The 115,343-nt window shown below is 69.6% G+C and carries 90 protein-coding genes and 1 pseudogene (2 of these 91 only partly in view); 47 read left to right on the top strand and 44 right to left on the bottom strand.

The window, feature by feature from the left end:
* Together AC1C2S_RS07950 and AC1C2S_RS07945 are read right to left on the bottom strand one after the other, a co-directional pair.
* Positions 1-423 (bottom strand): annotated as a pseudogene (locus AC1C2S_RS07950) (aldo/keto reductase) (its annotated part extends 44 nt beyond the left edge of the window); the annotation flags it as partial.
* Positions 424-464: 41 nt separating this feature from the next.
* Complete coding sequence (locus tag AC1C2S_RS07945; RefSeq protein WP_495351987.1) at positions 465-2,864, bottom strand: MMPL family transporter; 2,400 nt, start codon at positions 2,862-2,864, stop codon at positions 465-467.
* Positions 2,865-2,940: 76 nt separating this feature from the next.
* On the opposite strand from AC1C2S_RS07945, the gene AC1C2S_RS07940 reads away from it, so the two are divergent.
* Positions 2,941-4,341 carry an alpha/beta hydrolase fold domain-containing protein gene (locus tag AC1C2S_RS07940; protein ID WP_495351986.1) on the top strand — a complete coding sequence of 467 codons (1,401 nt, stop codon included), beginning with the start codon at positions 2,941-2,943 and terminating at the stop codon, positions 4,339-4,341.
* Positions 4,342-4,482: 141 nt separating this feature from the next.
* Here the strand turns inward: AC1C2S_RS07940 and AC1C2S_RS07935 are convergent, their stop codons facing one another.
* Entirely contained in the window at positions 4,483-5,145 is a 663-nt protein-coding gene (locus AC1C2S_RS07935) for a pentapeptide repeat-containing protein (RefSeq protein ID WP_495351985.1), read from the bottom strand.
* A 252-nt stretch (positions 5,146-5,397) separates the two neighbouring features.
* Here AC1C2S_RS07935 and AC1C2S_RS07930 point away from each other — a divergent pair, with 252 nt between their 5' ends.
* Complete coding sequence (locus tag AC1C2S_RS07930) at positions 5,398-6,120, top strand: YoaK family protein (RefSeq protein ID WP_495351984.1); 723 nt, start codon at positions 5,398-5,400, stop codon at positions 6,118-6,120.
* Positions 6,121-6,169: 49 nt separating this feature from the next.
* Here the strand turns inward: AC1C2S_RS07930 and AC1C2S_RS07925 are convergent, their stop codons facing one another.
* Positions 6,170-7,024, bottom strand: coding sequence for an SDR family oxidoreductase (locus AC1C2S_RS07925; RefSeq protein ID WP_495351983.1), 855 nt, complete (start codon positions 7,022-7,024; stop codon positions 6,170-6,172).
* Positions 7,021-8,133: an SDR family NAD(P)-dependent oxidoreductase gene (locus AC1C2S_RS07920; protein WP_495351982.1), complete on the bottom strand. Its 1,113-nt coding sequence runs from the start codon at positions 8,131-8,133 to the stop codon at positions 7,021-7,023. The genes AC1C2S_RS07925 and AC1C2S_RS07920 overlap by 4 nt, the downstream gene beginning before the upstream one ends.
* Before the next feature lie 91 nt (positions 8,134-8,224).
* Here AC1C2S_RS07920 and AC1C2S_RS07915 point away from each other — a divergent pair, with 91 nt between their 5' ends.
* The 3 genes from AC1C2S_RS07915 to AC1C2S_RS07905 all read left to right on the top strand — a co-directional run bounded on the left by AC1C2S_RS07915 (position 8,225) and on the right by AC1C2S_RS07905 (position 10,381).
* On the top strand, positions 8,225-8,815 hold the full coding sequence (locus tag AC1C2S_RS07915) for a TetR family transcriptional regulator (protein ID WP_495351981.1): 591 nt from the start codon (positions 8,225-8,227) through the stop codon (positions 8,813-8,815).
* A 14-nt stretch (positions 8,816-8,829) separates the two neighbouring features.
* The gene (locus AC1C2S_RS07910; RefSeq protein WP_495351980.1) at positions 8,830-9,747 is read left to right on the top strand and encodes a DNA-3-methyladenine glycosylase family protein; all 918 of its coding nucleotides are present in this window, start codon (positions 8,830-8,832) and stop codon (positions 9,745-9,747) included.
* A 145-nt stretch (positions 9,748-9,892) separates the two neighbouring features.
* Positions 9,893-10,381 carry a hypothetical protein gene (locus AC1C2S_RS07905; RefSeq protein WP_495351979.1) on the top strand — a complete coding sequence of 163 codons (489 nt, stop codon included), beginning with the start codon at positions 9,893-9,895 and terminating at the stop codon, positions 10,379-10,381.
* A gap of 58 nt (positions 10,382-10,439) precedes the next feature.
* Here AC1C2S_RS07905 and AC1C2S_RS07900 read toward each other — a convergent pair whose 3' ends face one another.
* A complete protein-coding gene (locus AC1C2S_RS07900) occupies positions 10,440-10,829 on the bottom strand; it encodes a winged helix-turn-helix transcriptional regulator (protein ID WP_495351978.1) in 390 nt (129 codons plus the stop codon).
* Positions 10,830-10,928: 99 nt separating this feature from the next.
* Here AC1C2S_RS07900 and AC1C2S_RS07895 point away from each other — a divergent pair, with 99 nt between their 5' ends.
* Positions 10,929-13,274, top strand: a complete 2,346-nt coding sequence (locus AC1C2S_RS07895; RefSeq protein WP_495351977.1) for an LLM class flavin-dependent oxidoreductase — start codon at positions 10,929-10,931, stop codon at positions 13,272-13,274.
* Between the two features lie 19 nt (positions 13,275-13,293).
* Here AC1C2S_RS07895 and AC1C2S_RS07890 read toward each other — a convergent pair whose 3' ends face one another.
* Both AC1C2S_RS07890 and AC1C2S_RS07885 read right to left on the bottom strand, forming a co-directional pair.
* Complete coding sequence (locus AC1C2S_RS07890) at positions 13,294-13,638, bottom strand: cupin domain-containing protein (RefSeq protein ID WP_495351976.1); 345 nt, start codon at positions 13,636-13,638, stop codon at positions 13,294-13,296.
* A 246-nt stretch (positions 13,639-13,884) separates the two neighbouring features.
* Positions 13,885-14,757, bottom strand: coding sequence for a carbohydrate kinase family protein (locus AC1C2S_RS07885; protein ID WP_495351975.1), 873 nt, complete (start codon positions 14,755-14,757; stop codon positions 13,885-13,887).
* A gap of 205 nt (positions 14,758-14,962) precedes the next feature.
* On the opposite strand from AC1C2S_RS07885, the gene AC1C2S_RS07880 reads away from it, so the two are divergent.
* Together AC1C2S_RS07880 and AC1C2S_RS07875 are read left to right on the top strand one after the other, a co-directional pair.
* Entirely contained in the window at positions 14,963-16,075 is a 1,113-nt protein-coding gene (locus tag AC1C2S_RS07880; protein WP_495351974.1) for a phospholipase D-like domain-containing protein, read from the top strand.
* Positions 16,076-16,197: 122 nt separating this feature from the next.
* Complete coding sequence (locus AC1C2S_RS07875; protein WP_495351973.1) at positions 16,198-17,151, top strand: BadF/BadG/BcrA/BcrD ATPase family protein; 954 nt, start codon at positions 16,198-16,200, stop codon at positions 17,149-17,151.
* Positions 17,152-17,269: 118 nt separating this feature from the next.
* Here AC1C2S_RS07875 and AC1C2S_RS07870 read toward each other — a convergent pair whose 3' ends face one another.
* From AC1C2S_RS07870 to AC1C2S_RS07860, 3 genes are all read right to left on the bottom strand, one after another.
* The gene (locus tag AC1C2S_RS07870; RefSeq protein ID WP_495351972.1) at positions 17,270-17,734 is read right to left on the bottom strand and encodes an SRPBCC family protein; all 465 of its coding nucleotides are present in this window, start codon (positions 17,732-17,734) and stop codon (positions 17,270-17,272) included.
* Positions 17,731-18,081: an ArsR/SmtB family transcription factor gene (locus AC1C2S_RS07865; protein ID WP_495351971.1), complete on the bottom strand. Its 351-nt coding sequence runs from the start codon at positions 18,079-18,081 to the stop codon at positions 17,731-17,733. Before AC1C2S_RS07865 ends, AC1C2S_RS07870 begins: the two co-directional genes overlap by 4 nt.
* Before the next feature lie 168 nt (positions 18,082-18,249).
* Positions 18,250-19,107: a helix-turn-helix transcriptional regulator gene (locus AC1C2S_RS07860; protein ID WP_495351970.1), complete on the bottom strand. Its 858-nt coding sequence runs from the start codon at positions 19,105-19,107 to the stop codon at positions 18,250-18,252.
* A gap of 86 nt (positions 19,108-19,193) precedes the next feature.
* On the opposite strand from AC1C2S_RS07860, the gene AC1C2S_RS07855 reads away from it, so the two are divergent.
* Positions 19,194-19,979 carry an SDR family NAD(P)-dependent oxidoreductase gene (locus AC1C2S_RS07855; protein WP_495351969.1) on the top strand — a complete coding sequence of 262 codons (786 nt, stop codon included), beginning with the start codon at positions 19,194-19,196 and terminating at the stop codon, positions 19,977-19,979.
* A gap of 17 nt (positions 19,980-19,996) precedes the next feature.
* Here AC1C2S_RS07855 and AC1C2S_RS07850 read toward each other — a convergent pair whose 3' ends face one another.
* Positions 19,997-20,794 carry a helix-turn-helix transcriptional regulator gene (locus AC1C2S_RS07850; protein ID WP_495351968.1) on the bottom strand — a complete coding sequence of 266 codons (798 nt, stop codon included), beginning with the start codon at positions 20,792-20,794 and terminating at the stop codon, positions 19,997-19,999.
* 48 nt (positions 20,795-20,842) lie between these two features.
* On the opposite strand from AC1C2S_RS07850, the gene AC1C2S_RS07845 reads away from it, so the two are divergent.
* The 4 genes from AC1C2S_RS07845 (at position 20,843) to AC1C2S_RS07830 (ending at position 26,969) form a co-directional block, all read left to right on the top strand.
* Positions 20,843-21,382, top strand: a complete 540-nt coding sequence (locus AC1C2S_RS07845) for a DUF2000 family protein (RefSeq protein ID WP_495351967.1) — start codon at positions 20,843-20,845, stop codon at positions 21,380-21,382.
* A 98-nt stretch (positions 21,383-21,480) separates the two neighbouring features.
* A complete protein-coding gene (locus AC1C2S_RS07840; protein ID WP_495351966.1) occupies positions 21,481-21,696 on the top strand; it encodes a helix-turn-helix domain-containing protein in 216 nt (71 codons plus the stop codon).
* Positions 21,693-22,970: a HipA domain-containing protein gene (locus AC1C2S_RS07835; protein ID WP_495351965.1), complete on the top strand. Its 1,278-nt coding sequence runs from the start codon at positions 21,693-21,695 to the stop codon at positions 22,968-22,970. The genes AC1C2S_RS07840 and AC1C2S_RS07835 overlap by 4 nt, the downstream gene beginning before the upstream one ends.
* A gap of 42 nt (positions 22,971-23,012) precedes the next feature.
* Positions 23,013-26,969 carry an SCO7613 C-terminal domain-containing membrane protein gene (locus AC1C2S_RS07830; protein ID WP_495351964.1) on the top strand — a complete coding sequence of 1,319 codons (3,957 nt, stop codon included), beginning with the start codon at positions 23,013-23,015 and terminating at the stop codon, positions 26,967-26,969.
* Between the two features lie 130 nt (positions 26,970-27,099).
* On the opposite strand, the gene AC1C2S_RS07825 is transcribed toward AC1C2S_RS07830, so the two are convergent.
* Positions 27,100-27,405 carry a hypothetical protein gene (locus AC1C2S_RS07825; protein ID WP_495351963.1) on the bottom strand — a complete coding sequence of 102 codons (306 nt, stop codon included), beginning with the start codon at positions 27,403-27,405 and terminating at the stop codon, positions 27,100-27,102.
* 257 nt (positions 27,406-27,662) lie between these two features.
* Between AC1C2S_RS07825 and AC1C2S_RS07820 the strand changes: the two genes are divergently transcribed.
* Complete coding sequence (locus AC1C2S_RS07820) at positions 27,663-28,031, top strand: hypothetical protein (protein ID WP_495351962.1); 369 nt, start codon at positions 27,663-27,665, stop codon at positions 28,029-28,031.
* Between the two features lies 1 nt (position 28,032).
* Here AC1C2S_RS07820 and AC1C2S_RS07815 read toward each other — a convergent pair whose 3' ends face one another.
* Complete coding sequence (locus tag AC1C2S_RS07815) at positions 28,033-29,337, bottom strand: glycosyltransferase family 4 protein (RefSeq protein WP_495351961.1); 1,305 nt, start codon at positions 29,335-29,337, stop codon at positions 28,033-28,035.
* Positions 29,338-29,373: 36 nt separating this feature from the next.
* Here AC1C2S_RS07815 and AC1C2S_RS07810 point away from each other — a divergent pair, with 36 nt between their 5' ends.
* Both AC1C2S_RS07810 and AC1C2S_RS07805 read left to right on the top strand, forming a co-directional pair.
* On the top strand, positions 29,374-29,970 hold the full coding sequence (locus AC1C2S_RS07810) for an LbetaH domain-containing protein (RefSeq protein WP_495351960.1): 597 nt from the start codon (positions 29,374-29,376) through the stop codon (positions 29,968-29,970).
* Positions 29,971-29,984: 14 nt separating this feature from the next.
* Positions 29,985-31,133, top strand: coding sequence for a glycosyltransferase (locus AC1C2S_RS07805; protein ID WP_495351959.1), 1,149 nt, complete (start codon positions 29,985-29,987; stop codon positions 31,131-31,133).
* On the opposite strand, the gene AC1C2S_RS07800 is transcribed toward AC1C2S_RS07805, so the two are convergent.
* The 6 genes from AC1C2S_RS07800 to AC1C2S_RS07775 are packed head-to-tail and all read right to left on the bottom strand — an operon-like array spanning position 31,097 to position 37,806.
* Positions 31,097-32,302 carry a glycosyltransferase gene (locus AC1C2S_RS07800; RefSeq protein WP_495351958.1) on the bottom strand — a complete coding sequence of 402 codons (1,206 nt, stop codon included), beginning with the start codon at positions 32,300-32,302 and terminating at the stop codon, positions 31,097-31,099. The two genes, AC1C2S_RS07805 and AC1C2S_RS07800, sit on opposite strands and share 37 nt — an antisense overlap.
* Positions 32,303-32,306: 4 nt before the next feature.
* Complete coding sequence (locus AC1C2S_RS07795; protein WP_495351957.1) at positions 32,307-33,530, bottom strand: lipopolysaccharide biosynthesis protein; 1,224 nt, start codon at positions 33,528-33,530, stop codon at positions 32,307-32,309.
* Entirely contained in the window at positions 33,527-34,804 is a 1,278-nt protein-coding gene (locus tag AC1C2S_RS07790; RefSeq protein WP_495351956.1) for an O-antigen ligase family protein, read from the bottom strand. Before AC1C2S_RS07790 ends, AC1C2S_RS07795 begins: the two co-directional genes overlap by 4 nt.
* The gene (locus tag AC1C2S_RS07785) at positions 34,801-35,751 is read right to left on the bottom strand and encodes a glycosyltransferase family 25 protein (RefSeq protein ID WP_495351955.1); all 951 of its coding nucleotides are present in this window, start codon (positions 35,749-35,751) and stop codon (positions 34,801-34,803) included. Before AC1C2S_RS07785 ends, AC1C2S_RS07790 begins: the two co-directional genes overlap by 4 nt.
* Before the next feature lie 13 nt (positions 35,752-35,764).
* Positions 35,765-36,394 (bottom strand): arsenate reductase/protein-tyrosine-phosphatase family protein, encoded by a 630-nt coding sequence (locus AC1C2S_RS07780; protein WP_495351954.1) that lies wholly within the window; start codon positions 36,392-36,394, stop codon positions 35,765-35,767.
* Entirely contained in the window at positions 36,391-37,806 is a 1,416-nt protein-coding gene (locus AC1C2S_RS07775; RefSeq protein WP_495351953.1) for a tyrosine-protein kinase domain-containing protein, read from the bottom strand. The genes AC1C2S_RS07780 and AC1C2S_RS07775 overlap by 4 nt, the downstream gene beginning before the upstream one ends.
* A 342-nt stretch (positions 37,807-38,148) precedes the next feature.
* Here AC1C2S_RS07775 and AC1C2S_RS07770 point away from each other — a divergent pair, with 342 nt between their 5' ends.
* The 3 genes from AC1C2S_RS07770 (at position 38,149) to AC1C2S_RS07760 (ending at position 52,022) form a co-directional block, all read left to right on the top strand.
* Positions 38,149-49,602, top strand: coding sequence for a PA14 domain-containing protein (locus AC1C2S_RS07770; protein WP_495351952.1), 11,454 nt, complete (start codon positions 38,149-38,151; stop codon positions 49,600-49,602).
* Between the two features lie 87 nt (positions 49,603-49,689).
* The gene (locus tag AC1C2S_RS07765; protein ID WP_495351951.1) at positions 49,690-50,781 is read left to right on the top strand and encodes a GDP-L-fucose synthase family protein; all 1,092 of its coding nucleotides are present in this window, start codon (positions 49,690-49,692) and stop codon (positions 50,779-50,781) included.
* A 326-nt stretch (positions 50,782-51,107) separates the two neighbouring features.
* A complete protein-coding gene (locus AC1C2S_RS07760) occupies positions 51,108-52,022 on the top strand; it encodes an NAD(P)/FAD-dependent oxidoreductase (RefSeq protein ID WP_495351950.1) in 915 nt (304 codons plus the stop codon).
* 147 nt (positions 52,023-52,169) lie between these two features.
* Here AC1C2S_RS07760 and AC1C2S_RS07755 read toward each other — a convergent pair whose 3' ends face one another.
* Positions 52,170-54,053, bottom strand: a complete 1,884-nt coding sequence (locus AC1C2S_RS07755) for a cation:proton antiporter (RefSeq protein WP_495351949.1) — start codon at positions 54,051-54,053, stop codon at positions 52,170-52,172.
* Between the two features lie 390 nt (positions 54,054-54,443).
* Here AC1C2S_RS07755 and AC1C2S_RS07750 point away from each other — a divergent pair, with 390 nt between their 5' ends.
* On the top strand, positions 54,444-59,126 hold the full coding sequence (locus AC1C2S_RS07750; protein WP_495351948.1) for a family 78 glycoside hydrolase catalytic domain: 4,683 nt from the start codon (positions 54,444-54,446) through the stop codon (positions 59,124-59,126).
* Between the two features lie 165 nt (positions 59,127-59,291).
* Here AC1C2S_RS07750 and AC1C2S_RS07745 read toward each other — a convergent pair whose 3' ends face one another.
* A complete protein-coding gene (locus AC1C2S_RS07745) occupies positions 59,292-60,428 on the bottom strand; it encodes a hypothetical protein (RefSeq protein WP_495351947.1) in 1,137 nt (378 codons plus the stop codon).
* 120 nt (positions 60,429-60,548) lie between these two features.
* Between AC1C2S_RS07745 and AC1C2S_RS07740 the strand changes: the two genes are divergently transcribed.
* Both AC1C2S_RS07740 and AC1C2S_RS07735 read left to right on the top strand, forming a co-directional pair.
* The gene (locus tag AC1C2S_RS07740) at positions 60,549-61,301 is read left to right on the top strand and encodes a GAP family protein (protein WP_495351946.1); all 753 of its coding nucleotides are present in this window, start codon (positions 60,549-60,551) and stop codon (positions 61,299-61,301) included.
* A 51-nt stretch (positions 61,302-61,352) separates the two neighbouring features.
* Positions 61,353-62,171: a DNA/RNA non-specific endonuclease gene (locus AC1C2S_RS07735; protein WP_495351945.1), complete on the top strand. Its 819-nt coding sequence runs from the start codon at positions 61,353-61,355 to the stop codon at positions 62,169-62,171.
* 223 nt (positions 62,172-62,394) lie between these two features.
* Here the strand turns inward: AC1C2S_RS07735 and AC1C2S_RS07730 are convergent, their stop codons facing one another.
* From AC1C2S_RS07730 to AC1C2S_RS07720, 3 genes are all read right to left on the bottom strand, one after another.
* Positions 62,395-63,591, bottom strand: a complete 1,197-nt coding sequence (locus AC1C2S_RS07730) for an AI-2E family transporter (protein WP_495351944.1) — start codon at positions 63,589-63,591, stop codon at positions 62,395-62,397.
* A gap of 100 nt (positions 63,592-63,691) precedes the next feature.
* A complete protein-coding gene (locus AC1C2S_RS07725) occupies positions 63,692-64,663 on the bottom strand; it encodes a cation diffusion facilitator family transporter (RefSeq protein ID WP_495351943.1) in 972 nt (323 codons plus the stop codon).
* Between the two features lie 150 nt (positions 64,664-64,813).
* Positions 64,814-65,473, bottom strand: a complete 660-nt coding sequence (locus AC1C2S_RS07720; RefSeq protein WP_495351942.1) for a type 1 periplasmic-binding domain-containing protein — start codon at positions 65,471-65,473, stop codon at positions 64,814-64,816.
* Between the two features lie 171 nt (positions 65,474-65,644).
* Between AC1C2S_RS07720 and AC1C2S_RS07715 the strand changes: the two genes are divergently transcribed.
* The 5 genes from AC1C2S_RS07715 to AC1C2S_RS07695 all read left to right on the top strand — a co-directional run bounded on the left by AC1C2S_RS07715 (position 65,645) and on the right by AC1C2S_RS07695 (position 72,785).
* Complete coding sequence (locus AC1C2S_RS07715; protein ID WP_495351941.1) at positions 65,645-66,859, top strand: HupE/UreJ family protein; 1,215 nt, start codon at positions 65,645-65,647, stop codon at positions 66,857-66,859.
* Positions 66,860-67,005: 146 nt separating this feature from the next.
* Positions 67,006-69,015, top strand: coding sequence for a purple acid phosphatase family protein (locus AC1C2S_RS07710; protein ID WP_495351940.1), 2,010 nt, complete (start codon positions 67,006-67,008; stop codon positions 69,013-69,015).
* A gap of 82 nt (positions 69,016-69,097) precedes the next feature.
* A complete protein-coding gene (locus AC1C2S_RS07705; RefSeq protein WP_495351939.1) occupies positions 69,098-70,186 on the top strand; it encodes a WxL protein peptidoglycan domain-containing protein in 1,089 nt (362 codons plus the stop codon).
* A 104-nt stretch (positions 70,187-70,290) separates the two neighbouring features.
* Entirely contained in the window at positions 70,291-71,937 is a 1,647-nt protein-coding gene (locus tag AC1C2S_RS07700; RefSeq protein ID WP_495351938.1) for an FAD-dependent monooxygenase, read from the top strand.
* A 125-nt stretch (positions 71,938-72,062) separates the two neighbouring features.
* A complete protein-coding gene (locus tag AC1C2S_RS07695; protein ID WP_495351937.1) occupies positions 72,063-72,785 on the top strand; it encodes a flavin reductase family protein in 723 nt (240 codons plus the stop codon).
* A 2-nt stretch (positions 72,786-72,787) separates the two neighbouring features.
* On the opposite strand, the gene AC1C2S_RS07690 is transcribed toward AC1C2S_RS07695, so the two are convergent.
* Complete coding sequence (locus AC1C2S_RS07690; protein WP_495351936.1) at positions 72,788-73,324, bottom strand: MarR family winged helix-turn-helix transcriptional regulator; 537 nt, start codon at positions 73,322-73,324, stop codon at positions 72,788-72,790.
* A gap of 124 nt (positions 73,325-73,448) precedes the next feature.
* Here AC1C2S_RS07690 and AC1C2S_RS07685 point away from each other — a divergent pair, with 124 nt between their 5' ends.
* Positions 73,449-76,634: an efflux RND transporter permease subunit gene (locus tag AC1C2S_RS07685; RefSeq protein WP_495351935.1), complete on the top strand. Its 3,186-nt coding sequence runs from the start codon at positions 73,449-73,451 to the stop codon at positions 76,632-76,634.
* A gap of 256 nt (positions 76,635-76,890) precedes the next feature.
* Positions 76,891-77,808 carry an NAD(P)-dependent oxidoreductase gene (locus tag AC1C2S_RS07680; RefSeq protein WP_495351934.1) on the top strand — a complete coding sequence of 306 codons (918 nt, stop codon included), beginning with the start codon at positions 76,891-76,893 and terminating at the stop codon, positions 77,806-77,808.
* A gap of 26 nt (positions 77,809-77,834) precedes the next feature.
* Here AC1C2S_RS07680 and AC1C2S_RS07675 read toward each other — a convergent pair whose 3' ends face one another.
* Positions 77,835-78,341 (bottom strand): MarR family winged helix-turn-helix transcriptional regulator, encoded by a 507-nt coding sequence (locus AC1C2S_RS07675; RefSeq protein WP_495351933.1) that lies wholly within the window; start codon positions 78,339-78,341, stop codon positions 77,835-77,837.
* 47 nt (positions 78,342-78,388) lie between these two features.
* Here AC1C2S_RS07675 and AC1C2S_RS07670 point away from each other — a divergent pair, with 47 nt between their 5' ends.
* From AC1C2S_RS07670 to AC1C2S_RS07660, 3 genes are all read left to right on the top strand, one after another.
* Entirely contained in the window at positions 78,389-78,616 is a 228-nt protein-coding gene (locus AC1C2S_RS07670) for a hypothetical protein (RefSeq protein ID WP_495351932.1), read from the top strand.
* An 83-nt stretch (positions 78,617-78,699) separates the two neighbouring features.
* Positions 78,700-79,128, top strand: coding sequence for a cupin domain-containing protein (locus tag AC1C2S_RS07665; RefSeq protein WP_495351931.1), 429 nt, complete (start codon positions 78,700-78,702; stop codon positions 79,126-79,128).
* A gap of 35 nt (positions 79,129-79,163) precedes the next feature.
* The gene (locus AC1C2S_RS07660) at positions 79,164-79,793 is read left to right on the top strand and encodes a class I SAM-dependent DNA methyltransferase (RefSeq protein ID WP_495351930.1); all 630 of its coding nucleotides are present in this window, start codon (positions 79,164-79,166) and stop codon (positions 79,791-79,793) included.
* A gap of 39 nt (positions 79,794-79,832) precedes the next feature.
* Here AC1C2S_RS07660 and AC1C2S_RS07655 read toward each other — a convergent pair whose 3' ends face one another.
* Positions 79,833-80,411, bottom strand: a complete 579-nt coding sequence (locus AC1C2S_RS07655; protein ID WP_495351929.1) for a GIY-YIG nuclease family protein — start codon at positions 80,409-80,411, stop codon at positions 79,833-79,835.
* A gap of 150 nt (positions 80,412-80,561) precedes the next feature.
* On the opposite strand from AC1C2S_RS07655, the gene AC1C2S_RS07650 reads away from it, so the two are divergent.
* Positions 80,562-81,227 carry a hypothetical protein gene (locus AC1C2S_RS07650; protein WP_495351928.1) on the top strand — a complete coding sequence of 222 codons (666 nt, stop codon included), beginning with the start codon at positions 80,562-80,564 and terminating at the stop codon, positions 81,225-81,227.
* 111 nt (positions 81,228-81,338) lie between these two features.
* Positions 81,339-82,541, top strand: a complete 1,203-nt coding sequence (locus tag AC1C2S_RS07645) for an MFS transporter (protein WP_495351927.1) — start codon at positions 81,339-81,341, stop codon at positions 82,539-82,541.
* Between the two features lie 22 nt (positions 82,542-82,563).
* Here the strand turns inward: AC1C2S_RS07645 and AC1C2S_RS07640 are convergent, their stop codons facing one another.
* The 6 genes from AC1C2S_RS07640 to AC1C2S_RS07615 form a co-directional block, all read right to left on the bottom strand.
* Positions 82,564-83,106, bottom strand: coding sequence for a DapH/DapD/GlmU-related protein (locus AC1C2S_RS07640; protein ID WP_495351926.1), 543 nt, complete (start codon positions 83,104-83,106; stop codon positions 82,564-82,566).
* A gap of 85 nt (positions 83,107-83,191) precedes the next feature.
* Complete coding sequence (gene trxB / locus AC1C2S_RS07635; protein ID WP_495351925.1) at positions 83,192-84,187, bottom strand: thioredoxin-disulfide reductase; 996 nt, start codon at positions 84,185-84,187, stop codon at positions 83,192-83,194.
* Positions 84,184-84,606, bottom strand: coding sequence for an arsenate reductase ArsC (locus AC1C2S_RS07630; RefSeq protein ID WP_495351924.1), 423 nt, complete (start codon positions 84,604-84,606; stop codon positions 84,184-84,186). Before AC1C2S_RS07630 ends, trxB begins: the two co-directional genes overlap by 4 nt.
* A gap of 99 nt (positions 84,607-84,705) precedes the next feature.
* Positions 84,706-85,596, bottom strand: coding sequence for a metalloregulator ArsR/SmtB family transcription factor (locus AC1C2S_RS07625; RefSeq protein ID WP_495351923.1), 891 nt, complete (start codon positions 85,594-85,596; stop codon positions 84,706-84,708).
* A gap of 122 nt (positions 85,597-85,718) precedes the next feature.
* Positions 85,719-85,895, bottom strand: a complete 177-nt coding sequence (locus AC1C2S_RS07620) for a hypothetical protein (protein WP_495351922.1) — start codon at positions 85,893-85,895, stop codon at positions 85,719-85,721.
* A gap of 207 nt (positions 85,896-86,102) precedes the next feature.
* Entirely contained in the window at positions 86,103-87,443 is a 1,341-nt protein-coding gene (locus AC1C2S_RS07615; RefSeq protein WP_495351921.1) for an NAD(P)-binding domain-containing protein, read from the bottom strand.
* A gap of 93 nt (positions 87,444-87,536) precedes the next feature.
* Here AC1C2S_RS07615 and AC1C2S_RS07610 point away from each other — a divergent pair, with 93 nt between their 5' ends.
* From AC1C2S_RS07610 to AC1C2S_RS07565, 10 genes are all read left to right on the top strand, one after another.
* Positions 87,537-87,905 (top strand): ArsR/SmtB family transcription factor, encoded by a 369-nt coding sequence (locus AC1C2S_RS07610; RefSeq protein ID WP_495353215.1) that lies wholly within the window; start codon positions 87,537-87,539, stop codon positions 87,903-87,905.
* A 237-nt stretch (positions 87,906-88,142) separates the two neighbouring features.
* A complete protein-coding gene (locus AC1C2S_RS07605; RefSeq protein ID WP_495351920.1) occupies positions 88,143-89,057 on the top strand; it encodes a TIM barrel protein in 915 nt (304 codons plus the stop codon).
* The gene (locus AC1C2S_RS07600) at positions 89,054-90,274 is read left to right on the top strand and encodes a Gfo/Idh/MocA family protein (protein WP_495351919.1); all 1,221 of its coding nucleotides are present in this window, start codon (positions 89,054-89,056) and stop codon (positions 90,272-90,274) included. The genes AC1C2S_RS07605 and AC1C2S_RS07600 overlap by 4 nt, the downstream gene beginning before the upstream one ends.
* A gap of 93 nt (positions 90,275-90,367) precedes the next feature.
* Positions 90,368-91,777, top strand: a complete 1,410-nt coding sequence (locus AC1C2S_RS07595) for an extracellular solute-binding protein (protein ID WP_495351918.1) — start codon at positions 90,368-90,370, stop codon at positions 91,775-91,777.
* Positions 91,778-91,780: 3 nt separating this feature from the next.
* The gene (locus tag AC1C2S_RS07590) at positions 91,781-92,713 is read left to right on the top strand and encodes a carbohydrate ABC transporter permease (RefSeq protein ID WP_495351917.1); all 933 of its coding nucleotides are present in this window, start codon (positions 91,781-91,783) and stop codon (positions 92,711-92,713) included.
* Positions 92,710-93,585, top strand: coding sequence for a carbohydrate ABC transporter permease (locus tag AC1C2S_RS07585; protein WP_495351916.1), 876 nt, complete (start codon positions 92,710-92,712; stop codon positions 93,583-93,585). Before AC1C2S_RS07590 ends, AC1C2S_RS07585 begins: the two co-directional genes overlap by 4 nt.
* Positions 93,585-94,658 carry an ABC transporter ATP-binding protein gene (locus AC1C2S_RS07580; RefSeq protein ID WP_495351915.1) on the top strand — a complete coding sequence of 358 codons (1,074 nt, stop codon included), beginning with the start codon at positions 93,585-93,587 and terminating at the stop codon, positions 94,656-94,658. The genes AC1C2S_RS07585 and AC1C2S_RS07580 overlap by 1 nt, the downstream gene beginning before the upstream one ends.
* A gap of 4 nt (positions 94,659-94,662) precedes the next feature.
* Positions 94,663-95,919: a CehA/McbA family metallohydrolase gene (locus AC1C2S_RS07575; RefSeq protein ID WP_495351914.1), complete on the top strand. Its 1,257-nt coding sequence runs from the start codon at positions 94,663-94,665 to the stop codon at positions 95,917-95,919.
* Between the two features lie 126 nt (positions 95,920-96,045).
* Entirely contained in the window at positions 96,046-98,856 is a 2,811-nt protein-coding gene (locus AC1C2S_RS07570) for a glycoside hydrolase family 38 N-terminal domain-containing protein (RefSeq protein WP_495351913.1), read from the top strand.
* A gap of 63 nt (positions 98,857-98,919) precedes the next feature.
* On the top strand, positions 98,920-99,681 hold the full coding sequence (locus AC1C2S_RS07565; protein ID WP_495351912.1) for a GntR family transcriptional regulator: 762 nt from the start codon (positions 98,920-98,922) through the stop codon (positions 99,679-99,681).
* 452 nt (positions 99,682-100,133) lie between these two features.
* On the opposite strand, the gene iolD is transcribed toward AC1C2S_RS07565, so the two are convergent.
* The 6 genes from iolD to AC1C2S_RS07535 all read right to left on the bottom strand — a co-directional run bounded on the left by iolD (position 100,134) and on the right by AC1C2S_RS07535 (position 107,236).
* Positions 100,134-102,017: a 3D-(3,5/4)-trihydroxycyclohexane-1,2-dione acylhydrolase (decyclizing) gene (iolD, locus tag AC1C2S_RS07560; RefSeq protein ID WP_495353214.1), complete on the bottom strand. Its 1,884-nt coding sequence runs from the start codon at positions 102,015-102,017 to the stop codon at positions 100,134-100,136.
* Between the two features lie 26 nt (positions 102,018-102,043).
* Positions 102,044-103,027 (bottom strand): 5-deoxy-glucuronate isomerase, encoded by a 984-nt coding sequence (iolB, locus tag AC1C2S_RS07555; protein ID WP_495351911.1) that lies wholly within the window; start codon positions 103,025-103,027, stop codon positions 102,044-102,046.
* A gap of 50 nt (positions 103,028-103,077) precedes the next feature.
* Positions 103,078-103,986 carry a class I fructose-bisphosphate aldolase gene (locus tag AC1C2S_RS07550; protein ID WP_495351910.1) on the bottom strand — a complete coding sequence of 303 codons (909 nt, stop codon included), beginning with the start codon at positions 103,984-103,986 and terminating at the stop codon, positions 103,078-103,080.
* Positions 103,976-105,043: a 5-dehydro-2-deoxygluconokinase gene (gene iolC, locus AC1C2S_RS07545; protein WP_495351909.1), complete on the bottom strand. Its 1,068-nt coding sequence runs from the start codon at positions 105,041-105,043 to the stop codon at positions 103,976-103,978. Before iolC ends, AC1C2S_RS07550 begins: the two co-directional genes overlap by 11 nt.
* 121 nt (positions 105,044-105,164) lie before the next feature.
* On the bottom strand, positions 105,165-106,484 hold the full coding sequence (locus AC1C2S_RS07540) for an FAD-binding oxidoreductase (protein WP_495351908.1): 1,320 nt from the start codon (positions 106,482-106,484) through the stop codon (positions 105,165-105,167).
* Positions 106,485-106,642: 158 nt separating this feature from the next.
* On the bottom strand, positions 106,643-107,236 hold the full coding sequence (locus AC1C2S_RS07535; protein WP_495351907.1) for a TetR/AcrR family transcriptional regulator: 594 nt from the start codon (positions 107,234-107,236) through the stop codon (positions 106,643-106,645).
* Positions 107,237-107,344: 108 nt separating this feature from the next.
* On the opposite strand from AC1C2S_RS07535, the gene AC1C2S_RS07530 reads away from it, so the two are divergent.
* A complete protein-coding gene (locus AC1C2S_RS07530) occupies positions 107,345-108,151 on the top strand; it encodes an SDR family NAD(P)-dependent oxidoreductase (protein ID WP_495351906.1) in 807 nt (268 codons plus the stop codon).
* A 67-nt stretch (positions 108,152-108,218) separates the two neighbouring features.
* On the opposite strand, the gene AC1C2S_RS07525 is transcribed toward AC1C2S_RS07530, so the two are convergent.
* On the bottom strand, positions 108,219-110,408 hold the full coding sequence (locus tag AC1C2S_RS07525; RefSeq protein WP_495351905.1) for a S9 family peptidase: 2,190 nt from the start codon (positions 110,406-110,408) through the stop codon (positions 108,219-108,221).
* A gap of 199 nt (positions 110,409-110,607) precedes the next feature.
* On the opposite strand from AC1C2S_RS07525, the gene AC1C2S_RS07520 reads away from it, so the two are divergent.
* Positions 110,608-112,191, top strand: coding sequence for an MFS transporter (locus AC1C2S_RS07520; protein WP_495351904.1), 1,584 nt, complete (start codon positions 110,608-110,610; stop codon positions 112,189-112,191).
* Between the two features lie 109 nt (positions 112,192-112,300).
* Here the strand turns inward: AC1C2S_RS07520 and AC1C2S_RS07515 are convergent, their stop codons facing one another.
* The 3 genes from AC1C2S_RS07515 to pdxR form a co-directional block, all read right to left on the bottom strand.
* On the bottom strand, positions 112,301-112,708 hold the full coding sequence (locus tag AC1C2S_RS07515; protein ID WP_495351903.1) for a hypothetical protein: 408 nt from the start codon (positions 112,706-112,708) through the stop codon (positions 112,301-112,303).
* Positions 112,705-113,196, bottom strand: coding sequence for a LysM peptidoglycan-binding domain-containing protein (locus tag AC1C2S_RS07510; protein ID WP_495351902.1), 492 nt, complete (start codon positions 113,194-113,196; stop codon positions 112,705-112,707). The genes AC1C2S_RS07515 and AC1C2S_RS07510 overlap by 4 nt, the downstream gene beginning before the upstream one ends.
* 125 nt (positions 113,197-113,321) lie before the next feature.
* Positions 113,322-114,782 carry a MocR-like pyridoxine biosynthesis transcription factor PdxR gene (pdxR, locus tag AC1C2S_RS07505; RefSeq protein ID WP_495351901.1) on the bottom strand — a complete coding sequence of 487 codons (1,461 nt, stop codon included), beginning with the start codon at positions 114,780-114,782 and terminating at the stop codon, positions 113,322-113,324.
* A gap of 77 nt (positions 114,783-114,859) precedes the next feature.
* Here pdxR and AC1C2S_RS07500 point away from each other — a divergent pair, with 77 nt between their 5' ends.
* On the top strand, positions 114,860-115,343 hold the 5' portion of the coding sequence (locus AC1C2S_RS07500) for a pyridoxamine 5'-phosphate oxidase family protein (RefSeq protein ID WP_495351900.1). It continues 221 nt past the right edge of the window; the window shows 484 of its 705 coding nt (coding positions 1-484); the start codon lies at positions 114,860-114,862; the stop codon falls past the right edge of the window.

Raw genomic sequence — 115,343 nt, 5'->3', positions numbered from 1 at the left:
GGTGCTCACCCCGATGGCGCGCACCCTGCCGTCGGCGTGGAGCTGCTCGAGGGCGCGGTAGGCGCCGAGCGTCTTCTGCCAGGCCGACGGTAACGGCTGGTGCAGGATGAGCAGGTCGATCTGGTCGACGCCGAGCTTGCCGGCGGACTTCTCGAAGGCGTGCAGCGTCTCATCGAACCCGTAGTCGCTGATCCAGACCTTCGTCTCGATGAACAGCTCGTCGCGAGGGATGCCGGAGTCGGCGATCGCCCGCCCGACCTCGCGTTCGTTGCCGTACGCAGCGGCGGTGTCGACGTGCCGGTACCCGACCGCGAGCGCTTCGCCCACCGCGGCCGTGGTCTCTTCGGGCGAGGTCTGGAAGACGCCGAACCCGAGCACGGGCATCTCGATGCCGTTGTTGAGCGTGAAAGTGGGAACGGTCATGACCCCGACGTTACGCCGGTGTCGGTTCGAACGCTGAGTGCTCAGGCGTGATGCCTGCGCTCGAGCGCCGCCCCCTCGACGTCGACGTTCGGCATGATGCGGTCGAGCCAGCGCGGGATCCACCACGCCGAGCGGCCGAGCAGGTGCATGAGCGCCGGCATGAGGAGCATCCGGACCGCGAATGCGTCGACGAGCACGCCGAAGGCGAGGCCGAAGCCGATCGACCTGATCATGGTCGATTCCGAGAACACGAACCCGCCGAAGACCGACACCATGATGAGGCCGGCGGCGATGACGACGGACCGACCGGCCCGGAATCCACGGGCGACGGCCAGGCGAGCGGATGCTCCGTGCACGTACGCCTCGCGCATGCCGGATGCCAGGAAGAGCTGGTAGTCCATCGCGAGCCCGAACAGGATGCCCACGAGGATCACCGGCAGGAAGCTCAGGATCGGACCGGTGTGGATGCCGAGCGGCTCGGCGAGCCACCCCCACTGGAACACCGCGACGGTCGCGCCGTAGGTGGCGAACAGCGACAGGATGAACCCGCCGGTCGCGATGAGCGGCACGAGGATCGAGCGGAACACGAGGATCATGATGAGCAGCGAGAGCCCGACCACGACCGCGAGGTAGGTCGGCAGCACGTCGGCGAGATTCTCGGAGATGTCGATGTTGATCGCCGCCTGGCCGGCCACGCCGAGCGTGATGTCGCCGTCGATCGGCGGCAGCTCACGCAGCTCGCGCACGAGCTGCTCGGTGGAGGCGCTGTTGGGCCCCTCGGTGGGAACGACCTGGAACGCGGCGAGCCGGCCGTCGTCGGAGACCGCGATCGGGGCAACGGCCACGACATCGTCTTGATCGGCCAGGGTACGGGCGACCTCGAGCTGGGCGCCGAGCACCTCGTCATCGTCGAGGCCCGCGGGAAGGGCGGCGGTCACGAGGAGCGGGCCGTTCGCGCCGGCGCCGAACGCGGCTTCGGTCGTCATGAACGCGCGGTACGACGCGGAGTCGGCGGCTTCGGATGACCCGTCGGGCAGGCCCACGCGCATGGAGAGAGCCGGGATCGCGATCGTGAGGAGGGCGGCGGCGGTCGCGATGACGGTCACGATGGCCCGCCACGTCGACATGGGCTTCGCCTTCGTGTCCTCGTGGTGCTCCTCACCCACGCGTGCCCGCGCGCGACGGCTGAGCACGCGCTCGCCGAGGAGCCCGAGAATGGCGGGCGTGAGGCTGACGGCGATGAGCACGGCGACCGCCACGCCGACGGCGCCGACGGTTCCCATGAGGCCGAGGAAGGGGACCCCGGTCACGTTCAGGGCGAGCAACGCCACGACGACCGTGGCGCCGGCGAAGACCACCGCGTTGCCGGCGGTGCCGTTCGCGAGGCCGATCGACTCGCGCACCTCGGCGCCCTGCAGCAGTTGCTTGCGGTGCCGGTTGATGATGAAGAGCGAGTAGTCGATGCCCACCGCGAGGCCGAGCATCACGCCGAGCATCGGGGTCACCGACGCCATCTGCACGACGCCCGAGAAGGCGAGCGAGCCGAGGGCGGCGATCGCGACGCCAACGAGGGCGGTGACGAGCGGAAGTGCGGCCGCGAGCACTGAACCGAGCATCACGAGCAGCACGATGGCGGCGAAGACGACGCCGACGATCTCGCCGATGCCGACGAGCTGCGGCACGCCCTGCGCGATGTCGGTGGAGAACGAGACCTCGACGCCGTCGATCGGCTCGGACTCGAAATGGTCGATGACCGCCTGCTTCGACTCTTCGGGAAGCTCGAGCCGCGGCTCGGTGAAGGCGACGTTCACGAGCACGGTGGACTCGTCGTCGGAGATCACGTGAATGCCGTCTGAGAGTTCGAGCAGCTCGGCGCCGACCTCGAGTTGCTCTGCGCCCGACTCGAGTTCGTCGCGAGATGCGTCGAGTTGCGCCTGCTGCTCGTCGAGCGCGGCGAGCTGTTCGGCCGGCGCCCCTGCCGCCACGGCCTGCTGGCGGCCCGCGTCGAGTTGCGCTTGCGCGGCGTCGAGTTGGGTGCGGCCGGCCTCGAGCTGCGCCCGGCCGTCGGTGAGCTCCTGTCGGCGATCGGCCCGCTGCTGCTCGGTCTCGAAGGGGTCGATGACGTCAGCGACATCCGGCAGCTCATGGCCGTCTGCCACGAGCGCACTGATCTGCTCGCGCTGGGTGTCGCTCAGTGCGCTGCCGTCGCTCGTCTCGAAGACCACCGTGCCGGAGGCACCGGCGAAGTCGGGGAGCTGCTCCTGGAGCTCTTCGGTCACCGCGCCCGACGCGGTGCCGGGGATGTCGAAGCTCGTCGCGAGACCCTTGAACCCGATTGCGAAGCCGACGCCGGCGACGACGAGCACGAGCACCCATGCCGCGACGACAGTCCACGCGCGCCGCGCAGAGAGCTTGCCCAAGCGATAGAGCAGTTCCGCCATCCGTCTGTCCTCCCGAAGCCCCGAAGGACAACAATACGCAACGGTCCGTCTCGTTGATTGTGAATAGGATGTGAGGATGTCCGAGCGGCGACGAGGCGCAGCGCGAAGCGAGTCCGCGCGCCTCGCGATCCTCGACGCGACCGCGCGTCTCTTCGCCGAGCGCGGGTACGACCACCTCTCGATGGAGGGCATCGCCGCCGCTGCCGGAGTCGGCAAGCAGACGATCTATCGCTGGTGGTCGTCGAAGGGCGCACTCGTCGCGGAGTGCCTCCTCGAGGGCATCCTCCTGCCGGATCGTTTCATCCCGGGTGACTCCGGAGATGCGCGGGCCGACCTCGTCGTCTGGCTCGACGACCTGAGCCGATTCATCGCCGACCCCGGCAACGAGACCCTCCTGCGATCCCTGCTCGCGGCGGCTTCGGAGCATGACGAGGTCGGTCGACGCCTGTACGAGAGCCTCGGTGCCGGCTCGGCGCTCATCGTGCGACTCGAGTCGGCGGTCAACACCTCTGACCTTCCTGCCGCGTCGCCGATCCAGGAGATCGTCGAGGCGCTCGTCGGCGCGTTGATCCTGCGGATCCTGAGCCGCGCACCGCTCGACCCCGAGTCGCCCCGACGGCTCGTCGACGCGGTGCTCGGTGCGACGCAGACGCAGCCGCAGCCGCCGGCGTCGGCGCAGCGGTCGCAGCACCCCCGCACCGGTGCGCGAGTGCTGCGCGACCTCGTCTACACCGAGCTCGCCGGCCACCGGCCGCTCGCGCTCGACCTGCATCTGCCGGCGGTCGAGGCCGCGCCAACGCCGGTCATCCTCTTCGTGCACGGCGGCGGGTGGCAGAGCGGCAGCAGGCGCGAATTCGGCCCCGAGATCGAGCAGGCGTTCGGCCGCATCGTCGCCGCGGGGTTCGCCGTGGCATCCGTCGACTATCGCCTGAGCACCGAGGCGGTCTTTCCCGCCCAGCTCGACGACGTCTCGGCGGCGCTCGACTGGCTGCGGGCGAATGCCGAACGGTTCGGCCTCGACGCGTCGCGCGTCGTGCTCTGGGGCGAGTCGGCGGGGGCGACGCTCGCGGCACTCATCGGTCTTCGCGCGGATGCCGCGGTGCGCGGCGTCATCGACTGGTACGGGCCGACCGACTTCATCGAGCACGCCCGCGCCCTCGGACGGGAGGACGATCCCGACTGCAGCGAGGCGAAGTGGCTCGGGGCGACGGTCGCGTCGAACCCCGAACGCGCGGTGGCGGCGAGCCCGGCACTGCAAGTGCGGCTCGGAGCCCCGCCCTTCCTCATCGTGAACGGAACGAGCGACCGCTCGGTGCCCGTGTCGCAGGCCGAGCTGCTCACCGACGCGCTGCTCTCGGCGGGAGCATCGGCAGAGCTCGTGCTCGTCGAGGGTGCCGGGCATCGCTGGGAGGGCGCGGTCGACCGCGACGCCCTGCTCGACGACGCCATCGACTTCGCGCGGCGCGTCACCGTCTGAGAGCGCTGCGGGGTCGGTGCAGAGCGCGTGCGCTCAGTCGACGACGCGGATGCCGAGGCGACTCGCCCGTGAGGTGAGCGCGTGCGCTCAGTCGACGACGCGGATGCCGAGGTGAGTCGCCCGTGAGGTGACTGCGTGCGCTCAGTCGACGACGCGGATGCCGAGGTGACTCGCAAAGAGTGACGCCAGCAGGGCGACCTGCATGCCGTCGAGCGTCGCGCCCTTCAGGCCTTCGAGGCCGGTGATCGCGGCGAGGTCGAGTCCGCGCAGGTCGACGTCACGGAGTCTCGCGCCGGTCACGTCGAGCGCGCGCACCTCGGTCTGTTCGAACGCGACGCGCTCGGCACGGATGTTTCCGAGGTCGAGTTCTTCGATGGTGCAGTCGGTGAACCGGATGTCGCGGATCTCAGCCCCCCGCAGGTTCACGAAGCCGAGCTTGCAGCCGATGAAACGCACCGACTGCCACGTGTTGTCGTAGAACTCGACGGAGCCGATGCGTGAGCTCGAGATGAGCACGTCGCGCAATGTGGCCCGAGGCGCGCGCAGCACCGGTGCCTCGAGGCGTTCGATCACGGTCTCGGTCAGCACCGCACCGCGGAGGTGCGCGTCATGGGCGAACACGCCGGTGATCTCGCACTCACTGAGGCTCACGCCCGTCAGGTCGCGTTCCGAGACGTCGCCGCCTCGATAGCGCAGGCCCTCGACGCGGTCGCCGGCGGCGAGCGTGTCGATGTCGGCCTCCGTCAGGTCGGTGAGCGTGATCTCGTCGATCCGCGGCGCGAGAGTGTGCGGGCGTGGGGGCATGGCGTCCTCTGGTGAATGTCGTCGAATCGAACAGATCGAGGTTACGGCCCGTCACTGACCGTGCCCGCCGTCAGCCGCCGTGCGTGTCGGCCGCCGTGCGCGCGAAACAGTCCTTTCGGCCGCATCCGACATGCAGTTGAATTGCAACCACGAGGAATGGCAATCACGCGACTGAAGTTCCGGCTGAGGCGAGAGCGCGCATCCGTCGTGAACCGGTGGCGGGAGGCCGTACTGGCCTCCGAGGGAGGGCAAATGACGACGTCAGACGATCGCCTCACGCGAGTCGGGCCGCAGCTCACCGGTCTCGCAGTGGTGCTCTCATTCGCAGCGGGGGCGACAGATGCGTTCGCCTTCCTCCAGTTCGGCGGCATCTTCACGGCGAACATGACCGGCAACATGATCTTGGCGGGCCTGTTCGAACGGCCCGACTACGCGAACACCCTGGTGGGTGCGAGCGTCGCCCTGGTGTTCTTCGCCGCGGGCGTGTTCATCTCGCTGCGGATCGCCCGGCCGGGTGCAACTCTTCGACGGGGGCTCCTGATCGTGTTGACGGCGACCGTGCTGGCCCAGGTCGTCGTGCTCGTCGGCTGGCTGCTCAACCCGCACCCGACGGAATTGCTCATTCTCGTGGCCCTCATCGCGCCTTCGGCGCTCGGAATGGCCGGACAGACTTCGGTCGCGCGACGCATCGAGCGCCGCTCCGGCGTGACGACGACCTTCATGACCGGCACACTGACGAGCGTCATGGCCGGCTTCGCCGACCGGAATACAGAGGACAGCGGCATCCGCATCGGCGCCATCGTCGCGCTCGTGCTCGGCGCCGTGTGTGCTGCGCTGCTCATGAGCGTCGAGCCCGCGCTCGGAGCGGCGCTCCCGTTGCTTCCGTCGCTCATCGGGTTGGCGCTGCTCGCGAAGTTGCCCATCCCGGTGCCTGGGCAAGACGAGGACATGAGGATGCCGCGGCGCGCGGCGTGACTCGAAGGCCGGCGCCGTGTGGCACCGGCCCTCGGCGGGGACCCGGGTGCTACTCCCTGCCGCGCAGCCCGAGCCGGCCGCTGCTGACCGCAGCCACCACCCCGCCGTCGACCAGCAGGTCGGTGCCCGTGATGAAGCTCGCGTCGGGCCCGAGCAGGAACGCCGCGGCATCCGCGATGTCGTACGGCGTGCCGACGCGGCCGGTGCCGGACGCGTCGATCATCGCTCGCATCTGCCCGCCCGACTCGCCGGCGAGCTCCTGCTGGCCCATCGGCGTCGAGATGACGCCGGGGCTGATGCTGTTGATGCGGGCGCCACGAGCACCCCACCCGGTGCTGGCCGCGCGCACCCGCAGGTGATTGCCGTGCTTGGCGAGTGGATACGCCGCGGCGGCCTCGGTGACCGAGGCGAGCACCGGCAACGACAGGAGGTCATCGGCCGGAGTCATCGCGAGAGCGTGCGACACCTCGGGCGGCAGCGGCGGCAAGAAGTGGCCCGCCATGCTCGCGATGACGACGCCGGCTCCGCCCGGTGCGATGACCCGCTCGAACTCGTCGAGCACGAGCGCGGTGCCCAGCAGGTCGACGGCGAGGATCGCGTCGCGCGGCGCCTGCACGGGGGAGAGGCCCGCCGTATGCACGAGCTGCGTGACCGGCCCCAGTTCGGCTGCGGCGTTCGCGAGCCCGACGACCGATGCACGCGACGACACGTCGACGCGGTGCGTCACGACGTCGAATCCGTCGCCGCGAAGGCCGTCGCCGACGCGGTCGAGCGCCTCTTCGCTGAAGTCGGCGAGCACGACCGTGCGCCCGGTGCCCTGGCGGCGGGCGATCGCCTCGCCCATGCCGCCGACGCCGATGACGACGAGCACGTCGCGCGTGCCGACTGCTCCGTTCGCGCTCATGCCGCCGACCAGCCGCCGTCGCTCGCGAGCACGACGCCGTTGATGTTCACGCCGTCGTCGCTGAGCAGGAAGGTGATGGATGCCGCGAGCGCCTCGGCCTCGGCGGCATCCGGAAGGATCGCCATGGCCTGGCGCACCCGCTCGGCGCCGAGTGGTGACGCGAACGTCGCTTCGATGTTCGTGATGGTCGCACCGGGAGCGACCGCGTTCACGCGCAGGCCGCTCGGGCCGTACATGAACGCCGTCGACTTCGTGAGGCCGACGACGGCGTGCTTTGAAGCGGTGTACGCCACGCCAGCGGCCGAGCCGCGCAACGCCGCCTCGGAGGCGGTGTTCACGATCGAGCCGACACCCTGCGCGAGCATGACGGGCACGACGGCGCGCATGAGCTTCATGGTGCCGTCGACGTTGACCGAGAAGACGCGCTTCCAGACGGCGTCGGTGAGCTCGCCGATCGGCGTCATGTCGTCCATGATGCCGGCGATGTTCGCGAGACCGTCGATGCGGTCACCGGCCGCCTCGACGATGCGGGCGATCGCCGCGTCGTCGGTGATGTCGGCAACGAGAGTCACGATTTCTGCGCCGGCATGCTCGGCCGCGAACTCGTCGAGGCGCTCCTGCGACACGTCGACGCCGATGACCCGGCCGCCCTCGCGCGCGACGCGCGATGCGGTCGCACGGCCGATGCCCGAGCCTGCACCAGTGACGATGACGGTCTTGCCCGCGAAGCGGCCCTGGTCGAGGCGTTCCACCCACTCCGGCTGTTCCACGGCGGGCGGGGCGGCTGGGGCGGCGTCGGTACCGCGGTCGGATGCCTCGGCGCCGGCCCCTGCGGCGGACACCGCAGCCGCAGCATCCGTCGACGCAGGCGCGCCCGCCGGAACGTCGCCGGTCGCCGCGCGCGCGACGAGCGTGTCGATCATCTCCTGGCTGAAGCTGCCCTTGCTGAGCTTGACGAGCCGCTTGATGGCGAGGCGCTGCACGGGGCGCAGCACGTCGGGGTCCTGGCCGGCCTGCGCGAGCAGGTCGCGGACGATCGGGCCGCCGACCGGATGCTCGAGCCAGGTCTTGATCGAGTCGTCGCCCGAGAGTGGCTTGGTGGTGCTCATGCGAGTGCTTCCTTCTCTTCAGTGTTCCGACGGTTCTTCTGTATTTCGAAGCTCATACCGGACATCGTTGTCCGGTAGTAAGGTAGCACTCGTGCCTGAACGTGAGAAGGGAACATCCGAGACTCGCAAGGCCAATCGCGGCCCGAGTGCCGGACCCGAGAATCGGCGCGCGATCATCGCCGCCGCGCGAGAGGTCTTCGCGAGCGATGGCCTGCAGGCCCCGTTCAACGCGATCGCGAAGCGCGCCGGCGTCGGCCAGGGCAGCCTCTACCGCCACTTCCCCGATCGACTCGAACTCGCCGTGGCCGTCTTCGACGAGAACATCGACCAGCTCGAGGCATCCGTCGAGCCTGCCGAAGCGACCCTCGACGAGCTGCTCGACGCGATCATCGAGCAGGCGGTGGTCTCGACCGCGATCATCGACCTGATCTGGCGCAACCAGCACGAGGAGCGCGTGATCCACCTCGGTGCACGACTTGCCCGCATCGTCGGCACCGTGCTCGACCGCGAGCGAGCAGCCGGACGCATCGGCGACCACGTCGCCACCGAAGACGTGCTGCTCGCGGTCACGATGCTCGCCGATGTCGTCGCGCGCACGGATGCGTCGGAGCGTCAGCGTGTCGCGCAGCGGGCGCGGTCGCTCTTCCACGCGGCGTTCACGCCGCACCTGTCAGGGGCGTGAGGCACACTGGAGCGGTGATCGCGGACCATGCCCTCAGCTGGCGGCCGCGGCATCCGACCGACCTTCGCCAGACGATCGGGGTGCTGCGCCGCGGTGGCGGCGACCCGGCGTTCCACGTCGACGCGAGTGGTGCGGTGTGGCGAACGACTCGCACGCACGACGGCGATGCGACCGTGCGCCTGACCCAGCCTGCCGCCGACGAGTTGCGTTGCGAGGCCTGGGGGCCCGGTGCCGGCATCGCGGTCGAGCAGGCGCCCGAACTGCTCGGCGATCGCGACGATCCCGCCGGATTCGAGCCCGGCCTGCGCCTGCTCGACGATGCGCACCGCTTGAATCCGGGTCTGCGTATCACGCGCTCCGCTCAGGTCTTCGACGCGCTCGCGGCGACGATTCTCGAGCAGAAGGTCATCACGCTGCAGGCGCACGACTCGTGGCGACGACTCGTGACGCGGTTCGGCACCCCGGCGCCGGGCCCGACGCCCCGACCGATGCGGGTCGTGCCGTCACCCGAGGCGTGGCGCGCGATCCCGAGCTGGGAGTGGCACCAGGCCGGCGTCGATCCGAAACGGGCGCGCACCCTGCAGAACGCCGCGGGCTACGCACCGAAGCTCGAGGCCGTCGTCGACATGAGCCCGACGGATGCCGCGGCTCGCCTCACCCTCATGCCCGGTGTCGGCCCGTGGACCGTCGCCGAGGTCGCCCAGCGTGCACTCGGCGACGCCGACGCACTCTCGGTGGGCGACTACCACCTCTCAAACTACGTCGGCCACGCGCTTGCGGGCCGTGACATGAGCGATGACGAGATGCTCGAGACGCTCGCTCCGTGGGCCGGTCACCGGTACCGGGTGGTGCGGTTGCTCGGCGCGGCCGGCGTTCGCGGCCGGCCCCGTCGGGGGCCGCGCATGGCGTTCGTCGACCATCGCGCGATCTGAGCGGCGGTGCGTCACGCCGCTGTCGACACGGCTTTCGCCAAGTTCATTCCAAGAACATGTCGCGCTGACGCATAGGACACGCATAGGCTCGCCTCGTAACGTGCTCTGAGGCCGATCCGGTCGCAACCCCACCCCGAAGGACGTCATGACCGACAACACATCCGCCCGCACCAAGGTCAACGTGCCGCTGATCCTGCTCTGGGTCGTCGCCGTCGTGATCATCGCCGTGGGCGCCTGGCTCCTGACCTCATCGAACGCCACTCAGGTCGAGCTGTACACGACCCAGTCGGCCGACTACGCGGCGTACCTCGCTGCACAGTCGGGCACCACGATCGGCGGCCTGCTGCTCGCCGCCGGCGGCCTCGCCGTGGTCATCGCCCTCGCGGTGCACGCGATCACCCTCGCGGCCGCGCGTCGGTCGGCGACGGATGCCTCGGCGCTCGTGCTCGCCGACGACGCCGCGTTCGATGACGCCGACTTCGCCGAGACCGAGGTCGAAGACGTCGTGATCGTGGCCGACGGCGTGCCGACGACTGCGGAGCCGGTGGCCGCCGCGGCGCCTGAGGCGACTGCGGCTTCCACCGAAGAGCCCGCGGCCGACGAGACCGTCGACCCCAAGAGCACCGAGAAGTAGCGCATCGACGAAGCGGGCCGGCGGACTGCCGGCCCGCTTCACGTGTCCGGTCGGGGCATCAGCCGGCTGAGCGTTCAGTGGCGACGATGCGCGCGTGGCCCCACTCGACGAGCGGTTGCAGCAGTTCGATCAGCTGCAGCCCGGCGGCGGTCGGGGTGTACGTGATCGTCACCGGTGTCGTCGCGCGCACATGCCGCTCGATGACGCCCTCGTCTTCGAGCTCTTTGAGCCTCGCGGCGAGCAGCCGGTCGGAGATGCCGGTGACAGTGCTGCGGTACTCCGAGAATCGGCGCGCTCCCCGCACGCCGGCCAGCAGGATCGCCGCGTTCCACTTGCGTCCGGCGAACTCGACGGTGCCCTGGAAGCGCCGGCATTCGGCATCGTCGATGTGGCCGAGCTCTTCCAGGCGCGCGCGGTGTCGGGTGAAGTCGTCGGATTTACTTATCATGAGTAAGTAGCTTACCCCTCTCATGCGGCTGCGGCATCCGTCGCCCATGATGGAGAGGTGGCGCACCAGCAACGACGGCGCCGGACCGATCGGAGCACGATGCACTACGGCCACGAACTGCAGTTCGGCACCTTCATCACCCCGAAGAACGATCCGCCGCAGTCGGCAGTGCGCCTCGCCGAGCTGAGCGAGGCATCCGGCTACGACCTCGTCACCTTTCAAGATCACCCGTATCAGCCGTCATTCCACGACACGCAGACGCTGCTCACCTGGGTCGCTGCTCGCACCGAGCGCATCCACCTCTCGGCGAATGTCGCGAACCTGCCGCTGAGGCCGCCGGCCGTGCTCGCTCGCGCCTCCGCGAGTCTCGACCTGCTCTCGGGCGGGCGCTTCGAGCTCGGCCTCGGCGCCGGCGGGTTCTGGGATGCGATCGAGGCGATGGGCGGCCGCCGCCTCACTCCCGGTCAGGCGGTCGATGCGCTCTCCGAGGCGATCGACATCATCCGTGGCGTCTGGGATCAGGGGGATCGAGCCCGGTTCGAGGTCGACGGCGAGTACTACCGGGTCAGCGGCGCCAAGCGCGGGCCGGCGCCCGCCCACAACATCCCGATCATCATCGGTGCGCTCAAGCCCCGCATGCTGCGGCTCATCGGGCGCAAAGGCGACGGCTGGCTGCCCTCGCTCGCCTACCTGCAGCCCGGCGACCTCGCCGCGGGCAACGCCAGAATCGACGAGGCTGCGGTCGGCGCCGGGCGCGACCCCCGCGAGATCCGGCGCCTCGTGAACATCGGCGGCCGGTTCTCGGCGGGCGTCGGCGGCGGATTCCTCGACGGGCCGGCCGCCCAGTGGGTGGAGCAGCTGTTGCCGTACGTCGTCGACGACGGCATGGGCACCTTCATCCTCGCGAGCGACGACCCCGGCACGATCGCGCACTTCGCCGACGAGGTCGCGCCCGCGCTGCGCGAGGCGGTCGCGCGTGAACTTCGGGTGACGGATGCCGCGGCATCCCGTGACTCGATCGGTGCGTCCTCCGGAATCCCTTCGACGGGCTCAGGGGGCGACGCTTCGACAGGCTCGGCGAGCAGTGTCGTGCGCAGCTCGACGGTGCGCGCGAAGCGCCGCGACGGCATCGATTACGAGGCAGTGCCCGCCTCGCTCGCCGCCGATGCGATCGAACCCGGCGATGCGGGCTACGTGCGCGTGAAGTCGACGTACATGCGGGGCGGCTCGCCCGGGCTCGTGCTGCGACCGGCCGACGCGCAACAGGTCGCGGACGCAGTCGGCTTCGCGCGAGCGAATCCCGATGTGCCCCTCGGCGTGCGCAGCGGCGGCCACGGCATCAGCGGCCGCTCGACGAACAACGGCGGCATCGTCATCGACCTCTCGCGAATGAACGCGATGGAGGTGCTCGACGAAGCGAACCGGCTCGTGCGCATCGAGGCCGGTGCGAGGTGGCAAGACGTCGCGGCGTTCCTCTCGCCGCATGGCTGGGCGCTCTCGTCGGGCGACTACGGCGGCGTCGGGGTCGGCGGGCTCGCCACGGCGGGCGGCATCGGCTGGCTCGTGCGCGAACACGGGCTGACCATCGACCACTTGCGCGCCGCCGAGGTGGTGCTGGCCGACGGCAGCCTGGTGCGAGCGGATGCCACGGAGCATCCGGAACTCTTCTGGGCTGTGCGCGGCGCCGGCGCGAACATGGGCATCGTCACCGCGTTCGAATTCGAGGTCGACGAGGTCGGCGCAGTCGGCTTCGCGCAACTGGCGTTCGACGCGAGCGACACCGCGGGGTTCCTGCAGGCGTGGGGCGACTGGGTCGTCGATTCGCCTCGGGACGTCACGAGCTTCATGCTCATGGGCGGTGCGCGCCCGGGCGAACCGCCGGTCGCGAGGGTGATGGCGGTGATCGACTCCGACGACCCCGACACGGTGCTCGCGCGGCTGGCGCCGCTCGCCGAGGTCGCGCCGCTCGTCGGGCAGGATGTGCGGCTCACGACCTACGAGTCGATCATCTCGAACGCCGCCGACGGCAGTCACGGCGCCGAGGGCGAGCCGACCTCGCGCACGGGCATCATCGGGCGCATCACGCCGGAGTTCGCCCGCGACGTCGCCCGGTTCCTGGCGAGCGGGGCGAGCTACTTCTTCCAGTTGCGTGCCGTCGGCGGTGCCGTGCACGACGTGCCCGCCGATGCCACGGCGTTCGCGCACCGCTCGGCCGAGTTCTCGGTCGTCGCGTTCGGTTCGAGCCGGAACCAGACGAGCGCGTTCTGGAACGAGCTGCTCGCCCCGCACTTCACGGGCGCATACGTGAGCTTCGAGACCGAGCAGGGCCCCGAATCGGTCGCCGCAGCCTACCCGCCGGCGACGCTCGACCGGATGCGTGCCCTCAAGCGGGAGGTCGACCCCGGCAACCTGTTCCGCGACAACACGAACATCACGCCGGCGTAGGCGGGGTCGTGCCAGCGCATCACTCGAGCCACTCGGTGATGAAGGTCGGGCTCGCGTGGATGTGCGTGGAGATGAGCGCCTCGGGACCGATGATCACGAACTTGTGCGGCGTCTGCGCCGGCACGACGAGTACCTGACCGCCGACCGCCTCCAGTTGTTCGTCGCCGACCGTGAACAGCGCGCGCCCGTGCCGGATGACGAAGGTCTCGGTGTACGGATGCAGATGCAGCCGCGGCCCCGACCCGTCTTTCGAGTTGTACGTGAGGATGAGCGACACCTCTGAGCCGATCGACGTTCCCTCGATCGACTCATGCCAATAGACGTCGTCTTCGGCGACGCCACTGCGTTGGTGCTTCAGAACCATCGTGTGCTCCCCACGTTCGACGGACACGGTACACGGGAGCGCGGGTGACCGCACTCGGGCGGCATCCGTTGGTCGAGTAGGCCGCCCGCGGCCGTATCGAGACCTCGCAACGGGTCTCGATACGTTCGCTGGCGCTCACTACTCGACCAGCGGGGTGTGTGGTCCGGGTCTCGATACGTTCGCTGGCGCTCACTACTCGACCAACGGGTGGTGCGCTCGCTACTCGACCAACGGGTGGTGCGCGGGCTACGCGAGCACGCCGTCGAGTACGGGGTGCAGGTGCCGCGTGGTCAGCACCGTCGCGGCATGCCGAGATCCCGCGTCGAGGGCGTCGGCGAGCGAAGCGCCGGCGAGGTGCGCGTCGAGCACTCCGGCCATGAAGGCGTCGCCGGCCCCGTTGGTGTCGAGCACCTCGACCGGCACCGCCGCGACGTCGGTCAGCTGCATCCGCCCGTCTTCGCCGACACTGATCGCGATCGCGCCCTGCGCTCCTAGGGTGCACACGACGACGGATGCCCCGCCGCGCACGCACTCCTCCATGAAGGGCCGTGGGTCGTCGCCGATGCGGTCGGCGTTCATGAAGATCCAGTCGGCGGCCTCGATGAAGGGCCGGTGGAAGTCGGCGCTGCCGTCGTAGTCGTGGATGTCGGTCCAGATCGGGCGACCGGTCGCGCGCGCCGCGTCGATGAGCCCGCGCGAACGCTCGGAGAGGTCGAGCACGATCGCCGGGGCATCCGTCATCGCCTGCGTCAGTTCGACAGTCGACGGCGTACCCGGATCGGCGGGTGCTGAGAGGTAGAGCGAGACGCGCTCGCCGGCGCGCGTCATGAGGTTCAGGTGGCTCTCGGTGCGTTCGGAGGGCAGACTCGCGAGTTCGACGCCGGATGCCTCGAGCGCGCCCTGCACGCGACGGCCCTCGTCGTCGTCGCCGATGAGCGTGTGCAGCAGCACCGACCGACCGAGCCCGGCGAGGCCCAGCGCCTTACCGGCCGAAGTGCCGCCGACGGTCTCGTAGTCGTCGAGCGCGAACTGCATGTGCGGCACGGGCTCGGGGAGGTGCTCGAGGTAGACGATCCGGTTCCAGGCGGCGGGTCCGGAGATGACGATGGGCGCGCTCATGGTTCGCCAGCGTAGCGGTGCGGTGGGTCTCGATACGCTCGCTGGCGCTCGCTACTCGACCAACGGAGTTCCGGGTCGGCGTAGGGGTCTCGATACGCTCGCTGGCGCTCGCTACTCGACCAGCGGAGTTCCGGGTCGGCACTGATGCTCGGGCGGGCGAGCTGGGTCACGCTTGAGTGAGGAACACTCATGAAAGAGGTGCGCCATGCCGGTCACCATCGGCGGTGTCGAGCTGTACATGGGACCGACCGAGGTCGGCGGCCCCGACGATCTCGACCAGGCGGTGCGCGACTTCATCGACGAGGCGAAGCACAGCCTCGCGATCGCCGTGCAGGAGATCGACTCGCGGCCCATCGCCAAGGCGATCCTCGCGGCGAAGCTCCGCGGCGTGCGGGTGCGGGTCATCCTCGAAGGCGACTACCTCACCGAGGAGAAGGCGCTTGAGGATCCGTGGGGTGTCACGGGTGCGCATGAAGAGAATCGCATCATTCAGGGCGCCCTCTTGAAGGCGCGGGTCGACGTCATCAGCGACCTGAATCCGAAGATCTTCCACCAGAAGTTCATCGTGCGCGATTCTGGCAAGCCGACGGCCGCAGTGCTCACTGGCTCGACCAACTTCACCCTCACCGACACCGGTAAGAACGAGGCATCCGGAATCGACGCCGGCCAGAACCTCAACCACGTCGTCGTGCTGCACGGCCAGCACGCCGCGACCGAGTACCTGCGCGAGTTCGAGCGCATGCGCTCCGGCACGTTCGGCGACCTGCACGAGCGCGTCGAACCGAGACCGAAGGAGTTCGACCTGCCCGAGGTGCGGGTCAAACCGCTCTTCGCTCCGCGGCACGGACCCGAGATGGAGATCATGAAGCAGATGCTGAAGGCGCGCGAGAGCATCGACTTCGCGATGTTCACGTTCGCCCAGTCATCCGGCATCGACGACACGATGATCCGCCTGCGGCCGCTCGTCACGCGCATCCGCGGTGTGCTCGACCGCGGCCAGGGCGCGGCGAAGTGGGCGGCGACGAGCGACCTCGGCCGAGGCGACGTCGAGCTCTTCGCCAACAAGCGCAACACGGGGGTGCGCAAGCTCCACCACAAGCTCATGGTCATCGACGAGCGGCTCACCATCGTCGGTAGCTTCAACTACACGGCACCCGCGAACACCCTGAACGACGAGAACATCATCGTGATCGGCGACCTCGAGGAAGAACAGGGCCGCCCAGCGGATGTCGCGCAGCGGGCGCTCGCCCGCTACGCCCTCACCGAGATCGACCGCATCATCGACGACCTCTCGTCGCCGGTGCCCGTCGTGCCCTGAACCGGCGCGCCACGTCGGCCGTGCCCGGACTGATAGCGTCGTCTCCGCGGTACGGGCGGGCTTGTGCTCTCCGGTGCCCGAGGCAAAATCGCTCGCAGTCTGGTCGCCGAGCGTTCCCGCGAATGGAGCAGTACACCGTGAATGCGACGAGCACACTCGCGATCGACGCAGGGCAATCCGGCATCAAGATCCGGCACGCGGATGCCTCGGGGGTCACGGAGTGGTCGGCGCCCGGCATTCGCACCGATCTGCCGCTGCTGCCGCAGCTCGCCCGCATCATCGACCAGGCGCACGAGGCAGGGCGCGTCGCTGAGCGTGTCGGGCTCGGCGTCTCGGGACTCACCGACGACGAGGCCGATGCCGGCTACCTGCTCGCCGCGGCCGCGCCGATCGGTGCGCGCAGCGTGCACCTCGCACATGACTCCATCACCGCCTACCTCGGTGCGCTCGGCGACGAGCCCGGGGCCGTGGTTGCAGCGGGCACCGGCGTCGTGACCCTCGCAGTCGGGGCCACCGACATCGCCCGCGTCGACGGGTGGGGCTATCTCATCGGCGATGCCGGCAGCGGATTCTGGCTCGGCCGAGCCGGGCTCGACGCCGTCATGCGGCACCACGACGGCCGGGGCGACGCGACCGCGCTGACCGACATCGTGCGCGCGGACTTTCCCGACCTCGAGTCGGCCTACATCGAACTGCAGGGCGATCCCGAGCGCGTGCAGCGCGTCGCCTCGTACGCCAGGGCGGTCGCCGAGGCCGCAGCGGCCGGTGACGCCGTCGCCGGGGCGCTCGTCGCGGGCGCAGCACGCGAGCTCGCGGCATCCGCTCTCGCAGGTCTTCGGCGCGTGGGCGGCGCGGATGCCCCGGAGCCGCGCGTGCGCGGAGTCGGCGGGCTCTTCATGGGCGAAGTCCTCGGACGCGACTTCGTCTCGGCCGTGCGTGCGACGCTGCCCGGCGCCGACATCCGGCTCGGTGAGGCGCACCCGCTCGACGGCGCCGCCGCACTCGCCGACGTCGCGTCGACGAGCGCCCTCGCGGCGCACATCGCGCGCGCGGTCTCCCCACCGTTGATCGAGTAGCGAGCGCCAGCGAGCGTATCGAGACCCGTTGCGAGGTCTCGATACGCGTCCTCCTTCGTCGGGCGGTATTCGACCGGCGGGTGGGCCGCAGGCGGCCTACTCGACCAGCGAGGGGTCGTCAGCCGCGGGTGAGGTACGCCTCGATGCGGTCGAAGGCGCCGATCCAGGCCTGCGTCTGGAAGAAGTCGCGCACCTCGGGCGTCGGGAAGCCGGTCTGCTCGACGGTCATGAGCGTGCCGCCGTCGTTCGCCTCGAAGGTGACGACGATGTGCGTCGTCATCGTGTTGCCGTCGGGCTCGCTGCCGGTCGACTCGGTGACGAGCCGGTGCGGGCGATCGATCTCGAGGAACGTCTGCACCTCGCGGAACAGAGTGTCGCGGTTGGGCCCCCAGACGGCGGTCTGCGTGCCGCCGACACGCAGATCGACCTCGATCTCGACGACGCCGGGCTCTTCGTCGAGGATCGAGAACCAGATCTTCTGCTTCTCGGCGTCGGTATAGGCGTCGAAGACATCGTCGGGTGACGCGGGAAGCTGACGCTGGAGCCGGAGCCCGATCGTCTCGTTCGTGTCGGTGTTGCTCATGATTCCGTTCCTTTCGTGAGGGTGAAGTAGGCGTCGAGTCCGTCGAGGCGGCGCGCCCAGAGCTGCTGGTAGAAGGTGATCCACGACATGGCGTCGTCCAATCGCTCGGTGCCGAGGCTGACCTGCCGCACGCGACCGATCTTCTCGGTCGCGACGAGCCCGGCGGTCTCGAGCACGTCGACGTGCTTGCGGATGCCGGTGAGGGTCATGCCGCTCGGTTCGGCGAGCTCGGTGATCGTGGCTGGGCCGGAGCCGAGCCGGGTCAGGATGCCGCGCCGGGTCTCGTCGGCGAGGGCCGCGAATGCCCGGTCGAGACTTACCGGGGTGGGGGCTTGTTGCTGAACCATGTGGTTCAGTGTATGACACTGAACCGAAAAGTTCAATGTTCCCGTTCGTCGAGGAGCAGTACGGGAAGCACGGTTCCCGGTCGGACGAAGGTCATCGCAGTGGGCACTCGCGAAACAGAGCGCTTCAGCCTCGGGGTGGGAGGCCAGGGCCGGCGGTATTCGGATCGATCAGCGCGTCTCGCCGGCGTCGATGTTCTGGGTACCGATGACGTTGAGGAGAGCGAGATTCTCAGCGTCGCGGGAACCTTGCGGTGCGCTGTAGAGCACGAGGTGCTGGTCGCGGTCGGTCAGCAAGAGGGAGTCGCAGTCGACGGTGATCTCTCCGACGGCCGTGTTCCGGAAGGTCTTCCTGAACGTCGGTGCCGCCTGTACGTCATGCTGCTCCCAGAGCCGGGCGAATTCGGGGCTGCCGTTGCGGAGCTCCTCGACGAGGCCGGTCACGGCGAGGTCCGACGGGTATCGGCCGGTGGTCGCTCGAAGCTCCATGACGGCGTTCCGCCGGAATTCGGCGCCGTCGGAGATTCCATAGAGCGCGACGTCGGGGCGTCGAGTTCCGAGGAACGCCTTTCGCGCGAGATTGCGGTCTTCGGGGGCGAGGCTGCTGAAGTCCTCCATGAGCGTGACCGCGAGATCGTTCCATGCGAGAACCTCGAACGCTGCGGATGTCACGATCGCAGCCGTCAGCGGGAGCCGCTCGAGAAGCGCCAGGATGCTCGGGCGGACATCTCGCCGGTGCAGGCCCACCCGGGAGGGCGCGGTGCCCGCGAGGATGTGGAGGTGGTCGGACTCGGCGTCGGTGAGTCCGAGCGCGCCGGCGATGCCCGCGAGGACCTCGCCCGATGGGCGCGGCGCCCTGCCCTGCTCGAGGCGGACGTAGTACTCGGTGGAGATGTGCGCGAGCACCGCGATCTCTTCACGTCGAAGCCCGGGCGTCCTTCGCCGCGGCCCCGAAGGGAGGCCGACGTCTTCTGGCCGGAGCCGCTCACGTCTGCTGCGGAGAAACGCGCCGAGCTCTTGCTTGTCCATGTCCCCATTCTGCGCGCTCGAGCGTCGCGGACCCTGGTACCGTCTGTACCTGAATCCGGGCTCCGGTTCGAGGTGACACTGTCGATATGACGAACAGCATCGACACCACCCCGATCGGCCTGCTCACCGGCAAGGTCGTCTTCATCACCGGCGCCAGCCGCGGCATCGGCGCCGCTTCGGCCCGGCTCTTCGCCGCCGAGGGCGCCGCCGTCGTGCTCGCCGCTCGCGGCACGGATGCCCTCGACCGCATCGTCAGCGAGATCCGCTCCGACGGAGGCGTCGCAGACGCCGTCGCGCTCGACCTCGCCGACCCTGGAAGCATCCGCGCAGCCCTCGAGCGCGTCGACGAACTGCACGGCCGGCTCGACGGCGCCTTCAACAACGGCGCGGCCATTCAGCGCCGGCCGGGCCCGCTCGACACCACGAGCGATGACGATATCGACGAGCAGTTCGCCGTGAACTTCCGCTCGCACTGGACCGCCATGACCGCCGAGGCCGCGCTCATGCGTCGCAACGGCGGTGGGGCGATCGTCAACACCTCGAGCATCGGCAGCCGTCGTGCGAACGCCGCCCTCCCCGCGTACGGCGCCATGAAGCGTGCGCTCAACAGCATCACCGAGTCTGCCGCGGTGAGCTGGGCAGGCGAGGGAATCCGGGTGAACGGCATCACTCCAGGTGGCACGGCCACGGACATGATCGATGCGTGGGAGGCGGCGACCCCCGGCATCGTCGAGCGGATCACGGCAACCATCCCGCTCGGCCGGATGGCCGAACCTCGAGAGATCGCGGAGGCTGCCGCGTGGCTGCTCAGCGACCGGGCTTCGATGGTGACGGGCGCGATCGTGCCGGTCGACGGCGGTGCCGGCGCCTAGAAATCAGCGCCGAGAAATCAGCGTCGCGCCGGCCGGGGCTCCGCCGCGAAGGCGCCGGGGGTCGTGCCGAGGATCCGACGGAAGTGGCGGGTGAGGTGGGCTTGATCGTGGAAGCCGGCGTGCACCGCGGCGTCGGCGGGCGGATGGCCGTCGAGCAGGAGCCGACGTGCTCGGTCGACCCGGCGCCCGGTCACGTAGCGGTGCGGCGCGATGCCGTAGGTTCCGGAGAAGACGCGCACCAGATGACTCGGATGCGCACCGAGCAGCCGAGCGGCCTCGGCGATCGTGAACGTCTCGAGAAGACGGTCGTCGAGCAGTTCGCGCAGGCGCCGCGCCAAGGGCGCGTCTCGAACGGGCCGCAACGGGGAGCCGAGGTGGGCGAGCACCTGCTGCTGCAAGAACAGCACCGAGTGCTCGGCGGCCATGACGTCCGCGGGGGAGCGGAGCGCCGCGTGGAGACGCCGAACGGCTGCGATCGAGTCGGGAGCGACGAGGGTGGGGCGTGTCGCCGCGGCATCCGCTGCACTCGCAGGCAGCCACTGGGATTCGAGGTACACCACACGCTTGCGGAACCCCTTGCCGTCGATCGCCGAGCGCCCGTCGTGCGGCACGCCCGGAGGAAGGAGCGTGATCGACGCAGGCGTCGCGTGATGGGCTGCACGGTCGAGGTCGTAGGCGACGGCACCGTCGTCGATCAGGAGCACGGTCCAGTCGTCGTGCGTGTGCGCCGGGTAGGCATGGTGCTCGAACGTCGCGTGCAGTACCTCCCGCACCGACGGCACCGCGGGGTGCCACGCGCGCACCGAGTCGACCATGCAAGAAACGTACAAGACCACGCTGTGCGCGTCGCGAAGACTGGGAGCATGCCCACCATTGCGGATGCCTCGCCTCTTGCGGATGCCTCGCCCGAACCCGCCGCTCCGCCCCGCTTCGACACGAAGGTCGTGGTCGTGCTGCGCGACGACCTGGAACCGTGGCAGGAGCTGAACGTGACCGCGTTTCTGATGAGCGGAATCGCAACCAGCGGCCCCGACCTCACCGGGGCGCCGTATCGCGATCGCGACGGCACCGAGTACCTGCCGATGCTGCGACAGCCCGTGCTCGTGATGACGGCCACTGCCGAACTGCTGCTGGCGGCCCGGTCGAAGGCATCCGCTCGCGGGGTGTCGCTCGCGGTGTACACCCGGGAGCTCTTCTCGACCGGGCACGACGATGCCAACCGCGCTGCCGTCGCCGCGGTCGCCGCCGACGACCTCGATCTCGTCGGCATCGGCCTGCGCGGGCCGCGCAACGTCGTCGACCGCATCGTCAAGGGCGCTCGACTGCACGATGAGAAGCGAGGCGAAAGACAAGATTCTTCGTGTGCTTCTGGGCTCCGTCACATTCGCATCAATGTGGCGTAGAACGCACTTCTGATCTTGTGCGCGATCGTGCACTTCCGTTTCTGTGCGCGATCGAGCACACTTGGTGTTGTGCGCGAACGCGCACCAAGGAGGCCGCGATGCGAATCAGATCCGTACGTGAACTCGGTGGCGCTGTGCGAACCCGTCGTGAGGCGCTGGATTGGTCGCAACAAGCCCTCGCCGAGCGCGCTGGCGTCACCCGCGAGTGGGTGGTTCGTTTCGAAGGCGGCAAGCCCAGCGTTCGGTTGGATCGCGTCTTCGACGTGCTCGGCGTGCTCGAGCTTTCGGTCGACCTTCAAGAGAACGAACGATGAGCATGCGATCGTTGAACGTCTTCCTCGACGGCACGTACATCGGTGAACTGCAACAGACCACGGCAGGGGCCGTCACCTTCACCTATGACGAGTCGTACCGGGCTCGCCTCGACGCGACACCGCTGTCGATGTCGATGCCGGTTTCGCGCGCGACGCACCCGTCGCGCGCAGTACTTCCATTCCTCCAGGGACTGCTCCCCGACAGCGCGGGGCGGCTCGATGAGCTGGCGCGCGAATTCCACACCTCGGCAGCAAATCCGTTCGGGCTACTGACGTACGTCGGCCGCGACGTCGCCGGTGCCGTGCAGATCCTTCCAGAGGGCAGCGAGTCGACCGATGCATCCGGTCATCGAACGGCAATCGACCCACTCTCTGAAGACGAAGTCGCCGAGGTCATCGCCGACCTCGTCGCCCACGCCGACACATGGGGCTCTCGCGACGCGACCGGGCGCTGGAGTCTGCCCGGTGCCCAACCGAAGACGGCACTCTTTCGATCTGCCGATGGAAGCTGGGGTGTGCCGGCCGATGCGACGCCGACGACCCATATCCTCAAGCCCGCGGTCGCACCGTTCATCGAACACGATGTGAACGAGTACGTCACGATGAGGGCGGCGGCGCAACTCGGTCTCGACGTCGCCGACGCCGAGCTCTACACGACAACCCGCGGCGATCGGGTCTTCGTGTCTGCACGCTATGACCGTGCGGTCGAGCGCGGCATCTGGGTCCGTCACCACCAAGAAGACTTCTGCCAGGCGCTCTCGGTGAGCCCGGCTCGCAAGTACCAAGCCGACGGTGGCCCGGGCTTCGCGCAGATGGCACAGCTCATCGACACCTTTCCCGACCTCGAGCAGCGACGTAACAGCCAGCGCCAGCTCTTCGACGCGATGGTGTTCAATGTCTCCGCTGCCAACACCGACGCGCATGCCAAGAACTACTCCATCCTGCTGCGGGCGGAGACCGCGACGCTCGCCCCGCTCTACGACCTCGGAACGCACCTCGCCTATCCGTCGTCTCGCCCGCTGGCTTCGGCAATGACGGTCGGCGACGAATATCGTCTCGACGCGATCGGCATTCGCAATTTCGTGGGCATCGCACGCAAGCTCCGCATTCCGGCGGACGAGGCCGAGACGCGCGCCCGAGACATTCGCGCAGGACTCGCGGAGGCATACGCGACGGCGGCGTCGACGATCGGGTCCCCGAGCGAGCGCGCTGTCGGCGAGCGCATCGCGTCAGCCGTCGCTCGGCACACGGAAACCCGCGGGTGGATCAACTGAAGACGCGGGCGCATCTGCATCCGGCGTGAATAGACTTCGCCAATGGTGAGCGCATGGAATGAGCAGGCGGCCCGTTATCTGCTCGCCTCGACGATCTGTCCACGGTGCGACGAAGAGCTGCGAGACAGCCCGATCTGCCCGTCGTGCAAGGCCGACCTCCGCGGTGCCGAAGGTGCGCAGCTGTGGGCTGCTTCGCAACGCGCCGCCGATGCGGTGCTCGAGCGGCAGCGACTCATCGCGGCGTTGCCGACCGCCTCGCCGGTCGTGGCCGCGCAGGTGCGAGCGAGCGCCAGGGGAGCCCGGGTGCCGGTCGGCCCGCGCCTCTCGGCACCGACGGCCGTGCAGAGCGTGGCCGCGGCATCCGATGCCCCGAATGCGATCGGCGCGACCAGCGCGACCGAGACCGCACTGCCGCGAGTGGATGTCGCGGCGCCGGCCTCGACCTCGCAGCTGAGCGTGCAATCCGTGCTCGCCGTGGCCGGGGCGGGCCTTTTCGCGGTCGCCGCGATCGTCTTCACCTTCCTGAACCCCGACGTCGGATTCGCGATGCGCACCACGGTCATCGCCGTCGTGACCGCGCTCTTCCTCGCGGGGGCCTGGATGCTCCGCCGGCGGGGCGTGCAGTTCTCGGCCGAGGCGATCGGCGCGCTCGGCATGGTCTTTCTCGCCCTCGACGTGTGGGCGTTCTCAGAGCTCGCACCCGCCGCCGTCAGCGCATGGGCGTTCGCCGGGCTCGGCACCTTCATCGCGGCGGCCGCGATGCTCGTGATCGCGTGGCGCGCGCGCATCCGCAGTTGGTGGTGGACCGCCCTCCTCGGGCTCGCGGTCGTTCCGGCCTTCCTCGGCTACGCCGTCGGCGGGTGGGGCACGGCTTGGGGGCACGTCGGCGTGGTCGCAGTGGCGCTGGGGGCGCAGTGGCTCGTGCAGCTCGCGGCGCCCCGCTTCGGCAGCGCACTGCACGCCGACCGGGTGACCCTCACAGTCGTGCAACTGCTCGCAAGCGTGGTGGTGCTCGCGCAACTCGTGTTCCTGCCCGCCGCGACTCCGCAGTCGGGCGTCATCGGTCGCGTGGCGCTGCTCGCGGCGCTCGCGGTGCTCGCCGCCGTCGCGACACGGAACGGCATGCCGCGATTCTGGAGCTTCGCCGCGGGCGCACTCGGCACGGCCGCGCTCGTCATGCTGCCGCTCGCCCCGCAGAACCTGCAGGCGGTCTGGCTCACGACGCTCATGCCGCTCGCGGGTGCGCTCGCCGTCGCGGCATCCGGACTCGTCTGGCTCGTGGTCCGCGGCGGCACAGTGCGAGCTCGCTCCCTGCAGGCCGGCACGCTGACCATCGGGCTCGGTGCCGCGCTGCCCGCCGGATCGGTGGCGCTGACCACGTTCGGCTCGGTCGCGCTGGCGTTCGTCGGTACCGGCCTCGCGCCGCTCCGAGGAGCGAGCAGCGAGCGCGGTGAGGCGGTCGTCGCCGACTTCGGGCTGCCCGCCGACGCCGTGCTCGCAGGTGTGCTCGGACTCCTCGTCGCCGCGCTCGGGGTCGCCGCGCTCGCCGGTGCGACCCGACGTTCCGAGCCGCCGGAGCTCCGTGCTGGATTCCCCGTCGGCATGCTCGTTCTTTCCTTGTGGATCGGTGCAGTCGGCACCGCGGCCTTCGTTGGATGGCCGGCACTCCCGCCGCTCGCGGGAGCCGGCGTCGGCATCGCGATCGCAGTGCTCGCCTCGGCCGCGGTGCTCCTGCCCGTGTCGAGGTTCACCGGTGCGCGCCCGAGCGTGCGCGCGCCGTTCATCGCACTCGCCCACGTCGCCCTGATCGGCTCGGCGTTCATCAGCTGGATCGAGCCGGCCATCACGGTGCCGGTCGGCGTCGTCATCGTGGCGGCGATCGTCGTCGTCGCGCGCCCGCTGCCTACCGGCGTGCGGGTGGTGCACGTCGCGGCAGCGTACGCGTATGCGCTCGTGATCTTCGCGACGGCACTCGATCGCCTCGGGGTCGTGACGATCGCCGTGCTCTGCCTGACGACGACGGCCGCCGCGCTCTGCGCGCTCGCCGCGACGCTCGTGCGCCGCGTCGACGCCCGTTCCTGGTACGCGATCCTCGTCGTGACCGCCGTGCCGTTCCTCATCGGGGTCGCCACCGTGTTGCAGGAGCCGAACGGTTGGACGGCACTCTCGACGGGCGTGACCTTCCTGCTCGCCCTCGCGCTCGTGCTCACCCGGCGCCCCGGCCTGAACCGCCTCGTGCGTTCCGCTGCAGCGACGATCCTCGTGCCCTCGCTCGCGGTGGTCGCAGTCTGCCTCGGCTCGGAGTTCCTCGACGTCAGCGGTTCCCCGGTCGTGCTGCCGGTCATCGCGGCGATCGTCGCGCTCGTGCTGCCGGCGACGAAGGGCGTCGAGGCGGTGCTCGTCGGCCGTGGCCAAGACGCCGGCACCGCGGCATCCGTGCGCCTGTGGATCGAGATCTCCTCCCTCGTGACCGCGGCGATCGCGGTGCTGCTCGCGCTCGTGCGCGACGCCGCCGGACTCGGCACGGCGATGGCCGTGCTCGTCGTGCTCGGCCTCGGCTTCGCGGCGACGCGCATCGTCGCAGGCCGACGGTATGGCTGGTGGCTCGCCGCGGCGAGTTGGACCGGCGCGCTCTGGTGCGTGTGGGCGATGCTCGGCGTCGACGTGATCGAGCCGTACACGCTGCCTCCCGCCCTCGCCGCGGTGATCGTCGGAGCGCTGCTCGTGGCACGCGGCCGCCGCGGTGCGGCGTTGTTCGCGACCGGCCTCGCCTGCGCGCTCGTGCCGTCGCTCGTGCTGCTCGCCGCGTGGGGTTCGGCCGAAGAGGCGTTCGCGTGGCGCACGGCGGCGCTGCTCGCGGCATCCGTCGTGCTGCTCGCCGTCGGCGTGGTGCTTTCTCGTGTCGCAGAGACGTCAGGGCTGCGGATGCTCCGTGCCCCGGTCTTCGCGGGCGCGCTGGTTGCGGCGGCCGCCGCTCCGATCCAGGCCATGCGCTGGGGTCTCGTGCGTGACGTGCTCGTCGGCGCCGACCCCCGCCTCGTCATGGTGCCCGTGCTCGTGTTGACGCTCGGTGGCGTGCTGCTCGCGGTCGTCTCGGTGTGGCTGCTGCGCGGCGCGGCGGAGCGGGCGGCGGCGTCGGCGGGTGCCGGGGGTGCCGTGGGTGGCGTGGGTACCGTGGGTGCCGTGGGTGCCGCGGGCTCCGTGGGTACCGCGGGTGCCGCGGGCTCCGCGTCTTCAGGGGCTTCCGCGGCGACCGCCGCCGCGGCGAGGCTCGACCAGTGGCTGCTGCGCACGAGGTGGCTCTTCGCTCCCGCCCTGGTCTTCCTCGTTGCCGGGCCGATCACGGCGATCCGACGCGAATGGTTCGCGATCTGGACGCTCTGGGTGCTCATGGCGCTGGTCCTCGCCCTCGCGCTCATCACGATCGCGCTTGCGAGGAGGGCTCGACCGGTGCTGCCGCCGTTCTGGTTCACGTATGTGCTCGCGTGGGTGACCGGGGTCCAGGGCTGGAGCGAACGCGATCTGCGGGTCGAGGTGTTCTCGCTGCCGCTCGGGCTCGCCGTGCTTGCGGCCGGCATCATCGCGATGCGGCCGGCCGCTGCGCCGGTGCATCCGTCGCTCAATTCGTGGCCGATCGGATTCCGCGGCAGCTGGCGCCTGCTCGCGCCCGGCATCGTGCTGACGTTCCTGCCGTCGGTGCTCGCGACCGGCACCGACCCGCAGCTGTACCGGCCGATCCTCGTGATCGCGCTCGCGCTCGTCGCCATCCTCGTCGGTTCGTCGCGCAAGCTCGCGGCGCCGTTCCTGCTCGGGCTCGCGGTGCTGCCGATCGAGAACATCGTGGTGTTCTCAGCTCAGGTCGACCGCGCCGTCGGCGCGATGCCGTGGTGGATCACGCTCGCAACGGCGGGTGCGGTGCTGCTCGCGATCGCCGTCGGATCGGAGCGACGCACCAATCAGGGCGGCGGCGTCGCGGCGCGGTTGCGCGAGCTCGAGTAGGCGTCGCGGCCGGAACTCACGCTGCGGCGCGGAACTCACGCTGCGGCGCAGAACTCACGCTGCGGCGCGGAACTCACGCTGCGGCGCGGAACTCACGCTGCGGCGCAGAACTCACGCTGCGGCGCGGAACTCACGCTGCCCCACGCGCCGCCACGACCCTTTGCGGAGTGACGGCGATTCGGACGGGTCGTGACGCGGCGAAAGGTCGTGGCGGCGGGCGGCGTGGCGGCGGGCGGCGGGCAGCCTCGAAATTGCAGAGGTACGTGAGCGTGAACCCGCTGAGCTCGACGACGTTGACGCCGATGCCGAGGTTCTGGGCGATCTGGCGGGAGGCGCGGAAGATCTGCGACCCGTTGAGGGCGATGGTGCCGAGCGACACCGCTGCGGGCCCGGGTCGGTAGCGGCCCGGGCGACCGTCCTGGATGACGAACTTCATGCGGTCGAGGGCCGACATCATGCGGGAGACGGAGGACTGGCCGAGCCCAATGAGTGCACACAGAGCTCCGAGACGCGAAGCTCGCCGGGCGCTGCTCGGCACGACGCGGTTCCCCGCGGGCACCGCGGGGCGGGCACCGCGGGGCGGTCACGCTCACGAACGGCGCCGCCGGCTGTCTGCGCACCAACGCGGTGACGTTCGTGCCCGCGACCGGCTGAACCCGGCACGGAGCCCGCCGTTGTCGATAGCGTCAGCACATGCTCTTCGTCGCTGCCGCCCTGATGACGGTGCTCGGCATCGCCCACTCGATCCTCGGCGAGGTGTACATTGTCGGCCCGCTGTACCGGCAGGCCGAGCTTCCGAAGCTTCGCGGTGTCGAGTTCCCGCTCGGCACGATCCGTTTCGCGTGGCACGTGACGTCGATGCTCGCGGCCGGCGTCGCCGTCGTGCTCCTGCTCTTCGCGATCGGCACGACGGCGTCCGTCGTCGTCGCCGCGATCGGCTGGACCCTGCTCGCGTGCAGCCTGTTGCCGCTGGTCTACAGCCGCGGGCGGCATCCGTCGTGGATCGTCTTCATCGCCGCAGGGGCGCTCTGCCTGCTGTGGGTGGCAGGGCCCTTCGCGTAGTTCAGCCGGCCGCCGGCCGGCTCGGGGTGCTGGCGAGGCCTCGCGCCGGGGCCGATGCCGGATCCGCGCCGGCCTTCACCACGGCGATGCGCTCGATGAGTGCTGCGAAGGCATCGAGCGAGCCGGCCTGATCGAGCGACTGCTCGCGGTAGGCCCTCCCCGACGACCCGAGCCGCGCGGCCAGCGCCGGGTCGCCGCGGAGGACGAGCACGGCGTCGATCAGTGCCTGAGGATCACCGGGATCGACGCGAAGACCCGCGCCCGATCGCCCGATCTCCTGCGCGGTGATGCTGCCCGAATCGGTGGCGGCGACGATCGGCCGCCCGGCTGCGAAGTACGTGGTCAGTTTGCTCGGCACGGACATCTCGAGGAGTCCGGGCCGCTCGTTGACCAGCAGGACGTCGGCGGCGGCGAGCAGCTCCACGAACTCGTCACCGGGGAGCGGGTCGATCAGGTCGAGATTGTCCACCCCGTGTGCGAGCTCACGCACCCGTGGCGCCTGGTTGCCGTCGCCGACGATGACGAACCGCAGGCGCCCGCCTTGATGCCCGGCTTCCCTCGCCGCCGACACGACGTGCTCGAGTGCCTGCTTCGCCCCGATGCTGCCCGCATGGACGACGACGGTCTCGTCGTCGCTCCAGCCGTGGAGTGCGCGGGCGGCGCCGCGATCGACGGGCGCCCGCACTTCGACGTGGGTCCAGTTTTTGATGACCTCGATTCGGTCGGCCGGCACGCGCAACCCCGTCGTGAGGGGTCCGCGGAAGCGGGAATGGATCGCGACGACCGCGTCCGCCCCCCGCATCGTCGTCGACTCGACCTGCTCGACGAGTCGCAGTCCGAGGCCGCGCCCGCCGGTCTCCGCCACGCCGCGAGCGTAGAGGTCCTGCACCCACACCAGGTTCCGAGGCCGGCGCGGCGTCAGGGCCAAGCGGATGCGGATCAGCCAGGTGGCGAAGAGCGCGGGCGAGACCGTCACCACCACGTCGGGCCGACCCCAAGGGGAGCAGACCACTCTCAGCCCGAAGCTGAGCTCCGAGGCGATGCGCTGCAGGTGGGTCGGCCTCCTCGGGATGAAGTGCCGGAGTCGTGTGACCTCGACGCCGGCCACGACCCCGCTCGTTCGCCAGCGACCGTACCCGTCCATGATCCGCCACGCGGGATAGTGCGGATGGGTCGTCAAGACCCGGACCCGATGGCCTCGCCGAACGAGGTCCTCGCCGAGGGCGGTCGTGTACGGTGCGATCCCAGTGGGCTCGGGTGCATAGTTGAGTCCTAGGATTGCAACGCGAAGCGGACGCCGGTGCATATGGCAGACCATAACCCCGACGAGGGGAGGAATCGGATGAGCGAGAGCGAATCGCCCCCGAACTGGGTACCCGTGTTGCCGCTCGCGAGGGCACCGGGTGAACGCACGGCCTGGGACCGGCCCCTCTGGTTCGTCGCCGCGTGGGGCGTCGCCGAGCTGTTGTTCGTCACGAACGCCTGGCAGGTCAGTTCTCGGCTGCGCATCGCAGTCCTTCGCGCGTTCGGCGCGCAGATCGGCCGGGGGGTCACCTTCCGCCCGCGAACCCGCGTGCGGTTTCCATGGAAGCTCAGCATCGGGGACGACTCCTGGATCGGTGAGGGCGTCTGGTTCCACAACCAGGACCGTATCGAGGTCGGTCACGACGTCGTGATCTCCCAGGAGACGATGCTGACGACCGGGAGCCACGCCCATCGGCGGGACATGGCCCTGATCACCAGACCGATCGCGATCGAGCCGGGTGCGTGGATCTCGTCCCGCTGCGTGGTCACCGGCGGGGTCACCGTCGGCAGATCCGCGCTGATCGGTCCGCTCACGCTCGTCGACGCGGATGTCCCGGCCAACGTCGTGCGGCGGGGCTCCGGGCCGGACTCGGTCAGGTTCCCGGAGGCCGAAGGCTCGGACCTCGGCCGGTGAGGATCCTCCATGTCGTGGCGCTCGCATCGCCCGACGGCGCGTACGGCGGCCCGTTGCGCGTCGCCGTCAACCAGGTCCGCGCACTGCGCGCTGCCGGCCACGATGCGATCCTTGTCGCCGGGCAGTCGGGCTACGGCTCGGACGCACCCGACTCGATCGACGGCGCGCCCGTGAAGCTGTTCCGGGCACGGCACGTGCTCGGCCTGCCCGGATTCGGCTCGCTCGCCTCACCGTCGTTGACCCGTTGGCTTCGCACGGTCGCGCCGCGCGCAGACGCCATCCACGTGCACCTCGCGCGCGACCTGCTGACCGCGCCGGCGGCGCTCGTGGCGAGGACCTCTGGCGTGCCCTATGTCGTGCAGACCCACGGCATGATGCTCCCGCCGAGGAACGTGGCGCAGCGTGCGTTCGACGCCGTGGTCCTCCGTCGCGCGATGTCGGGTGCGCGAACCGCCTATGCGCTGAACGAGGGAGAGGCCGCCGCTCTCCGCCGCACAGGGACTGGCGGCACGAGCATCACGTTGCTCGAGAACGGGATCGAGCTGCCACCGCTGTCGGCTCCGCCGTCCGCACCGTCCGCACCAGCCGGAGATGCGGCGGGTCCGGAGGGGCTGTTCCTCGGGCGGCTGCACCCTCGCAAGCGTCCCCTCGCCTTCGCTGAGGCGGCGATCTCGATCGCCGCGAGACATCCGCATGCCCGGTTCGCGATCGTCGGACCGGATGAGGGTGAGCGCGCCGTAGTGGCGGACGCGATCCGCTCGGCGCCGAGCGACGTCGCGGCCCGCGTCCGGCTCGAGGGGGCGCTCGCCCTCAACCGCACGGCGGATCGGATCTCGCGTGCCGACTACTTCGTACTGCCCTCGGTGGATGAACCGTTCGGGATGTCCGCCCTCGAGGCGATGTCGTTGGGGAAGCCGGTGATCGTGACCGACAGCTGCGGGCTGGCGCCCGCAGTGCGGGACGGTGTGGCGGGCATCGTGGTCGACTCGAACCCGGAGTCACTGGAAGCCGCGATGGAGCGACTGCTGCTCGACGCCGACGGGCGACGGGCGCTCGGCGCGAGTGCTCGCCGACTCGTCGCCGAACGGTTCTCGATCGAGCGAGTGGTCGAGCAGCTGGTCGCGGACTACTCGGATGCCACGAGGGGGGCCTCGGCCGGGTAGCCCCCGCGGGACTCGCCCGCGCGGCGCGCGGGGTGCGTTCCGAACGCGTGCCGGCACCCCTCGAGAATGCGCTGTGCCGCGCGCTCGGGCGTGAACGGCGCCACCTCGGCCTGGCAGCGGCGAGCCACCTCCGCGACCTCGCGAGGATCGTCGAGGACGTCGACCAGTTTCGCCGCGAGATCGACCGCGTCCCCGGCACGGAAGGCGTAGCCGCTTTCGCCGTCGACGACCAGCTCCGGCACGCACCCGCATCGGTCGCTCACGACCACGGGGCAACCGTAGTGGAGCGCCTCGTTCACGACGAGGCCCCACGGTTCACTCAGGCTCGGCAGAACGAGGACCGAGGCCCGGGCATACGCGGCGGCGAGATCCGCTGCGGCGAGTGCGCCGGTGAATCGGGTCGCGCCGCCGATGCCCAGACCCGCCGCGATCGCCTCGAGCACCGAGCGTTCGGGGCCCGATCCCACGACCGTCAGGTGCGCGTCCGGGCGTGCCGAGGCGATCGTCGCGAAGGCCTCGAGCAAGGTCGGGAGCGACTTCTCCGGCGCCAGGCGGCCGACGTAGAGGATCTCGGGGCCGGCCGCGACGCGGCGTGCATGCGTCCTGGCATCGCGGGCGCCGGCGACGGTATACGCGTCGGGCAGGGCCGCGGCCTGGCAGGGCTCGAACACGTCGCCGATGTCAGCGCCGTAGTGCACGAGCAACTCCGACGATCGCGAGCCGTACGCCAGGAAGGCATCGCACCAGCGGAAGAACAGGCGCTTCATCGGCCCCTTCAGGCGCGACTGCCGACGGTCGAGCAGCGTCGAGTCGCAGAACACCGCACGTCGCTTACGCGACATCACTGCAGCAGCGAGCATCGCCCAGTGTTCGGGCCGGTCGTAGCCCGCGATGGCGACGACGTCGGCGTCGGAGCGGTAGACGCGAGCGAAGAGGGTCCGCATGAGTCTGCCCCTCGGGATGGTGTCGTAGGCGCCCGGGAAGAGCACGTCGTGCGGGTAGCGGTGGTACGACAGATCCACGTCGCCGAGGCCCGCGCGATCGGAGTCCGTGTCGGCGATCTGGACGACACGGATCTCGTCGCCGTCGTCGGCGATCCGGTGCAGGGCGGAGAACACCCGTGCCTTGTACCGCGACCAGCGGATCGAGTGGTAGACGTCGACCTTCATCGGCTCATCCCAGCGCCGCCCTCGACCGGAGCTCGCGCAGGCAGATCAGCCCGCCGACGACCGTCGCCGACGCGGCGGCGACGGCCGTTGAGATGGCGGCTCCGACCGGCCCGAGCACGGGCACGAGGAGCACGAGGAGGGCGATCGTCGCCACGGCGCCGATCGACGCGGTGACGACCATCTCCCGGCGCAGGCCGAGCACCGTCAGCAACCCGTGAACCACGTCGAGCATGAGCTGGGCGCTCGCGCTGACGGCGACGAACCGCACCAGGGTCGCCGCCCCGGTGTACTCCGGGCCGAAGAAGACCTCGGCGACCGGCTCCGCGAGCAGCGCCGCACCGACGATCGCGGCGACGCAGAGCAGGAGCAGAGGGGCCCACTCGCGAAGCACGCGTCGCACCAGGTCGGGTTCGTCGTGAGCCTGCGCGGCTGCCTGCACGCGGGCGCGGAAGTGGGCGGAGACGGCCAGACCCGCCTGACCGAGTGCGACGACCGCGGCATACGTGCCGAGGGCTTCCGCATCGCCCATGAGCGCGACGGCGAACAGGTCGGCGCGCAGGGAAATGGTCGCGATGAGGAGGAAGGCCACTACGGGGAATCCGGCGTGCAGCGCGGACCCGACCGATCTCGCGCCCGCATGCAGCGGCAGTCGAGCGGCTCGACGCGCATACGGTACGAGCGCGACCGCCGCACCGATCACGACGGCGAACTGCAGGATCGCGATGGCATTCGCGAGGGTGAGGGCCGCCGTGACCGCGAGCACCGGAATCAGTGCCAGCCGGATCAGCGCTGCGACGCCGTTCGCCAGTGCGGGCCGGATCGTATCGCGCTCGGCGATCGCGAGGCTGTACCAGAGACCCATCGCGACCAGGAACGGAATCGCCGCGCACCCGATCAGCGTCATGACGGGATCGACGCCCGAGAGCACGAGCACGACCGCTGCGGCGACGGCGGCGACGGCCCCGCCCACCCGGGTGATGCTGACGGACGAAGGGGACAAGCCGCTCGTCCGAGCATCCGCGAGGAGGACCTCGGCCTGACCGAGGTTGCCCACCATCGTCGCGATGGCGATCACGGTCAGCACGATGCCGAGTTCCCCCCGGGCCTCGGGTCCGAGCCCACGGGCGAGGAACGGGGTGGTCACGATCGCCGCAGCAGGGCCGCTGAGGTAGAGCATGAACTCGACGGTCCGCCTGGGCAGGCGCCGTACATCGGCGAACGCGGTCATGCCCGCACTCCCGCGCCCGGGGACGTGACCGTTCGGTGGGCAGGAATGACCCGCGGCGGCGACGTTCCGGCTTCCGCGACCGCGCCGATCAGGAGCACGAACACGACGACGCCGGCGAACGGGATGTACTCCACGAGCGGAGTCTCCGAGATGCTCGAGACGAGGATGACGGCGAGCAGGGCGCCCGCGCCTGCAGACGCGGTCGACCCGGCCGTCAGGCTTCGCATGACGGCGATCACGAACCAGAGGTAGATCGCCAGGGCGGCGCACCCGTCGACGAGCACGAGATTGAGGACTTGGTTGTGCGCGTGCGTCACCTCGATCACGTCGACATCCGTGGCGAGCGCGCGGGCGCGATCGATGCCGGCCTGGCCCGAGCCGAACACGGGTGACTGCGGGATGATGTCGGCCACACCCTGCCAAAGCGCGCTGCGAGTACCGAGCAGCGCGAGCGCGTCGAAGTTCGGCGGCCGGCCTGTCAGGAAGGTGGGCACCATGAAGACCAGTGGGAGCAGCGAGACGAGGAGCACGCCGGACAGGACGACGCGGGCCGCACGGGCTCGATCCGACCGGATGAGGAGGACGACGAGGACGGCGACCAGACCGGACAGGATCGCGTTGCGGGCCTGCGAGGCGGCGAGCACCGCGGCCATGCCCGCCGTGGATGCGACTGTGGTCAGCATACGGCCGCGGCCCCAGTGGGCGATCTCCAAGCCGAGCCCCGCGGCGAAGTAGAGCCCGGTGTAGTTCGGGTGGCTGAGCACGCCCTGCACACTGGGCAGCGTCGCGATGATCTTGCCGGAGTCGATGAAGTCGAGCCCCATGTTCACGTACTGGCTCGGGGCCGCGAGCCAGGCGACCAGGCTCAACGCTGCCGCGATCCGGAAGGCCCAGCGTGCCGGCGCCAGCACACTCGCACCGCACCGCGCCACGATCAGGAACGACGCCACGAGGCCGAGCTCGACCAGGATCTTCAGCACCGCATGGAACTCGCCCTCGGCGAGGTCGCGGTACGCCACCCATCCGAGCAGCGCCATCGCCGCGGCCGCGAACACCGGGATGCTCCTGAGCCGGCTGGAGTCGACGCCGTGGCCCGTGACCAGCAGGAAGGCGAGGGCCAACAGAGCGGCGGCGAGGAGGAACCACATCACGTCGAGGACCCGGATGCCTGTGAGGATGCTGCCCGCGACGCGTGGCGCTCCGAGGCCGGACGCGACAGGCAGGAGGAGGACGGTGACGACGAGCACGTTCGTCACCCGTTGCAGCGCGATCACGTCGACACCTCGGCGAGCCTTCGTCGGGTCACGTCGGGACGCCGGCCCGTCAGCGCACGAACAGCCCACCTCATCACCGGCGGCGCGGCGATCGGAAGGTCCGGCTCGTCCGTCCGGTCCGACCCGTCCGTCCGGTCCGACCCTTCCGGCGACGTCCGGTGCTTCGCCCAGGCGTACGCGGGCTGCCGCAGCAGCTCGTGCATGACGAACGTGCGGTAGTCGCCGTAGAGCCGGCGATGCAGCACCCAATCGAGGTGGAGGATGCGGCCGACCCGGCCGATCAGTCGCGCTCGCCGACTCGCCTCGGCCTCGGGCCGGTCGATCTGGGAGCCCGCCTGCTCGTCGGGCTCGGCGACGGGTTCCGCGAGCACGAGGAACTCGCAGTGCACCTCCGCCCAGACAGGCCAGTCCGCGACGTGCGAGATGGGCCGGCCACGGCGGAGGAGCACGTCGGCGGCCGCGCTGTTCAGCGCGTACGCGGTCGTCGTCGTAGGCGGCACGATCGTCGGATACGCCACGACCTTTGCGGTTCCGCCGACGGACGCGCGTGTCTCGTCGACGATGGCGAAGCCACGTGGGGCGTGGAGGGCCACGACGCGGGGGTGCGCGACCGCGAGCAGATCCACGAGCGCGTCGTGATCGAGCGGACGACGTAGGCGCGCGTCGTCTTCGAAGACGATCGCGAAACCGAGGCCCTCATCGAGGATCTGCTCGTAGACGCGCTGGTGCGCCAGTGCGCAGCCGACCTCGGCGGCGCTCATCGGGCGGCGCAGCAGGAACGCCGCCGCCACGGGATCGACGTCGTCGCGTCGATGCATCCGATCCGGCCGGATCCGGATCCCGTCGCTCCGACGGCTCGACATGCCGGCTCGTTCGAGTTCCGCTTCCAGGGCGGCGCCGCGGAATCGGTCGGGGAGGCCGATGATGAAGATGCGATCGATGCTCACGCCGGCGACGCCTTCACTCGGCCTGACTGACCGGCGACGGTCGGGGGAACTCCGGCGACGGACCCGTCGCCGTGATCGGCTCGCGCGCTGTCGTCACGAGCCTGAGCGCGAGAGCCGTAGACCGGACCGCGTCGTCGATCGCGCGCCCGGCTTCGGCGTAGACGGGCGCGGGCGCGCCGAACGGGTCCACGATCTCGTCGTCGGCGGGCTCGACGGAACCGACCCAGAGCCGGCGCTGCTCCGCGGTGGCCGCGAGCATCTCGGCGAGCGAGGTCGAGGCCGGCGCCGACGCACGACGGTCGGCCGCACCGGGAGCCAACCGCGCGAACTCGCGGAGGGTGAACGTCCTGCGGACGACGCGCGGCGCCAGCTCGACGACGTGTCGGCGGTGAGCCAGTCCGGCCGTCAGGATGAGGTCGACCGACTCCGCGATCGCCTGCGTGAGCTGGCGCGCCGTGTGCGCGACATCCGGCACGCCGCCGGCACGTGCCAGCTCGAGTGTCTCGGGCGTCATCGGCTGTCCGACCAGGGCGGCCGTGCCGGCGCTCTCGACGTGCCAGTCCGCACCGAGTCGCGCCCCGAGCAGCGCCGCCGCCAGCGGCGAGCGGCAGACGTTGCCGGTGCACACGACGAGCAGCCTCATGCCGATGCCGCCTCCGCGGGTCCGTGCTGCGACGCTTTCGGGTACGCGTGGCCGTAGGCGTACTCGTACCTGCGCCCGTATCCGTACGCATTCGAGTGCGTCGTCGGCACCGTGAGCACGATGCCCGAGACGGTGGCCCCGACGTTCTCGAGCGCGGCGAGGGCCGCACGCACCTGGCCACTATGGGCGCGGCTGGCGCCCACGACGAGGAGCGCTCCTCCGACGACGCGGGCGAGCACCGCGGCATCCGTCACCGGAAGCAGGGGGGGTGCGTCGAAGAGCACGATGTCGAAGGTGTCGGTGAGCTCTTTCACGACCCGCGTCATCTGAATCGACCCGAGCAGCTCGCTCGGATTGGGCGGCACGCGCCCCGCCGGCAGCACGCCGAGCTGACCGCGCCCCCAGTGCTGCATGACGTCTCCGACCGTCGCGCGGCCGATGAGCACATCCGTGAGGCCTGCGCCCCCCTCGAGTCCCATGTAGGTCGCCACCATTGGCCGGCGCAGGTCGGCATCGACGAGCGCCACCTTGGCGCCCGCATCGCTCATCACGATCGCGAGGTTCGCGACCGTGGTCGACTTCCCCTCGCCCTCGATCGAACTCGTCACCACGAAGGCGCGATCCGCGCGGCCGATGTCGAGGTACTGCAGATTGGTGCGCAACGTGCGGAAGGATTCGGCTCTCTGGCTCGACGGGTCGTCATGCACTATGAGCGGACGCCCCGATGCCTTCGAGTCGATCACGACGCCGCCGAGCACGGTGTGGTCGGTGATCTGCTCGAGCTCGCGAACGCTGTGGATGCGGGTGTCGAGTCGCTCCCGCAGCACGGCCGCACCGACACTGAGCGCAAGCCCGGCGATCACGCCGAGCACGATGTTGAGCGGGATGTTCGGGCTGGTCGGCGCGTCGGGCACCTTGGCGGACTTGACGAGGGTCAGGCCCACGGGCGAGCCGGATGTCCCGTCGCCGGCCCGGACCTTCTCGATGTCGCTCACCGCGGTCGCCAGACTCTCGGAGATCCCGGTCGCGAGGGCGGCGGCGAGCTCGGGATCCGGGTGACGGACCTCGATGTCGATGAGCGTCGTGCTCAACGGGACGCTCGCGCTGACGAGCTTGGCGAGCTCCTCGGAATCCAGTCCGAGCTCCAGCTCTTCGATCACCGGATCAAGCACGATCGGTGCACTGACCAGCTCGGCGTAGCTCTTCACGCGCTGCTGGGTGAAGCTGTTGCCCTCGGCGAGATCGGCCACGCTCCCGCCGCCGGAGGTCGAGACGAACACCCTGGCCGAGCTGCGGTACTCGGGCGTGGCGACCACTGAGTACGTGGCGGTGGCAGCGGCGCCCAGCAGGGTGAGCACCAGGATGAGCACCCAACGCTTCCGCACGATCCGGAGGAAATCCCGCAAGTCCATCGCGCGCACCTCCTCTCGTCACAGCGGCCTGCGCGTCTCGGGCGAGCGCAGGCCGTCACAGCCTTGCACGGGCCCGGCGAGCCCGCGCGTCCCCAGTTCGGGGAGGGTCCCGCGGCCGTCGGACGGCGCTCGGGAGAGCGGTTGCCCCAGTTCGGGGGCGATTTGATCGGGAGGTCTATGCCGTCGCATCGGTCGGTGGCTAGCGTGCCGAGTGTCGCGGGCCCTCATGGGGCCTTCGGCTTCACCCGAACCGAACCGAACCCGACACTGACGCGGCTACCCACGCTCACTTGGAGTCCGGCCCCTTGTGGCCTTGTGGTGGCGTGCGCTGGAAAGGCAATGATGTCAGTTCCCGGCTCTTCGCAGCGCAGCATCCGCGCAACCTTCTCCAAGCGCCTCGCTCCCGCGTTCATCGCGGCCGCTGCGCTGGTGGGTTCGCTCGTGACCGCCCCTCCGGCAGCGGCGATTCCGATCGCCGCGGTGCCGCCGGAAGCCGAGTGGGTCACGCAGTACTCGCCGCTGCCGGTCGGGGAGATCGCCGTGCAGCCCGATCTCCAGCTCGACTTCGCGGGCGAGGACGGGGGCATCCCGACGGCCGGGGACATCGGCACCGGGTTCACGATGGTTCAGCCCTCGACCGCCGATCCCGACCACTACGTGCCGGAGAACATCGGCGTCGCCGACGGCAGGCTCGCGATCACCGCGTCGAAGGGCATCGCCTACCTCGTTCAGCCCGCGGTGCCGCCGGCGCCGACGGCCACCGACTGGTGGAAGAACAAGCAGGACAACACACTCGGCGTCGGCCTCGACGCGACTGCGGGCCCCATCCGGCTGAGCACAGCCGTGACACCGCCTTCCGCTCTGATGAACTCCTCGCAGGGCGGCCTCTGGTTCGGACCCGACGACGACGACTACGTGAAGATCGTCGTCGCCGGAACCGGCACGAGCACCGGGACGCAGAACAACCGTCAGATCCAGCTCTCGCGGGAGATCAACGGCGTCACCCTGCAGTCGGGAACCCCACCGCAGGACCAGCGCAACTTCGACACGAATGCGGCGACGCTCGGCTCCGGACCGATCCGGCTCTGGCTCGAGGTCGCCCCGCCGGCTGCCGGCAGCCCCACAGGCACGGTCGTCGGCAAGTACCAGATCGGCACCGGCGGGATCACCACCCTCGGCAGCCTGACGCTGCCGGCGAACTTCTTCGACGGCACACTGCTCGATGCCGCGGTGCCCGACGCCACGTCGTTCGCCGGTGTCTTCGCGACGAAGCGCAACCAGCCCGAGGCCACGGTCCAGGTGTTCAACTTCGAGGACTTCTCGGTCACCGAGCTGAGCCCGCCGGCCGCTCCCGGATCGCCCGTCGCCGACGCGTCGTCCGACGCGGTCGTCCTCGGCTGGACCGCGCCCGAGGACGATGACGTCGCCGGCTACCGCGTCTACCGCGCACCGACGGCACCCGTTCCCACGACCGGCACAGCCGTCTCGGGCACGGCACTGCTCACCGAACCGAGCTTCACCGACACCGACGTCTTCGTGGGCGCGAGCTACCAGTACGCCGTCGTCGCGGTCGACGCCGACGGAAACGCCTCTGCCGCTGCGACTGCGTCGGCCGAGGTGTCGGCGCCCGCCGGCACGCTGGTGGAGAAGTTCGACTTCACGACCGCGGCGGGCACCGCCGCGGTCGGGTACACGAAGGACGCGGGTGCGGCCTTCACCGAGGCGGCCGGGTTCGGCTGGCTGACGGCGGACGACGCCACCCCGTTCGATTTCGCCCTGAACACCCGCGTGCGCATCAACGCCGCCGTGAGCGACCCGCGCCTGCTCTCGATCATCCACCTGGCGTACGCCCAGACGAGTAGCGCTCCGAACCCGACGCTCGGCGTCACCACCGAGATCGCCACTTGGGAGCTCGAGGTTTCGGACGGCACGTACCGCATCGTCGCGGCCGCCGGCGACACGACGACCAACTACGACAGCACCCACGCGATCAACGCCGAAGGGCAGCCGGTCATTGCGCCGTTCGTCGGCAGCGCCGCCCGCGAGTATGAGCAGGGCATCGCCGATGTCGAGGTGACCGACGGAAAGCTCACCATCGACCAGGTCGGCGGCACGAACAGCAAGCTCGCCTTCCTCGAGATCTACGAGGTCGCCGCGGAGCCGCTGCCGGCGCCGACCGGGGTCGCGGTCGAGCTCGCAGCAGGTGAGGTCGACCTCACCTGGGACGAGGTCGAGGGTGCGTCGGGCTACGACGTGTTCCGGTCCGAGACGCAGCCCGTGCCGACCGACGGCTCGCCCATCAACGCATCGCCGCTGACCGGCACGTCCTTCACCGATGACACGGTCGAGGAGGGGCAGACCTACTCGTACGTGGTCGTCGCACGCGGCGAGGGCTCGGTGCCCGGGTCCGCCCCTTCCGCCGCGGTGTCCGTCGAGGTGCCGCTCCCGCCGCAGCCTCCGGCAGCACCGGGCAATGCGGCCGCGACCGTCGACGCGAACGGCGTCGTCGTCCTCACCTGGGATACGGTGCCGGATGTCGCCGGGTACGACGTGTACCGCGGCACCGCGTCACCAGTCTCGACGGAGGGCACCGCGCTGAACGGTCCCGACCTCGTGACGGCACCGACGTTCACCGACGTCACGGCGCTGCCGGACACCGCATACGCCTACGTGGTCGTCGCCGTCGGAACCGATGAGCTCGTCTCCGCGTCCTCGAACACCGTCGAGGTCACGACTCCCGAGGAGGACCTCGAGCCCGGCGAGTGTTCGGTCACGGAGTGGTCGGGCGAGTACTTCGACGGCCAGACCCTCGCGGGTGCCGCGATCGAATCGGCGTGCCTCGACGAGATCGACCTGCACTACTCGCAGGGCGAGGGACCCGACGATGTCGGCCCGTTCCAATACTCGGCGCGGTTCACCAAGCCCATCGACGGAGCCGGCACCTACACGTTCGACGTGCTCGCCGACGACGGCGTCCGCGTCCTCGTGGACGGACAGGAAATCATCGACGGCTGGGTCGACCAGGGTCCCACGGAGTACTCGGGCACGATCGACCTGCTCGACGGATCGCACCTGCTCGTCGTCGAGTACTTTCAGGGCTGGGGCGGAGCGACCCTCGAGGTCGACTACTCGGTCGAATCGCCCGCCTGCGAGTCGACGGTGTGGAGTGCGCAGTACTTCGACGGCAAGGGCCTCGAGGGCGCGGCGGTCGCGAGTGACTGCCTCGCCGACGTCGACCACGATTACGCCGCGGGCGAGGGCCCCGACGGCGTCGGCTCGACCAACTACTCGGCGCGCTACACGAAGACCATCGACCAGGGCGCTGGCGCCTACACCTTCACCGTGCTCGCCGACGACGGCGTGCGGGTGCTGGTGGACGGCGAGGAGCTCATCGACGGATGGATCGATCAGGGCCCGACCTACTACACCGGCACGATCGACCTCGACGACGGCCCCCACACTGTCGTGGTCGAGTACTTCCAGGGCTGGAGCGGCGCGCGACTCGAAGTCGACTACGTGGTCGAGACGGCCGCCTGCGACAGCTCGACATGGTCCGCGACCTACTACTCGGGCACCTCCCTGACCGGCCTGCCGCTCGCGACTGACTGCCTCGACGGACTGAACCAGGTTTTCAACGCCGGTGACGGTCCGGCGGGGGTCGGCTCGACGCAGTACTCCGCCCGGTTCACCCGGACGATCGACGACGGGGCAGGCACCTACGACTTCCAGGTGCTCGCCGACGACGGCGTGCGCGTGAAGGTCGACGGCACGACCGTCATCGACGGATGGCGCGACCAGGCGCCCACCGCCTACCAGGGCTCGATCGACCTGGCGGCCGGCCCGCACACGGTGGTCGTGGAGTACTTCCAGGGCTGGGGCGGCGCGACGATCGAGCTCGACTACACCGTCGACACGGCCACGGCGTGCGCACCGTCGGACTGGGGTGTCAAGTACTTCGCCGGAACCAGCCTGTTCGGCGAGGCGATCGCCACCGACTGCGTCGGCACGATCGACCAGGTGTACGGCATCGACGAGGGCCCCGACGGTGTCGGCTCGTCGCTCTATTCGGCTCGCTACACCAAGACGATCGACGAGGGGGCGAGCGTCTACACGTTCCGGGCCCTCGTCGACGACGGCGTGCGCGTGAAGGTCGACGGCGCGACGGTGATCGACGGTTGGTTCGACCAGGGCCCGACCGAGTTCATCGGGACCGCGGCACTCGCGGCCGGACCGCACACCATCGTCGTCGAGTACTTCCAGGGCTGGTCCGGTGCCACCCTCCAGTTCGAGTACGAGCGGAGCTCGCCGGACACGACGGCTCCCGAGGCGCCCACCGAGCTGATCGCCACGGCCGATGACGGTGAGATCGACCTGAGCTGGAGCGCATCCGCGTCGACCGACGTCGAGGGGTACAACGTGTTCCGCGGTACGACGCCGGGTGTGACGAGGGACGGCACTCCGCTCAACGGCGGCGCGCTGCTCGGCGGTATCGAGTTCGCCGACGACACGGCGGCGGCGGGCACCCTCTACTACTACGTGGTCACCGCCGTCGACGGGGCCGGCAACGAGTCGGTCGTGTCGAACGAGGTCGTGGGCCTCTGGGAGGAGGAGGCCGACGTCGAGGCGCCGGGCGCACCTGCGGCCCTTCTGGGCACGCCGGGCGACGAAGTCGTCGGCCTCGCCTGGACGGCGCCATCCGCCACGGATGTCGCGGGCTACCGGATCTACCGATCGCTCGAACCCTTCGCGAACTTCACCGGCGCACTCATCACGCCGGCGCTCGTGGCCACGACCGCATACAGCGACCTCGCTGTCGAGAACAACACGACGTACTACTACGTCGTGACGGCCGTCGACCTCGCGGGCAACGAGTCGGTGGTGTCGAACGAGATCGTGGCGGCACCGCAGCCCATCAACGACACGAACATCAAGATCGACTTCACGATGACCGACGGTGTCCCGGTCGCCGGCTACTACGCCGATTGGGGCCAGACCTACGGGCCCCGCACGAGCCCCGGCCAGGGCAGCGGCCTCACCTACGGGTGGATGGACGTCGACGGCCACGACCTGAGCCTGGTCGGCAACGGACGCGAGCGGCTGCGAGCCGGCGTCGACCCCAAGGTCGACTCGATGATCCACCTGCAGTACGGGATGTCGACTGCGCCGAACCCGGCGAACGGCGTGCTCACCGAGGGCAAGTGGGAGATCGCCCTGCCGGGCGGCCTCTACCAGGTGACGTTCGCCGTCGGCGACCAGGGCCCGCTGCCGAACGGCTACGACTCGAACCACGTCGTCAACGTCGAGGGCACTGCGGCGCTCGAAGGCTTCCAGGGCACGGCCGCCGCGGAGTACCGCACGTTCACGACGACGGTCGGCGTGTGGGACGGCCGGTTGACCATCGACGCCCTTGGCGGCACGAACACGAAACTCGGCTACGTCGAGGTCCTGGGCACGCCGTGGGTGTCGCACATCGACACGGTCAACCCGCCCAACCGAGTGGTCGACGCCGACGTCAACGGCGGCGTCGCGGCCACGATCAAGCTGCCCTACGCGGGCTTCGGCGTCGACGACACCACGATGCCCGGCAACGTGCTGCTCTACGAGCTGCCGTCGGGCACCCCGGTGGTGGGCACGGTGAACACCTCGGGCGGCAACGACACGGTCAACTTCGCGCCGACGCAGCCGCTTGACCCGTCGACGTCGTACCGCTTCGTCGTGACATCCGGCGTGCGCGATCACCTCGGCAACCCGTTCGTGCCCTTCACCTCCGTCTTCACGACGGGCGAGGGCACGATCGAACTGCCCGGCGAGTTCGAGCCGATCACCAACGTCGCATTCGAGAAGGTCGAGTTGCCGATCGGCGGCGGCAGGTACTGGGCGTCGTTCGCCTTCGGCCCCGACGGCAAGCTCTACGGCACGACCATCGGGCAGGGCATCTTCCGCTACACGGTGAACGCCGACGGCACACTGTCGAACGAGCAGAACCTCGGCCACGCCGGTCGCGCGAACATCGGCCTCGTGTGGGATGAGAGCTCGACCTCCGGCGACCTGCGCCTGTGGGTCACCGACACCAGCGCCAACGTCGGCGGCGAGTCCGGTCAGTGGATCAGCGGCATCAGCCTGCTGACCGGACCGAACCTCGAGACCAAGACACCGGTCTTCACGGGGCTGCCGCGTTCGCAGAACGACCACTTGACCAACTCGATGGCCTACGGCCCCGACGGCCGTATCTACCTCATGCAGGGCTCGAACCAGGCGTCCGGCGACAACGACGGCTCGTGGGGCCAGCGGGGCGAGCAGCTGCTCACCGCCTCGGTCCTCGTGTTCGACCCCGACGACTCCCGGGTGCAGGCGGCTGCAGCCGGCGGCGCTCCGATCAACGTGCAGACGGCGGGGGTCGCGAACCCGTACGACCCGTTCGCGGCCAGCGCTCCGCTCAAGCTGTACGCGACCGGCATCCGCAACGCCTACGACCTCGTGTGGCACAGCAACGGTCACCTCTACACGGCGACCAACGGCACCGCGGGCGGCGCGAACACGCCGGGTGTCACCGCGAACGCGAACGGCACGTTCACCCGAGTCGCCGCCGCCGGCATCCCCGGCTACAGCGCGGTGAACGGCCAGGACGTCACATCCCAGTGCGAGCGCCGCGGCTACACCGGTGGCAGCGTGCCGGCCCGAGGCAACATCGGCACGCAGCGCGACCTGCTGTTCGACATCCAGCCCGGCAAGTACTACGGCCACCCGAACCCCACCCGCTGCGAGTGGGTGCTGAACGAGGGCAACGACCCGGCGAACCCGCCGAAGTCGGCAGGCCAGGGCGCCAACTACCCGGTCGGCGTGCTGCCCGACGCCAACTACGGAGGCATCGCGTACGACTTCGAGTACAACAAGTCGCCCAACGGCATGCTCGAGTACCAGGCCGACACGTTCGGCGGCCAGTTGAAGGGCCGACTCGTCGTCGTCCGGTTCTCGAACAACAACGACCTCATCTTCCTACAGCCCGACCAGGCCAGCGGCAAGATCCTGGGCGCGCAGACCGAGGTCGGCATCACGGGCGTTCCGAACACCACCATCGGCAACGTCGGCGGGTTCAACGACCCGCTCGAGATCGTCGAGGACCCGAACAGCGGCAACATGTACATCAACCAGTACGACCGGGCGGGCTCGTCGCAGAAGCTCTACCTCCTGCGGGTGCCCGAGAGCCAGCAGGCGTCGAAGCTCACCTCGTCGTCGAGCGAACTCATCTTCTCGGCCGCAAAGAGCAACGCCGGCAACGCCTCGGCTGCGCAGAAGTGGGATGTCTCGAGCGTCACGGTCACGAACCAGTCGAACGCGACGGTCCAGCTGTCCACCTCGATCGCCGGCACGAACGCGTCGGAGTTCCAGGTGGTTGGCACGGTTCCCTCGACCCTGGCCGCTGGAGCGTCCACGACCCTGCAGGTGCGGTTCACCCCCGGAACGACGATCGGCCAGCGTTCGGCACAGCTGACGGTCACCGGCGGCGACAGCTCGGCGACTGTCGGCCTCTACGGCGTGACGTCCAACGGCATCGAGGGCGAGAACGAGCCGCCGCTGAACGACGTGGTGAAGACGCTCGGCTACAACATCAGCGTCGGCTGGAACAACGTCAGCGGTGGCGTCGAGCCCACGGCGAAGGGCGACGAAGTGCTCGAACCGCTCTTCGTCAAGTCCGGCAGTGCCGACCCGACCTGGAAGGCCCTGTCGCACTACGCGCCGCAGGAGTCGATCCCGTTCGGCTGGTACACCGGTGACGGGGCGGCAGCCGAACGGCACGAGGTCGGTGCGATCGACGTGTCGGGTTACCAGTCCCTGCTGCCGCCGGTGACCTCGGCGAGCCTGCCGTCGTTCGACCCCGGCACCGCGACGTTCGGGTTCTACTACCGGTCGAACGTCTTCAACCGGTACGGCTACACCGAGGATCGCCTCAACACGGGCACCCCGCACCGGGCGCGCATCTACCCGGCGAAGAACCGCGCGGGCGTGCTGATTCCGAACACGTACCTCGTGGCCTTCGAGGACGCCTCCAACGGCGACTACCAGGACTACGTCTTCCTCGTGACCGGTGTGCGGCCCGTGAACGACACGGGCAGCCCCGACGGAGCCATCAGGGTCGACTTCACGACCGCGGCCGGGCGTCTCGCCGCCGGATACCTCCGCGACAACGGGCAGCCGTACGGCGTGCGGACCGGCGCCGATCAGGGCGGCGGCCTCACCTACGGCTGGAAGGACGCCGACACCGAGGTCGACCTCGACATCTCGGTCGGCGGCACGACTCCCGGCAACGGCCGAGACCGCGCCTCCGTGCAGTCCGACGTGCGGCTCGACACGATCATGCACATGCAGCCCGAGAGCATCGCGGCCACGTTCAACGGCACGAAGGTCGACGCCTTCTGGGAGATCGAGGTGCCGAACGGCGAGTACGAGGTCACGGTCGGCGTCGGCGACTCGAGCGCCAACAGCGACCCGGAATCGCACCGGATCAATGTCGAGAACGTGAACCTCATCGCCGGGTTCATCCCGACGGGTGCCGCGGGCTCGAACACCCACCACCGGATCGCGACCGGCACGTTCACGGTCATCGACGGCCACCTCACCGTCGACGCCAACGGCGGGACCAACACGAAGATCGGCTTCGTCGACATCGTGCCCGTCGAAGTGGAGGAGCCCGGACCCGATGACCCGAGCGACGGAGCGCAGGTGAAGATCCGCTTCCAGCCGGCAGCCGTGCCAGCGGTCGACGGCTGGGCGCCCGAGTCCGGCGGGGCCTACACCGATGAGCGCGGCTTCGGCTGGCTGAACGCGGCCGACGGCCAGCCCGTGGACCGCTCGATCGCGACGCGGTACCGCACCGCGGCGACCGGCGGCATCGCGTTCCCGACCGATGAGAAACTCAGGGGCTTCGCCTTCATCGACAACGACAGCCAGGCGACGTACACGAACGGCGTCTGGGAGTACAAGGTGCCGAACGGCGAGTACGACATCGGTGTCTCGGTGGGCGACGCGAACTACCTCGACTCGACCCACGGCGTCATGGTCGAGGGGCAGCCGATCATCCAGTCGTTCGTGCCGACCGCGACGACGCCGTTCCAGACCGGTGCGCGCCACGTGAGCGTCACGGACGGCAAGCTCACCGTCACGAACAGCGGCACGAACACGAAGATCAACTGGCTCTCGATCAAGGGCGACGGACTCGAGGAACCACCCACGCAGCAGCCACTCGTCAAGGTGAACTTCGGGCCGACAGGGGTCGCGCTGCCGTCGGGCTGGATCAACGACGACGGACAGGCCTACGCGGCGAACGTCGGCCACGGATGGCTCGTCGACGGCGTGCCCGGCGATCGCACGAACGCCACCCGCAACCGCACCGCACCGACGGCGGGCATCGCCTACCCGACGGGCGACACGACGCGGCAGACGCTCATCCTCATGCAGAACACCACGACGGCAGGGGGGACGATCGCGGGCATGACGAACGGCGTCTGGGAGTACGCGGTCGCGAACGGCTCGTACACCGTCAGCGCATCGGTCGGCGACGCCGGCTACCTCGACTCCGTGCACGGAGTCTCCGCCGAGGGCACGTCTCTCCTGTCCTCCTACACGCCCATCGGTCTCGCACCCTTCACGATGGGCGCAGCGCAGGTCATGGTGACCGACGGCAAGCTCACGATCACCCCGACCGGTACGAACACGAAGCTCAACTGGATCACGATCCAGGGCGCTTCGGCCGCCGCCCCGTCGGTGGTCATCAAGGCCAACGGGCAGGACGTGGACACCGAGTACTCGGGCGGCGAGGCGATGGTGACGGTCCAGGCCGTGGCATCCGTCGGCTCGACGCTCGAATCGCTCACCTACTCGCTGAACGGCTCGGCGCCGGCACCGTACACGGGCCAGCTCGAGCTGAGCACCGTGGGCGACTACGAGCTCGTCGTGACGGCGACGGATGACGCGGACCGCACGACCACGCGCTCCGTCGAGTTCGAGATCCTGAACATCGGGGGCACGCTGACTCTGCGCAACCAGCAGGCGACGCGCGTCAACAACCAGGCGAACGGTGAGGTCGTCCCCGGCTTCTACGAGGACACCCTCATCATGCACCGCGTGAACGGTGGACTGACCGGCGCCCACGCGAACCTGCGCTACAACGACACCGCCACGGTGAACCTGGTCAACTCCGGCGCGAAGGACCTTCGCATCACCTCGCTGGCGGTCGGTGGCCCGCAGGCGTCGCAGTTCGCACTGGTCGAGCCGCCGGCGCTGCCGCTGACGATCGCGCCAGGGCAGACGGTTCCACTCACCGCGCAGTTCATGGCGACCTCGGGCGCCAAGGGTGTGCGTACCGCGCAGGTGAACATCGTCTCGAGCGACCCGGCGTCGCCCACTACACAGGTGTTCCTCCGCGGCGCGTACATGGGCTCGCCCGAGGGCAACAGCGAGCTGCCGCTGCCGCAGGTCATGAACCTCTTCAACTACCAGACGAACGTCGGGCCGCTCACGAGCGAGGGCGGCGGCATGTCGATCGGCTACGGCTCGGAGAACCCGGGCTCGCCGCTGAACGGCGAGGAGGTGCGCGGGCCGACGCAGTGGAAACGGCTCGACGCGACGAAGCCGGTGCAGGCGCGGCAGCTCGCCGCGTTCCACGGCTGCTGCGGCCAGACCGAGACGATCAACGTCAACGGCACCTCGGCCACCCAGTCGGCCGACTGGGGCCAGGCCATCCTGCCTCGAACGGGCAACACCGCCACGGCGAACGCCGCCCAGCTGTTGACCAACCCGACGGGCAACTTCAACATGACGGTCAACGGGCAGAACACGAACAACGCCAACTACATGGCAGTGAAGACCTGGCCGCTGCGGGATCGCACCGGCGCCGTCGTACCGGGAGCATGGGTGGTCGGCCACGATTACATCGCCTCACCGAACCAGTGCGGCACCGGGCCGACGAACTGCGATTTCCAGGACAACGTGTACATCGTGACCAACGTGGTGCCGGTCACCCCGTCGGACACGGTCGCACCCGCTGCGCCGACCGGGCTCGAGGGCAGCTTCGTGGCCCCGTCGGTCGCGCTGTCCTGGCCGGCTCGCACAGGAGACGTCGCAGGCTTCCACGTCGAGCGCGCCGCCTCGGCCTCCGGGCCGTGGACGCGGATCACGCCGGTGCCGATCACGACGTCGCAGCTCACGGATGCCGTGTTCCTCGGTGGTACCTCGGCGTACCGGATCCTCGCGGTCGACGCCGCGATGAACGTCTCGGCGCCGAGCAGCACCGTCGTCGTGTCCACGCCGACCCCGCCGCTGCCGACGCTGCGGTACAACGCCGGAGGCCCCGCCCTCACGATCGGGGGCGTGACCTGGGCGGCCGACCCAGCGACCGGCTCGAGCGGATACCGCTCGTACTCGAACCCGGGCGTCACCGCGATCGCCGGCACGACGAACGACCAGCTCTACTTCACGTCGCGCAGTGACAACGCGACGACCTTCGGGTACGACATCTCGGTGCCCAACGGCACTTACACGGTGAACCTGCACTTCGTCGAGCTGTACTTCGGGGCACCGAGCGGCGGGGCGAGCAACGTCAATGCACGACGGTTCTCCATCAACCTCGATGGCGGGCCGGTCGAGAGGGCGAACTACTCGATCCTTCAGGATGTCGGCCCCACGACCCTCGACATCGAGACCTTCACGGTCACGGTGACCGACGGGAACCTCGACATCGATCTCAGCGCCACGGCCAACCAGCCGTCGATCAACGCAATCGAGATCGTGCCCGCATGACACGAAGGGGCGGGCCACCCGGTGCGCCCCTCCCGTACATCTCCGCGATGGCGACGGCTCTCCGGACCCGAACGAAATGAGTCTCCGATGACGATCACCCACCTCACGACCGGTCACAACCTTCCGCGACGTGCGTTCATCACCGGCATCACCGGCCAGGAACAGTTGGCGAGCGGCGTGACCGCCACGGCGACATCCGAGGCCGAGCCTCCGCGGCTCGGCGGCGCGGCCGGCCCGCTCGACCGTGAGGCGACGTTCTACGTTGCCGGTCATCGGGGCCTCGTCGGCTCCGCGATGCGTCGGCGGCTCGGCGCATCCGGGTTCCGTCGCGTCATCGGGCGATCGCCCGAAGAGCTCGATCTCCGAGACCGCGACGCGGTGTTCCGCTTCTTCGACGCGGAACGGCCGAGCTACGTGGTGGTGGCCGCGGCGCGGGTGGGCGGCATCCTGGCCAACTCGAAGAATCCGCACGAGTTCCTGAGCGACAACCTTCGGATCCAGGTCAACGTGCTGGACGCGGCGCTGGAGGCGGGGGTCGACCGCCTGCTCTTCCTCGGCTCCTCGTGCATCTACCCCAAGTTCGCCGAGCAGCCCATCGTCGAGGGCGCGCTCCTCACCGGCGCCCTGGAGCAGACGAACGACGCCTACGCCATCGCGAAGATCGCCGGCATCATGCATGTGCAGGCTGTGCGACGGCAGTACAACCGCCGCTGGATCTCGGCCATGCCGACCAATCTGTACGGCCCGGGCGACAACTTCTCCCCAGTGCGCTCCCACGTGCTCCCGGCGCTGATCCGCCGCTACGACGAGGCGAGGCTGGCTGGGTCTCGCACGGTCACGAACTGGGGCACGGGCACCCCGCGTCGCGAGTTCCTCCACGTCGACGACCTCGCGCACGCGTGCCTGCACCTGATGGAGAACTACGACGATGACGAGCACATCAACGTGGGCACCGGAACCGACGCCACCCTCCGTGACATCGCCGCGATCGTCGCGGACGCCATCGGCTTCCGCGGCGAGACCGTCTGGGATGCGTCGCATCCGGATGGCACGCCGCGCAAGCTGCTCGACGTGTCCAGGTTGACCGCCACCGGGTGGTCGCCGCTCCTCGGGCTCGACGACGGCATCCGCGCCACCGTCGCGTGGTACCGCGCGAATCTTCGCAACCTCCGCACCTGAGCCGAGGAAATGGGGTCGCCCGCAGAGTTGCAGCCAACGCTTCCGCAGCTCGGGTTTCAGCCACACCGCGGGGGAGAAGAAGGGAAAGGCCGCCGTCGACGGGGATCGTCCACCGGTGGCGAACGAGGCGGCATCGGAGCCGAGTAACGCCACGACTGAGGCGACCGCGACGACGTGGCGGCGGCGACTCTCGCAACCATGCGCGTGCGCCGAGCGCCGGTCGTCCTCACCGCAGGTCTGTCTACCGCTTGCGCCCGGCGACCGTTCTCAGCACGATGGAACCCGGGTACCCGGGGAGCCGCAGCTCCGATCGTGAGGAACGCACAATGACTGATCTGTTCGACGTCGCGGTCGTGGGGGGCGGTCCGGCCGGGCTGAGCGCCGCACTCTCACTGGCGCGAGCGCGCCGCCGCGTGATCGTGTTCGATTCGGGTGATCCGAGGAACGGTGTCGCCCAGCACATGCACGGCGTACTCGGTCATGACGGGCTGCCACCGATGCAGCTGCTCGAGCGGGGTCGCAGCGAGGTCGGGCACTACGGGGGCGTAGTCGTCGATGGGCGAGTCGAGACCGCTCGCGCGGGCCGTGACGGCATCGAGGTCGACGGCCCTTCGGGTGTCGTGACCGCACGGCGGCTGATCGTCGCCACCGGGCTCCGCGACGAACTCCCCGATATTGCCGGCCTGCGCGAGCAGTGGGGTCGCGGCGTCGTCGTGTGCCCCTATTGCGACGGGTGGGAACGTCGCGACCACACGATCGGCGTCATCGCGGCAGGACCCAAGGGGATCGACCAGGCTCACCAGCTGCGCCAGTGGTCCGACCGGATCGTCTACTTCCCGAACGATCTCGGAGAGCCCTCGGTCGAAGCGCGCCGGACCCTCGAGTCGCGAGACATTCGGATCGAGCCCGGGCGGGTACAAGCAGTCCGCTCGAACGCCGGCGGGCTCGAGGCCGTCGAGCTGCGCGACGGCAGGTCGGTGCCGGTCGACACGATCTTCACCGCAACCACGCTGCACCCCCGAGACCAGCTGCTGCGCGAATTGGGTGCGCGAAGTCGCGACGACGCGGACGGCTCCTGGGTCGTGGTCGACCCCGATGGCCGCACGAGTGTCGAGCATGTCTGGGCCGTGGGCAACGTGGTCGATCCACGCTCGAACGTCTCGGTGTCGCTCGGCGGCGGGTCGCTGATCGCCGGAGCCGTCAACGCCGATCTCACTGCTGAGGACATCGCCGTCGGCTGAATCTTCGCGCTCAGCCTCTCGATCGTCGCGAGCCTCATCACGCTCACCGCTCTCGACGGCGACCCGGCGAGCAGGCTCGAGGCCTACCGTCCGGCGTTCCTCGTGCCACTCGGTGCCGTGCTGATCGCCACGGTCGCCGCGCTCGTGTCACGCGCCCGCTTTCAACTCGATGCTGATCTGCTCGGCGTCGAGATCTTCGAGTGCGGCGCTGAGCACGGCGGCACTGAACGTGCCATCGTCGCGTGCGTCGAGCAGCGCGGTTCGCTCCGCCTCGATCATGCGCAGTCGCATCACGCGCACGAGCTCGGGGTCGATACGGCGGTCGGATGCCCCGGGCGGGGCGTTCGCCGGTTCACTCTCAGTCGCGGCATCCGCTTCGCTCGCGGCATCCGCTTCAGTCGCGGCATCCGCATCGTTCGCGCCCTCGTCGTGCGACACCTGCCAGGCTGCGCGCATGCGCTCCGCGAGTGAACGCAGCGCCGGGTCGTCCGCGTCGGCGATCTCGGCCATCGCGGCAGACTGCATCATCTGCTGCAGTTCGCGCCGCTCGGCGACGCTCTCGTCCGGGTTCCGCGCCGGTACGAGCCGGCGCACGAGCCACGGCAGGGTACCGCCCTGCACGAGTAGCGAGCCGACGGCGACGAGGAACGCGATGAACACGAGCAGCGAGCGGCTCGGGGTCTCGGCCGGCAGCGTCTGCGCGGCGGCGAGCGTCACGACGCCGCGCATTCCGGCCCAGACCACGATCGTGCCCTCGCGCCAGCCGAGCGGTTGGGCGAGGAAGTAGTCGATGTCCGCGACGCGACGCCGCCAGACCGTGCGGAAGCGCTCGAGGGTCGCGGCCGAGGGCACGGGGCCGTGTCGTCGTTCTCCCGGCGAGGCCCGATGCTCCAGTTGCTTCGTCCCGATGGCGGCACGCCCCCGCTCGCGGCCGCGATCCCCTCGATCTACTCGGCCGGGGCGGTCGGGGCGGTCGGTGAAGGTCGCCGTTCCGCCGGCCGCTCGATCGGCGAGAACGTCCTTGATCGAGGCGGCCTTGCGCCCTCGGCGTTCGAGGCCGGCGAGCAATGGTGCGACGTAGGCGGCGCGGATCAGCACCGTGCACACCAGCGCGAGCGCCGCGAGTCCGACCGCTGACCAAACACCTGCGTGCGCGGCCTCGACGTCGGCGACGATCGCGGTGAGCTCGAGCCCCATCACGAGGAACACCGCACCCTCGAGCACGAGTTCGACCGTGCGCCAGTTCTGGGCGTCCGAAAGCCGATGCTGCGGGCTGAGGTAGCGCGCCGCCCCGCGTCCGGTGATGAGCCCCGCGACCACGGCGGCGACGAGGCCCGAGGCGCCGAGGTGCTCGGCCGGGATCGCCGCGAGGAACGGCATCGTGAACGAGATCACCGTGTTGACCGTCGGGTTCGGGATGCGCGCTCGTACCCGCAGGTTGACCCAGCCGACGGCGACGCCGATGACCGCGGCGACGAGGATCGAGTACACGAACGATCCGGCGACGCTCCAGAGCGAGACGGATGCCGCTGCGCCCGCGATCGCGGCCCGCAGCAGCACGAGCGCGCTCGCGTCGTTGAGCAGGCTCTCTCCCTCGAGCATCGCCACGACCCGCGGTGAGACGCCCAGGCGCTTCACGATCGACGTCGCAACCGCGTCGGTCGGGCTGACGATCGCACCCAGTGCGATGCCCCACGCGATGCCGAGGCCGGGAATCAGCCACGCGAACAAGAGCCCGAGGAGCACCGCCGTGACGACCACGAGCACGACCGAGAGCCCGCTGATCGCACTGAAGTCGCGCCGGAACTCCATCGCCGGCATCGAGACGGCCGCAGAGTAGAGGAGTGGCGGCAGAACGCCCGCGAGGATCCACTCCGGGTCGATCTCGATCGACGGGACGGCGGGCAGCAGCCCCACGCCGAGGCCCACGAGCACGAGCAGCAGTGGCGCGGCCACACCGAGTTTCGGAGCGACGGCCGTCGCCGCGGCGATGGCGAGCAGGGCGATGACCCCCACGAGGAGCAGATCCATGTGAGCATTCTCTCGTGATTGCGGCGGCTCTCGCCGAAGCGGCCCCCCGTGCGCAGCTCGCGCACGCCGAGCGCGATGAACACGATGGCGACGAACACGGCGATGTGGAGCGCGACGGTCATCATCCCGCCGGATCCAGAGTGCTCGTGAACTCGACTCTGGGGCCGGCTCACTCGATCACTCGCGGCAGGTTCTCGACGGACGCGAGTAGAACGTTTCAGATTTCCATGGCGGAGCGCCTCTCGCCCGCCACGACCGGCATCGTGGCGATCTTGCCGGCCAAGAGACCCTGCCGCTGGAACGCAGAGTTCGAGCGCGCACGGTTGCCCGGTTGTCGAGTTCGCTCAAGCTGTGTAAGCTCCGGAGCACCCGATATGAAACGCTTCAATTATGTCAAGGGAGACATCTGCGATGTTCTGGGGTATCGGGCAGATTTCACAGCGTGCCGTGAGGCCGGCGCTGGCAGCAGTGCTCATCATCTCGCTCGCGGGTACGGTCACGACCGGCGAAGCCGAGCCCGACGGAGACCTCTCCGTCACAGCCGGGTCGCTGACCGTGAACCACCTCGAGGAGGCGATCGGCATCCCCACGGCGCCCCCGGTCTTCTCCTGGAAGCTCGAGGGGGAGGAACGCGGCATCGTGCAATCGGCGCGGCAGATCCAGGTTGCGACGTCGCCCGACGGCTTCGACGATCCCGACGCGTGGGACAGCGGCCGAGTCGAGGGACGCGACTCGGTGAACGTGGCCTACGACGGCGAGGAGCTCCAGGCCACGACGAACTATTACTGGCGAGTCCGGGCCTGGGACAGCGCTGGGGCGGCCACGGAGTGGGCCGCGCCGAGCCGCTTCGAGACGGCACTCCCCGCCGACGCCACCACGGCGGAGTCGTGGGACGCGGAATGGGTCGGCGGCCCGCCGGACGGAACGCTCGGAATCGAGTGGAGCGACTACACGCTGCGCATCCGGACCAGCAACATCGTCGATGCGCTCGGGATCGTCTTCTACGCCGATTCTTCGGCGAACAACGCGTACATGTGGCAGCTGTCGGCGCGAGGAGCACCCACCCTGCGCCCGCACAGCCGAGTCAACGGCAGCTGGGGACTGCTCGGTGAGGTGCCGATCCCGGGCGAGGCACTGCCCGGCGGGTTCGCGGGCGAGCACGAGATCACGATCGAGCTGGCGGATGACACGGCCACCACGAGCATCGACGGACACGTCATCGACACCCGGCCCATTCCGCTGCGGTCGTCGGGCACGCTCGGATTCAGATCGGCGCAGGGCGAGTCGGGCGACATCGATGAGGTGACCGTCACACGGGGCGACGAGACGCTCTTCCACACGGACTTCTCCGACGGCGTGAACCCGTTCGCCATCGGCACCGTGAGCGACGGCCGACTCGCGGTCTCCGGCGTGGTCGAGAACGGCGTGTTCAGGAGCGAAGACCGTCCCCTTCCGCTGCTCCGCAAGGACTTCGGCATCGACAAGCCCATCAGCTCGGCGCGGCTCTACTCCACGGCGCTCGGTGTCTACGGTGCGGAGATCAACGGCGCGCGCGTCGGCGACCACGAGCTGGCGCCGGGCTGGACCGACTACAGCCAGCTGGTCCAGTACCAGGTCTACGACGTCACCGAGCTGCTCCGGCAGGGCGAGAATACGATCGGCGTGAAGCTGGGCACCGGATGGTACGCCGGGCACCTCGCCTGGATCGGACCGAATCGCTACGGCACAGACCCGGCGTTCCTCGGCCGACTGGAGATCACCCACGACGACGGTACGACTTCGGTCGTGACATCCGACGAGTCGTGGCTGACGTCGCCCGGGCCGATCGTCGATGCCGACATCCTGATGGGCGAGACCTACGACGTCAGCCTCGAGGTCCCCGCGTGGAGTGAGCCCGGTTCCGTGACCGGGTGGTCTCCCGCCCGAGTACTCGCGCCCGAGATCGGCGAACTGCACGCTCAGACCGATCCACCTGTTCGGGTCACCGAGGAGCGACCCGTCGAAGCCGTGACCACGCCGGCTGATGGCGTCACCATCTACGACATGGGCCAGAACATGGTCGGCTGGGTTCGAGTCCGACTGACCGGCGAACCCGGCGACGTGGTGACGATTCGACACGGCGAGGTCCTGAGCCCCGACGGCACGCTCTACACCGCCAACCTGCGCACCGCGCGGGCGACCGAGACGGTCACCCTGGGCAGCGATGGGACGGTCGAGTACAGCCCGAGCTTCGTCTTCCACGGGTTCAGGTACGTCGAGATCACCGGCTTGGATGCCCCGCCCGCAGCGGCAGACCTCACCGGCGTCGTGGTGGGCACCGACAACCGGCCCATCTCGACGTTCGACACGTCCGACCCGATGCTGAACCAGTTGCAGTCCAACATCGTCTGGGGTGTGAGGGGGAACTTCCTCTCGGTCCCCACCGACACTCCGGCCCGTGACGAGCGGCTGGGTTATTCGGGCGACCTCAACGCCATCGCAGACACCGCGACGTTCAACCATGACGCGTACGCGTTCCTGACGAAATGGCTCCGGGACTTGCGGCTCCGGCAGGCCCCGAACGGGGCGCTTCCGGGCGTCGCTCCCGGCACGGAGCCGGGTATCGGCGAGAGCAACGTCTCGGCCGGGTGGGGCGACGCCGCCGTCACCGTGACCCATACTCTCTGGAAGCAGTACGGAGACACGCACGTCATCGACGACAACTGGACGATGATGGACGATCTGCTCGGCTTCTGGACTTCGGTCGCGCACGACGGCATCGTCCCCGAGGGGCACGGGATCGGCGACTGGTTGAACCTCGATGACCCCACGTCCAACTCGTTGATCGCCACGGCGTACTACGCGTACGACGCGCACCTGATGAGTGAAATGGCGCGCGCCACCGGCAGAGACGAGGAGGCGGATGCACTCGGCGAGTTGTTCGACGAGATCCGAACGGCCTTCGCCGAGCGATTCATCGCCCCCGATGGCACCATCGACACCGGCTCGCAGGCGGCGTACACGATGTCGATCGGAATGGGGCTCGTCCCCGAGGAGCGGCTGGACGCGGTCGGAGACCGATTCGTCGCGGCCATCGAGGCCCGCGACTGGCACTTGTCCACCGGATTCCTCGGTACACCGCACCTGCTGCCGGCGCTGTCAGCCGTGGGACGCGACGATGTGGCCTACCGGCTGCTGCTCGAGAAGGAGTACCCGTCGTGGTTGTACGAGCTGACGATGGGAGCCACCACCACCTGGGAGCGGTGGGACTCCATCCGACCCGACGGTTCGTTCCAGGACCCGGGCATGAACTCCTTCAATCACTACGCGTACGGCGCAGTCGGCGAGTGGATGTACTCCTCGATCGCGGGGATCACGGCGACCGGGCCGGGCTATTCGACCTTCGACATCGCCCCACGACCGGGCGGCGGGCTCACGCATGCCGATGTGAGCCTTGACTCGCCCTACGGTGTGATCCGTTCGTCGTGGAAGCAGGTGAGCGGTCATGAACTCACTCTCGACGTGACTGTTCCGGCCAACACCACAGCGCTGGTCCACGTTCCTGCGGTCAGCGAGCATGGCGTGGTCGAAGGCGGCACCAGCGCGGGCGAGGCGCCAGGCGTCACGTTCGTGCGGATGCAGGACGGCGCCGCGGTGTTCGAGGTTGGGTCGGGGAGTTACGCCTTCGAGTCGGATGACATTCGCGGCCACATCGGTCGGGCCGCGGACGAGGCTGCGGCCTTCCGGAGTCAGGTCGCCGATCTCGTCGCGTCCGGCGACGTCGCGCGGAAGGTCGGCGGCCGGCTGCTCGCCCAGGCTTCCGTGCTCGCTCGTACCGTCGACTCGAGCCGCCAGCACATCGTCGACGGCACGGCGCCGGCCGGCCTGAAGGCCGCAACGAAGGCCCTGGCCAAGGCGACGAAGCTGAGAGAGTTGCTCGAGTCCTGGGCGGACGACGGATCGATCACACCGACCGATGCCGCAGCGCTACTCGCTTCGCTCCACCGGCTCGACGCCGCATTGTCGCTCACCAGCACGCTGCTGCTCGGGGTGACCGCATCGCTGAGTTTCACGGAGGCCGACGTGGTTCCCGGCTCCACCGCCCTCATCGAGGCGACGATCGAGAACACCGGCACCACACGCCTGGCTGATCCAACCGTCAGTCTCGACCTGCCCGCCGGTTGGTCGGCAGAGCCGGGCACGAGCCCGCGGGCGGTGGAGCCCGGCACCTCGGCGGTGCTGCCGCTGACGGTGTCGGTCGGGGCCGACGAGTCGATCGCCGCTGATGTCGCCGTCGACGGCATCGTGACCTTCCGGCAAGGGCAGGCCACGATCGCGATCCCGGTATCGACGGTCGTGAACGTGGTCTCTCCGGTCGAGATCACGTCGGTGCGCGCCGATCCTGAGGTGCTCGAGGAACCCGGAGACTCGGCGACGGTGACGGTCACAATTCGGAACCGGCGACCGGAGGCGCCGCTGACCGGTGTCGTCGAGTTCACTGCTCCGGATGGCTGGCGCCTGGACGCCGCGACCGTTCCGTACGAACTCGACGGCGGGGCCGAGGCGAGCGTGAGCACCTCCGTGACGTCACCGTCGGGCGCCGAGCTGCCGGCCGGAACGGTCGAGGTCGTTGCCGCCTACGACGACGGCACGGCGGGCGACCACGCCGAGGTGCGGATCACCTCGGTCATGGAGTCATGGAACTTCGACACGGCCGGCGACGCCGAGGGGTGGGAGCCTGCGAACCAGCTCGCAGGCTTCACCGTAGTGGATGGCGCGCTTCACGCGACATCCACCGGCGGGGATCCGAACCTGTCCTTTTCAGGGCCGATGTCGTTGGATGCGGCATCTGGGACGACGGTCGAGATCACGATGACGTCGTCGATCGCGACCGAGGCACAGCTCTTCTGGGGAACCGTGGACGAGCCCGGTGCGGCGGAGGCCCGGAGCATCAGATTCGCGGTCGAGTCGGGTGGCCCGCACGTCTACCGGGTGAGTATCCCACCCCAGGGCAGTCCGCTCGCCGCGCTCCGGTTCGACCCGCTCACCGCCCCCGGAGACATTCGGATCGAGAGCATTCGGGTGCTTCGTTAGCGTCGTGTGGCGCTGACGTGGCTCGTCCTCCCGCTTATCAGCGGGTAGGGCATCGGGCAAGAAGCAGAATGCTGCCGAATGAGGACGAGCCGGCTCGTCGAGAGACAGTCGGACGCCCGCGAGTTCCACCGTGCGGCGAATCTCGCGGGCGCCCGGTTCGCGGGATCAGTCCCACTCGACGGCGGGGCTCTCCTTGGCGAGGTTCATCGACGGGGTTCCCAGAGACGGGGCGAACAGCACCGAGCACGTGCCGGTGGCGCCACCCTTCGTGCACTGGGCGCTCACCTCGACCGAGCCGATGTAGCTCGCCGTCACCAGAGTGGGGATGTCGTAGCTCAGCTCGGGCACGAGGGCGTCCATGGTGGCACGGGTCTCTGCCGACAACGTACGAGTGATCGTGCCGTCGGTGAGCTGGGTACCGTCGCTCAGGGTCTGCGGAATCGTGAGACCGCAGCCGGCGTCGAGGGTGGTCGATGCGACGCACTCATTGATCGCGGTCGAGACGGCCTGCCGGAACTCCGCTGCGGCCGCATCGGTGAGGGTCGGCTTCATGCCGGTCGTATCGGAGTACTCACTCGATTCGGTGACCAGCACGACGGTCTCGCCTTCGAGGGTGAAGCCCTCGACACCGACGGCGAACTCGTATGCGCCCGGCAGGGCGTCGACGAAGTCCATATCGCCTTCGACCGGGATCCCGTTGATCGTCGGCTCGAGGCCGGCGAGTTGCGAGACACCCAACTGTCCGGTGCCGCCCGAGATCTGCCATCCGGAGTCGGCGTCGTACTTGTACATCGAGAGCTCGGTCGAGACCGCCGTGTCACCGATCGTGTACGTGACGGGCACGGTGGTCGAGAATTCACTCCCGTCGGGCTTGCCGATGGTGATGTCGGTGAGCGGTGCGAGCTTCTGCGAGGCGGCGAGGGCCTCGTCGGTGAGCAGTGGTCCCGAGACGGTCGCGTCCAGATAGGAGAGCGCCGTCTCGGCGTCGCCGTCGGCGATGGCCGTGAGGTAACTCTCGGCCGCCCCCTCAGCCTTGTCGCCACCGCCCCGCACGGCGGGGACGACGACGGCGAAGACGACGATCGCGATCAGTACGAGCAGCAGCACGACGCCGCCGGCGACGATCGCCATGATGGCGCCCGGGCCGAGGCCCTTCCGAGGGGGAGGCGGTGCGTCGACAGGCGGTGTCGCGTAGGGGAGCGGTGCGCCGACCTCATCGCGTACGGGTGAGGAGTCGGCCCCCGCCGTTACTGCCTCGGAATCAGTGAGTTGAGGCTCGTCGCCCCGGGAATTCTCGGTCATGTTCCCCCTTCGGCCGCCCAGTCTATGAGAGCGAACGACCCGGTCTGTGCACCTTGCGGAATATGCGAGATCCCCCGCACGGTGGATACGCCGGTCCGTGGCATCCGACAGTCTTGACCAGTGGACCTCGACCTTCTGAGCGGAGCTGCCCTCACCGGCCCCGCCCTCCTCGGCGCACTCGCGCTGCTGGCGCTCGTCGACTCGACGAGTTTCGGCACCCTGCTCATCCCGACCTGGCTGTTGCTCGCGCCGGGCAAGCTGCGGCCGGGCCGCATCCTCCTGTACCTCGCCACGGTCGCGGGCTTCTACCTCGTGGTCGGCGTGGTGCTGCTCACCATCGCCGCGACGGTACTGCCGCAGCTCATGGAGCTTTCGGTGACCCCCGCGTTCCTCTGGGTGCAGCTCGTGCTCGGCGCCGCCATGCTCGTCGGCTCCTTCTTCATCGGCGGAAAACGCAAGCGATCCGGACCCGGCCGGTTCGCGCGGTGGCGTGAGCGCGCGGTCACCGATGTCGCCGACGAGGCCGGAAGCGTGCTGCCGCTCATGGGGCTCGCCGTCGCGGCGGCCGCCGTCGAGGTCGCGTCGATGCTTCCGTACCTCGTCGGCATCGGTCTGCTGACGACGTCGGAGTACGACGCCGGCACTCGGCTGCTGCTGCTCGCCGGCTATTGCATCGTGATGGTGCTGCCGGCCATCGTGCTGCTCGTGCTGCGGCTCGGCGCCGCTCGGGCGATGGAGCGGCCCCTCGCGCGGTTCGGCGTGTGGATGGAGAAGAACGCCGCCGAGGCGACGGGTTGGATCGTCGGCATCCTCGGGTTCCTCCTGTTCCGGGCGGCGGCGGTCGATCTCGGACTGTTCAACTCGATCTTCTAGCGCCGTGTCGGCTTCTCGCGCCGTGTCGGCGGGTCGTGGTCGACTCGGGGCATGGGTTTCGACGCGCGGTTCCTGGGTGTGGAAGCGGCGATGCCGCGAGTCGGCGAAGCGGATGCCTCGGCGCCCGCCGATCCCGTCGCGGTCGTCGAGCTCGACTACCTGCATTTCACGGTCGTGCTCGACACCGCACGGCGTCTCGCCATGGTCACCGGCGTCAATGTCGACGGGGCTTCGCTCCTCGACCTCCCACGCGCTGACGACTGGCAGCTCGACGAGCGCATTCCCGCCGACTGGCAGGCCGGGCCCGAGATCTATGCCCGCAACGACTTCGATCGCGGGCACCTCGTGCGCCGGCGCGACCCGGTGTGGGGCTCACCAGAGGTCGCGGCACGCGCGAACGCCGAGACATTCCGCTACCCGAATGCGGCGCCGCAGGCCTCGGGCTTCAACCAGTCGAAAGAGCTCTGGCTCGGCCTCGAAGACCACGTGCTCGAGCACGCCGAGGCGCACGGGCTGAAGCTCAGCGTGTTCACCGCGCCGGTGCTCGCTCCGGGCGACCCGCCCTATCGCGGCATCCGCGTGCCCCTTCAGTTCTGGAAGATCGTCGCGTGGAACTCGGGCGGCGCGCTCGCGACGACGGCCTTCGTCGTCGACCAGGCGCCGCTCGTCGACACACGCGACGTCGTGGCGCCGACGCCGGGCGAGGCCCCGCCGCTCGGCCCGTTCCGCACCTTCCAGGTGCCGGTGTCGGATGTCGCGGGGTTGACGGGTCTCGTGATGCCCGAGCTCATCGCCGCCGACGTGCTGCCGCGTGCCGTCGCCGCTGCGGGGTGGCGGCGGCTCGAGGCATCCGACGACATCTGGCTCTGACGGGATTCGTTGGTCGAGTAGTGAGCGGAGCGAGCGTATCGAGACCTTGCGCGGGGGGTCTCGATACGCGTCCTCCTTCGTCGGGCGCTACTCGACCAGCGGTGGTCGGATTTGTTGGTCGAGTAGTGAGCGGAGCGAGCGTATCGAGACCTTGCGCGGGGGGTCTCGATACGCGTCCTCCTTCGTCGGGCGCTACTCGACCAGCGGGAGGGGGCGCGGGGCGCTACTCGACCAGCGGTGAGGGGGCGCCCGCGCGTCTCGCCTTGCGTGCGGCCTTCGTCGCGGCATCCGTCTCGGCCATCGACTCTTTCGCCTCGTCGAGGTCGCCGAGCAGAGGTCGGATCCAGAAGGAATTCGGGTTCGCGTCGACGAGCACCAGGCGCACGAGCAGTGTGAGCGGGATCGCGAGGATCGCGCCGATCGGCCCGATGATCACTGCCCAGAACAGCACCGAGAAGAACGTGATCGTCTGGCTGAGTGCGACGGCGTTGCCGACCACTTTCGGCTGGATGATCGACTGGATGACCGCGTTCACGAGGCCGTAGACGATGATCACGGCGATGACCATGGGCCAGCCGCCGACGAGTGCGCCGAAGATGATCGGCGGAATGATGGCGATGAAGTAGCCGATGTTCGGGATGAAGCTGCAGAGGAACGCGAGCAGACCCCAGATGAACGCGCCGGGCACGCCGATGATGATGAGCGCGAGCCAGTTGATGAAGCCCTGCGCAAGCCCGAGCACCGTGGTCACGACCATGTAGCGGCGTACATTCGACCCGTACCTCGTGAGCGCGGTCACGAGCAGCGGGCGGCGCGGCTGCAGTTGTCGCAAGAGGGTCGGCAGGTACCCGGCATCCGACGCCATGAGGATCAGCATCGTGAAGATGACCACGAGGCCCGATACCCACCCGGCGACGCCGCCGAGGAGGCCGCCGAAGAACGCGATGAGCGCCGACGGGTCGAAGTCGGCGAACAGCGCGTCGACCCCCTCGGCGCCGATGCCGAGCGAGCCGAGCCACGCGGCGAGATCGGCTCCCCACTGTTTGATCTCGTCGGTGAACTGGGGCAACAGGGTCGCGAACTGCCCGAATGCGACGAGTACGGCGTAGCCGAAGCCGACGAGCAGCACCGTCACCGCGGCGATGACCGAGCCGGTCGCGAGTCCGCGAGGCACTCCCCGCTTCTCGAGGGCGACGCGCAGTGGATGCACGCAGATCGTCAGCACGAGCGCGAGGAACACGGGCGCGACGATGCCGGCGATGCCGGCGAGGCCGAACGCGGCGAGGGCGGCCCCGCCGAGACCCATCAGGATGAACTCGTTGCGGTGCGCACCGGCCGGCGATTGCAGCGCGGCTGCGGTCTCGTCGGGGTCGTTGCTCGACGCCGCCTCGGGCCCAGATCGCTTTCTGTTCCACCACATGGGGACTCCGATCCGCGAGCCGCACGGCCGCGCCTGTCCTCACGATAGCGAGCAGGGCTCACGTTCGGGCGGATCTTTTCGAGAATCCGCCGCGCGAGTCTCAGCGGGGCGGCGTGGTCGCGACCGGCGAGAGCGAGGCGCTCCCGGGGTCGGCGAGGGTGAGCACGGCACGGCCGACATGCGGATGCCGCTCCAGCTCGTCTTCGATGCGGCGCAGTTCGATCGCGATATCCGCTTCGACTCGATCGCCCGCCAGGTCGACGGCGGCGATGAGGAACACCGTTTCGGGGCCCGTGTACTCGATGTGCAGGAACGTGATCCGGTCGATCTCGGGGCGCTCGAGCAGTTCGGCGAGCACGCCGTTGCGGGCCTCGTCGTCGATCGCCTCGCCGAGCAGGAACGCGCGGTTGCGGGCGATGAGCACGACCGCGACGACACCGAGCAGCACACCGATGCAGATCGACCCGAGGGCGTCGTACACGGGGGAGCCGGTGACCTGGTTCAACATGATGCCGAGGAACGCCAGCACGAGGCCGATGAGCGCCGAGGAGTCTTCGGCGAAGACCGCCCTGAGCGTCGGATTGGAGCTTCGCACGACGTGTTCGAGGGTGTTCAGATTATGGGTGCGCGCGTCGGTGCGCGCCTGCCGGAACGCACGCACGAAGGAGATGCCCTCGAGCACGAACGAGACGGCGAGCACCACGTACGCGACGGCGAAGTCCCTCGCCGGTTCTGGATCGAAGAGCTCGGTGATGCCGTGCTGGATCGAGACCACGGATCCCGCGGTGAACAGTCCGAATGCCGCGAACATCGACCAGATGTACGCGTCTTTGCCATAGCCGAGCGGATGCCGCGCATCGGCGGGTTTGCGCGAGCGCCGCTCGGCGACGACGAGCAGCACCTCGTTGCCGGTGTCGGCCCAGGAGTGCGCCGCCTCGGCGACCATCGACGCGGAGCCCGTGATCGCTGCTGCGAACGACTTCGCGGTCGCGATGAGCGCGTTCGCGACGAGGGCGATGAGCACGGTGAGGAGGCTCTCGCCCGTTGCGTCGGTCTTCTTCTTCTTGATCACGCGGCACCTTCCCCGGCTTCGAGTCTGGCACTCGGCGCGTCGCGGCGCGACAGTCGGAGCAGGCGCGGCCGCCGCATCGGTCGCCGCGAACACGCAGGCGCATCGGTGTCGAGCGGTCTGGAGGGATACCGCTCGTGTGGTCCGTGCGGCTCAGTCGATCCAGACCACGATGCCGGTCATGTCGTGCAGAACGGCGGCGACGCCCGCACGAACCGCGGTGGCGCATCGCTCGGGCGTGAACGACGACGCGTCGTAGGTCGACGAGGAGCCGTTGCCCTCGCCGCGGAAGGACGCGCCGGCCCAGTCCACGGCGGTCACGTTGTCGGTCGGTTCCGGGAGTTCAGCACCGACGACGAGGATCTGCTGATCGAGGTGGCTCGCACTGACGATGGTGAGCGGATCGATGAGGTCGTTGCCGACCGCGACGATGAGGTCGGAGTTCATCTCGATGGCCTCCACGATGCCGTCGACGTGATGATCGTCTGCGTTCACGGTGCGCAGCTCGACGCCGTCCTCTGCGGCCCAGTCGCGCACCGCTTGCACGAGGGTCTGCGTCGGCCGGTCGCCTCCGGCTGTGAGGAGGACCACTCGCATGCCCGAGGAGGCATGAACGTCGTCCCATGAACCCGGGGTCGGTGTGATCGTCGCCTCCGGACTCGGCGGCGTGTCAGGTGCGAAGCCCGGCGCGAGCATGCCCTCCGCCGTCGGGGCCGCGTGGTGCCCCGACCAATCGCTCGCGCAGCCGGTGAGCAGGCCGAGGGACAGAGTGGCGATGACGAGCGTCGAGATCGTCCGGTGTCGGCGGAGCAAGGAGGGACCGTCCTCGGGATCGGGCAGCGGGCGCAGGTTCCTCTACTCTGCGCCCTCGCCCCGTGTGCATACGAGGTGAGAGGTGGCTGTTTGCCCGTTGTTCTCCTTCGCTCTTCCCGTCGTTCACGGCTGCCGTCGACTCTTCTAGGATCCCCGTCCCCAAGGAGTTCCATGTCGTCCCGTGCGCGTCGCGTCGTCTTCACCCTGCTCGCCGGAGCGGCGGCCCTCACGATCGGCGCGCTGACGACGGCACCCGCCGCCGCGCACGGATTCACCTCCGTGGTCTACGCCGATGTCACGTCGGCCGAGCCCGGTCACGTGCGCACGCAACTCCAGCTCGAGTACGACCTCCTCGTGGTCTCGGCGGCCGACGCCGAGGGCGACGATCCACTCTTCCAGGACGGGACCGCGGCGTTCGAGAGCGGTGAAGGCCCCGCCATGGCGGATGCGCTCGACGCGCACATCGACACCGTGCTCGCCTACGTGAACGAAAGATACGTCGTGACCTCGGGCGGGGATGCCTGTCCGGCGGCGCTGGCCGGCGACATCCAGATGACCGAGCAGCAGGACGCGCCCTACGTCGAGCTCGCGCTCGACAGCGCATGTGCGACTCGGGGCGACGCGCACGTCGTGACCAGCACGCTGTTCGCCGACGCAGAGGGGTACGTCACCGGGACGAAGGTCGTGCTCACGTACGAGCTCGACGGACGCTCCGGCAGCGCTGCTCTGGACACGGACCAGACCTCGTTCTCGACCGAGCAAAGCACCTGGGAGCGCTTCTGGGAGTTCTTCCACCTCGGCGCGGAGCACCTCCTCACCGGCATCGACCACATCCTGTTCCTGCTCGCCCTCATCGCCGGGTCGCGACGGCTGCGCGAGGTCGTTCTCGCCGCCACCGCATTCACGATCGCCCACTCGATCACGTTCATCCTCGCGGCGACCGGTGTCGTGTCGCTTCCGGCCTGGTTCGTCGAGCCGATCATCGCTCTGTCGATCGCGATCGTCGGAGCGTGGCACTTGTGGCAGCTCTGGCGGAGAGGGGATGCCGCGGCGGAGCTCTCCAAGGACAGCGGCCCGTTCGGCCTGGATCGCGCGGGCTGGCTTCGCATCGGTGTCGTCTTCATGTTCGGCCTCGTTCACGGGGTGGGCTTCGCCGGTGCGCTGGGCATCGACGAGCCCTGGTCGTGGACCCTGCTGTGGTCGTTGCTCGTGTTCAACCTCGGTATCGAGGCCGTGCAGCTCGTCATCATCGCCATCCTGTTCCCGCTGCTGACGCTGCTGCGCCGGCGCGTGCCGCGCATCGGGCTCTGGGCGACGGGCGCCCTTGCGGTCAGCGTCTCGATCTTCGGACTCATCTGGTTCGGAGAACGGCTACTGGGGGTGTGACCTCGCCACTCTGGGAGCCCGCTGAGACTCTTCCCGGTTCCGCAATCCGCAGGACCCCCATTGTTCAGCCGGGGTTCACGCACCGGGCGAATGTTTGGCAAGTCCGGCTGTCAGCCGGTTCACCCTCTCAAGAGAAGGACACATCCATGCCTCTCCCTCGTGCAGAAGTGCTTCACGCACGCGCACACACGCGGACATCGGCGCTGCGCCGAACGTCCTCGTGGCTCACGGTGGCCACGATCGGCACATCGCTCGCCCTCGGCGGCATCGCCGCCGCGCCGGCGATGGCCGCTGACACCGTGAACCTCACCGGCATCGTCCTGGGCGTCGGTGCCGACGAAGCGCAACGCATCGTCACGTGGTACTCCTCGGCCGACACCGCGCAGTCGGTGCAGGTCGCCCCGACTGCGTCGCTCGTCGACGGCGGGTTCCCGGCAGATGCGAAGACCTACTCGGCGCTCGGATCCGCGAACATCGCGAGCAGCGGCGGCTACAACCGCCACGCCACGATCGACGGCCTCCAGGAGAACACGGCCTACTCCTATCGGGTCGGCTCTGCAGAAGACGGCTGGTCCGACACCACGGCGTTCACGACGCACTCCTTCAACGGCGAGTTCGACTTCCTCTTCTTCGGCGACCCGCAGATCGGATCGTCGGGTGACACCGCCAGGGACGGCGCCGGCTGGGCCAACACGCTGGATGTCTCGCTGGCCGCGAACCCGAACGCGGAGATCCTGGTCTCCGGCGGTGATCAGGTGGAGAGCGCCAACAACGAGAGCCAATGGGACGCGTTCCTGAGCTCGGACAAGCTGCGCCAGTACCCGTGGGCGGCCACGATCGGCAACCACGACGTGGGCGGCAAGGCGTACGAGCAGCACCTGTTCACACCGAACACCGATCGCACGGCGCCGTACTACGCCAACGGCCAGCCGACGTCGAACACGTCCGGCGGCGACTACTGGTACATGTACAAGGACGTGCTGTTCATCGACCTCAACAGCAACAGCTACTCCACGTCGAGCGGCGGTGGCGGCGATGCCGCGCACATCGAGTACGTCAGCGACGTGGTCGATGCGCACGGCGCCGACGCGAAGTACACCGTGCTGGTGTACCACCACGCGATCTACTCGGCCGCGGCGCACGCGAAGGACGGCGACGCCAAGGTGCGCCGCGTCGACTTCCCGACGGCGTTCTCCGACCTCGGCGTCGACCTCGTGCTGCAGGGCCACGACCACGTCTACACCCGCAGCTACGAGATCAAGAACGGCGTCAAGGCCAATCCCGACGAGCAGCCCGGCCAGGACGAGGTGTTCACGGGGCCCGGCGGCGTCGTCTACGTGACGGGCAACTCGGCATCCGGCTCGAAGTACTACGACATCACCAACCCCGACTCGACCGGCACGAGCGGCGCGGGCAATGGGGCCGACCCGCTGAACCCGAGCAGCTACTGGTACAACTCGGTGCAGAACCAGGAGCACGTGCCGAGCTACGTCAAGGTCCAGGTGAAGAACGACGCCCTTGTCGTGGAGAATCTCCGCAGCGGCACCTGCGAGGCGCCCAACGCCGCGGTCGAGCTCGGCAACGTCTCCTGGTGCGGTCCGGACAGCGGTGCCAGCGCGGCGCAGCCGGTGGGCTCCGTCGTCGACAAGGTGACCATCCGTCCGTACCACGGCGACGGGCAGGACGTGCAGGTCGACGTCCCGACGGCTGCGCCGGGCGAGTTCGGCTGGACGATCGACGGCCACAACGGCCTCGTCGACCTCGGCGCCGCCAAGGAGAAGGACGGCGAGTACTTCGAAGCCGCAGGCGAGATCAACCCGATCGCCGTCACGGACTCGCGTACGTCGCTCGCGCCGTGGTCGATCTCGGCCTCGTCGAGCGACTTCCACGACGGTGGCGTCACCTTCTCGGGCAAGTACCTCGGCTGGACGCCGAAGGTCGTCACGGCGGGTGCCGGAGCCGTCGCCGGTTCGTCCATCCAGTCGGGCTACACCGACGGCAACGGTCTGGCGAGCTCTCGCGTCCTCGGCTCTGCGACGCAGGGTCACGAGCGCGGTGAGGCGACGATCGGCGCCGACCTGGATCTGAAGATCCCACTCGAGGTCGCGAACGGCAGCTACCGCGCCACGCTGACCGTCACCGCTCTGGCCGGCTGACCGGCATAGGGCACACCGATGGTGTGGATGCCGCGTGGCATCCACACCATCGGATTTCGCACTCCACTCCCAGAGGATCCGCATGACCAGCCCCGCACTCGCATCGTCTCGCTCCTTCGTCCGCACCATCGCCGTCGCGATCATCGCCGGGCTCTCCCTGCTGTTGTCGCCCGCGCTCGGGGCGCACGCGGCCACCGACGATGTGACGTGGACGGTGCGCACAGCGTCCAACGCCTTCGGCGCCGATCGCACCAGCTACGCCTACACAGTCGACCCCGGCACGACCGTCGACGACGGTCTCGTCGTCGCCAACCGCGGCGAGACGCCTCTGGAGCTCGCCGTCTACTCGTCGGACGGCTACACGACCGACAGCGGTCAGTTCGACCTGCTCGTCTCGGGCGCGACATCAGTCGGTGTGGGTGTTTGGGTACACGCCGGCACCGAGACCGTGACCGTCCCCGCAGGCGAGAGCGTGACCGTTCCCTTCACCGTCTCGGTGCCGGAGAACGCGACGCCGGGCGACTACGCGGGCGGCATCGTGACTTCGCTGGGTGCGCAGAAGGACACCGCGGGTATCAGCGTCGACCGCCGCCTCGGAATCCGCGTCGCTCTGCGCGTGGGCGGGGCGCTCGCGCCGGGCCTGGCCATCGAAGACCAGCACGTCGAGTGGAACGGCGGCCTCAGCCCACTCGCCACCGGCGACGCCACCTTGACCTACACAGTGCACAACACCGGCAACACGATCATCTCCGCTCAGCAGTCGGCCACGGCAGCCGGCCCATTCGGCCTTTTCGCGGTGGAGGCGGAGGCGGTCGACGCGCCGCCGCAGCTGCTGCCCGGTGAGACGTGGACGGTATCGGTGCCGATCCAGGGCGTGCCCGCAGTGTTCTGGCTCGCCGGAACGGCGACCGTCGTGCCTCTCGTCACCGACGCCTCCGGCTCCACCACCTCGATGGATGCCGTCAGCACGACCGCGATCGGATGGGCGGTCCCGTGGCTCCTCGTCATCATCGTGCTCGTCGTCGCCGCACTCATCGTCGTGGGTCTGCGCCTGCGCAAGGGCCGTGCGACAGCCGCGAAGGAGCGCGAAGACGCCCGCGTGCGAGAGGCCGTGGAGCAGGCGCTCGCCGCAGGCGAGGCCCCTGAGAAGGTCGCGGCGGCGGTCGAATAGCAGGAACCGCCGGTTTGCCGGGGGCGTCACCGACCGAGCGGGTCCTTGCTCGCCTGCGTTCGTCACCTCTGGCATCCGAGGACGCACGGTGCAACAGTTGAGCCATGGGCGAGGCCGCTGAGTCAGCCGGGCGCATCGACACCGATGTGCTCATCGTGGGGGCGGGCCCGAGCGGGCTCATGCTCGCCGTGTGCCTCGCGAAGCTCGGCGTCGAAGCGGTCGTCGTCGACGGCAAGCGCGGCCCGACCCGCGAGTCCCGTGCGCTCGGGGTGCAGGCGCGATCGATGGAGCTCTACGATCAGCTCGGGCTCGTCGATCGCGTGCTCGCAGAACGCTCCTCGGCGACGTTCGTCGTACCGGGGGCGGGGCGGGGGCGTCGGCCGTTCGGGCGGTTGCCGTTGCGGGCGTTCGGCGCCGGCATCACGCCGTACCCCGAGATCACGGTCTTCGAGCAGAGCCGAAACGAACGGCTGCTCGTCGATGCGCTCGCCGAACGCGGGCGCGAGGTGCGTTGGGGCCATCGACTCGAACGGCTCGAGGTCGCCGCACCGGGTCTCGATACGCTCGCTGCGCTCGCTACTCCAGCGGTACCCGAACAACGCTGGTCGAGGAGCGCCCGACGAAGGAGGACGAGTATCGAGACCTCCGCAGCGGGTGTCACCGCGACCCTCGCCGGGCCGACGGGCGCCGTGACCGTGCGCGCCCGCTACTGCGTCGGCGCCGACGGGGCGCACTCGGTCGTGCGCGAGACGCTCGGCATCCCCTTCGAGGGGGTGACGAACGAGCACACCTTCTACGTTGCGGATGCCTCGGGCGTCACCGGTCTCGTCGACGGGGGGATCAACGTGCGCATCACGGCCGAGCACTTTCTGCTCGGCTTCCCGATGGGGCCGGGCCGCGCCCGCCTGCTCGGGGTCGTGCGTGATCGCGATCGAGACGAGCACGGCGAACTGTCGGAGACGCTCGTGCGGGCGCTGGTCGACCGGGAGTTCGGCGTGCGGTACAAGGCATCCGCATGGTTCACGACCTACCGGTTGCACCACCGACTCGCCGCGCGCTTTCGCGAGGGCCCGTGCTTCATCGTGGGCGATGCCGCGCACATCCACTCGCCGATCGGCGCGCAGGGCATGAACACCGGCCTGCAGGAAGCGCACAATCTCGCGTGCGCGCTCGCCGACGTCGTGGTCGGCGGCATGCCCGACGCGCGGCTCGACCGGTACGAGGCCGAGCGGCGGCCCGTCGGCGAGGTGCTCGTCGCGACGACCGACCGGGCGTTCGGCGTCGTGACGTCGGCGACACCGCTCGCGCGATTCGTGCGCGGGCGCATCGTGCCGCTCGTCGGGCCGTTGGTCATCCGGCTGCTGCCCCGTCTCATCGGTGGACGGCGGGTGTTCGGCTACGTCTCGCAGACCCGCATCCGCTACCCGGTACCGGATGCCGCGGGCACGCGACGCGACGCCCTCGTCGGTGTGCGGCTGCCGTGGACCGGCGACAACTTCGCCGCGCTCCGCTCGATGCGGTGGCAGGTGCACGGCTACGGGGTTCCCGAGCGTGCGGTGCGCCGCATCGCCGCCGAGCTCGGGGTCGAGGCGCACGTCTTCGCGCGCCACGCGAGCGGGCCGCGCGACCGGCGGCTCCGCCGTGACCGCGTCTACCTCGTGCGCCGCGACGGCTTCGTCGTCGCCGAGGTGCTCTCGCCGGGCACGGGCAGTGCGCTCGACGCGGCTCGAGCGCGCCTCGCCGGCGCGTGAGGGCCCCGGTCAGCGCGTATCACGGACGGTGACTGAGGAGACCTCGCCGACGCGAAGTCCGATTCACGCCGGATCCGGATCCGCCGCCGCGCGATGCTCGAGTCAGACGACGATGAGAGCAGGACATGACGGCCTTCACCGAGACCGACCCGCGCACCGCCGACGCCGGCCCAAGGACCGGACGCCCAGGCGCCGACGCACCCGCCGGTGCCCACGCTGCGATCGACCCCGCGATCCTCTACTTCGGCACCCCCGTCGCGCTCCTCAGCACGGTCGACGAGACCGGCCACGCGAACCTCGCGCCGATCTCATCCGTGTGGTGGCTCGGCCACACGGCGGTACTCGGCATCGCGGCGCGATCTCAGACCGGGCGCAACCTCGTCGCAACACGGGAGGTCGTGATCAACCTGCCTTCAGTCACCGAGGTCGACATCGTCGACGCGCTCGCCCTCACGACCGGGCGTGACCCGGTTTCCGAGCGCAAGGCGAGCGTCGGCTACCGGCATGTGCGCGACAAGTTCACCGAGGCCGGTGCGCACCCGATCGCCGCCGAGGTCGTCGCCCCGCCTCGAGTGCTCGAATGCCCGGTGCACCTCGAGGGGAGGGTCACCGCGGTGCATCCGCTGCTCGGCATTTCCGACCTCGCGTCTGCCGCCCTGCTGGCCGTGGAAGTCGACATCGTGCGCGTGCACGTGCACGAGGGTGTTCGCGCACCGGGCCATGCCAACCGCATCGATGCCGAGCGCTGGCGACCGCTCATGATGAGCTTCCAGCGGTTCTTCGGATTCGGCGACGAGGTGCGGCCTTCGCGCCTCGCGACGATCGACGAGGAGTGGTACCGAGGCTGAAGTCAGCGTTTGGGGCCGGGCTCAGGGGCGGCGCTGACAGCCTCTACGTCGCCTGAGGCCGCCGATTCGGCCGCTGCCGCCTCGGCCTCCATCACTCGCAGCAACGCGCCGATGCCCCGGGTGAGTGCGCGGAGGTCTTCGACATCGAGTCGTTCGAGCGGCGGACGGCTGAGCTGGGGGCGGGCGGCGAGCAGCTCCTGCATGAGCTCGCGCCCCTTCGCGGTGGCGAGTACTCGACGTACCCGATGGTCGCTGGGGTCGTCGACGCGAGTGGCCATGTCGTGACCGGTCAACCGGTCGACGATGCCCGACATGGTCGCAAGCGAGACGCCGAGGGCCTTCGAGAGGCCCTGCACGGTGCTGCCGTCAGGGTTCGTCATGATGATGCCGAGCACCTTCAGCTGCTGCATCGTGAGGCGGATGGAGAGCAACGGCTCGACGATATCGGGCACGACGGTCGTCTCCATCGCCGCCTGCATGCGGAGGAGTTCGTCAAGCAGCGCGCCCCGGTCGGCGGCATCGACATCGAAGCTCTCCACTCGACCACCGTACCGGCACATTCTCAGCCGCGGCACAGGAATGGAAACGTAGCCTGACACGAAGCTTCGTGTCGCACGAAGCAGATGTTCCCGACTCCAGCTCCACTCGACCCCCAGGGCGGCCATGTTCAGACTCGCGCGTTTCAGCCTCGCCAATCGAGCGCTCGTCGCCCTCGTGACACTCGTGATCGCCGGTTTCGGCGTCTTCTCGATGACGCAGCTGAAGCAAGAGCTCATCCCGTCGATCGAGCTGCCGCAGACCACGATCGTCACGGTGCTGCCCGGCGCGAGCCCCGAGGTCATGGACGAACAGATCAGTGTGCCGATCTCGAAGGCGCTGACGAATCTCGACGACGTCGAATCGGTCATCGCGACCTCCTCGAGCGGCATGTCCACGGTCTCGGTGGCCTATGCCTACGGCACCGACGCCAAGGAATTCACCGCATCGCTCACCGACGCGATCGACGGGCTCGGTGCAACGCTCCCTGAAGACGCGGCACCCGAGGTGCTCTCGGGTAGCACCTCATCCCTGCCCATCATGTTCCTGACCGCTGGGGCGACGGATGTCTCGCTGAGCGAGCTCTCCGCAACCCTCGACGACGTCGTGGTGCCGCGCCTCGAATCCGTCGACGGCGTGCGCGCCGCCACGGTCTCGGGTGCTGAGACCGAGCGTGTCGTGATCACCCCCGACCAGGCCGTGCTCGCAGAGCAGGGCATCTCGCCGATGGCGATCTCCGAGGCGCTCGAAGCCAACGGCATCACCCTGCCGCTCGGCAGCATCACCGAAGACGGTCAGCTGCTTCCCGTGCAGGGCGGCGAGCCGATCGACTCGCTCGACGTGTTGCGCGAGATCCCGCTCGCGAGCACGACAGCACCCGGCACCGTCGTCGAACTCGGCGACGTGGCATCCGTCGAGCTCGTGACCGAACCGCAGACCTCGATCACCCGCACCAACGGCGTGGAAGCCCTGTCGTTGTCGATCACGGCCACGCAGAATGCCGACGTGGTCGCCGTGTCGCACGGTGTCGATGACGCCCTCGCCGAGCTCGGCGACGAACTCGACGGCATCGAGCTGACCGTGCTGTTCAGCCAGGCGCCGTTCATCGAGGAGTCCATCCAGCACCTCGCGATCGAGGGCCTGCTCGGTCTCCTCTTCGCGATCGTCGTCATCCTGATCTTCCTGCTGTCGGTGCGATCGACGCTCGTGACCGCGATCTCCATCCCGCTCTCGGTGCTCGTGACCTTCATCGGGCTGAACCTCGGCGGGTATTCGCTCAACATGCTCACCCTGGGTGCGCTCACGATCGCGATCGGGCGCGTCGTCGACGACTCGATCGTCGTGATCGAGAACATCAAGCGTCACCTCGCGTATGGCGAGCCGAAGGTGCAGGCGATCCTGGGCGCCGTGCGGGAGGTCGCCGGCGCGATCACGTCGTCGACCCTCACGACCGTCGCCGTGTTCCTGCCGATCGCCCTCGTCGGCGGCATGGTCGGTGAGCTGTTCGCGCCGTTCGCCCTCACCGTCACGATCGCGATGCTCTCCTCGCTCCTCGTGGCCCTGACGATCGTGCCGGTGCTCTCGTACTGGTTCCTCCGCCAGCCGAAGAACCTCGTCGATGTCGAGGCGACCCGCCTCGCCGCCGAAGAGAAGGAGCGCAAGGGCTGGCTGCAGCGCGGTTACGCGCCGGTGCTGCGCGGCACTCAGAAGCACCCCGTGGTCACGCTCGTCTCCTCGGTGCTGCTGCTCGTCATCACCTTCGCGATGGTGCCGTTCCTGAAGGTCGACTTCCTCGGCTCGACCGGTCAGAACATGATCATGGTCACGCAGGAGTTCCCGGCCGGCAGCGACCTCGAGACCGTGTCGGTGGGCGCCGAACAGGTCGAAGACGTGCTGCTCGACATCGACGGCGTCGACGACGTCATGCTCACGGCCGGCTCCGGCGGCGGCATGATGTCGATGCTCGGCGGTTCGGGCGGCACCGCCACGTACATCGTGAACACGTCGAAAGACGTCGACCAGACCGCGCTGCAAGACGAGGTGCGTGAACGTCTCGCCGAGATCGAGGATGCCGGTGAGATCGCCCTCGCCGATTCGGCCGCGATGGGCGGCTTCGGCGGCAGCGTCGACGTGATCGTGCAGGCCGCCAACGAGAGCGACCTCGCCGAGGCATCCGATGCCGTGCTCGCCGCCCTCGAGGACACGCCGAACGCGGCCGAGGTCGCGAGCGACCGCGCGCCGGCGCAGCCGATCGTGCAGGTGACGGTCGACCGTGCCACCGCGCTCGAGCAGGGTCTCACCGAGATGCAGGTGCTCGGCATCGTGGCGGGCACGCTCTCGCCGCAGGCGATCGGCTCGATCGGGCTCGACGACGAGGAGTACCGCATCTTCCTCGACGGCGCGCCGGCGCCCGAGAGCACCGCCGAACTCGAACAGGTCATGCTGCCGAGTGCTGCGAACCCCGCCGGCTTCGTGCCGCTGTCGGAGGTCGCGACCGTCGAAGAGGTCACCGTGCCGACGTCGATCGCCCGTGATGCCGGCGAGCTCGTCGCGACCATCTCGATCACGCCCGAAGAGGGCGAGCTCGGCGCCGTGACGACTTCGGTGCAGGAGAGCCTCGCCGAACTCGAGCTGCCGCAGGGCGTCACCGCCGAGATCGGCGGCCTCGCCTCGACCCAGACGGAGTCGTTCGAGCAGCTCGGCCTCGCGATGCTCGTCGCGATCGCGATCGTCTTCATGCTTCTCGTGGCGACGTTCCGTTCGCTGCGGCAGCCGCTGATCCTCCTCGTGTCGATCCCGTTCGCGGCGACGGGTGCCATCGCCCTGCTGCTCGCGACCGGCCGCCCCCTCGGCATCTCGGCACTCATCGGCATGCTCATGCTGATCGGCATCGTGGTGACGAACGCGATCGTGCTCATCGACCTCGTGAACCAGTACCGTTCGCAAGGTCAGAAAGTGGCCGACGCCGTGTTCAACGGTGCTCGCCAGCGACTGCGCCCGATCCTGATGACCGCGCTCGCGACGATCTTCGCCCTGCTGCCGATGGCGTTCGGTGTCACCGGGTCGAGCGGGTTCATCTCGCAGGACCTCGCGATCGTCGTCATCGGCGGCCTCATCTCGTCGACCCTGCTGACCCTCGTGCTCGTGCCTGTGCTGTACCTCCTCATCGAGGGCCGCCGCGAGCGACGCGAGGCGAAGCGAGATGCGATGCACGAGAAGAAGCACGAGGCGAAGCAAGAGACGAAGCACGAGACGGAGCACGAGACGGAGCGACCGGATGCCGCCGTGCCCGAGGCGTCCGACCAACTCTGACGCTTCGCCCGGCGTGACCTGAGCCCGATTCAGGCAAACGGCCCCGAATCAGGACGATTCTCGCGAGATCGTCCTGATTCGGGGCCTTTCTCCTGATTCGCGCCGTGCGCGTGAGACGGGGTGCGCGCGCCGGTGCGCACGGCTGCCCATGCGACAGCGGTGGCCGCGCGGGTGCGCCCGACGTATCGTGGATGCGAGGTGGAACCGGTCGGCTTCCGCCCGAGCGTGCTTCGCGTCGACGACGTCGGGAGGGACCATGGCCACCATCGCGTGGATCGGTCTGGGCAACATGGGCGGCCCGATGGCGGGCAACCTCGTTTCGGACGGGCACGTCGTCAGGGGCGTCGATCCGGTGCCCGCAGCCCGCACCGCGGCCGCCGAGCGCGGCGTGCGCATCGTCGCGACCATCGCCGAGGCGGTCGAAGGTGCAGACGCAGTGTTCACGTCGCTCCCGCGCAGCGAGCATGTGCGCGAGGTCTTCGGCGGTGATGCCGGGGTGTGGGCGACGGCGCCGACCACGGCCCTGCTGCTCGACACCTCGACGGTCGATCTGGCGACGTCGCGGTTCTGCCACGAGGCATCCGTCGGCCATGGTTTTCGTTTCGTCGACTCACCGGTGTCGGGCGGCATCGCGGGCGCCGAGGCGGCCACGCTCACCTTCATGCTCGGCGGTGAGCCGGCGGATGTCGCGGAGGCGACCGGGCTCGTCGAACCGTTGGCCGGGCACGTCTTCGACCTCGGTGGCCCGACGATGGGCATCGCCGCGAAGCTCGCGAACAACCTGATGCTCTTCGTCTCGCTGCTCGGTGTCGCCGAGGGTTCGCAGCTCGCCGCTGAGCTCGGGCTCGACCCGGCGAAGTTCCACGAAGTGGCATCCGTGTCGTCGGGGGAGTCGTGGCCGCTGCGCACCTGGTATCCGGTGCCCGGCGTCGTGCCGACGAGTCCAGCGAACCGCGGCTTCGACGCGACGTTCACGACCGTGCTCGCCGAGAAGGACCTCTCGTTCGCCGTCGCCGCCGGCGGGGAGGCCGGATTGCACCTGCCGGCGGCGCGTCTCGCACTCGAGCAGTTCGAGCGGCTCATCGGCGAGGGACTCGGCGGCATGGATGCGAGCCTGATCGTGAAGTACGCTTCGGCCGACGGGCGGGTCGCGGGGTACGAGCCTGGTTTGTAGGACGTTCGCGTCTGTGCGGACGCCGGTCAGCCGCGCTGTACGGCCGCGATCACCTCGGTGAGGCGGTCGCGGAGGCTCGCGAGTTCGTCGAGGTTCATGCCGAGCCGGTCGACGACTTGCGGCGGAATCGTGAGCGCCTGCTCGCGCAGCGCACGGCCCGCATCGGTCAGGGCGACATCGAGTGCCCGCTCGTCACGCGTATTGCGCTCCCGCGTGAGATGGCCCTGCCCTTCGAGCCTCTTGAGCAGCGGTGAGAGGGTGGCCGGCTCGAGCTGCAGCGCCTCGCCGAGGTCGCGCACGGTGCGCGGACTGCGCTGCCAGAGGGCGAGCATGACGAGGTACTGCGGGTGCGTGAGGCCGAGTGGTTCGAGGATCGGCCGGTAGACGCCGATCACGCCGCGCGCGGCGACGGCGAGGGCGAAGCACACCTGGTTCTCGAGGGCGAGCAGGTCATCGGCGCCGTGCTGAGCTTGTCGAAGGGATGCCGCGCGGGCGTCGAGGGTGTGCTCGTGGGGTGTGCTGCGGGCGTTCATGGGCCTCCAGTATGACGTGGCGACGAATAGTTAGTACACTAATCATTGTGACACGAAGAAAGCGGGAAACCCCAGCGGGAGCCCAACGCGGCTACGCGGGCTTCATCGACCGGCTGAACGCCAAGCTGCTGCCCTACATCGGGCCGCCGCCCCTCGGCCCGTACGACGAGGAGCCGGTGCCGGCCACGCCGCCCGTCTGCCCGATCTGCGGCGCCCCGATGTCGAGCCACGTCATCGATCGCTCGGGCGAACGCACCCAGCTGCACTGCCCCTGATCGGGTCAGGCGAAGACGCGGAACGCCTCGCGGTAGGCAGGATGCACCGGGATGCCCCTCTGCGAGTCGCTACAGTAGCGTTCGTGAGCGACTACGAAGTGTTGGAGATGGGCGGGCTCGACGACTGGCGGGAGCACTTCGGTGGTTTCCGCCCAGGGAGTTCACGTGACGGTCGACGGGTCGTCGATCACGAGCTCACGATGCAGTACATCGGCATGACCGCGAACGCGTTCGAGCCGGGTGAAGAGGCGGGCTACTGGCACGCCCACGCTCGCGTCGAAGAGGTGTACGTGTTCCTCGCCGGTCTGGGGCAGATGGGACTGAACGACGAGATCGTCGACGTCGGGCCCGGCACCGTCGTGCGCGTGGGTCAGGGCGTCTGGCGCACCTGGCGCTGCGTCCCCGACAGCCCCGAGCAACTGCGGTGGCTGTGCATTCGCGCGGGCGGCACAGAGCTGCCGCACTTCCCCGACGACAGCCAGCGCGACAACGACCGCCCGTCGCCCTGGTAGTCGATGGCTGAACGACGTCTCGTAGGGTGGCAGACGTGACGAGTACCGAGGTGCGGGACGCCTACACCCGCCGAGCGGACGAGTACATCTCCCTGATGGGCACGATCGCCCAGATGCACGAACTCGACCAGCAACTCATCTCGCGATGGGGCGCGAGCGTGTCCGGTCCGGTGATCGATGCCGGGTGCGGACCGGGCCATTGGACCGACCATCTGCGGCGGCTGGGCTGCGACGCCGAGGGCGTCGATCTCGTTCCCGCGTTCATCGCTCGAGCGAAGGAGCGGTTCCCCGGCGTTCCGTTCCGCGTCGGCTCGCTCCACGACCTCGGCGTCCCCGAAGCCCACGCCGGGGGAGTCCTCGCGTGGTACTCGCTGATCCACTCCGCGCCGGCGGATGTCCCGTCGATCCTGAGCGAGTTCGCGCGCTGCATCGCACCAGGTGGGAGCCTGCTGCTCGGCTTCTTCGACGGTGCGAGCGTCGAGGCGTTCCCGCATAAGGTCACGACCGCATACTTCTGGCCGCCCGACGAGATGTCGGAACAGCTCAGCTCTGCGGGATTCACGGTCGAGGAGGTCTACACCCGCAGCGATGACGGGCACCGACCGCACGCGGCGATCATGGCTCGTCGCTCTGTTTCCGCGACCTCACCGGTCAACGCCAGGTAGGCGGGCCGGCGCGGGACGCGAGTCGGGTGGGAGGCACCCTCACCCCTGAGCCGCGAGCCGGCGACTCACCCAGCGGTCGTACTGCGCCCATGGGTCGCCGACACCGAGGCTCAGCTCGGTGATGTGCGCGAGCAGCTCGTCGTGCACCGCGAACCACTCGGTGCCCGCGAATCTGTGCGCCGCGAACTGCGCGTGCCGACGTTGCTCGACGACTCGGTCGCCGAGCTCGAACGCGAGCACTTCGTCGTGCGGCAGGCTCGCGACCCGGGTGCGCGGGTTGCCAGAGGTGCCGATCTTGATCTGCTGCCGGTACCGGATGTAGTAGACGACGTCGACTCGTGGGTCGGCCACGGCGATGTCGGGCACGTCGCCGACGCGCCACTCGCAGACCGCGCAGATGCGGCCCGACGGGTACTCGACCCCGACGCGCGACCCGCAGACGAGGCACGGGCCGGGCAGCAGGTCGGTCACGCCGACCCCTCGAGCGACCCAGTCGTAGGCCTCGAGCAGGTGCGAGGTGCAGAGGTCGAGCGGCGCACCGGGCTCGGTCGGCGTCGGGCACGGAGCACCGTCGACGATGATGCTGCACGCCCGCGCTGCGGCATCCGCTCGGCTCATATCGGCAGGCTAACGGCCGCCACCGACGTGACAGCCGAAGTGACAGCCGAACCCACCGTCGACGTGTCCACCGGCACGTCAGACGCCCGCGATAGGCTCGATTCTGACCGCCGAACGGCGGCGGACACCGACGTTCGAGAGAAGACGGGCATGTCCTTCTGGCACAGCAAGCGCGCGCGGCGGTTCAAGCCGTTCGATCGCCATGCCCTGCCCGAGGCGCCGACCCCGACATTCGACGAGATGCTCGCCGAGGGTGTGCTCGTGACCGAGTCCGCCGGGCGCATGGCACTGAGGAACCGGCTGATCGTCGAGGCGCTCCGCGGTGAAGAGCCGTTCGCTCCCGAACGGGCTGCGGCCGCCGCACGCGAAGTGCTCTACGAGCTCGTGCAAGAGGCCGACGAGGTTGCCGAACGCACAGGCGAGACCCGCTCGGCCGCCGCGAGCCGCGAGGGCAGGTCGTCGCACGAACACGACTATCGGCGAGCGGATGCCGCGAACCTCCGTCGCCGCGAACAGGTCTACGCCGCCGTGGCGAAAGAGCTGTGGGTGCGTCGCAACGACCCCGAGTACCTCAGCGCCTTCGCCGAACGGGCCCGCGAAGAGGCGTGGGAGCAAGTGTCGGGCGCGATCGAGATACGCCTCGAACGCGAGTGGGGCGAATGGCCTCAGATCGAGGTCGACGAAACCTACGAAGCAGAGCGCGACGATCGCGTGCGCGACCTGCTGCTCGCACTCGACCGCGGGGTGCAGGCCGCCGAGCGCGAGCGCGAGCGACGCGCGGAGGAGAACGATCACTTCCGCGGGTTCGTCGGCTGATCGGGAGTTCGCCGTCGGCGAGCGAGGGCGGGGCGCGTCATGATCGAACGTTCACCGAAGGTTCACGGCGCACGCCACGGGGCATCCGTTCGCAGAGATAGCGTGGAACGGATGAGCCGCACCGACCGCACCGACCGAGCTGAGGCGCCACCGGTCGGAACGGGTCGACCTGGGCTGCGGCTCGCGGCGCTGTCGATCGGGCAGGTCATCAGCTGGGGCATCCTCTATTACGCGATGATCGTCGCGGCGCCCGAAGTCGCCCGCGAGACGGGGTGGCCGCTGGTCGCGATCACGGCCGCGTTCTCGGGAGGCCTCGTGGTGTCGGCGATCGTCGGCGTCATCGTCGGACGGATGCTCGACGAGCGCGGCCCGCGCCGGGTGATGAGCGCAGGATCGCTGATCGGCGCGATCGGCCTCGTGGGTGTCGCCGTGGCCCCCGACCTCATCGTGTTCGCCGTCGCCTGGCTGGTGTGCGGCATCGCGCAAGCCGCCGTGCTCTATCAGGCGGCCTTCACGGTGATCACCCGGCGCTACGGCGACCGACGGCAGGTGCCGATGACGATCCTCACCCTCGCGGGCGGGCTCGCATCGACGATCTTCGCCCCCATCGTCGCCGGTCTGCTCTCGGTGCTCGACTGGCGAGCGACGTTCCTCGTGCTCGCGGCGGTGCTCGCGCTCGTGACAGTGCCGTTGCACCTGCTCTCACTCGAGCGCGCGTGGCCGCACCGAGCCGCCCCGCACCACGAGACCGAGCACACGGTCTCGTCCGTGCTGCGCACTCGACGTTTCTGGATGCTCGAGATCACGATGATCGCGCTCGCTGTGGCCCTGCTCAGCGCGACCCTCGCCGCGGTGCCGCTCTACATGGAGAAGGGCCTGACGTTCGAGTTCGCGGCGCTCGCCCTCGGCCTCATCGGCGCCGGCCAGGTGATCGGTCGGCTGCTCTTCCTCGTGCTGCCGCGCGGAGTGCGCCCGTGGGTTCCGGTTGCCGTGGTGTGCGTGCTCGCCGCCGCCTCCCTCGCGGCGCTCGCCCTCGTGCCCGGCCCGATCTGGCTGCTCATCGTCATCGGCATCGTCGCCGGCGCAGTGCGCGGCGCGCAGACGCTCGTGCAGGCATCCGCCGTCGCCGACCGCTGGGGCACCCGCAATTACGGCGCGATCAACGGCGCTTTCGCTGCACCGATCACGATTGCGGCAGCGCTGACGCCGGCGATCGGGCCGGCGGTCGCGGCCGGAACGGGGTCGTACGCGACGATGACGATCATCATGGCGGGCCTCGCGCTCGCCGCGGCGTTCACCGCGCGTGCGAGCTAGGCGGCAGAGACACCGCGAGCCGTCACCAGCTTCGGCGCACGATGGCCTTGGTGCCGGCCACGAGGCTCGCCGCCGGCACGTCGTCGGCCACGATCGCCCCGGCGGCGATCACGGCGTCGCGGCCGATGCTGACGCCGGGCAGGATCGTCGCCCCCGCGCCGATCCATACGTTCTCCGCCACGTCGATGGGGGCGCCGGTGAGGTACAGCTTGCGCTCGGCCGGGTCGACCGGGTGGCCACTCGTGATGAACGTGGCCTTCGGGCCGACCATGACGCCCTCACCGAGCCGGATTCCCGCGTAGTCCATGAACGTGCACCCCTGATTGATGAACACGCGCTCGGCAAGGTCGAGGTTGAGCCCATGCTCCGTATAGAAGGGTGGGTAGATCGTGACATTCGCGGGGAGCGGCCGCCCCAGGATCTGCTCGAAGAGTGCGGCCTTTCCCGCTTCGTCATCGAAGGGCAGGACGTTCAGACGTGAGGTGAGCTGGGTGACCCGCAGTACCCGCTCGGCCATCGCCTGGAACTCGGGGCTCTGGATGCGCATGAGACGGCCGCTGGGCATTCCACGATCCTCTCCCATGGGAGACGAACCGGTCGGGAGGCACGCCCGAGCTGCGCGGGTCGAGCCGGGCCTGGTCGGGCCCGGCTCAGGCGGCGGGCTCTTCGGGGGTCTCCAGGATGATCGCCGCCTGCTCTTCGACGGGGTCTGCGAGACCGCGTGCCGCCAGGTAGTGCTCGGTGTCGAGGGCAGCCGCGCATCCGGTGCCGGCCGCCGTGATGGCCTGGCGATAGCGCTTGTCGACGAGGTCGCCGCATGCGAACACGCCCTCGAGGTTCGTCTGGGTCGACGGATGCGCCACCTTCACGTACCCCTCGTCGTCGAGGTCGACCTGGCCGGCGACGAGCTCGCTGCGCGGGTCGTGACCGATCGCGATGAAGAGGCCGGTCGCTGCGAGGGTGTTGCGCTCGCCGGTCTGCGTGTCGCGCAACTGCAGATGTTCGAGGCCGTCGGGGCCTTCGGCCGAGACGACCTCGGCGTTCCAGTAGGGCCGGATCTTCGGGTTCGACAATGCGCGCTCCTGCATGATCCGCGAGGCGCGCAGCGAGTCGCGCCGGTGCACGAGGGTGACCGAGTCGGCGAAGCGCGTGAGGAACATCGCCTCTTCGAGTGCCGAGTCGCCGCCGCCGACGACCGCGATGTCTTTGCCCTTGAAGAAGAAGCCGTCGCACGTGGCGCACCACGAGACGCCGCGCCCGGTCAGGCGCTCTTCACCTTCGACCCCGAGCTTGCGGTAGGCCGAGCCCATCGCGAGCACGACCGTGTGGGCACGATACTCGACGCCGTTGATCGTGCGGATGACCTTGACGTCGCCGGTGAGCTCGACCTCCGTCGCATCGTCGTAGACGATGCGGGCGCCGAATCGCTCGGCCTGCGATCGCATCTGCTCCATGAGCTCCGGGCCCATGATGCCGTTGGCGAAGCCGGGGTAGTTCTCGACTTCGGTCGTCGTGACGAGTGCGCCGCCCGCCTCGACGGAGCTCGCGAGCACGACCGGCGAGAGACCGGCGCGGGCGAGGTAGATCGCGGCTGTGTAGCCGGCCGGGCCGGAGCCGATGACGACGACGTTCTCGATGTCACTCATGACGCTGACACTGACGCGGCCGGTGCGATCTCGGCGATGAGCGCTTCGACGCGCCCGCGGATGTCGTCGCGCACGCGGCGGACGGTCTCGAGCTCCTTGCCCGCGGGGTCTTCGAGCTCCCAGTCTTCGTAGCGCTTGCCGGGGAAGATCGGGCAGGCGTCGCCGCAGCCCATGGTGATCACGACGTCGGACTCGCGCACGGCGTCGACGGTGAGGATCTTCGGCGTGTTGCCGGCGATGTCGATGCCCTCTTCGGCCATGGCCTCGATGGCGATCGGATTGATCTGGTCTTTCGGCTCGGAACCCGCGGAGAGCACGTCGACACGGTCTCCCGCGAGTGCCTGCAGGTAGCCGGCGGCGATCTGCGAACGGCCGGCGTTGTGCACGCAGACGAACAGGACGGTGGGCTTCTCGGTCATGGTCTCGCTCCTTCGGTCGAACCAATCATAGATCATGATCTATGAATCGGCCAACGGATGTCTCGAAGCCCGCGCCGTGCTCTGTGAGTGCCGTGCCCGTCAGCCGAGCTCGGCGAGCAGCACGCGCACGTGCGCCTCGATCTCGTCGCGGATCTCGCGCACACGCGGCAGGGGCAGTCCCACGGGATCCTCGAGGTCCCAATCGAGGTAGCGTCGGCCGGGGTAGATCGGGCAGGCGTCGCCGCAGCCCATGGTGATCACGACGTCGGCGGCGCGCACGACCTCATCGGTGAGGGGTTTCGGGAACTCGCCGCCGATCGGCACGCCGATCTCGTCGAGCGCGGTGACGATCGTCGAGCGCACGCTGTCGGCCGGGTCGGATCCGGCGGAACGCACGTGTACGCGGTCACCGGCGAGATGGCGCAGGATCGCGGCGGCCAGCTGCGAGCGACCCGCATTCTGCACGCAGACGAACAGGACTTCGGGCGTGCTCTCCACTTGCCGCTGTTCGGACGCGAGGGCCGCGAGTCGCTCACCGGCGAACTGGGCGGTCAGCGACGGAAGGTGGCGCGTGATGCCCGAACGCTCCGCGAGCAGGTCGCGGCTCTCGCGCACGTAGCGCTCGACCGTCTCGACACTGAAGACGCCGACGAATCGATCGGCGAGGTCGCGGCTGACCCGTTGGAGCAGTTCGTCGTCGAGCAGCGAGTCGGGCTGCAGCAGCAGCTCCGCCACTCGGTCTGCGTACGCAGGAGCGATCGAGTACCAGACTTGCCGGCCCTCTGGCCGTCGTTCGAGCACGCCCTCGTCGTAGAGCGCCTTCGCGTGGTGCGAGACCGTCGGCTGGCGGAGTCTCAATGCTTCGGCGAGACGGGTCACGGTCGCACGACCGGCGTCGCTCTGCATGATCAGGGCCAGCATCTGGGCACGAGTTGGGTCGGCGATCAGCGCGAGCGTGGCCGCATTGGGGCTGACGGTTCCGGTGCTCATAGACGTTAGTCTATGGGATTGGTCCACGGATGACCTGTACCGGAGTCTTTGGCGGGCGTTTTACTCAATGGCGCGCCGGGAGCGCCCACGGGGAACGCAGGTCGGAGTAGTGGTCATGAGCGTCATTCCCCCAAGAAGGTGAGGACCCGGGTGGACCAGGTGTGCAGTTCGGTCACGGAGTCGGCGATGTGGAACTCATTGACGGGCAGAAGCGCGTGGAGTTCTTCACCGGTCGAGACCGGGTGCCCCGGGTCGTCGGTCCAAGACAAGACGAGTGAGGGAACCTGGATGTCCGACACGAGGCTGCGCTCCGGGAGGTTCGACTGGGCTCCGCCACGAAGCACAGATGGAAGCAGCTCGTCACTGACTCGGAGCTGGGGCGGGTAACCCGGTAGTTCCGTGAACAGGCCCTTGGTGGGAACTGCAGCGACCATCCGAGCGAACGCGTCAAGTTCAGCGAGGTCGGCCGAGCGGGCGAGCGTGGCGTGGCTGTTCCCGAGCCCCGCTCAGCTGCAGCAGCTCCCGCCGCTCGCGCCGGTGGTGGCGGGCGCGCTGGTGGAACAGACCCCGGTCGCCGGCAGCACGAGTTCGACGTTGCGGGCGGCTGCGGCGTCGCCGGCCAACCAGGCCGACACCGAACGCACCTGCTCGTAGCCGGTCGCGAGCAGGAACGTCGGCGCCCGGCCGTAGCTCTTCATGCCGACGATGAAGAAGTCGCGCTCGGGCTGGGTGAGCTCGGCGAATCCGTGCGGCTCGACCGTGCCGCAGGAGTGCACGTTCGGGTCGATGAGCGGTGCGAGGCGGCGGGGCGCCTCGACGATCTCGTCGAGTTCGAGGCGGATCTCGCGCAGCAAGTCGAGGTTCGGCCGGAAGCCGGTGGCGTTCACGATGCGGTCAGCCGAGATCGTCTCGAGGCCGTCGCCGCGACGGCCGGTGATGCGGGCGACGGATGCCTCGTCGTCGAAACCGCGGGCGAGGCGGACGATCTCGAAGCGATCGACGAGCTCGATGCGACCCGCCTCGACGAGTGCGTCGACGCGAGCGCCGATCGAGGCGCGTGCCGCCAGTTCGTCGTCGGGTGCGGTCGTGACCCGTGCGGCCGTGGCGTTGCGGATGACCCAGGTGATGCGGGTGCCGGGCTCCTGTTCGGCGAGCGTCGCGAGCTTGAGCAGCGTGTTGGCGGCGGAGTGCCCCGCGCCGACGACGACCGTGTGGCGACCGGCGAACGCGGCCCTTTCACGGCCGAGCACGTCGGGCAACGCGTGGCTCACGAGGTCGGCGACCTCGGCCAGGCCGAGCGGGTCGAGGCCCGAAGAACCGAGGCTGTTGGGAGTGCGGTAGGTGCCCGAGGCATCGATGACGGCACGGGCGGTGAGCTCTTCGACACCCTCGTCGGTGCGGACGCGGAGCAGGAACGGCGCCTGCGCGCGACCGTTGGTGCGCGTGCGGTCCATGCCCTCGCGAGTGACATCGGTGACGTCGACGCCGAGCCGGGTGCGGCCGGCGATGGCGGGCAGGGCGGCGAGCGGGTCGAGGAAGTGCTCGACGAGCTCGGCGCCGGTGGGGAGCGAATCGGCGGCGGGGGCCGCCCAGCCCGTCTGAGCCAGAAGACGCGCGGCAGCCGGGTCGATGAGGTGCTTCCACGGCGAGAAGAGCCGGGTGTGCCCCCACTGCGTCACGCTTGCGCCGATATTGTCGCCGGCCTCGAGCAGCACGAAGTCGATGCCGCGTTCGACGAGGTTCGCGGCGGCCGCAAGGCCGATCGGGCCTGCGCCGATGATCGCGACCGGCAGCCCCTGCAGCCGTGAGGGGGCGGTCGTCGGTGCGGTGAGGTCGATGAGAGTCATCCGTGTTCTCGCATTCATTGAAGGTTGTCGATATGGCGAGTGTGGCCGCTATATCGATGAATGTCAATATACGGGTAGGATCATCGCGTGACCATCATCGACCTGCCCCTCGTGACCCGTGGCGTCGCCGAGTCGGCCGCTGCGCCCGTCGCATGCTGCGCGCCCCTCACCCGCGAGACGATCACCGCCGACGATGCCGAGGTCTTCGCGCGAAAGCTCAAGGCGATCGCCGACCCGGTGCGGCTGCGGCTCGTCTCGATCGTCGCGGCATCCGAGGGTCAGGAGGCATGCGTCTGCGACCTCACCGAGCCGGTCGGCCTGAGTCAGCCCACCGTCTCCCACCACTTGAAGATCCTCACCGAGGCCGGCTTCCTCTCGCGCTCGAAGCGGGGCACCTGGGCGTACTTCCGCCTGGTGCCCGGTGCGCTCGAAGCGGTCGCGGCACCGCTCCTCACGGTCTGACGCTCCACTTTTGGCGCTCGACGTGCCTCGAGTGTGCACTCATCGCGCCGATTTGGGCGGGACCTGCACTCTCGCGTGCGTCGAGAGCGCACTCCTCGCCGTGATTCAGGCGCGATCTGCACTTTCGGCGAACAGCGCGTGAACGACGTACGTGCTGTTGTAAGTATGTCCGAACTTAGTTACCCTTGACCGCGGAGACGCGAAGCGGCGCCCTCCAAGGTTTGAGAGGACTACGCGGTGATCCGAACTGCGAACGCGCCGGTCAGCTACGGCGTCTTCGAACTTTCCCGTCCCGACGTCGTTCCGCTTCCCGATGGGGAGCAGCTGGCGACGTGGGTGGCCGAAGCCGGCTACGAGGGCATCGATCTCGGCCCGATCGGCCTGTTCGGCGATCAGATCGAGCTGCCGCAGCTGCTCGAACGTCACGGCCTCGCGCTCGCCGGCGGTTGGGTCGACCTGCCGTTCGCAGGCACCGACGAGCAGTTCGAGCGCGCGTTCGCCGAACTCCCGCCGACGCTCGAGCTCTTCGCCGCAGCCGCCGCCGTCGCCGTCGCTGCCGATCGTGCCCCGAAGCCGACGCTCGCCGACTCGGGGTCGCCCGAGCGCAAGGCGCGCCCCGGCGGTGCGCCCGAGCTCGAACTCGATGACGCGCGGTGGGCGACCTTCGCCGCGCGAGTGCAGCGAGCGGCCGACCTCACGCGGGCGGCGGGCCTCGAGCCGACCTTCCACCACCACGCCAGCACCTACGTCGAAACGCCGCGCGAGATCGATCGATTCCTCGCCGAGACCGACGTCGACCTCACCTTCGACACCGGGCACCTGCTCGTCGGCGGCGGCGACCCCGTCACCGACTTCCCGCGCTGGGCCGACCGCATCAACCACGTGCACCTGAAAGACGCCGACCGCTCCGTGCTGGCCGCGGCCCGCGGTTCCGCCGACCCGATGCGCGACATCTGGGAGCGACGCGTGTTCGTCGCCCTCGGCGATGGCGACCTCGAGGTCGACCGCATCGTCGACACGATCGTCGACTCGGGCTACGACGGCTGGATCGTCGTCGAGCAGGACGTCATCCTGCAGGACGCCGACGACGTCGCCCGCGCCCGCGCCGACCAGGTCGCCAACCGCGAGCGCCTGCGGCGGTGGTTCGCATGACCGGCTTCGACGCCCAGCCCCTGCCCGGCGGTGACAACGCCACCGGGCCCCGCGGAGAACGCGTTCGGCTCGCGGTCATCGGCCTCGGCGCGATCAGCCAGAGCGTGCACCTGCCGCTCATCCGGCGCAACGCCGACCTCGTCGAGCTCGTCGCCGTGGTCGACTTGTCCGCGTCGCGGGCACGTGAGATCGCCGAGGCATCCGGTACCGGTGTCGCGCCGTTCGACTCGGTCGAGGCGCTCATCGATGCCATCGCCGCCGGCACCATTCGCATCGACGGCGCGATCCTCGCGACCGCGGGCTCGCACGCGCCGGATGTCGCGCGGCTCGTCGACGCCGGTATCCGCGTGCTCGCCGAGAAGCCGCTCGCCTTCTCGCTCGTCGAGATCGACGCGCTTCGCGAGGTCGCGGCGCGGCGGGGAATCGAACTCCCCGACTGGGTGCGGGTCGGCTACATGAAGGAGCACGACCCCGCCTCGACCGCTGCGAAGTCGCTCCTCGCCGAGGTCGACGTGCGAGCCGTGACGGTCGAGGTGCTGCACCCCGCCGACGGCGCACAGCTCGCCTTCGCGAATCTCGCCCCCGCGCCATCCGACGTGCCGTCCGAACTGCTGGCGACCCTCATCGCTGCCACCGACGCGACGGTCGCGACGGCGATCGGCTCGGCCGCCGACCCGCTCCCGAAGCTCTACACGAACGTCGTGCTCGGCTCGATCGTGCACGACATCGGCCTGCTGCGGCACCTCGTCGGCGGCATCGGCACGGTCGACCGCGCGCGCCACACCGGCCCGGCGTTCCCGGGTTCGCTCAGCCTCGGCGGCTTCCTCGCCGAGCGTACCGAGGTGCCGTGGTCGCTCGACTGGCACTTCATCCCGCGCTACCCCGAGTACCGCGAGACCATCACCTTCCACCACGAGACGGGCACGATCGCCCTCACCTTCGCGGTGCCGTACGTGCTCAACGCGCCGACCGTGCTCACCGTCGTCGAGAACGCCGAACCCCTCGGGTCGAGGCGTTCGGAGACGAGATGGATGCAGGAGGAGGCGTTCGAGCAGGAGCTCCGGTCGTTCGCGGCACTCGCCGCGGGACATCCGGAGCCCGGCCCTTCAGTCGACGAGGGCGCCGCCGACATCGTCGTCGGGCAGCGGATGCTCGCCGCCCTCGCCGACGCGATCGGCTCACCGATCGGCGCATCGACGGAGGCGGGAGCCCCCTGAGACCGCCGGTCACCGTTCCACCGCACCACGATCACCCACAGCTGTACCCCGCCGGCGTCACGCCCGGCTGGTGAATCAAGAGAGAGGTCGAAGATGATCAACCACAGCAGGCGCAGGGTGGTGGCGGCGCTCGCCGTCGCAACCGCGGGCGCACTCGTCTTCGCCGGTTGCTCCGGCGAAGCCCCCGAGGAGACCGACGACTCCGGTCCCGTCACCCTCACCGTCACGGCCAACGCCATCACCGGCGGCAAGAACGCCGCCGAGGCCGACTGGATCGCGGACTGGGTCATCCCCGAGTTCGAGGCGGCCATGGAGGAGGACGGCAAGGACGTCACCGTCGAGTTCGAGCCGCAGGGCGTCGACGACGAGAACTACAAGACCAAGATCGCGCTCGACCTGCAGTCGGGCGAGGGCGCCGACATCATCGGCATGGACGGCATCTGGGTCGGAGAGTTCGCCGAGGCCGGCTACATCAAGCCGCTCTCCGAGGTCGGCGGCGACGCCGTCGATGGCTGGGAGGGCTGGGAGCAGATCCCCGAGGCCGTGCAGTCCGCGGTGTCGTTCGACGACGAGCGCTACGGCGTGCCCCAGGGCGCCGACGGCCGCGTGCTCTACTTCAACAAAGACCTCTTCGAGCAGGCGGGGCTTCCCGCCGACTGGCAGCCCGAGAGCTGGGACGACGTGCTCGACGCCGCGCGCGAGCTGAAGAAGCTCGACGGCGTCACGCCGATCCAGCTCAACGCGGGCACCGCGATGGGCGAGGCGACGACGATGCAGGGCCTGCTGCCGCTGCTCGTCGGCACCGGCGAGCAGGTCTACGAAGACGGCAAGTGGGTGGGCGACACCGACGGACTGAACGACGTGCTCGACCTCTACAAGACGATCTACATCGACGAGGGCCTCGGCGACGCCGTGCTCCAGCAGGAGGCCGCCGGCCGCGACACCTCATTCCAGCTGTTCGCGTCGAACCAGATCGGCATCCTCCTCGAGGGCGACTACTTCTGGCGCAGCGTCATCAACCCCGAAGAGGGCGTCGGCACCGCGCCGATCGCGAACCGCGACGAGGTCGTCGGCTACACGAAGATCCCCGCGATGAAGCCGGGCTCCGGCATCGACGGCCAGGACTTCGTCTCGATGTCCGGTGGCACCGGCCGGGTGCTGAACCCGAACAGCGACCACCCCGAACTCGCGTGGGAGCTGCTCGCCTTCATGAACTCGGCCGACGCGTACGAGGCCCGGAACGCCGGCACCCTCGCGATCACGCCGCGCACCGACGTGAACGACGAGATGCTCGCCGACGACCCGATGCTCACCTACGTGAGCGAAGAAGTGCTGCCGATCACCGCGTACCGCCCGCCGCTCGCCGCCTACCCCCAGGTGTCGACCGCACTGCAGCAGGCGACGCTCGACGTGGTCTCGGGCACGAGCGTCGGAGACGCTGCGACGACCTACGCCGACTCCGTGAAGGACATCGTCGGAGACGACGCGGTCTCGGGTGGCTAAGTCATGACCACCAGCACCACGACGCCGGCGGGGAGCGCGATCGCTCCCCGCCGGCGGCGGGCCGACGACGTCGCAGGCCTCGGCACCGCCAGGGCCACCGTCTTCGTCGCTCCCGCACTGATCATCATCGGGCTGTTCCTGCTCTTCCCCGCGGTCTGGACGATCTGGCTCGGCATGACCGACTACCGGCTGACCGGCCTGCAGGCCGCGTCACCCGCGTTCGTCGGCCTCGACAACTACGTCGAGGCCCTCACCGACCCGTCGTTCTGGAACTCGCTCTGGCTGACGCTCATCTTCGTGCTGTTCTCGGGCATCATCGGCCAGACGCTCATCGGCTTCGGGCTCGCCTGGGCGGTGCGGGGCATCCGCGGCTGGACGAAGGGTCTTCTCGAAGGTCTCGTGCTGGCGGCGTGGGTCATCCCGGCATCCGTCGCCTCGTTCCTGTGGCTCGCCCTGCTCGACCGGCGGTCGGGCACGGTCAACGGGCTGCTCGGCACCGAGGGCACCGCGTGGCTGATCGACCACCCGATGGAAGCGATCATCATCTTCAACATCTGGGTGGGCACCGCCTTCTCGATGCAGCTCTTCTCCTCGGCGCTCAGCGCCGTTCCGCCGTCGCAGATCGAGAGCGCCAAGATGGTCGGCGCCTCGGGCTGGCAGCAGCTCCGCGACGTGATCGTGCCGAACATCAAGGGGCACATCCTCACGAACACGCTGCTCATCACGCTGTGGACGTTCAACACCTTCACGCCCTACCTCATCACGGCTGGCGGGCCGAACGGCAAGACGGAGATCCTCTCGGTCTACATCTACGAGACGGCGATCCCCGGCGGTCAGCTCGGGCTCGGCGCCGCGATCTCGCTCATCATGCTGCTCATCAATCTCGTCATCGCGCTCGGCTACGTGCGCGTGTCGAGGGGAAGGAAGAAGCGATGACCGCCACTCCCGCACGGAAGGCCACCACTGCACAGAAGGTCGCCGCGAATGCGACGGTGCGGCACTTCCTCGCCCGCGTCGCCTTCGCGGTCGTCATGACGATCGTCGGCCTCCTCTTCGCCCTGCCGATGGTGTGGCTCGTGCTCGCGCCGTTCGACGCGACCCCGTCACTCTCGCTGTCGTGGCCCGACTGGACGCTCGACAACTTCGCGCGGCTCGCCGAGAACCCCTACGCGCTGCGCTCGATCGGCAACTCGCTGCTGCTCGGCATCGGCACGATGCTCATCGTCGTCGTGCTCGGCGCGCTCGCCGCATATGCGATGTCGCGCATCCGCATCCCGGGTCGCGACGGCATCCTCTACGGGCTGCTGCTGCTCTCGTCGATCGTGACGGGCACGGCCGCCATGGTGCCGACGTTCCAGATCATCACCCAGCTCGGTCTCATCAACTCCTACGTCGGTGTGCTCCTCGTGCTGGCGGGCGGCCTCCTGCCGACCGTGATCTTCATCCTCAAGGACTTCATGGACTCGATCCCGAAGTCGTACGAGGAGTCGGCGCGGCTCTACGGCGCGGGTCCGTTCCGCATCCTCCGCGACGTGGTGGCGCCGATCGCCCGGCCCGGCCTCGCCTTCATCGCGATCTGGACGATCGTGCAGGTCTGGAGCAACTTCCTGGTTCCGTTCATCCTGCTGCGCAGCCCAGACCTGCAGCCGGCTGCGGTGCTCATGTACACCTTCTACACCGAGAGCGGGCAGGCCGACCTCCGGCTCATCTCGACCTTCGCGCTGCTGTTCTCGGCGCCCGTGCTCATCATCTATTTCATCGTCAACCGTCGCTACGGTTTCCGCTTCCATGGAGGTATCAAGTCCTGATGGCCGGCATCAACGCCACTCAACTCGTCAAGGAGTACCCCGGAGGCGTCCGCGGCGTCGACGAGATCGACGTCGAGATCCACGACGGCGAGTTCTTCGCCCTGCTCGGCCCCTCGGGCTGCGGCAAGACCACCCTGCTGCGTTCGATCGCCGGCCTCGAGGCGATCACCTCCGGCACGCTCGTCATCGGCGACCGTGACGTCACGAACGCCGAACCAGGCGTGCGCGGCGTCGCGATGGTCTTCCAGGACTACGCGCTCTTCCCGCACATGGATGTCGGCGACAACATCGCCTACCCCATGCGCATCAAGCACGTGAAGCGCGATGAGCGGCGGGCGAAGGCCGAGACGGTCGCCGACGGGCTCTCGCTGCAGGGGCTCATCGAGCGTCGGCCGGGTCAGCTCTCGGGCGGGCAGCAGCAGCGTGTCGCGCTCGCCCGCGCCGTTGCGACCACGCCCGACGTGCTGCTCCTCGACGAGCCGCTGTCGAACCTCGACGCGCGGCTCCGTCTCGAGGCGCGCACCTTCCTCAAGGAACTGCAGCGCGACCTCGGCGTCACGACCGTGTTCGTCACCCACGACCAGGCCGAAGCGCTCGCGCTCGCCGACCGCATCGCGGTCATGAAGTCGGGCAAGCTCCAACAGATCGGCACGCCTCGCGAGGTGTTCCAGCAGCCGAACAACACCTTCGTCGCCGGGTTCATCGGGTCGAACCCGATGAACCTCGCCGAGACGTCGATCGCGGGCGGCGCGATCTCGATCGGCGACACCTCCGTGCCGGTGCCGGCCGGCACCGAGGGGCTCGTGCGCGACGGGCAATCGGTGATCTGGGGCATCCGCCCCGAGTACCTGCGCTGGGTCTCGAGCGAAGAGCCCGGCGGCATCCCGGCCGAGGTGAGCGTCGTCGAGAACCTCGGCGCGAGCGTGCTCATCGCGGTGAACGCGGGCGGGCACAAGTTCCAGGTCGTCGTGCCCGAAGACCAGGAGCCCGCACCCGGCGACCGCGGCTGGATCGTGCCGCAGGCCGCCAAAACCCTGCTCTTCGACGCCGAGTCGACGCAGCGCATCGGGTGACGCGATGACGACGATCCGCCGCCGCATCCCCATCACCGTCGACACGCAGAACGAGCACCGCATTCTCGACGTGCCCTTCGACGTGCCGCCGGGCACCGATTCACTCGAGGTCGTGATCCGCTTCGACGGCTCGAACGCGGGCATCGACCTCGGTTGCGAAGGGGCGAGCGGATGGCGCGGCTGGTCTGGCGGCGCCCGAACCGAGTTCCTCATCCATCCGGGCGACGCGACGCCGGGGTACGTGCCGGGTGCACCTGAGACGGGGGAGTGGAACGTCGTGCTCGGCCTGCACCGCGTGCCGTCGGAGGGCGTCGAGGTCGAGGTCGAGATCACGATGCCCGCATCGCGCTCGGTGCCGCCGGTTCCGGATGCCGCGCCGACGACGCGAACCGTACGCGGCAGCGATCGCGGGCTCCCGGCCGAGCCGGGCCTCACGTGGTTCGCCGGTGATTTCCACGGGCACACGATCCACTCCGACGGGCGGCTGCCGATCGGCGGCCTCGCCGCGCTCGGCGTCGCCTCGGGCCTCGACTTCATGGCCGTCACCGACCACAACACCGTGAGCCACCACGCGCACCTGCCGGCCGAGGGCGCGAAGCACGGCATCACGCTCCTGCCCGGCCAGGAGGTCACCACGCATCGCGGGCACGCCAACGCGTTCGGCGATATCGGGTGGATCGACTTTCGTGAGCCCGCGCAGCACTGGGTCGACGAGGTCGAGCGGCGACGCGGCATCCTGAGCATCAATCACCCGATCTCGGGCGACTGCAGTTGGCTGCACCGGCTCGAACGCCGGCCCGCCGCGGTCGAGCTGTGGCACGCGACCTGGTACCTCGAGCTCATCTCGACGGCGCCGTTCGCGTGGTTCCGCACGTGGCCCGAGGGCGCGACCCTGCTCGGCGGCAGCGACACGCACATGCTCGAGGAGCCGCAGCGACCGGGCACGCCGACGACGTGGGTCGCGGCGACGGATGCCTCGGCGGAGGCGATCCTCGACGGGGTGCGCGCCGGCCGCACCGCGATCACCGGCAGCGGCAGCTTCGACGGCACCGTGCTCACGCCCGAGCTCATGCGCGCTCCGGCGCTCGTGCGGCTCGGCGACGAGGTCGTCGCGGTCGATGCAGAGGGACTGATTCTCGTCGACGGGTTCGGGCGTCGCCGCTCGGTACGGTCGGCGCGCGAGGCATTCTCGGCCGACCCCGCCGACGGGCCCTTCCATCTCGTGCTCGCCGACCGACGCATCATGGCGCTCTGCGCGTAGGCGCCGCACAGCTGCACGACCGAACGACGGCACGACGGCACGACCGAACGACCGAACACCGAACGACGAACGACCGAACGACCGAACACCGAACGACGAACGACCGAACCACTGCTTGGAGTGACCATGGATGCCCCCGACGAACTCGTGATCGTGCCGCACACGCACTGGGATCGCGAGTGGTACGAGCCGCACGACGTCTTCCGGTTGCGCCTCGTGCACATGCTCGACCGGCTGCTCGACACCCTCGAGGCCGATCCCGGCTACCGGTTCACCCTCGACGGGCAGGCCGCCGCGATCGACGATTACCTCGAGATCAGGCCCGAGCAGCGCGAGCGCGTCGTCGCGGCGGTCGACCGCGGGCAGCTCGCGATCGGACCGTTCCTGATCCTCCTCGACGAGTTCCTGTGCGACGGCGAGACGATCGTGCGCAACCTCGAGCTGGGGCTGCGCTCGAGCCGCCGCATCGGCCCCGAGATGCGGGTCGGCTACCTGCCCGACATGTTCGGCCACGCCGCCCAGATGCCTCAGCTGCTGCGCGGGTTCGGGCTGCGCGATGCGGCGCTTTGGCGCGGAGTTCCCGCCCGCATCGACCACCACGCCTTCGCCTGGACCGCACCCGACGGGTCCACGGTGCGCACCGAGTACCTGTTCGACGGCTACGGGAACGCGCTCGACCTGTTCGCGCTGCCCGGTCAGCTCGACGCGCTCGTCGCCGAGTACGGGCGGTCGATCGCGAGCTGGTACGGCTCGGACCCGATCCTCGGCATGCTCGGCACCGACCACAGTGCCCCGCCAGCGGACCTCATGCCGGTCGTCGACGCCGCGAACGCGTCAGGCGCAGGCGGCATCGGGCTCACCGTCGACACGATCGAGAGCTACGTGCGCCGCGTCGCGCCCGAGTGGGCCGCGGGCGACGACGAAGCGATCGCCGAACTCCCGGTCGTCGACGGTGAGCTGCGCGCGCACGTGCGCGGCAACCTCCTGCCGGGCGTCTTCTCGATTCGCACGAACCTCAAGCAGGCGATGACCGATGCCGAGCGCCGGCTCTCCACCGCCGAGCGCCTCGACGCCGCGTTCGGCGTCGACGACCACCGCGCGTTCTTCGACACCGCCTGGTACCGGCTCGTCGAGAGCACGGCGCATGACTCCGTCACGGGATGCGGCGTCGACGCGACCGCGATCGAGGTCGAGGGCCGCCTCGCGACGGCAGGCCATGTCGCGCGCGGCGTGATCCTTCGCACGATGGAGCGGCTCGCGGCATCCGTCACCCCTGATCGCCATGTCGTGGCGAACCCGGCGGGCTTCGCCCGGCGTGCCCACGTCGAGATCCGCCTGCACGACCCCGAGCGGCTCGAGCTCGGCGCCGGCGTGCAGCTGCTCGACGCGTTGCCCGAGGTGCTCGGCGACGAGCAGCTCACGACCGCCGAGCTGCCGAAGCTGCTGAATCGCATCCACGGGCGCGAGCTCTTCGGCCAGCTGATCAACGCGTGGCGGTTCACCGATGACGGGCTGCGCTTCGAGGTCGCTGAGGCGCCCGTCGGCGACTTCGACCTTGCGGCCTTCACCGAAGAACTCGAACACCGCATGGCATCGGATGCCTCGCGCGAGCGTCGCTGGCACGTGGAGATCATCGCCGATCCGCGCCGGCGAGCCGTGGTCGGCATCGACGTCGGCGGCATCGGCGTCGCGAGTCTCGATCCGGCGATGGCTCGGGCAACGGATGACCCGGTGACGGTGTCGGCTCGATCGCTCGCGAACGAGCAGCTGACCGCGACGGTCGACGATCACGGCGCCGTGCGCATCGAGGCCGCCGACGGCACGGTGCTCACCGACGTGCTGCGCCTCGTCGACGAGGGCGACCGCGGTGACTCCTACAACTACGGACCGGTCGACCCGGCGACCGCGGTGACCGACCCGACCTCGGTCGAGGTGACGGTGCTCGAGTCGGGGCCGATCCGCGGGCGGCTCAACGTGCGCCGCCGCTACGCCGTGCCGGCCGGCCTCGACACGGTCGATCGCGACCGGCGCTCCGCGACATCCGTCGAGCTCGTCGTCGACACCGTGCTCGAGCTGCGCGAGGGTGAGCCGATGCTGCGCGTGCGGGTCGACTTCGTGAACCCCGCCGCCGACCATCGCCTGCGGGCACTCGTGCCCACCGGGGTCGCCGAGCTCACCGGCTCGTCGGCTGCCGGGCAATATGCCGTGACCGAGCGCGGGCGCATCGGCGAGGGCGGACCTGTGGGCGAGTACCCGCTGCCGACCTATCCCGTGGCCCGGTTCGTGCACGCGGGGCTTGCGAGCCTTCTCGTCACGAAACACTCCGAGTACGAGATCGTCGCCGACCCGCAGTCGGGCGTCGACGCGATCGCGCTCACGCTCGTGCGTGCCGTCGGCATGATGAGCGTCAACGTGCACCCGCTGCGCGACGAGCCGGCCGGCGCCGAGTTCGCGGTGCCCGGCGCGCAGTATCTCGGCACCGCGGTGTCGACCGAATTCGCGATCCTGCCATCGGTTGCGGGCTGGGCGGAGTCGAGCGCAGCCCGCTGGGCCGAGCTCGTGCGGGTCGAACCCGAGGTCGTGCGCGGCACCCGCGGCGGGCCCGCGGTCGTCGGCGGTGTCGCCGGGGCAGGCGGTGCTGCCGAGGCAGCCGAGTTGCCGACGACGCCCGCCGTCGAGGTGGCGAGCGACGTCGTGCTGGAGTCGCTTCGCACGGTGACGGATGCCTCGGGTCGCCCGATCTCGGAGGCGCGGTTCGTCAACTACCGGGCAGAACCGCAACGGCTCGCTGCGGCGGCATCCGGAATCTGGGATCGCACTGACCTCACCGGCGCCGTGCTCGAGCCCGACGTCGATCTCGAGCGATTCGTCATGGGCGCGGCGCGCATCGAGACGTTCCGGCGACGGGCGGGCGACACGCCCCCCGATCTCGGGTGAGGCGGCCCTCCCGCCGAACGTCTACTCTCGACTGTCAGAACATTCGAACAACTGGAGAAACCCATGGCGCAGGTGGAGCAACGCCTCCCCGTCGAGTTGTTCCTCGACCTCGACCGCTCGGGGCCGGTGCCCCTGTACTACCAGATCGCGAGTCGGCTCGAGCAGGCGATCCTCGACCAGACGCTTCCCGCGGGCGCCAGACTCGAGAACGAGGTCGCGCTTGCGGCCCGGCTGGGCCTCTCCCGCCCGACGATCCGGCGGGCGATCCAAGACCTCGTCGACAAGGGCCTGCTCGTGCGGCGCCGAGGCATCGGCACGCAAGTGGTGCACGGCAAGGTCACCCGCAACGTCGAACTCACGAGCCTCTACGAAGACCTCGAGCGCTCGGGGCAGAAGCCCGAGACGCGAGTGCTCTCGGTTGAGATCACGACCGCCGAGGAACCGGCGGCGGATGCGCTCGGAGTGCCGGTCGGCAGCACGGTGCTGCACGTGCATCGCCTGCGCAGCGCCGACGGCGTGCCGCTCGCGATTCTCGACAACGTGCTGCCCGAGCAATTCACCGACCTCGACCTCGAGTCGCTCGAGAAGCACGGCCTCTACCAACTGCTGCGTGCCCGCGGCGTGACGATGCGCGTCGCGAAGCAGCGCATCGGCGCCCGTGCGGCGACCGGGCATGAAGCCGAGCTGCTCGACCTCTCGCGAGGGGCTCCCGTGCTCACGATGTCGCGCACCGCGTTCGACAACTCGGGCGTCGCGGTCGAATTCGGGCAGCACTGCTACCGGCCCGACCGCTACTCGTTCGAGGTCACACTCGTCGATCGGTGAGCGGCGTGCCAGTGCCAGGGGTGCGCCGCAGAGATTCAGGAGATTCTGGAGTATGGGGCCTGTAGGGGCGGTGTCGGCCGGGATCTCCTGAATTCGACTGCCGCCGACGGGCGCAGCGGATGCCGGGCACCGGGCGGCGGTGCGGGGTGCGCCGCAGAGATTCAGGAGATTCTGGAGTATGGGGCCTGTAGGGGCGCTGTGGGCCGGGATCTCCTGAATTTGTCGGCCGCAGACAGGTGCAGCGGATGCCGGGCGCCGGGCGGCGGTGCGGGGTGCGCCGCAGAGATTCAGGAGATTCTGGAGTATGGGGCCTGTAGGGGCACTGTCGGCCGGGATCTCCTGAATACTGCAGCGCTCGCCGGGCGCAGCGGATGTCCCGGTGCGGCCGCCGAAGGATGCAGCGGATGCCGGGGGTGCAGCAGGTGCCGGGTCACCAGCCCCTCGCCCGCGGCTCAGCCGAGCAGCGGCCGCTGCTGCTCGCGAGCCGCCTCGTACTGCGCACGCGCTGCCTGCACGCTCGGGGTCGCGGATGTCTCGGCCACGGGCACATCCCACCAGCCGCCGCCGTCGGGGCCAGACAACAACGGGTCGCTCTCGATGTGGATGAGCGTCGACGTGGGCGACGCCTTGGCCGTCGCCATCGCACGGCTGAGTGCGGCGATGGCGTCGGGGCCCGGCGCGATCTCGATCACCTCGACACCGTAGCTGCGAGCGTTGGCGGCGAGGTCGACCGGCAGTGGCTCGGTGCCCTGGAAGTTGCGTGCCGCTGGGTCGTAGCGGCGATACCTGGTGCCGAAACGCTGTCCGCCGACCGACTCCGAGAGGTTGCCGATCGAGGCGTAGCCCTGGTTCTGCACGAGCACGACGATGAGCTTGTGGCCTTCGGCGACCGCCGTCACGAGTTCGGTGTGCAGCATCAGGTACGAGCCGTCGCCGACCATGACGATGACGTCGCGATCGGGCGCCGCGCGGCGCACGCCGAGACCGCCGGCGATCTCGTAGCCCATGCACGAGAAGGCGTACTCGACGTGGTATCCGAGCGGGTCGCGCACCCGCCAGAGCTTGTGCAGGTCACCCGGCAGCGAACCGGCAGCTTGCACGACCACGTCACGGGGGTCGCTCGCGGCCTGCACGGCGCCGATGATCTCCGCTTGCGCGGGGCGGTCGCGGTGCGAGGGAACGAATGCGGCGTCGACGACGGCGTTCCACGCCTCCCGCTCCGCAGCGACGACCTCGGTCATCGACGCGGCGACCCGGTATCCGGCGAGCTCGACCTCGAGCGCCTCGAGCGCTGTGCGCGCGTCGGCGATCACGGGCAACTGCGTGCCGTGCTTGTAGGCATCGAAGGCCGCGACGTTGATGTTCACGAACGCGACATCCGGATGCTGGAAGGCGCTGCGGCTCGCGGTCGTGAAGTCGCTGTAGCGGGTGCCGATGCCGATCACGACATCGGCCTCGGCCGCGAACCGGTTCGCGGCGGTGCTGCCGGTGGCGCCGACGCCGCCGAGGTACTCCGGGTGATCCCACGGGAGCGACCCGCCGCCCGCTTGCGTCGTGGCGACCGGGATGCCGGTGGCCTCGACGAGCCGTCGCAGCACGTCTTCGGCGCCCGAGTAGAGCACTCCGCCACCCGCGATGATGATGGGCGAGCGCGCGCCGCGGATCGCCGCGACGGCACGCGCGAGCGGACCCGGCTCGGGCAGCGGCCGGCGCAGATGCCACTCGCGGTCGGCGAGGAAGGCGAGCGGCACGTCGAGCGCCTCGGCCTGCACGTCTTCGGGCAGGGCGATCGTCACGGCGCCCGTTTCGGCAGGATCGGTGAGCACCCGCATCGCGGCCAGCGCGATCGAGAAGAGTTGCTCGGGTCGCTCGACGCGGTCGAAGAAGCGCGACAGCGGTCGGAACGCGTCGGTGACCTGGATGCTCGGGTCGTGCGGCAGCTCGAGCTGCTGCAGCACCGGGTCGGCGGCTCGCGTCGCGAACGTGTCGCTCGGCAGCAGCAACGCCGGCAGCCGGTTACTCGTCGCGAGGGCGGCGCCCGTGAGCATGTTCGCGGCACCCGGGCCGACCGATGCGGCGCTCGCGTACGTGGCTCGGCGCCGACGCATGCGGGCGAAGCCCACCGACTGGTGCACCATGGCCTGCTCGTTCCGCGCCTGGAAGTACGGCATGAGCTCGGGGTCGGCGGCATTCGACTCCATGAGGGCCTGCCCGAGACCGGCGACGTTGCCGTGGCCGAAGATACCGAACACCCCGGGGATCGTGCGCTCGCGGAGGTCGCCATCGACGGTCCACTGGTGAGCGAGGAACTCGACGAGGGCCTGGCCGACGGTCATGCGCTTCGTCGAGCCGTTGTTGGAGGTCACGGGCGAGGTCCTTTCGCATCACGGGTATAGGGCAGGCGGGCGTCGACGGGTTCGGACTCCCACGAGGATCGGACCCAGGCGTGCCCGGGCTCATCGGTGATGTGCCACACGCGCTCGCCGGGGCCCGCCATGATGTTGAGATAGTAGAGGTCGTTGCTGGGCGGGGCGGCCGCCGGCCCGTGGAAGCCGCCCGGGATGAGCACCACGTCGCCGCTGCCGACGCGCTCGTCGAGCTCGATCTCCGTCGCGGCCGACGAGGTGGCGCTGAAGAGCGCGTAGGGCGACGCCGCGCCCGCGTCCCCGACCGCGACGGCGACAGCGACGGCGTCAGCCGACTCCGGCGGCGCGACCTCGAAGTAGTAGATCTCCTCGAGCTGCGATTCCCGCCCAGCCAGCTCCTCGTCATGCTTGTGCGGCGGGTACGACGACCAGTTGCCGGCCGGCGTGATCACCTCGCAGACGATCAGGCGCTCGGCGTCGAGCACGGCCGGGGTGCCGAGGTCGTGCACCTGGCGGCTCGCACGCCCGCGACCGCGAAGTTCGACGGGCACTCCGTCGCGTTCGATGCGGCGAAGCGGATGCCTCGTGGTCGCCGGCGCCTCGGCCACCGCGACGCGGCCAGTGCCCGAAAGCGTCGCACGCGTTCCCGGCGGCAGGAAGAGGGTGTCGGTGGGGCCGTCGAAGACGGATGCGCGGCCCTCGAGTTCGACCTCGTGCAGCACGCCGTCGTCGGTGTGTGCGCGCACGCGGCATCCGCTCGTCAATGGCACGATGAGCCGTTCGACCTCGCCCGCGGGCAGTTCGACCTCACGACCGGCGAGCTCGGCGACCCGCAGCCCCGTGTGCTGCCAGCCGGGAAGCGACGAGTCGACGACGATGTCCCAGCCGTCGCGGGCGAGGCTCGCTCGCGGGTGGAACCAGGGGTCGTCGTTCGGCCGGGTCCGCTTCGCCTTCGGGGTCGTGCTCGACTGGTCGGTCACGGATGCTCCTTCGAATCTCGTCGGCGTTGCAGCGCCGCGCCGTCGCGTCGTCAGCGCTCGTGCACGAGTGCTGACGCAGTGTCGACGGCGCGCTGCACGTCTCCGTCGGGAGGATAGACGAGCGTGCGGCCGACCACGAGCCCGCGCACGCCGGGCAGGGCGAGTGCGTGCTGCCAGCTGGCGTACATCGCCTCGGGGTCGCCGGCGCGTTCGCCGCCGAGCAGCAGAGTGGGCAGCGTCGTCGCCGCCATCACCCGCTCCATCTCGTCGACGACCGGCAGCTTCATCCAGGTGTAGGCCGAACTGGAGCCGAGGCCCGCGGCGATCGCGACGGAGGTGATGACGGCGTCGGCGGTGAGATCGTTGACGCTGCCGCCGCCGCGGAGTGAGCTCATGAACGGCTCGACAATGATCGGCACGCCGGCCTGTGCGGCAGCCGTGACGGCCGCTGCACAGGCCTCGATCGTCGCCGCCGAGCCGGGGTCCTGCAGGTTGATGCGCAGCAGCGCCTTCGCGACATCGAGGCCGTCGCGCACGATGCCGTCGATGTCGTAACCCGTGAATCGGTCGTCCATCTCGAAGCTCGATCCGCGGAGCCCGCCGCGATTCATCGAGCCGACGACGACCTTGCCGTCGAGTGCGCCGAGCAGTGCGAGGTCGTCGATGATGTCGGGGGTGCCGAGCACGCCGTCGACGCCAGGGCGGCTGAGGGCCAGGGCGAGTCGGTCGAGCAGCTCGTAGCGGTCGGCCATGGCCATGGGCTCATCGCCGACGCCGAGGGCCCCGCGTGCCGGATGGTCGGCCGCGAGGATGAAGAGCCGGCCGTTCTCGCCGAGCAGGGGTCGTCGCGAGCGAGCGGCGTGGGCCGCCGCGATCGCCGCGGGGTCGTTCGCCCGCTGGTCGCGAATGGCGGCGAATCGGTCGTCGTCGACGAATCGTCGAACGGTCTCAGGATGCATCGGCGGCCCCTCCGTCGCGTGCGTGCTCGGGTTCGAGGGTGATCCCGGTGGCGCTGCCTGCGCCGGTTCGCTCGCGGGTGTCCGCGCCGGCGCCGGTGCCCGCTCGCTCGCGGGCGAGCTCCTCGACCTCGGCGGTCGTCGGCATCGCCGTCGAGCACTCCCTGCGGGAGGCGACGATGGCACCGGCGACGTTCGCGAAGGCGATCGTGCGCTCGAGCGGCCACCCCGCGAGCAGGCCGTGGCAGAACGCGCCGCCGAATCCGTCGCCGGCGCCCAGCCCGTTGACGACCTGAACCGGGAAGGCGGGCGACTCGACGGTCTCATCGCGTGTCTTCGCGAGTACGCCGCGAGGGCCGAGCTTCACGACGGCGAGCTCGATGCCGCGATCGAGCAATGCGTCGGCTGCGCGGTGCGGGTCGCGTTCGCCGACGGCGACCTCGCACTCGTCGAGGTTGCCGACCGCGACGGTCACCGAATCGAGGGCGGCGGACACCTCGCGCCGGGCCTCATCGACGGAGCGCCAGAACATCGGGCGGTAGTCGAGGTCGAGCACGGTGAGCGGCCGCCGATCGCGGGCGAGCCACGCGGCGTGATGGGCGGCCCGGCTCGGCTCCTCGCTCAGGCCGGTCACGGTCGACCAGTAGATCTTCGCCGAGCGGATGTCGTCGAGCGGCAGGCTCTCGGGCGTGATCTCGAGGTCGGGCGCTTTCGGCTTGCGATAGAACGTCAGCGGAAAGTCGTCGGGCGGGAAGATCTCGCAGAACGTGAGCGGCGTCAACAGCTCGGGCACGGTGGCGACGAATTGCGGGTCGACCCCGAAGTTGCCGAGTTCGCGCCGGATGTATCGGCCGAACGCGTCGTCACCGGTGCGGGTGATCACGGCGCTCCGGCGCCCGTGCCGGGCGGCGGCGATCGCGACGTTCGTGGCGCTTCCGCCGACGGACTTGCTGAAGAGCTCGGCCTCGTCGAGATGCACGCCGTCGCGCGTCGGATAGAGATCGATGCCCACGCGTCCGATGGTGATGACGTCGAAGGGCGATGCTGTCGTGGTGGTCATACTGCGTCGTACAACTTTCTGCCGGTGCCGCGGGCGGTAGAAGCAGTCTACACAGAATGTCCTAACAAAGTGGAACGAGCGGATGCCCCGGACCTCAGCCGCGGCATCCGCTCGCCGTTGCTCAGCTCGCCGGCGTGATGTTGTGGTTCTGCCGGAACACGTTGCGCGGATCGAGCTGGGCCTTCACGCGACGAAGCCGCTGCAACGTCGCCGGCGGGTACATCGCCCGGATGACCTCTTCGCCGGTCTCGACCGAGAAGTTGCCGTAGACGCCGCTCGTGAACGCGAGGGCTGCGTCGTTGCCGGCTTTCACGGCCGCCACCTGCTCAGCCGGTGCATCCGTGGGCAGTACCCCGTTGACGATGAGGAACGCCTCGGCGTCACGGTGGGCGATCGCCGTGGCATCAGGTGCCACGCGCGAGAACGCGCCGCCGAGAGCGCGCAGCATGGCCATCGTCGGCACCTCGCGGTCGTATGCGGCGGCGACCGCATCGAGCGCTGCATCGGAGAGGTCGGGCACGAAACCGTTGCCACCGACGAACTGGAGCGGCGGCCGCCCGGGTGGGGCGTCTTCGAGCAGGTCGCCGTAGGCCACCGGCGCGAGCGAGACCTCGGCGACCGACGGGAGCGCGAGGAGCGGTGCGAGCAGCTCGCGAAGTCGCTCTTCGCTGCCCTGCAACGCGACGCCGAGCTGCGGGCCGGCGGGCACGCCCGGGGCGAACGCCGGCATCAGCATGAGCGTCGAGTTCAGCTCGTCGGGGCCGTCGCGCATGATGTCGCGCCACGCCCGCAGCACCGCCGGCACGTCGGACCGGTCGAACCGCACGTGCCCGCCGACGAGGCCGTCGGCGGGCGCGGCCTGGAAGACGAACTGCGTCACGACGCCGAAGTTGCCGCCGCCGCCGCGGAGCGCCCAGAACACGTCGGGGTGCTCGGTCTCGTTCACCGTCAGCACCTCACCGGCTGCGGTGACGAGCTCGGCCTCGCGGAGCGCGTCGATCGCGAACCCCTGCCCGCGGACCAGCCAGCCGATGCCGCCGCCGAGGGCGAGGCCGCCCACGCCGACGTCGCGCGTGTCGCCCGAACTGATGCCCAGACCGTGCGGGGCGAGTGCTGCGGCGACATCGCCCCAGCGGGCACCGCCACCGACGGTGACGAGACCGTCGTCGCCGACTTCGATGGCCGTGAACTCGGCGAGGTCGACGACGAGGCCGTCTTCGACGGGAACGAGGCCGTGGCCGCCACTGCGCACGGCGATCGGAAGGCCGGCTGCCGCCGCGAGGGCGACAGCGGTCGCAACTTCTTCGGCGGTGTGCGGTCGCACGACCGCTTCGGGTTCGCCGACGCCGGCGAAGACGGTACGGCCGGCGTCGTATTCGGTTGCGCCGGGACCATGGGCCCGGCCTGGAATTCGCTCACTGAGATCGGAGAGAAGAGACATTTCGCCAGTCTGGCAGCGGCCTGCGACATCCGGAATGCTGCTCGCTCAGCGCTGAATCCGTGCGTTCGCATGCTCATCGATCGGCTTCGTCGAGCTCCTCGCGGATCTCACAGCTCACGAGCGGCGGTGGTAGCGGGCGGTGCGACGATCGCCCTCGATCACGAGCCCAAACGTACTGCTGCTACCGCACGGTCGTAGAGCGCCCCCAGATCACCCGCGCCGCCGCCGCTGACCCAGAGCTCTCCTGCTACATCCAGGCAAGCGATCGCACTTGCGACGACCGCGACGGGTGCCGGGTCCGACAGGGCGTCTTCCGCGAGTCCGAGGCGACGCCGAATGTCGGGCACCAGTAGTGACTGCCAGTGCAGATGCTTCTCGATACTGCGCGCCCGCAGGGACGGCGTCCCGTACATCATCGTCGCGATCTTCAACGTGACCTCGGGATCGATGGCGAGCGCATCGACCGCGTGCAACGCCTGCCGAAGTGCTTCCCAAGGGCCGACCGTCGAGGGCACCCCCTCGAGCGCATCCCGCATGAGTTCCCCCTGGCTCGCCAGATCGCCCAGAACGATGTCTTCCTTGGTGCCGAAATATCGGAAGAACGAGCGGCGCGAGATGCCCGCTGTCGATGCGATCTGATCTATCGTCGTCTGCTCGAAACCTTGATCTAAGAACAGCCCCATCGCCACCGTCGTGATCTCCGCATATGCCGCCTGACGCGATCGTTGCCACAAAGTCGATTCAGTGTTCACCCCAGTAGCCTACCCCGGATGCCTGTTTGACACTCAGTGCCACATAGGCATACATTCTCCATGTGGTCGCGGATCGCGCCTTTCACCCCACGGATATCGGAGCAACTCATGCCCGCATTGGACTACCCGAAACAAACCATCCTCATCACTGGAGCGTCATCAGGCATCGGCGCGACCTTCGCTCGCGCACTGGCCGCTCGTGGGGCCAACCTGGTGCTGGTCGCCCGGCGCCGGGATCGCCTTGATGCACTCGCCGCCGAACTCAGGAAGGCGCACGGCGTGACGGTCACCGCGATCACTCAGAATCTTGGATTGGCATCCGTAGGCGTTGAGCTTTCGGCGGCGGTCGCTGCGGCAGGGCTCCACGTCACGGGCGTCATCAACAACGCGGGCTTCGGCACGTTCGGCGACTTCGTCGAGGAAGACCCCGAGCGTCTCGGTCAGGAGATCGCCGTCGATATCAGCGCACCCGTCCAAATCAGCTCTGCCTTCCTGCCCGACATGATCCAGGCGGGCGAGGGCTTCCTGATCAACGTCGCCAGCATGGCCGCTTACACGCCCACCCCGCGGATGGCCGTCTATGGAGCGGCGAAAGCGTTCGTGCTGAGCTTCACCGAGTCGCTCTGGGCTGAGACCCGTGCATCGGGAGTCACCGTCTTCGCCCTGTCGCCCGGAGCGACGAGCACAGAGTTCAACGCCGTCGTCGGAACAGACGACGCCACCGCGGGCGCCCGGATGCGGACACCTGACGACGTCGTCGCCACCGCACTCGCCCACCTCGACCGGCGCAACCCTGGCCCGAGCGTGATCGACGGCTCGTCCAACCGGATCGGCGCGAACATCGGCCGAGTGATGAGCCGGCGTAGTACCGCCGCGATGATGCATCGCCTCACCGACCCCGCCCGCCGCCGCTGACCGATGACGCCTCCCATGAAGACCGCCATCGTGACCGGCGGATGCCGCGGCATCCGCTCGCCTCGAATCACTCGCCGCTCGGGTGCGCTCCCGCTGCGTCGATGACCCATGCGTACGCGAACGCCCGCTCGCGCCACGCCGAGTAGCGCCCAGAGACGCCGCCGTGCCCGGCCGCCATCTCGATCTTCAACAGCGGCTCGGCGCCGACATCCCGAAGGCGAGCGACCCACTTGGCCGGCTCCACGTAGAGCACCCGTGTGTCGTTCAGCGAGGTCACCGCGAGGATGGGCGGGTAATGCCGCCCGCCATGGGCCCCGTCGTGCACGTTCTCGACGGGGGAGTACGACTTCATGTAGTGGTAGACCTCTTCGTCGTCGAGCGGGTTGCCCCACTCGTCCCATTCGATGACCGTGAGCGGGAGCGACGGATCGAGGATCGACGTCAACGGGTCGACGAACGGCACCTCGGTGAGGAACCCCGAGAAGTGCTGCGGCGCGAGATTCGCGACGGCTCCGACGAGTAGCCCGCCGGCGCTGCCGCCCTGGGCGACGAGCCGGTCGGGTGCCGTGATGTCTTGATCGATGAGGTGCCGAGCCGCTGCGATGAAGTCGGTGAAGGTGTTGCGCTTCTCCAGCTTCTTGCCGTGCTCGTACCAGAGGCGGCCCATCTCGCCGCCACCGCGCACGTGCGCGATGGCGAAGATCATGCCGCGATCGAGCAGCGAAAGGCGAGGGATGCCGAAGCCGGGGTCGATGGAGTATTCGTACGAGCCGTAGCCGTAGAGCAGCGTCGGGGCGGGGGTGCCGAGGTCGACGAGGTCGTGCCGGTAGACGAGCGAGATCGGCACCCGGGTGCCGTCGTCGGCGATCGCCCACTCGCGGCGCTGGGCGTAGCGAGTCGCGTCGTAGTCGCCGAGCACGGGCTGGCGCTTGCGCAGCTTTCGTTCGCCGGTGGCGACGACCACGTCGTACACGGTCGACGGCGTCACGAAGCTCGTGAAGCCGATGCGCAGCGTCGGCTGCGCCCAATCGGGATTGCTCGCGAGCCCGACCGAGAACAGCGCCTCGTCGAACGCGAGCTCGTGCAGGGTGTCGTCGGTGGTCGCGCCGGCCGGCAGCCCGGCCGGCGGCACCTTCGCGATCGCCACACGTGGCAGACCCTCGCGCCGGTACTCGACCGCGACGAAGTCGCGGAACGCGTCGACTCCTTCGAGTCGCACGGCGGGATCGTGTGGCAGCAGCATCCGTCGCTCACCCTGCGGGTCGGATGCCGCGACGCTCACGAGCTCGAAGTTGACGGCTCCGTCGTTGTGCACGATGAGCAGGCGATCTTTGCCGCCGGCGACGATGTGTTCGACGTCGTACTCGACCCCGTCTTTGCGCGGCCACACCACGGCGAACTCGCCCGTCGGCTCTGCCGCGTCGAGCAGCCACGTTTCGCTCGTGACGTTCGAGCCGGCCTCGATGAGCAGGAACTTGCGGCTGCGGGTGAGGCCGACGCCGAGCCAGAACCGTTCGTCGGGTTCGGTGAAGACCGAGACGTCATCGGATGCCGCGGTGCCGACCTCGTGCCGCCAGATCGTGTCGGGCCGCCATGACTCGTCGACGGTCGCATAGAAGACGTAGCGGCCGCTCGGGTCGAACGTCGCGCCACCGGCCGTGCCCTCGATGACGTCGCCGTACTCGCGGCCCGAGTCGTCGAGCGAGCGCAGCCGGATCGTGTAGCGCTCGTCGCCCTCGATGTCGATCGCGTACAACAGGGTGGACCCGTCTGGGGTGACGTCGAAGCTGCCGAGCGAGTAGAAGTCGTGGCCCGCGGCCTCGACGTTGTCGTCGAGCAGCACCTGTTCGCCTGGGAGCGATGAGCCCGTGTCTCGAGACGCGTCGCCTTCGGCGCCGCTACTCGACAACCGATCCGTCACCGGGGGTTCCCAGTCGTCAGGGCCCGCGGCCGGCACCCGGCAGTGGATGCCGTACTGCTGCCCCTCGACCGTGCGGGTGAAGTACCACCAGTCGCCCTCGCGCGTGGGCACGCTGAGGTCGGTCTCTTGAGTGCGGGTCTTGATCTCCTCGAAGATCTGCTCCTGCAGGATCGCGAGGTGCTCGGTCTTCGCCTTCGTGTACGCGTTCTCTTCGTGGAGGTGCGCGATGACGGCCGGGTCGTCCTTCTCGCGCAGCCACTCGTAGTCGTCGACGACCACGTCGCCGTGGTGCACGCGTTCGATGGGTCGCTTGTCGGTCTTCGGCGGAGTCAGCACGCTCCCACGGTACGCCCCCGCGGCGGCTCGGCAGATCACGGAGAGTCTTCGCGAAGCAACGTCGACTGAGGTGACCGCCGACGACTTCACGGTGCCCGCAGGCGTGGCGAAAGGCGAGTTCGTGGGGCAGGCGCTCTTCGCCGGAGGCTCCCCCCGATCTGGCTCTTTCCGGCGACCGCGAGATGTGGTTGGGTGAGCCATGGACTCCGGTGAGGGCGCCGCGAAGCCGTTCAACGGGCGGCTTGCGCTGCTCCTCGCGATGGCGATGTTCGTGCTCGTCGTCGATACCTCGCTCATGAACGTGTCGATCTCCGCGGTCGTGGAGGACCTCGACACGACCGTGAGCGGCGTGCAGGGTGCCATCGCGCTCGAGGCACTCGTCTCCGCCGCGTTCATCCTCATCGGCGGCAAGACCGGCGACCTCATCGGTCGGAAGCTCGCCTACGTCCTCGGGCTGCTCGGCTACGCCGTCGGCGCGATCGCCATGACACTCGCCCAAGACCTCACCGCGATCATCCTGTTCTGGGCGATCATCGGAGGGATCGGCGCGTCGCTGCTGCTCCCGGCGATGCAATCCCTCATCCACGGCAACTTCGAAGGCGCGCAGCAGAAGCGCGTGTACGCCCTCGTCGGCGCCTCGGCCGCGATCGCTGCCGGCGTGGGCCCGTTGCTCGGCGGCGTCATCACGACGTTCCTCTCCTGGCGGGTGGGGTTCCTCCTCGAGGCGGTCGTCATCGCCGTGGTGCTCTCGGGCATCGGGCTCGTCAAGGATGTGCGCTATACCGGCTCGCGTGCGGTCGACTGGGTCGGTGCGGTGCTCTCGGTCGTCGGCATGGGCGGCATCGTGCTCGGCATTCTCGTCTGGCAGGAGGGCGGGCAATACGTCGCCCTCATCATCGGCGTCGGGGCGATCGCGCTCGTCGGGTTCGTATGGTGGCTGCGGGAACGCAAGCGACGCGAGCGCGCGACCCTCGTCGATCCGGTGCTGTTCGAATCGAAGGTGTTCAAGGCGGGGGTGAGCGGTCAGCTCCTGCAGCAGATTGCGCTGGGCGGTTCGATGATCGTGCTCCCGCTCTACCTGCAGATGGTGCTCGGGTACAACGCACTGCTCGCCGGTCTCTCCATCGCGCCGCTCTCGCTCAGCATGTTCGCGGTCGCACTGGTGGCCGGGAAGCGAGCGAACGGACGTCCGAGCTCGATCATCCTGTGGGGTTTCGGGCTCCTCGTCGTCGGCTTGGCCGCGGTCGTGGTCGTCGTGCCGCGTGCCGACTCCGGATGGTGGCTCGCGATTCCGCTGGTCGTCGCCGGAGGCGGGCTCGGGCTGCTCGTCTCGCAGCTCAACAACTACACGCTGTCGCCGATCTCCGACGAACGGGTGAGCGAGGCGGCGGGCGTGAACTCGGCCGCGGGTTCCTTCGGGCTCTCGTTCGGCCTCGCCTTCGCCGGCGCCATCATGCTCGCCGTGCTCGCCTTCACGTTCACTGCTCGCGCGGAATCGAGCGCGGTGCTCGAGCCCGCGGAGCAGCAGCGCGTCGCGGTCGCCCTCGAGGAGGACGCCCAGCTGATGTCGGACGAGCAGCTCGAGGAGCTGCTCGTCGACCAGCCCGACGACGTGCAGGAGGAGATCATCGCGATCAACACCGAGTCCCGGCCGATCGCGTTGCAGGTCGCCTTGCTCATCCCGATCCTCGCGGGACTGCTCGGCATCATCACCGCCTTGCGGATGCGGCGGCTGCCCGACCCGAAACCCTCATCGGCCGCTGAGGGAAGCGTGCTCGGCTGACCGCGGAGCTCATCCTGAGCCAGGCGCTGCTCGGTGCGGGTGACCCGGGCGCTGCGGCATCCGGCGACTGAAGGCGCTCATCGCCATGGTGGTGCGCCGCCGCCGCCCCTCACTCGGTTGACTCCTTGACCTGCCAGCGGCCGTCGCCCTGGTCGATCAGCACACCGCTCACTCTGGCGCCGTCGCGCTCCGCCGAGAATCCGATCGGCAGCAGCCCCTTGTCGGAGAGGCTCAGGCCACCGCTGAACGTGGGCGAGACGTACCCGAGTTCCTCGAGCGCCTGCGTGCGCGCCTGGGTGTCCCAGATGCCCGAGAGTGTCCACGCCATCGCGCCCGCCGTGAGCGCCGAGACGAGGAAGACCACGAAGCCGAGTTCGCGGATGGGCTTCGAGCGGCGGCGCGTGCCGAGCACGGAGACGACGACGCCGATCGCGAGTGTGACCACGGGAATCGCAACAGGCCACGGGTTCCACGGGGTGATCGTGACGATCGCATCGACTTCGGCAGCGAAGCTCACCCGGTCTTGGTCCAGTCGAGGTTGATGACGTCGCCGATGTAGACGTTCTCGCCGAAGTCGTGCACTTGCGGGTTCATCCGCAGCAACTGCTGCTGCGGCAGGTCGAAGCGCTGGGCGATGTCGAAGAAGTGGTCGCCCGAGACGACGGTGTAGCTGATGGGCATGCCCGAGCCGTCGAGCACGGGGGAGCCGTTCGCACCGTCGCCCGCGCCGAGATCGACGGCCGGACCCGGCTCGTAGACGGGCGCAGGCGCGTTCGGCACCGGGTCGGGAGCGGGGGCAGGCACGAGCTCGGCGGGCGGAGCCGCGACCGGCGTCGGAGTGGGAGTGGGAGTGGGCTTCGGCGTCGCGGTGACGGTCGCGACGATGGTGACGGGCGGCGGGGTCGGTGCAGCGACGCACCCGCTCAGCGCGAGCACGCCCGCTGCTCCGAGCACTGCACCGAGACCGAGAGCGGATGCCGCTCTCCTGCCGATTGCTCGCTTCACCGGGCCTCCCGACCGTAGGGCGGCGCACCGCCCTCGGCGCACCGGTCGGTTCACACTATGGGTCGAGTCGGGCTTCCGACAAGTGGCCGATGGTCGTATTCGCATCGGGATTCCGGCAGTTCGCGTCATCTCGGTGCGCCGCGTGGCGAGAGCCGGTCGAGGATCGCGGCGCGGATGCGCGTGAGCCCTTCGCTGAGCTGCGTGTCGCTCGGCGCCGCGTAGCCGAAGACGATGCCGGGCTGCCCCTCGCCGGGCACCGCCGAGTAGTCCGGGAGCGGCGCGACGGCGACACCTTCGGCAGCGAGTCGGGCGACGACGGCAGCGGATGTCGCGGCATCCGGCAGTCCGATGACCGCGTGCAGCCCGCCGTCGAGCCCGGAGAGCGGGGCGCCGGGCAGCCCGTCGAGCGCGGCGAGCACGAGTCCGCGTCGGTGGGAGTACTCGCGCCGCGAAACCGCGATGTGCCGGCGCACGGCGCCGCTCGCGAGCAGCGCGGCCATGGCATCCTGCGCGACGCCGGGCACAGGGCAGGGCTCGTCGGCGCGGGCACGGGCGATCGCGTCGCGCAGCTCGGCGTTCGCCCCGGCGGGCGGCAGCACGAGGTAGCCCAGCCGGATCCACGGGGTGAGCACCTTCGAGAAGCTGCCGACGAGCACCACGCGGCCGGACTCGTCGAGCGACGCGAGCGCGGGTAGGGGCGGGCCGAGGTGTCGGAACTCGCTGTCGTAGTCGTCTTCGATCACGAGGGCGCCGGTCGCGCGCGCCCACGCGAGCAGTTCGAGCCGGGTTCCGACGGGCAGGCGACCGCCGAGCGGGTACTGGTGGCTCGGCGTGACCATGACGGCGTCGGCGCGGCGCGGCATCCGTCGCAGTGCGTCGAGGTCGAGCCCGTCGGCGTCGAGCGCGACTGGTGCGGTGCGAGCGCCGTGGCGCTCGAGGGTGCGGCGCGCCGACGGATAGCCGGGATGCTCGACCGCGACCACTGCGGCTCGCCCGGCGACGGACCCGAGGGCGGAGGCCGCGACCCCGAGCGCCTCACTCGTACCCGCGGTGATGACGACGTCGTCGGGCGCGCATGAGAGGCCTCGAGCGTGCCGCAGGTGGTCGGCGATCTCGGCGCGCAGTCGATCGACGCCGAACGGCGGCGGAGCAGTGGCCGGGATCTCGAGTGACGCGGCATGCCGCCAGGCCGCACGCCACGCACGTCGGTCGATGCGCGAGGTCGAGGGGCGACCTGGCAGGAGGTCGATGCGCGGCTCATCGACCGGCGCAGCGGATGTCGCGGCATCCGCTCGCTCGTCGAGCCCGTGAGCGCTCGCGACGCGCGTCGCCGCGGGGTCGAGCTCCGCGACGCGCGTCGCCGCTCCCTGCCGCATCTCGAGGTAGCCCTCCCCGGCGAGCTGCTCGAACGCCGCGACGGCTGCGCTGCGCGAGACGCCCAGTTCGTTCGCGAGCGCGCGCGTCGAAGGCACGGGGTCGCCCGGGCGGAGGGCGCCGCGGAGGATGCCGCGGCGCAGGCCGTCGACGAGCTGCACGACGATCGACTCGCCTGATCCGCGGTCGACGGTGAGGATCGGCCCGTCCATACGACTCCCGACTGGACTGGTGAAAGCTGCAGGAACTGGACTGCAGGTGCGACCAGTGTAGCGCCGAGACTCGAAGCATGACCACGATCGACCCCGCCGCCCCTGCACCCGCCGGAACACCCGCACCCCGCCGCATCCGCCGCTTGCCCGAGCGCCAGAGCGCCGACCGCGACGCCCTCTTCGAATTGCTCGACTCCGAACTCGTCGGCCACCTCGCCGCCGTCGTCGACGGTGCGCCGATCATCGTGCCGATGGGGTACGCCCGCGACGGCGAGCATCTGCTGGTGCACGGCTCGACCGGCGGCGGGTTCGCCCTGCGCGCGGCATCCGAACGCCAGCCCGTGGCCTTCGCCGTGACCGCCCTCGACGGCCTCGTCTTCGCTCGTTCGCTCTTCGACAGTTCGATGAACTACCGCAGCGTCGTCGTCTACGGTGTGCTCGAGCCGGTCGAGGGCGAGCGAGCGGATGCCGCGCTCATCGCGCTCTCCGAACGACTCATGCCCGGCCGCTCATCCGAAGTGCGCGCCACGACACGCAAGGAGGCTGCGGCGACCCGCGTGC

The sequence above is a fragment of the Agromyces sp. Y782 genome, assembly GCF_059445405.1.
The sequence above is the reverse complement of the archived record's forward strand: the minus strand, read 5'-3'. Positions and strand labels throughout refer to the sequence as shown.

Bases quoted from the DNA above. Each gene is read 5' to 3' on its own strand.
- AC1C2S_RS07755 (WP_495351949.1), bottom strand. From the start codon at position 54,053: ATGGATCTGCTCCTCGTGGGGGTCATCGCCCTGCTCGCCATCGCCGCG.
- AC1C2S_RS07715 (WP_495351941.1), top strand. From the start codon at position 65,645: ATGTCGTCCCGTGCGCGTCGCGTCGTCTTCACCCTGCTCGCCGGAGCG.
- AC1C2S_RS07550 (WP_495351910.1), bottom strand. From the start codon at position 103,986: ATGCATCCTGAGACCGTTCGACGATTCGTCGACGACGACCGATTCGCC.
- AC1C2S_RS07800 (WP_495351958.1), bottom strand. From the start codon at position 32,302: ATGAAGGTCGACGTCTACCACTCGATCCGCTGGTCGCGGTACAAGGCA.
- AC1C2S_RS07920 (WP_495351982.1), bottom strand. From the start codon at position 8,133: ATGAGCACCACCAAGCCACTCTCGGGCGACGACTCGATCAAGACCTGG.
- AC1C2S_RS07810 (WP_495351960.1), top strand. From the start codon at position 29,374: ATGAGCGAGAGCGAATCGCCCCCGAACTGGGTACCCGTGTTGCCGCTC.
- AC1C2S_RS07830 (WP_495351964.1), top strand. From the start codon at position 23,013: ATGGTGAGCGCATGGAATGAGCAGGCGGCCCGTTATCTGCTCGCCTCG.
- AC1C2S_RS07655 (WP_495351929.1), bottom strand. From the start codon at position 80,411: ATGAGCCGAGCGGATGCCGCAGCGCGGGCGTGCAGCATCATCGTCGAC.
- AC1C2S_RS07870 (WP_495351972.1), bottom strand. From the start codon at position 17,734: ATGAGCAACACCGACACGAACGAGACGATCGGGCTCCGGCTCCAGCGT.
- AC1C2S_RS07595 (WP_495351918.1), top strand. From the start codon at position 90,368: ATGATCAACCACAGCAGGCGCAGGGTGGTGGCGGCGCTCGCCGTCGCA.
- AC1C2S_RS07850 (WP_495351968.1), bottom strand. From the start codon at position 20,794: ATGGTCGACTCGGTGCGCGCGTGGCACCCCGCGGTGCCGTCGGTGCGG.
- AC1C2S_RS07935 (WP_495351985.1), bottom strand. From the start codon at position 5,145: ATGCCCCCACGCCCGCACACTCTCGCGCCGCGGATCGACGAGATCACG.
- AC1C2S_RS07780 (WP_495351954.1), bottom strand. From the start codon at position 36,394: ATGAGGCTGCTCGTCGTGTGCACCGGCAACGTCTGCCGCTCGCCGCTG.
- AC1C2S_RS07710 (WP_495351940.1), top strand. From the start codon at position 67,006: ATGCCTCTCCCTCGTGCAGAAGTGCTTCACGCACGCGCACACACGCGG.
- AC1C2S_RS07900 (WP_495351978.1), bottom strand. From the start codon at position 10,829: ATGATAAGTAAATCCGACGACTTCACCCGACACCGCGCGCGCCTGGAA.
- AC1C2S_RS07835 (WP_495351965.1), top strand. From the start codon at position 21,693: ATGAGCATGCGATCGTTGAACGTCTTCCTCGACGGCACGTACATCGGT.
- AC1C2S_RS07825 (WP_495351963.1), bottom strand. From the start codon at position 27,405: ATGAAGTTCGTCATCCAGGACGGTCGCCCGGGCCGCTACCGACCCGGG.
- AC1C2S_RS07700 (WP_495351938.1), top strand. From the start codon at position 70,291: ATGGGCGAGGCCGCTGAGTCAGCCGGGCGCATCGACACCGATGTGCTC.
- AC1C2S_RS07590 (WP_495351917.1), top strand. From the start codon at position 91,781: ATGACCACCAGCACCACGACGCCGGCGGGGAGCGCGATCGCTCCCCGC.
- AC1C2S_RS07880 (WP_495351974.1), top strand. From the start codon at position 14,963: ATGCCGGTCACCATCGGCGGTGTCGAGCTGTACATGGGACCGACCGAG.
- AC1C2S_RS07600 (WP_495351919.1), top strand. From the start codon at position 89,054: ATGACCGGCTTCGACGCCCAGCCCCTGCCCGGCGGTGACAACGCCACC.
- AC1C2S_RS07625 (WP_495351923.1), bottom strand. From the start codon at position 85,596: ATGAGCACCGGAACCGTCAGCCCCAATGCGGCCACGCTCGCGCTGATC.
- AC1C2S_RS07905 (WP_495351979.1), top strand. From the start codon at position 9,893: ATGACCGACAACACATCCGCCCGCACCAAGGTCAACGTGCCGCTGATC.
- AC1C2S_RS07865 (WP_495351971.1), bottom strand. From the start codon at position 18,081: ATGGTTCAGCAACAAGCCCCCACCCCGGTAAGTCTCGACCGGGCATTC.
- iolD (WP_495353214.1), bottom strand. From the start codon at position 102,017: ATGACCGTCGGCCAGGCCCTCGTCGAGTTCCTCGCTCACCAGTGGACC.
- trxB (WP_495351925.1), bottom strand. From the start codon at position 84,187: ATGAGTGACATCGAGAACGTCGTCGTCATCGGCTCCGGCCCGGCCGGC.
- AC1C2S_RS07640 (WP_495351926.1), bottom strand. From the start codon at position 83,106: ATGCCCAGCGGCCGTCTCATGCGCATCCAGAGCCCCGAGTTCCAGGCG.
- AC1C2S_RS07675 (WP_495351933.1), bottom strand. From the start codon at position 78,341: ATGAACGCCCGCAGCACACCCCACGAGCACACCCTCGACGCCCGCGCG.
- AC1C2S_RS07705 (WP_495351939.1), top strand. From the start codon at position 69,098: ATGACCAGCCCCGCACTCGCATCGTCTCGCTCCTTCGTCCGCACCATC.
- AC1C2S_RS07695 (WP_495351937.1), top strand. From the start codon at position 72,063: ATGACGGCCTTCACCGAGACCGACCCGCGCACCGCCGACGCCGGCCCA.
- AC1C2S_RS07940 (WP_495351986.1), top strand. From the start codon at position 2,941: ATGTCCGAGCGGCGACGAGGCGCAGCGCGAAGCGAGTCCGCGCGCCTC.
- AC1C2S_RS07645 (WP_495351927.1), top strand. From the start codon at position 81,339: ATGAGCCGCACCGACCGCACCGACCGAGCTGAGGCGCCACCGGTCGGA.
- AC1C2S_RS07730 (WP_495351944.1), bottom strand. From the start codon at position 63,591: ATGTGGTGGAACAGAAAGCGATCTGGGCCCGAGGCGGCGTCGAGCAAC.
- AC1C2S_RS07520 (WP_495351904.1), top strand. From the start codon at position 110,608: ATGGACTCCGGTGAGGGCGCCGCGAAGCCGTTCAACGGGCGGCTTGCG.
- AC1C2S_RS07860 (WP_495351970.1), bottom strand. From the start codon at position 19,107: ATGGACAAGCAAGAGCTCGGCGCGTTTCTCCGCAGCAGACGTGAGCGG.
- AC1C2S_RS07775 (WP_495351953.1), bottom strand. From the start codon at position 37,806: ATGGACTTGCGGGATTTCCTCCGGATCGTGCGGAAGCGTTGGGTGCTC.
- AC1C2S_RS07795 (WP_495351957.1), bottom strand. From the start codon at position 33,530: ATGACCGCGTTCGCCGATGTACGGCGCCTGCCCAGGCGGACCGTCGAG.
- pdxR (WP_495351901.1), bottom strand. From the start codon at position 114,782: ATGGACGGGCCGATCCTCACCGTCGACCGCGGATCAGGCGAGTCGATC.
- AC1C2S_RS07615 (WP_495351921.1), bottom strand. From the start codon at position 87,443: ATGACTCTCATCGACCTCACCGCACCGACGACCGCCCCCTCACGGCTG.
- AC1C2S_RS07765 (WP_495351951.1), top strand. From the start codon at position 49,690: ATGACGATCACCCACCTCACGACCGGTCACAACCTTCCGCGACGTGCG.
- AC1C2S_RS07540 (WP_495351908.1), bottom strand. From the start codon at position 106,484: ATGTCTCTTCTCTCCGATCTCAGTGAGCGAATTCCAGGCCGGGCCCAT.
- AC1C2S_RS07680 (WP_495351934.1), top strand. From the start codon at position 76,891: ATGGCCACCATCGCGTGGATCGGTCTGGGCAACATGGGCGGCCCGATG.
- AC1C2S_RS07630 (WP_495351924.1), bottom strand. From the start codon at position 84,606: ATGACCGAGAAGCCCACCGTCCTGTTCGTCTGCGTGCACAACGCCGGC.
- AC1C2S_RS07845 (WP_495351967.1), top strand. From the start codon at position 20,843: ATGCCCACCATTGCGGATGCCTCGCCTCTTGCGGATGCCTCGCCCGAA.
- AC1C2S_RS07570 (WP_495351913.1), top strand. From the start codon at position 96,046: ATGGATGCCCCCGACGAACTCGTGATCGTGCCGCACACGCACTGGGAT.
- AC1C2S_RS07580 (WP_495351915.1), top strand. From the start codon at position 93,585: ATGGCCGGCATCAACGCCACTCAACTCGTCAAGGAGTACCCCGGAGGC.
- AC1C2S_RS07585 (WP_495351916.1), top strand. From the start codon at position 92,710: ATGACCGCCACTCCCGCACGGAAGGCCACCACTGCACAGAAGGTCGCC.
- AC1C2S_RS07895 (WP_495351977.1), top strand. From the start codon at position 10,929: ATGCACTACGGCCACGAACTGCAGTTCGGCACCTTCATCACCCCGAAG.
- AC1C2S_RS07750 (WP_495351948.1), top strand. From the start codon at position 54,444: ATGTCAAGGGAGACATCTGCGATGTTCTGGGGTATCGGGCAGATTTCA.
- AC1C2S_RS07685 (WP_495351935.1), top strand. From the start codon at position 73,449: ATGTTCAGACTCGCGCGTTTCAGCCTCGCCAATCGAGCGCTCGTCGCC.
- AC1C2S_RS07840 (WP_495351966.1), top strand. From the start codon at position 21,481: ATGCGAATCAGATCCGTACGTGAACTCGGTGGCGCTGTGCGAACCCGT.
- AC1C2S_RS07565 (WP_495351912.1), top strand. From the start codon at position 98,920: ATGGCGCAGGTGGAGCAACGCCTCCCCGTCGAGTTGTTCCTCGACCTC.
- AC1C2S_RS07745 (WP_495351947.1), bottom strand. From the start codon at position 60,428: ATGACCGAGAATTCCCGGGGCGACGAGCCTCAACTCACTGATTCCGAG.
- AC1C2S_RS07770 (WP_495351952.1), top strand. From the start codon at position 38,149: ATGTCAGTTCCCGGCTCTTCGCAGCGCAGCATCCGCGCAACCTTCTCC.
- AC1C2S_RS07650 (WP_495351928.1), top strand. From the start codon at position 80,562: ATGTCCTTCTGGCACAGCAAGCGCGCGCGGCGGTTCAAGCCGTTCGAT.
- AC1C2S_RS07575 (WP_495351914.1), top strand. From the start codon at position 94,663: ATGACGACGATCCGCCGCCGCATCCCCATCACCGTCGACACGCAGAAC.
- AC1C2S_RS07530 (WP_495351906.1), top strand. From the start codon at position 107,345: ATGCCCGCATTGGACTACCCGAAACAAACCATCCTCATCACTGGAGCG.
- AC1C2S_RS07930 (WP_495351984.1), top strand. From the start codon at position 5,398: ATGACGACGTCAGACGATCGCCTCACGCGAGTCGGGCCGCAGCTCACC.
- AC1C2S_RS07925 (WP_495351983.1), bottom strand. From the start codon at position 7,024: ATGAGCGCGAACGGAGCAGTCGGCACGCGCGACGTGCTCGTCGTCATC.
- AC1C2S_RS07820 (WP_495351962.1), top strand. From the start codon at position 27,663: ATGCTCTTCGTCGCTGCCGCCCTGATGACGGTGCTCGGCATCGCCCAC.
- AC1C2S_RS07735 (WP_495351945.1), top strand. From the start codon at position 61,353: ATGGGTTTCGACGCGCGGTTCCTGGGTGTGGAAGCGGCGATGCCGCGA.
- AC1C2S_RS07875 (WP_495351973.1), top strand. From the start codon at position 16,198: ATGGAGCAGTACACCGTGAATGCGACGAGCACACTCGCGATCGACGCA.
- AC1C2S_RS07815 (WP_495351961.1), bottom strand. From the start codon at position 29,337: ATGCACCGGCGTCCGCTTCGCGTTGCAATCCTAGGACTCAACTATGCA.
- AC1C2S_RS07885 (WP_495351975.1), bottom strand. From the start codon at position 14,757: ATGAGCGCGCCCATCGTCATCTCCGGACCCGCCGCCTGGAACCGGATC.
- AC1C2S_RS07760 (WP_495351950.1), top strand. From the start codon at position 51,108: ATGACTGATCTGTTCGACGTCGCGGTCGTGGGGGGCGGTCCGGCCGGG.
- AC1C2S_RS07890 (WP_495351976.1), bottom strand. From the start codon at position 13,638: ATGGTTCTGAAGCACCAACGCAGTGGCGTCGCCGAAGACGACGTCTAT.
- AC1C2S_RS07855 (WP_495351969.1), top strand. From the start codon at position 19,194: ATGACGAACAGCATCGACACCACCCCGATCGGCCTGCTCACCGGCAAG.
- iolC (WP_495351909.1), bottom strand. From the start codon at position 105,043: ATGACCACCACGACAGCATCGCCCTTCGACGTCATCACCATCGGACGC.
- AC1C2S_RS07945 (WP_495351987.1), bottom strand. From the start codon at position 2,864: ATGGCGGAACTGCTCTATCGCTTGGGCAAGCTCTCTGCGCGGCGCGCG.